The following is a 111719-nucleotide window of genomic DNA, read 5'->3' on the forward strand; positions in this document are numbered from 1 at the left end:
ATGGCATCCTCTCCTGCAACGTGTCGGAGGCGGAGTTCGCCGAGCGCCGCAAGGCCTGGGCCCCGCATCCCCACGGCTACAATTCCGGCACGCTGTGGAAATATGCCCAGCAGGTCGGTCCCGCCGTCAACGGCGCCGTCACCCATCCCGGCGGCGCCGCGGAGACGATGACCTACGCCGATGTGTGAGCAAGGCGCCCGGTCCTGGCAGCAGGCGCAATACGGGCGCTGGATTTGTTGGGAAATTTTTCACCATGTCAATCAGCAGCAGGCACGAGCCGCTGACATAGCATAATTTAGGAAAAAAGTCAAGAGAAAAGCCGAGAGGGAAGGAATTTTTCCCTTCGGCAGGTTTCGCCCTGCAGCGTGGCTAGGGCGCCGCGCGCGGCGTGAAGCTGGCCAGCACCGCGCCGCCCGCATCCAGCAGTTTCAGCCGGCCGTCCTTGAGGCTCATGGCCCGCACCTTGGCCAGCATGGCGAAGAAGGCCTGCTCCTGCTCGAACCCGTCGAGACAGGCCATCTGGGTGGCCGCCAGCGGTGAGAAGCTCAGCTTCGCCCCTGACAGCTTGTAGCTGCCCTTGAAGCGGTTGCAGCCGCCGAGGCCCGCCACCCGCCCCGCCTCAAAGCGCAGATAGGGCGCCCGCTTGCCGCTCGCCCCGGCCAGCACCCAGTCCACCCCCGTGAAACCCTCCGGCTGTGCCCTTCCAGGCCCAGCGAGAACACCCAGCAGCAAAGCGGAAAGAACGAGACGCCGGTGCATGTGAACCTCCTGGCCATGCGATGCGGAACAGGCAGGGTGAGCGACAATTGAGATCAATCCAAGGCGGCAGGCGAGCCCCAGGTCAGGCCGCGGCAGACCCCCTCACCAGCGCGATGTCGCAGAACATGTCGGGCTGGAAGGCGAAGGCGAAGATCTTCCAGTTGTGATTGACGCAGAGGTCGTTCACCACGGGCACGATGCCATACTTATATCCGCTGAGGTCCATCATCGTATAGTCGTTGAAGATCAGAACCCCGTCCTCGGCCAGGCAGTTCACCGCCACGTCCGCGTCACGCTTGACGCCCGGATAGGAATGGTCCCCGTCAACATAGATCATGTCATACTGGACCTTCGCATTCTTCAGATTGGACGAGCTGTCGCCCGGAATGGCCCTCAGCACGCCCGCCTTGATCGCGGATTCGAAGCGCTCGTTGAAGAACTCGAGGTGGGTCTTGCCCTTCAGGATGTCGGCGCAGCTCACGCCGTTCATCCGCTGGCTGTCGGTGAGCTTGAAGATGTCATAGGCGTCGAAATGCGAAGGATCGAGTTCTTGCAGCAGAAACTTTGTAAAATCCCCGAAGGCGATTCCCACCTCGGCAATGCGCTTGCCCTTCAGCCGTTCGCTCAGCGACTTGATGAGATGATAGCGGCTGGCGAACAGCCTCGCGTCCTTCAGTACATCGCTGTCCCGAATCGGCAAGGGACGTTCCATGCTTTTTCTCCCCACATAAGTAAGACATAAGGACTACAACTCAACTCCGCCGCTTTGCAACACATGAATTGGCCGCAGGGTCCTGCCCGCCATGTCTGCTGCCGGAGGCCTATACGTCGGCCTTGGCCTGCGTGGTCAATGTGGATGCCTCATCGCGCATCACGTGCAGAAGCACCAGCGCCGCCCCCGCGGCGAGCAGCGCCAGGATCACCAGCAGCGCTGCCCTTTCGCCCTGGAGCGTGCTGATCAGCGCGAAGAGGGCGGGCCCCAGGGCGGCCGCGAGGCGGCCCGCCACGGTGGCGAGCGCGAAGAAGGCCGGGGCGCTCCCGGGCGGAACGCCCTCCGCCAGGAAGCCGCGCAGGGCGGAGGCCGTGGCCCCCACGCAGCAGCCGATGACGGCCACCGTCGCCACTGGCATCCAGCTGCCCGAGCCGAAGGCCATCAGCAGCAGGACGAACCCCCAGGCCGCCAGCAGGATGGCCATGGGCACGCTGCGCGACCAGTTGGTCATCAGCAGGTTCCAGCCGATGGTGGAGGGCACCGAGATCACATGTACCAGCAGCAGAAGCCACAGGAGGTCCGGCAGCGTCTGGCCGAAGCGCGAGGCGAGGATGGGCGCGGTGAAGGTGATGACCACCGAAATCGCCAGATGCACCAGCATGGTACCGCCCAGCAGCACAAAGAGCCCGCGGTGCTGCCGCCACTGGCCGACGACGGCGATGACACCGGACAGGCGGGGCCCGCCCACGCCCTCGCCCAGCGCCGCGAAGCCCGCCCGCCGCATCAGCGTCAGCGCGATCACGAAAAAGGCGGCGCTGAGGATGGCCAGCACGGCGAAGCAGTCCTCGAGAAGCGCAGGCGACTGGGGCTGGCCCCGCACCAGCAGCAGCAGTATGGCGATGGCCAACACGCCCCCCAGATAGCCCACGGCCCAGCCGAAACCGGAGAGCCTCTGGCGCAGGGCCTGCGGCAGCAGGTCCGGCAGGAAGGATTCGTAGATGCTGGTGGCCGCGAAATAGAAGCTCTGCGCCGCGACATAGGCGACGGCGGCGGCCGCCAGCGTGGAACTCACCGGCCAGGCCAGCGCGGCGATGGACAGCACGAGGCCTGCCGTGGCGGCGTTGAGCAGCTTCAGGCGTGGCATGCGCGCCGAGAGCGCCGCGGCGGCCAGCGCCGCAACACTGCTCGCCAGGATGGCAAGGGCCGCCAGAATACCCCAGGCGGCGGTGGGATTGGCCAAATCCGCCATGCGTTGCTGGAAATAGAGCGGCAGCAACACCGCCGGGGCGACACCGAAATAGATCGAACTGGCCACGTCATAGCCAGCCCAGGTGAGGGTGCGCCGGTCAAGCCAGCCCGCACCAGCCGATCCGCCAGGCTTTCCTGCCATGTGAGCCTCGTTTCCCCGCCCCGAATTTCACATGAATTGTATCGCATGAGGCATTTCGGCGGCCTGCCTGCCACTATGCTGCCGCCAACACCCGTCAGGGGGTTGTAACAACCCGCAACACGCTGCGGAAGAGGTTTCTTGGCAGGCCTCCGCAGTTCGCAACTTGAACACGTGAATACGTTTGTCCTAGGGTCATTGGGTCCCGGGGCCGACGGCCCTCGAAACGAATGGGAGACGACATGCACAAGACCTTCCTGAAGCGCCTGCTGACCGGGCCGCTTCTGCTCTCGGCCGCCGCGGTGATCGCACTGGGGACGGCGTCCGCCCCCCTCCGCGCCCAGACGGACCCCGTGCCCGAGGCCGCCCAGGCCGAGGTCGCCGAGGCGCCGCTGCCGCTGTCGCCCGAGGAACTCGACATCCTCGTCGCCCGCATCGCACTCTACCCGGATGAGCTGGTGGCGCTGATCTCGGCCGCCTCGCTCTACCCCCTGCAGATCGTCGAGGCCGAGCGCTTCCTCGAGGATTCGAAGACCCGGAAGGACCTGAAGCCCAAGGCCAGCTGGGACGGCAGCGTCATCTCGCTGCTGAACTATCCCGAGCTCGTCAAGATGATGGCCGACGACCTCGACTGGACGCAGCTTTTCGGCCAGTCGATCGTCAACCAGCAGGAAGACGTTCTCAACGCCATCCAGCAGCTGCGCGAGCAGGCGGTGGCCAACGGCGTGATCAAGACCAACGACAAGGTCAAGGTGACGGAGGAGACCGACAGCAACACCGGCCGCCAGAACATCATCATCGAACCGGCCAGCTCCGAGGTCATCTACGTGCCGCAGTACCAGCCCGAGATGCTCTACGAGCCGGGCTACGCCTACCAGCCGGTCTCCTATTACCCGCAGCCCTACCCCTATTACTGGAACCCGGCGGCCACCTTCTTCGCCGGCGCGGTGACCGGCGCCATCTGGACCGCGGCGGTCGACTGGGACAACGGCTTCTGGGGCTGGAACTGGAACAACAACCACCACCACGGCAACTGGGGCAACGACGTCAACATCAACTGCAACCGCTGCATCATCGGCAGCGACTTCAACGGCAACATCAACATCAATGACGTCGACTGGCGCAAGGTCGACCGCTCGAAGATCAAGTTCGACAACAACCAGTTCAACAAGATCAGCAACACCAACATCCGCAACGAGTTCAAGAAGAACGACCTCACCAACATCAGCGGCAACAACAAGCTGGGCAACAACAGGCCGGGCAACAAGGGCAACCTGCAGCGTCCCGCCACGCTGCCCGCCACGGGCGGCATGCAGACCAAGGACATCCGCAAGAGCACGCTCGAGGGCCTGAACAAGAAGCCCACCGCGGGCTTCAAGCCGACCGACAAGATGGCCCGCCCCGGCAACGGCAATGGCGGCAACCTGGGCAATGCCGGCAACGCCGGAAACCTCGGCAATGGCGGCAACCTGAAGCCCGGCAATGGCGGGGGCAACCTCGGCGACGTGGCGCGGCCCGACAAGATGGCAAAGCCCAATCTCGACCGGCCGGTTGGCAAGCCGCGCCCGGCGGCCACGCCGGATACACGGCCCAAGACCCCTTCGCCCATGGGCGAGGTGAAGCGCGGTCGTGACGCCAAGGCGCAGGGCAACCGCGGCAACAAGTCGATGGGCGGTGGCGGCATCAACCGACCTGACTTCAACCCCGGCGGTGGCGGAGGTGGCGGCAAGAAGATGGGCGGCGGCGGCGGCGGCAAGAAGTTCATTCCGCCCAAGGGCAAGGGCGGCGGCGGCGGTGGCCGCGGACGGCGGCGCTGAGCAACCAGGCAGAAAGGACAGGATCATGATTTCGAGAACCCTCGTTTCCACACTTCTGCTTGGCGCCGCGCTGGTCTTCGGCCCGCTGGCCGCAGCAACGCCCGCACTGGCCATCAGCGATGAGCTGCAGGCCTATGTCGGCCCCGAGCCTACCTTGTTCGACACGCCGGAAGCGGCCATCGCTGCCTTCAAGGACGTGATGGCCAAGGGCGACATCACCGCCATTTCGACGCTTCTCGGCCTCGATGCCACGAAGGTGGAGAAGGCCGATGGCATCGCCGACTCGGTGAAGGACATCCAGGAAGCCGCCGCCGAAGGAATCTCGGTCGAGGAGGAAGAGGACCAGCGCGTGCTCGACCTCGGCAAGGAGCTCTGGCCCTTCCCCTTCCCCATCGTGAAGGGTGAGGACGGGAAGTGGGCCTTCGACACCGTGGCCGGGCTGGAGGAGATCGTCATCCGCCGCATCGGCGAGAACGAGCTTCATGCCATCGACACCATGCGCCTCTATGTCCAGGCGCAGCAGGACTACGCGACGGAGGACCGCGACGCTGACGGCGTGCTCGAATTCGCACAGAAGCTGATCAGCGGCGAAGGCCTCACCGACGGCCTCTACTGGCCCGCAGAGCAAGGCGACGGCGAGAGCCCGGTTGGCCCCAGCATCGACATGGCCGCCCTCGACAAGGCGAAGGCCGGCGACGGTTACTTCGGCTACAAGTTCCGCATCATGAAGCGGCAGGGCGACAACGTTGCGGGCGGTGCCCACGACTATGTGGTCAACGGCAACATGATCAACGGCTTCGCGCTCATCGCCTGGCCAGCCGTCTATGGCGAAACCGGCGTCTCGACCTTCGTCGTGAACCAGGCCGGCGTCGTCTACGAGCGCGACTTCGGGCCGGACACGGCCAACATCGTGCCGAAGATCCTGACCTTCAACCCCAGCGACAAGTGGGACTTGGTGGAAGACTGATCGGGCCTCGCACCGGACGATCCAGACCGAAGCGCCCGGCGGGGAACCCCGCCGGGCGCTTTTGCTTTGCATGAACAGCTGTTCAGCTTTGCTGCCGCGTCACCTGCCGAGCCGTGAAAATCCAGCATTCGCCGGAACTTCCCGCGCGCTTGCGGAATTCAGCCTGCGGAAATCCTACGGAGGTGAAACCATGTTGAAGTCACTCTTGATCGCCGGCAGCGTGGCCATCAGCGCCCTTGCGATGGCCAGTGGAGCGGATGCCAGGGCCCGTGTGGGAATTTACTTCGGCGTCCCGTTCTACGATTACCAGGTGGGCCCGGGCTGGCGCTATTACGACGGCTACGGCTGGTACGATTACGGGCGCTACGGAACCTTCCGCAAGCGCGGCATGAGCTGCGGCGAGGCGCGCCGCCTCGTCGACCGCTCGGGCTATGACCGCGTGCGCACCGTCGAATGCAGCGGCCGCACCTACACTTTCCGCGCCCTCAACCGGAAGGGACGGCTGGTGACGGTCTACGTCAATTCGCGCACCGGCGGGCTGTGGCGCGGCTAAGGAACCGCCGCACCAGCCAAGCCTTGAACCCGCCCCGGGGCCGGTCTTCGGACCGGCCCCTTTCGTGACGTCGCACAATCCGGACGTGCAGAGGGGTGGCCTGGTTCCAGCTTCGTCAACCATGAGGAAAGCTTGAGACTTGAGAGAAGGTTGAGGCAGATCAAGGATCACCCCCCGCCGTTGCCGTAGATGTACTTATAGGGAGCTTTAGATAACAGAGTTCTGATTAGTGGAGACGGCACATGTTGGACCTTCTTACCGCATTTGAGGACTTCGCCCCGGAGATGGAGGTGAAGGAGCCGTCGATCGACCGCGAGTTCATCACCGATTTCCTGCTTCCCTATTTCCACGACCTGCCGCGCGAGCAGCTTGCCGCCAAGGTGGCGGAGATCATCTCCATGGAACAGGTGCGCCAGGCCTCCGCCCTGTGGTTGCGCTGACCCCACGCGTCGGACCTTCACATTCCTGTTGCACGACGCGGCCAGTATCCCATCGTCCGCTCATGTCCCATCCCCATCGAGCGGTTTCTAGCCCCGAACTTGCTGAGCGCCCTGCGTATCTGCGGCGCTCAGTCTTCCGGGCTCATCCGTCACCTTCCGCATGTTCGGCAATCCGGGAGCACGCGGCGTCCGGGCAATTTTCAGCTTGCTGACGAATTCCCTTGCAATGGTGGAAGTCGCCACCTATATCGGGATCATCGAATTTTGGCCTGATGGCTCAGCCTCGCCTGCTTGATGCGGCGATACTTCCCCTCTCTTCCAGAACATCGGTGATCGGACCTGCAATACCGCGGGCTGGTCTTCTCTATTCTATCAAGGATCTACTGTGCAAACAGGTACTGTTAAGTGGTTCAACGCCCAGAAGGGCTTCGGCTTCATCGAACCGACCTCGGGCGGCACGGATGTGTTCGTTCACATCAGCGCTGTCGAGCGCGCCGGCATGACCGGCCTCAATGAAGGCCAGAAGATCTCGTTCGAGATCGTGACCGACAAGCGCAACGGCAAGTCGTCCGCAGACCGTCTCCAGGCGGCCTGATCATATCCAGAGCCTTCTATTCCCGCGAGCCACGGATGTACTGGTGGCGGGAGTGAAGGAATTCGAGGAGCGCCGGTGTCCGCACCGGCGCATTCTTTTTATCGAGACACAGGAGGCAAACCATGAAGATCTTCGTCAAGGACAACAACGTCGACCAGGCCCTGCGCTTCCTCAAGAAGAAGATGCAGCGCGAAGGCCTGCTGCGTGAGATGAAGGCACATACCTTCTACGAGAAGCCCTCGGAGAAACGCGTTCGCGAGAAGGCCGAGGCCGTGCGCCGCGCCCGCAAGCTGGCCCGCAAGAAGGCACAGCGCGAAGGCCTGATTCCCATGCCGAAGCCGAAGCCCCGTCCGGTTCGCCCGTCCAACCCCTTCGCCGCCTCTGCCGCCCCCAAGACACCCGCCGCCTGAGCCTGCCCCGCGGGACCCCGTGTCCGGAAAATTCATTTTTCCGGGCGCGGCGACGCTGCTATTTTGGCGGCGTACCGAGCAGGAGATGTAGCGATGCGGATCATGACTGCAATGCTGTTGGCCGGCGTGGCGCTTGTTGCCCAGGCCGGCGCTGCCATGGCCGATGGCACCATCGATGTCGACAAGCTTGCCGCCCAGGCGGCCCCCGTGCTGCCGCCGGGAACACGGCTGATGGTCATTTCCAAAACAGCCCAGCCGGAGGTTCCGGGCCTCCCGCTGTCCACCAAGGACCTGAACCGCATGGGCCCCAACGCCACCACCATCCGCATCCTGCCCGCAACCGGCGAAGCAGGCGATGGCTCGGTGTCGTGGTCGGGCTATACCCGCACCGGCGTGATCTATCAGGGATCGAAGTAGTTCGCCGGACAGTTCATGGCCGGCGATAGACGACGAGCCCACCGACAATCGTCTGCACTGCCTTCACGTCCGCGATCTGATCGGGCGGGATGGCAAAGATATCGGCCGACAGGACCGTCATGTCCGCGAGCTTGCCCGGGCTGATGGTGCCGCGCGAGGCGCCTTCGCCGATCGACCTCGCGGGCCAGATCGTCCACATCCGCACCGCGTCCTCGACACTCACGGCCTCCTGCGGCTCGAAAACGCCCGCGTCTGATTCCCGCGTCACCACCGCCTGCATGGCCTTGAAGGGGTCGACATTGCCGAGATAGAGACCGGTCATGTCGGTGCTCGCGGCCGGTTCGAGGCCGGCCTCGATCATGGTGCGGAACCTGAAGCCGGTCTTTGCCAGATCCGCTCCCATGTTCTCCACGTCGGCCTTCACCAGCTCGGTGAGCCAGATCGGCTGGACGGAGATGGCAAGCTGATCCTTCTTCAGCGCCTGCGCCCGCATCAGCTGCGTGTCATTCATCTGAAAGACGCCGAAATGCTCGATGCGCCGCAGGATCGGCGAGGGATCTGCCTTGATCGACCGCTCATAGGCCGTGAGGCAGATGTCCATCGCGGCGTCTCCGGCGCAGTGGAGCATGGCAAGGCGGTGGCTGGCATGCGCCCGATCGACGAAGGCATCGGCCGTCTCCTGCGGGGTTACCAGCGTGCCGTGTCCGCCTGCGGGATCCGTGTCGAAGTGGCCCTGGTAGGGTTCGCTCATGAAGCCGGTGCGGCAGTCGTTTTCGCCGTCGACCCAGGCCTTGATGCCAAGGAACTTGAAGGCGTCGGGATCAGCCTGCTTCGGCATGTCGAGAATCGAGAGATCATCCGGCAGGCCCGCACCGTCCGGCGCCGCCCAGACCGACACGCTGTAGCGGATATTAGCAGGCTTGCCCGCGGCACTCACCTGCTGCAGCACCGGCACGGCCTTGAGTGGCGTGATGGCCAGCATGGAGGTGAAGCCGTTCTGGTTCCACAGCGCGGGGATGCCCTCGGCGTAATAGCCGGCAATCTCGCCCGGCGCCGGAGAGCCCGGAATGTCGGCGAAGCCGTCGGTGATGACGCCGGTGGGATTGCCCTCGGCATCGACCAGCACGGCGCCGCCATGCGGCAGACGCAGCGTTCCCTTCTTCACGCCGAGTGCGGCAAGGGCCTTGCTGTTGGCCACTGCCATGTGTGCGCCATTAGCGAGGATCACCGGATTGTCCGGGGCGGCGGCATCAAGCTCCGCCCGGGTCGGAATCCGCTTCTCGGCAAACTTGTTCTCCGAGGCGGAAACGCAGGCGACATAGATCCAGTCGCCCGGCTTGCTGGACGCCACGCGCGCCGACAGATTCTGCAGGGCGACCGCAACCGAGGGAATCTCCGGATAGCGCGCGTCAACCCAGTCGCTCTTCATCCACAGCGTTTCGAGCGGATGGGTATGCGCATCGATGAGTCCGGGCACCACGCGGCGGCCGCCAAGGTCGATGACCTCCGTCGCCGGTCCCTTATAGGCGGCGATGTCGGCCTCGGTGCCAACCGCCAGGAAACGCCCGCCCGCCACCGCCACGGCCTCTGCCGCTGGCTGCGCCTGCTCAAGCGTGGTGAAATTGCCGTTCAGGAAGATGACGTCCGCAGGTTCCGCGGCCAGCCCGGGACCGGGCAGAAGCATCACGGCCAGGATGGCCAGAAAACCATGGTTTCGCATCGTGTCGCCCTCCACCGGAACTGCACCCGACGATGCAGCCGCGGCACCACCCTAACGCGTGAGGCGACGGGTGACTTAATCTGCATCAAATCAGCCTGCAGAAGTGCATGCCCCGCGCAACCTGCGTTATGACGAGGCGCGCACCTGCCCGGGCAGCGGGAGGATTCAGCGGTTCTTCTGGACGTAGTCTTCCAGCGCCCGCCATTCCGCCGTGATCGGCAACTGGCATTCGATGAGCTGCGGCCCCTTCGAACCGAGCGCTGCCTTGAACCTCGCATGGAAGTCTTCCGCGCTGCTGGCGCGGCTGGCCGGGACACCGAGGCCCGTGGCGATGCTCACCCAGTCAAGTGTCGGGTCGCCGAGCGAGGTCAGCGCCATCATCCGGCTGTTGGCTGCACCATCGCGCACCCGGGCGAGTTCGAGATCGAGAATCGAATAGGCATCGTTCTTGAGAAGCACGATCACCACGTCCGCCCTCTCGCGCGCCATCGACCACAGCGCCTGCACCGTATACATGCCGCTGCCATCGGCCTGCAGGTGGACGACCTTGCGCGCCGGGCAGGCAATGGCCGCGCCCAGCGCCATGGGAAGGCCGCCGCCAATGGCGCCGCCATTGAGCGGGTTGAGATAGTCATGGGGCGCGGCCTGCTTCGTCGCCTCGATGATGGCCATTCCATTGGTGGCGGCCTCGTCGACGAGGATGGCATTCTCCGGCATCAGCAGGGCCAGGCTCTGCCCGATGCTGCCGGCCGTGAGGGCGCCCTTCGGCGCCTCGCCCGCAGCCCGGCCATTGCGCGGGACCTTGGCACCCGCGGCAGCCAATTCCTGCGACAGCCGCGCCAGCGCATCATCCATGTCCTCGCTGACCGAGGCCATGGTGAACAGCGCGCAATCGGCAGGAGTCTTGTACATCGGCTTGTTGCGATAGGCGAAGGTCGCCACGGGGAACGCCGCGCCCACGAAGACCAGCTGCTCGAAGCCCGAGAGGAACTTCACGCCCATCTCGAATTCATAGGGAATGGTCTCGATCACCGGGCGGCCCGCGCCGCGCGCCAGATAGCGCGAGGCGAAGGTTTCGGCGAGCAGGCTGGCGCCGGTCGCCGCCGCGATCTCCGCCGCCGTCTCGAGTGCCGCGCCATGCAGCGCGCGATTGCCGAGCACCAGCCCGGTCTTCCTGCCGTTCTTCAGCATCGCCGCGGCGGTTGCGACGGCTTCGCCCGCAACGCGCGGGAGCCCCTGGGCTTCGGGCATGGCGGGCGGCGGGTTGGCCTCGTCCCAATGGCGGTTCGTGGGCGCCACGATGGTGCAGAGCTTGCCGGTCTTGGCCAGCGCTGCAGCCTGGGCGCCGAGTTCGCCCAGCTCCGAGGCGCTGCGCGCCTCCGCCGACCAGTGCGAGACGACCCGCGTGAAGTCGGTGATGCGGCCGTTGATGAGCTCGTGCTCGGGAAAGTTCGGCTGGTGGTAGGAGGCATTGGCCCCCACCACATTCACAAGCGGCGTGTTGGCCCGCCCCGCATTGTGCAGCATGGCAATGCCATTCGCAAAACCGCTCGCCACATGCAGCAGTGTGAAGGCGGGCATGCCCGTCATGCGGCCATAGCCGTCGGCGGCGCCCGTCACCACATCCTCCTGCAGGCACAGCACGGCGCGCACCTTGTCATTCCTGCCGATCTCGTAGACCAGCTGCATTTCCGAGGTGCCGGGATTGGCGAAGCAGGTGGTGAGCCCTGCATCGACGAGAGCCTTGAAGAGGGATTGCGCGCCGTTCATCTGGAATGCTCCTGAAAAGTTATTTCTGCACCTGCTCGGCGGCACAGCCGTCCGGGGCCGGCGTTCCGGCCAGCCGTTCGGCGATCCACGGCAGATAGAGCGGCTGCGAGGCTGCCGGCGTGGCGAAATGGGTGAGGTCACCCTTCAGCTGCACGCGGGTGACGTTGCCGCCCAGCTGGCACATGCGCTCGCGATAGGCCTTGTGCATGGCGGGCGGCACGACCACGTCCTTCGTGCCCCAGAAGATGATGACGGGAACGATCGGCTTCACATCCGGCCCGGCGCTGTCGATCAGCGTCTGCGCCCAGAGCCTGGCATTGGCCGGATCGGGCCGCAGCAGGCTGGTGAACTGGTCGCCATAGCTGTAGGTGATCGAGTCGGATGCGGCATGAACGCATTTGTTGCCCATGATCTCGTCGATGAACGCCGCGCCCTCGTCGGTGAACACGTCCGTCAGCTTCAGCCTGTCGGGATAGGCCGCCTGCTCGGCCCACAGCGTCATTGCGAGATGGTTGAAGTTGTTCACGCTGTTCGAGAAGGCCTTGGCGGTGCCCGCCATCACGGCTGCCGCACTCTCGTCGGTCAGGGGTGCGGAAGGGGCAAGCGCGCGGAAATACTCCGGCGCCATGGCCACCGCGCCGACGAGCTTCACGCCATCGAAGGCGGTGCCCTGGCGCGCCAGGTAATCGGGCATGCTCGCGGCGGTGATTGCTGCGGCCGCCCCCTGGGACCAGCCATAGATCACGGCCTGGGGGCCTGCGCCCGTCTCTTTCATCGCGCCGGCGGCGCGGATGGCGTCGATCGAGTCGCGCGCCTGGGTTTCGGCCAGTGCATATTGGTGCCTGCCCCCGCCGCCGAGGCCCTGATAGTCGGTCGCCACCACGACGTAGCCCGCCGTGATGAATTCGGCGAGAGCCGGAACGCCATAATCCGTCCAGGAATTGCCGGAAGGCAGGAAGTACTCGTTGAGCGGCGCCGCGGGGTCGACCACCTGCGAAGGCCCGCAACTCTGCGCCGTGCCGGTGGTGCCATGGGCCCAGGACATGACCGGGCGGCCACCCGCGGGTGCCGGGCCGACCGGCGCGATGACCAGTGCGGTCGCAATCGTCGGCTTGTCCGCCATGTCGGAGGAGATATAGGCGATGCGCCAGGCCCGGGCTCCGGAAATGGTGGTGGTCACCGCCTCCTGCGCGATCACCTGGCCCAGCTTGCCATCGGGCTTCATGGCCGCTACGGCGGCGTAGAAGGGTGCGACTGGCGGCGCGGCCTGAAGCGGCGGCGCCACGGTGATGGCGGCGACGAGGGCAAGACAGCCAAGTGTGCGCTTTGCAAGGGTCATCTCTTTGTCTCCACCGGCAGGGCATCGGCTGCCGAAACTGCAACTTGCATGGATTGTGTCATCATTCAATTTGCAGAAAACACCTAGTCGATCGCGGGGCGCGGCCCGCTCCGGAGGCATGTTCGCGCCATGGCGGCACGCGGCTGCCTGGCATTGTTGTGATCTTCCACCCCTGCCTGCTTGACAGGGATGGGGGTCCGGGCGAGGTGCTGAACCGGTGGACACCACTGCCGACACGGGCAAAATGCGGCGCGTGGTGACCGACCTGGGCAACAAGGGGGAATTTGCAATGATACGATCTGTCGGCCGGACCGTCCCGGCCTTGCTGATGCTGGCGGCCGTGACCATCGCGCCGCCGCAGGTCCGCGGCGCTGACATTCCATCCGAACCCGGCAGCGCAGCAGCGTCCCCCGCCGCTGCCTCGGCGCTGAAGCCCGCCGCCTGCACCCTGATCGACACCGATTTCGACATCGACGACATGATGGCGATCCCCCTCGTCATCGGCAGCAGCTACGTTGCGGCGATCATCACCAGCGAGGGCTATACCCTGCCCGCCGACGGCGCCGGCGCTCTGGCGCGCCTCATCGCGGAGCCGGGGCAGCGACAGATTCCGGTGATCATCGGTGCCTCGAGCCATCTGCCGGACAGCACCATCCGGGCCGACTGGGGCCAGTTCGTGCTCGACTACCGCGACATGATGGGCAACGCCTTCGCGCTGCTGTCGGCCGACCTGCCGCCCGCGGCACAGTCCGCAACCGATTACGTGATAGAGGTGGCGCAGGCGGTGGCGGAGTGCGATTCCATCGACATTCTCGTCATCGGCACCTTCACCTCCTTCATCCATTACAGCCCGGCCATCCGGCCCAGGATCAAGAACGTGGTGATCATGGGCATGCCGCTGCGCGGCGACCCGACGCAGCGGCCTGGCAACTTCTCGTTCAACTGCGAATATGACATGACCGCCTGCGAGACGGCCTTCGACAGGCAATTGCCGGGGCTCTCGCACTTTTTCGTCGATCCGCCGCGCAGCAGCTTCGACACCGATCCCGTTGGCCACCAGGACACGGTCTATGGGCCGACCCTGGCGATGGTGCAGGGCCTTGCGCCGCAGGGTCTGCCAAATGCCCTGCGACAGGCGCTCACCGGCACCGTGCGCGATGGATCGCTGGGGCCGGCGGTGAAGGGGGCTGACTATTGGGCGATCGACTGCTGCTTCCGGGCCGGCGGCAAGTCGCTGCTGTGGGACCAGTCGGCGGCACTGTTCCTCGCCCACCCGGACGCCTTCCACAGGGTTGGAGGTCACTACGAGCCCAACGTGACGGCCGAGGCATTGCGCGCCCTGTGGACCCGCGCCACGAATGCGTCGGTCAACTATGTCGAGGAGCCCCGCAGCCCCTAGGAAGGCGGCCCCGTGGCACGCCGTCGATCAGGCCAGCCTCACCAGCGCAGCATCCTCCGGCCGGCCAGCGCCCCGACGAGGCCGAGCGCCAGGATGCCGACGGGATACCATGCCAGGACGAAGAGAGGCGAATCGTCGGGGCAGTTGGCGGCATAGAAGGTTGCGCCCACTCCCCCCGCGAAAAGGCCTACCAGGAAGCCGCTGAGCATGGGACGCGTGGTCGCCCCCTGCCGCAGCGCCCATAAACCGATTGCCAAGGGTGCCAGGCCGAAAGCGGGAACCAGGGCGAGGCAGTGCCACCAGTTGGTGCCCACCGCCGCCACGCCCCAGGTGGATGCCGGAAGCAAGGCGAGTTCCACGGCCGCTGCCGCGAGCAGGATGGCGGGTGCGGCGAAGATCGTCCAGAACGGCGCCTGTTCGAGGCCTTCGGGATAGATGGCGCGGCGCAGCAGCAGGAAGGCCGTGGCCGCCAGCGTCAGGGTGACAGCGAACTTCATGTCGAAGCGCCAGGTCGCGACGGCGGCGGCGAAGTCCGGCCGCGGCCCGAAACTCAGCATCATCGCGGCCCCCGCGAGGAGGCATGAGGCGGCTGCCGCCAACCCAAGCCGCAACGCCGGTGATGAGCGCTGCGCCGGCGTATCGGCCGCGAGGCGGGAGATCAGCTGGTCGGTCTTCATGCCGGGCGCCCGAAGCGCTGGGCAATGGCGCTGAGGCCGCGGTGGAAGGCGACGCGCACCGCCGTCTCCTTCATCTCCAGAGCGGCGGCCGTTTCCTTGATCGTGCGGCCCTCGAGGGCGATCGACGACACGACCCGCTGCTGGCCGCCGCTCAGTGTTCCCACTGCCATTTCCATGTGCTGCGTCTCCTCCATCAAGCGTCCCGTCTCGTCCGGCCCGGCCAGCACCTCGGCAAAATCCTCGATCGGCACTTCGACCCTCACCCCTCGCCTGCGGCAGGCATCTATCGCCTTGTAGCGGGCAATGGTGAAGAGCCACGGCAGGATCGGCTCCTCAATACGCCACGTATGGCGTTTCAGATGCACCGCCAGCAATGTTTCCTGCACGACATCCTCGGTGCCGGAGGCGAGCATGGATCCAAATCGGCGGGTCACGGCGCGGCGCGTCAGGTTCGCGGCGCGGCGCAGAAACGATGTATAGGCCGCCTCGTCACCGCTCAGCGCGGCGCGCATCAGCTCTGCCATCGCGCGATCCTCTTCCGAGGCCATTCCACAGTCTTTCGTCACGAACGGGGGATTTGTTACACGGCACCTTCCGCCTGACAAGCCGATGCAATCGCTCACACGTGATCACGGCTGCGTGTGGCCTGTAACAATCCCCACGCCGGAGCCGAACTTCTCCACGTCGGGCCACTGATGCTCGTCGTTCCAGAGAGGAAACCACCATGAACAATCTGCTCATCGCGTCTGCCGTTGCCGCCGCACTGGCCCTTCCCGCCGTCGCCGCCGCGCAGGCAGGTCCGACACCGGCCCCGTCCTATGCCGCCGAAAAGTGCTTCGGCATCGCCAAGGCCGGCGCGAACGATTGCGCCTCGATGACCGGCACGCATTCCTGCGCCGGCATGTCGAAGGTCGACGCCGATCCCAATGAGTGGGTCTATGTGCCGGCCGGCTATTGCAGCCGCATCGTCGGTGGCCAGACCAAGTGACGCGCCACGGCGGGGCGGCCCCCGGGCCGTCCCCCGTTCCCCCGGGAGATCGCAATGACCAAGCCATTTTCGTTCCGGCAGGCAGGCGTCGGCCTTCGGCTCGAGCATCTCGCCAAGGTGCTGCGCGACAGGCCGGCCGCCGCATGGTTCGAGGTTCACCCCGAGAACGTCCTCGCCAACCCTCATGCCGCGGAAATGCTGGCGGAGATTGCCGCCCTATATCCGCTGTCAATCCACAGTGTCGGCATCTCGGCGGGAAGTGCGAGCGGTCTCGACCGCACTCACCTCGCGCGGGTGCGCGGCCTCGTCACGCGCCTCGACCCCGTGCTGCTGTCGGGCCATCTCGCATGGTCCACGCATGACGGTGAATACCTCAACGACCTTCTGCCGCTGCCCTATCACGCCCAGTCGCTGGACGTGATCTGCCGCCACATTGCCGAGATTCAGGATGCGCTCGGCATGGTGTTCCACCTCGAGAACCCGTCCAACTATCTCGGCTTCGCGGAGTCCACCATGACCGAAACCGCCTTTCTCACCGAGGTCGTGAAGCGTACCGGATGCCGGCTGCTCTGCGACGTGTCCAACATCCATGTCAGTGCACACAACATGGGCTACGACGCCCGCCGCTATGTCGACGAACTGCCGGGCGAGGCGATCGGGGAGTTTCATCTCGGGGGCTTCGAACTGGAAACGGAGCCGGGCGGGACGAGCGTCATCATCGACACCCATGCCCGCCCCATCGCCACCGAGGCCTGGGACCTTTACGCCTATGCCATCCACCGCTTCGGACCGCGCCCGACGTTGATCGAATGGGACAGCGCCCTCCCCGCCATGGATGTGCTTCTGGCGGAGGCGGCCAAGGCCGACCGGATCGCTGAACAGGTTCTCGTGGACCGCCATGCCCTCGCTGTTTGAGATGCAGGCGGGCTTCCGCGCCGCAATCGCCGGAGACGCTCCTGCCCCCCTTCTCGGCAGGCTGCATGCGCCCGCCAGCGTTGCCGGCCGGATGGAGATCTACCGCCGCCATCATCGTGAGAGTTTCCGCCGCCACCTGCGCGGCCGCTATCCCACTCTTGAGTGGCTGCTCGGAACCGATCGACTGCTGGAGCTGGCGGACCTGACGCTGCAGCGGTCACCGCCCCGCGCGCCCAGCATGGCCGAATATGGCGCTGCCTTGATCGAGACCCTCCGCAGCTGCGGCGATGACCTTCCGCCCTATGCCGCCGATGTTGGGCGCATGGATTGGCACCTCGGCTGTCTCTCCGTGTCGCTCGAGCATCAGCCGATGGCACTCGTCACACTGGCCGGCATCGACACGCTCCACCTGCCCCGGCTGCGCTTCACGCTGCAGCCCGGACTGGTCTTCATCCAGTCCGCCTGGCCGGTGGATGAATTGCTCCGCCTTCGCCTGCAGGACATCCTGCCGGACCGGTTCACCTTTGAGCCGTGCGAGACGCATCTGCAATTGCGGGGAGCACGCGGGGCATTCTCGCTGAACCGACTCGAACCGGACGTCTTCCAGTTCCGTGCAGGCCTCGCCGCCGGATGCAGCCTCGCAGACGCCGCCACACGGGGCACGCAGGCGAAACCCGGTTTCGATCTTTCAACCGCACTTGCCACGCTCTTCGCCGAGGGGCTGGTCATTGCCCATTCAGGAGAAAACGTCGATGTCTGACATCACCCATCCGGCTCCTGCCGGAATGACCTTGCGCGCACGCTTCCTTGCCTTGCGGGCGCTGTTCGAACGCGTGCCGCTGTCACTCATCCTGCTCGCCATGCGCATTGCCATGGGTTTCGTGTTCTTCAATGCCGGGCTGCTCAAGCTTCGCTCGTTCGATTTCGCGGTGCAGCTCTTTGCCAATGAATATCGCCTGCCGCTGCTGCCGCCCGAACTCGCGGCGCGGCTCGCCATGACGGTGGAACTCGGAGCACCGCTGTTTCTCTTCGCAGGGCTTGCCACAAGGCTGGCGACCTTGCCGCTGCTTGGCATGACACTGGTCATCGTCACCCTCGTCTACCCCGCGTCATGGGTGGAGAGCCTGCTCTGGGCAAGCGTGCTGGTGATGATCCTGACGCGTGGCCCCGGCGTCATCTCGCTCGACCATCTCATCGAGCGCTGGTTCTCGGCGCGCGGCCAGGTCTAGGCAAGCGACAACAGGGCTCCACCCGCGGCGAGGCCGAGGACCACGCTCCACGGCGGCATGCGCCACATGGTCAGCAGCACGAAGCCCAGCAGGGCCAGGGCGAAGTCTGCGGCGGTGTGGATCGCACTGGTCCACACGGGATTGTAGAGGGCCGCGCCCAGAACACCCACCACGGCGGCGTTGGCCCCCCGCATGGCGGCCTGGGCCAGTGGCCGCGAGCGGAAGGCGTCCCAGAACGGCAGGACGCCCACCACCAGCAACAGCCCCGGCAGGAACACGGCCACCAGCGCGATCGCCGCACCCGCGAGGCCGGATGGCTGCGGCCCCATCACTGCGCCGAGATAGGCAGCGAAGGTGAAGAGCGGCCCGGGAACGGCCTGCGCCGCGCCATAGCCGGCGAGGAAGGCATCGCCCGACACCCATCCGGGCTGGACCACCGCGGTCTCCAGCAGTGGCAGAACGACATGACCCCCGCCGAACACCAGTGCGCCCGCCCGGTAGAAAGCGTCGAACAGCGCCACGCCCTGCAGCGGGAGGATGCTCTCCAGAAGCGGCAGCCCGACGAGCAGCAACGCGAACAGGACCAGCGCCAGCCAGCCGACGAAGCTCGGCACCCCGGAATTGATGTGCCCGACCACGCTCACCGGCAGCTTTCGGCAGAGCCAAAGTCCCATCAAACCGCCGGTGACGATGGCGGCAACCTGCCCCACCGAACCGCCGACGAAGACGACAAAGAACACCGCCAGCAGCGCGATCCCGGCGCGGTCGCGATCGGGCGTCAGCGCCTGCGCCATGCCCCAGACGGCCTGGGCCACCACGGCCACTGCGACGAGCTTGAGGCCATGCAGCACGCCGGACCCGATGCCGGACCCGAACCAGCTTGCGCCAGAGGCAAACAGGATCAGCAGCAGGGCCGAGGGCAGCGTGAAGGCCGACCATGCCGCAAGCCCACCCAATGCCCCGGCGCGCAGCAGACCGAGCGAGAAGCCGACCTGGCTCGAGGCGGGGCCCGGCAGGAACTGGCAGAGCGCGACGAGGTCGGCATAGCCCGCCTCGTCGATCCACTTGCGGCGCACGACCAGCTCGTCGCGGAAATAGCCGAGATGCGCAACGGGGCCGCCGAAGGAGGTGAGACCAAGCTTCAGGAAGGCCAGGAATACTTCGCGGGCCGAGCCTCCCATTCACGTCACTCCCTGCGCGAACATCACCAGGGCACTTCGGTTCAGCACCATGATCCGGCTGTAGGATACGGAGATCCAGCCCCTGGCCTGCAGGCGCTGCAACTCCCTGTTCACCACCTGGCGTCCGACCGATGCCATTTCGCCGAGCTGCGACTGGGTGAGGATGACCTCAACAGCTGCATGCCCCGGGTCTTCGTCTATGCCGGGCGTGACGCGCAGCAGCGCCCCCGCGATGCGGCGGGCATGGTTCTGGACCAGCAGGTTCTCGATGATGGTGATGGCCGCATCCATGCCATACTCCCCGACCGAGAGGACCGCACGCTGGTGGAGAAGCGAAGCCGCGGCAATTTCCTGGAGAGCCAGCAGCGGCACATGCAGCAGCCACGTGGTTTCTGTGGGGCTGAAGGAGAGGACCCGCCGACGTCCGCGGATCAGCGGACCATAACCGAACCAGACGCCGCGCCGGCCGATGTGGGCAAGTCTCAGGCCATCCGGCTCGGTCGGCAGATAGATGCCGATGCCCCCCGATACAACGCCGCAGATGCCGCCTGCTTCGTCACCCGCATGGAACACGAAGTCCCCGGCGTCGTGCTTGACGAGGCGGGCCCGCTGCAGGACCGCCGCGCGGGCTTCCTCAGGCTGCTCCGAGAGCCAGCCGCGTTGCAGTATGAGGCGCTCAGCCGCTACCCGATCCATGTTTGCCCCCAGACATCGCCCATGTGATGCCATCGGGCCGTATTTGTCGCAAGCGCGACAATTCAAGGCCGGCATTCACGTTACTGTCCCCGTGGCGTTGCACCCGCGACGGCCCTGAGCGGCTCTGCAGGAAAGGAACCATGACCATGACCAGATTGACCCGCCGCAGGCTCGTCGGCGCAGGCCTGGCCGGGCTCCCGGCGATGGCGGTGTCGAGCCATGCCCTGGCCCTGACCGAGTCCCTCACCGACATCGGCGGGAGCATGGTCGAGGCGCCGTTGGCCACCATCTTCACAGCACGTGAGATCGTCACCCTCGATCCGGCCCGCCCGTTGGCCCAGGCCGTGGCGGTGGTGAACGGCCGCATCCTGTGGACCGGAAGCCTCGACGAGGTGAAAGCCATACTCGGTAGCCAGCCCTACACGATCGACCGCAGCTTCGAGGACCGCGTGGTGGTTCCCGGCTTCGTCGCCCAGCACGACCATCCGGTGCTCGCCGCCCTCACCATGTCCTCCGTCATCCTGTCGATCGAGGACTGGGTTCTGCCGGGCGGCACGGTGCCCGCCGTGAAGGACAAGGCGGACTTCATGGACCGGCTCGGCAAGGCCGTGGATGCCTGGACCGACGATGGCCGCGCGCTGCTGACCTGGGGCTATCACCCGGACTTCTATGGCCCCCTGACGAGGGCGGACCTCGACGGCATCAGCACGACGAAGCCCATCATCGTCTGGTGCCGTTCCTGTCACGAGATGATCTTCAACACGGCCCTGCTGCAGCGTGCCGGTATCACGGAAGCCGTTGTCGGGAGCTTTCCGGCAACGGCCAGGGAACAGTCCAACCTCGACGACGCGCAGTTCTGGGAGCAAGGGCTATTTGCCGTGATGCCAAAGATTGCTCACTACGCCGCATCGCCGGCGCGGCTGCAGGCCGGTCTCGAACTCACGCGCGACTACATGCACGCCAAGGGCATCACCATCGGGAACGAACCGGGCGGCATTCTGGCGAAGCCGGTGCAGGACGCGGTGAATGCCGTGTTCTCAAGCCCCGACATGCCGTTTCGCTGGTCCTTCATGGTCGATGCGAAGAGCATGGTGGCCGCCTATGCCGAGGATCAACAGGTGCTTGCCGAAACCGAGAAGCTCGCTTCGTGGTACGGCGGCATGACCAGCCTTGCGCCGCGGCAGGCCAAGCTCTTTGCCGATGGTGCGATCTACTCGCAGCTCATGCAGGTGCGCCAGCCCTATCTCGACGGCCACAAGGGCGCCTGGATGATGGACGAAGCCGCCTTCGACCGCGCCTTCCGCATCTACTGGGACGCGGGCTACCAGATCCACATCCACGTCAACGGCGATGCAGGATTGGACCGTGTTCTTGGCACGCTCGAAACGAACTTGCGCCGCAACCCGCGCTACGACCACCGCACCGTGCTGGTCCATTTTGCGGTCAGCGACCCGGACCAGGTCGCGCGCATCAAGGCGCTCGGCGCCATCGTCAGCGGCAACCCCTATTATGTCACGGCCCTTGCCGACCAGTATGCCAAGGTCGGCCTCGGGCCCGAGCGCGCTGACGACATGGTGCGCCTGGGCGATCTCGACCGCGCCGGCATCCGCTGGTCGCTGCACTCCGACATGCCCATGGCGCCGTGCGATCCGCTGTTCCTCATGTGGTGCGCGGTGAACCGCCTCACCGCATCGGGCCGCGTTGCCGCGCCGGATCAACGCACCACGGTCGAGAAGGCCTTGCGCGGCGTCACCATCGAGGCCGCATATTCGCTGAAGCTCGAGGACGAGATCGGCACCATCTCGCCCGGCAAGCGCGCCAACCTCACCATCCTGTCGGAAAACCCGTTGGCGGCGGATCCGGCAAAGCTGAAGGACATCGCCGTATGGGGCACCGTGATGGAGGGCCGTGTCCTGCCGGCGGGGAGCGGACAAAAAAAGGCCATGCTCGACCGGCCTTCAGGCGCAACGGAGGACCGTGAGCTGGCCTTCGCCGAAGCCGCGATCGGGCATGCCTTCAAGGTTTCGCACGGGCCCGAGTGAAAGCCCCGCCGCTGGAGAAACTGCCTGCGTTCCGCGGTGGCGACGACCTGCTCCGGGAGACGATTGAATTGGCTGCGGTGAAAAGTGGCGCACCCTGCGGCATAAATCATGCTCCTCGCACGCAGGCCGCGTCTTGGTGCGCGGATGGATTGCAGGGCATGGGGAAAATACTGATTCAGTTTACCTCTGGTTGATTTATCGTGGCCGAGAACTGGTAATCCGCCGCAAGAGATATGCCTCCATGTGCCGCTATTGTGTCTCCGACCTCTACCTCGCCGATGAACTGTTCGAACATGGAAGCGCGCACCTGTTCGGCAGACCGCAGTTCATGCCGAGCCGGAGAGATTTCCTTGCGCTGTCGGGTGCCACGGCGTCACTCCCGCTGATCGGACTCTCCGCTCCCGCGTTCGCCCAAGGATCAACCGCAGATGTCATCTTCACCAACGGCACGGTGGTCACCCTTCCGGGTCGTGATCCCGTGGCGGCACTCGCCATCGGCCAGGGCAAGGTTCTGGCGGCTGGCAGCAGCGAAGACATCATGGGGCTCAGGAGCACAGACACGGAAATCATCGATCTGGCAGGCCGCACGCTTCTTCCCGGCCTGCTGGATTCGCATCACCACACGGTGATGGCCGCGCTCGTCTTCGAGTTGCTGAATGATGTGGGATACAGCGTCTACCCGACCCGGCAGGAACTGATCGCAGGCCTGCGCGCCATTGCCGCCAGGACGCCGCCGGGACAGTGGGTGAGCGGCGCCAAGTTCGATAACCTCCTGCAGGGCGGCGACCTCAGCAGGCAGGAACTCGATTCCGTGTCGACCGAACACCCCATCTTCATCTGGTACGTCAACTCGCACGACGCCTGCGTCAACAGCATGGCCTACGAGGTGGCCAAGATTCCGCCCGACATCGGTCCGCTTCCTGCCAACGGCCGCTTCGGCCGCGATGCCAGCGGGCAGTACAATGGATTGATCTACGAGGAATCGGCGCTGCTCAAGTTCGCGCCCTTCTTTCTCCCCAAGATCACGCCAGAGATTGGCGCAAAGTCCCTCACCGATTACCTGAAGGCCGTGGCGGCCACAGGCACGACCTTCGTGCATGAGCCTGGCACGCTGCGCGCCGAGTGGATCGAGCCCTTCGCGAAGCTCTCGGGTGGCCTTTCTTGCCGGACCAGCGCCAGCGTCATGTATACCGACCTCAAGGCGCTCGCACCCTACAAGGGACTTGGCCTCGGCCCCAAGGCCGCGCAGTTCCCGAACGCCACCTTCTCGCTCTATGCGGTCAAGATCGTCGCCGACGGCTCGCCGCAGACCGAGACGGCGGCCTATACTGAGCCCTTCCTCAACAGCACCAACAAGGGCAAGCCGAACTTCACACCGGAACAACTGAAGGAGATGGTGGCCGCCATCAAGGACTTCGGCATGCCGGTCATCATCCATTGCAGCGGCGACTACACGGTGGACATCGCACTCGATGCCATCGAGGCGGCCTATGGCAGTTCGACGGCGCTCGGCATCAACCGCATCGAGCACTCGACCTTCACCCGCGCCGACCAGTACAAGCGCATGAAGTCGCTCAACGTCGAGCCTACCTTTTTGATGAACTGCGTGCGTTTCTACGGCAAGGCCTACCGCGAGCAGATCTTCGGGCCGGAGCGTACCAATTTCTCCGATGCCGCCGGCACCTGTATCAAGGAGGGCATCAACTTCAGCCTCCATACCGATGCGCCCTGCTCGCCGGTCGGTCCGCTGACGCTGGTGGAAACGGCCATCACGCGCCGCTGCATCATCGACGATTCGATCATCGGGGCGGACCAGGCGATCACGCTCGACCAGGCGCTGCGTGCCGTCACCATCGATGCCGCACGCCAGATCGGCATGGAAGACCGCCTTGGATCGCTTGATCCCGGCAAGGAAGCAGACATCACGATCCTCGAGGACAACCCCTACAAGGTCGATCCGGCGAGGATCGGCAAGATCAAGGTGTCCGAGACCTGGGTCGCGGGCAAGCAGCGCTATTCTTGACCGAGCTGGGGAAAGGCTGTCGGGCCCCGCGGGATGACGCTGATGAACGGGTGCTTTTGACAAGCCTCTGACTCGGCGGATCCCGGCCCCCGCGCACCTGCGCGCTGCTTGACAGCTTGCAGTTGCTTCCCGCATCCTGCAACCCAGCGACGTATTTCGAAGGCATGCCGTCAGGCCTCGGCTCTCGGAGCTTGGCGTTGCGCCCCGTGTTGCCGTCTTTCAATCAAGGATCATCTCATGAAGAAGCGCCTTGCCCTCGCCCTGCTTGTCTCATGCTCCCTGATCGGACCGGCCGTCTCCGAGGCCTGCACAAGGGCCGTCTACTTCGGTCTCGAGGGGCAGACCGTGACGGGCCGGACCATGGACTGGTTCAAGGCCGACATGCACACCAACATCTGGCTCTATCCGCGCGGGCTCGAGCGCAACAGCAACACGCGCGCGCCATTCAACTGGAAGAGCAAGTACGGCAGCATCGTCACCACGATTTATGAAGGCGCGGCCGCCGACGGCATGAACGAGAAGGGCCTGGTGGCCAACCTGCTCTACCTTCCCGAATCCAAGCATCCTCCGGCGAATGCCGGAGACAATCGGCCGACGCTGCCGAATTCGGCCTGGGTGCAATATGCCCTCGACAACTATGCCACCACGGCGGAGGCTGTCGAAGGCCTGCGCAAGGAAGAGTTCCGCATCGTTCCCATCCAGGCACCGACCGGAGAGCCGGGCACGGTCCATCTGTCGATCTCGGATGCCTCGGGCGACTCGGCGATTTTCGAATACCTCGACGGCAAGCTCACCATCCACCACGGCAAGGAATACCAGGTGATGACCAACTCACCGCCCTTCGACCAGCAACTGAGCCTGAACCAGTACTGGAAGACGATCGGCGGATCGACCATGCTGCCGGGCACCAACCGCGCCGCGGATCGCTTCGTGCGCGCCTCCTACTACATCAATGAGGCCACCCAGACCGCGGACCCGCGCACCGCCGTGGCGGCGGTGTTCAGCGTCATGCGCAATGTCAGCGTGCCCATCGGCATCAAGATTCCCGGCCAACCAAACATTGCCGACACGCTGTGGCTGACGGTCTCGGACCACAAGAACAGGGTCTATTATTACCAGAGCACCAACAGCCCCGGCATCATCTGGGCCAAGCTCGGAGCACTCGACTTATCGGAAGGCTCCGGTCCGCGCCGACTGACGCTCGACGGATTTCCGGACACGGCCGGAGACCAGACCCAGAACTTCAAGCCCACAGAGCTTTTCAAGTTCATGGCGCCGGATCAATAGGCCGCCAGGGACGAGTGGCGCTCGCTGCAGCCCGCACCGCGCTCTTGCGGTTCATGTCTTGTCGGCATTCGGCGGCGGCCGTGCCACCCTTTCTATGACTCGCGAAGGATCGGTCAGATTTCGTCGCGGATCAGGGGCGTTGTGGAACAATGGATGCCGCCGCCATTCAGCTGCATTGCTGCATAGGGCAGCACGGTCCACCGGACGCCGTGAGCGGCAAGGCTGTCGAGGGTCCGGTTGGTTGCGCCCTCGGGCATAATCAGCTCGCCGGGCGCCACGGCCAGTGAATTTATGATCCACTTGTTGTCGGCCGGCGTGATCTCGATGGTGCGTATCCTCAGGTCCTTCAGCTTCTCCAGGAAGGAGAAGGGCAGCCCGAAGGGATCGACCAGCGCCAGGTCACGATCGATCATCAGGAATGACCCGTCGATGTGGATGTCGTAGCCGACGAGGTCTATGGCGAGCAGTTCCACCCCCTGTCGCCTGAGGACCTCCGCGACCTGTTCGGCGCCTTCCCGGTTGACGCGAATGCCGCAGCCGATCACGGCGGTTTTCGGATTGATCCAGGCGAAGCTGCCACCCTCCATCAGGGCGGAACCCGACAAGGTTCGTAGAATGGGAATGCCAAGCCTGGCGAGCGTTCGCGTGACTGCAAGTTCCTCTCCGCGCCGGATGCGCGTGCCCATCCGGCAGACAATGGCGCCGCCCTTGACCATGATCAGCGGATCGCGCGTATAGCAGGACTTCAGCCGCCCGCCATCGACACCGTCAACGAAATGAACCTCGACCCCCCGGGCCTTCAGCGCGGCCACGAAGGCATCGTGCTGCTCCTGCATCTCGGAGAGGGGCGGCACGCTGTCGCTCTGGAAATACCAGCCCTTCTCCAGGTCGCCAAAGGAACCGATGCTCTCGATGCGCTTCGCCGGATCGACGACCGCCATCTCGGGCCCGGGGCGGTGCATGAGAATGGAGCGGATCGCACCGACGTCGTTGTCCACGCCCCAGGCGCGGCCCCAGTGACGAACGAGCTCGTCCCGGCTCTCGAAGGGTGGGTCGCCTGGCGTGGCGAACATTCGAACGGTTTCGTTGTAGATCCAGCCAGGCGGTGCGCTGTCTGTCATCTTGGCCACTCCCCGCGCCTTCATCTCTCAGGCGAAGGGCTCAAAAACTTGCAGTTTCCAGGTCTGCTGGCAACACCGAACTTCGAGACATGGGAATTGCCTTGCTGTCAGCCGTGCGGCGCAATCCACTTGTAGATCGACGCGATTTGTAGATCGTCGCGATGACCGAGCCGTGCTTCGAGGTCCAGACGATCGAGCCGGTGTCCACGCCGCCATCGCGTTTCAAGCCCGCCGGGAACGCCCAAGGGTCGGTGACGGCCTCCTCCGCCCAGTCCGTCGTCCGGCCGATGAGGTGACGGCGGAGAGGTAGGCGGCGGACCCCTGAATTCAGCGCGACCCGGGTGCAAGGGCGCTTCCCCTCAGTCGATCCCCGACTTGATTCACGTCAAGATGGAAAATCGGATCATCGCCCCTAATCCGCGGAAACCCGAATTCGGGGCAGATTTCCATTGGCGAAGAAGGATGCCGGACCATGATCTCCAAGCGCACATTCCTGAAGTCCGGGGCAGCCACACTTGCCGGCTTCGTGATCGGTGTTCCATCTGCGAGCGCCGAGTGGCGCCAGGGGCGGCCGGGCCTCATGTCAGTCCAGGAGATTGCCGAGGCGGCCTACATCTACGGCCTGCCCATCGTCATGAATTATGGTGCCATGTTCGAACTCGTCATCGACAAGGCGTCGAGCCAATTCCGCGCGCCATTCAACACGCTCTACAGCGAGGCACGGGTGTTCACCTACGAGGACACCGCCATCGTCACGCCGAACAGTGATACGCCCTATTCGCTGCTGTGGACCGACTTGCGCACCGAGCCCATGGTGATCTCGATTCCCGACATCGACCCGAAGCGCTATTTCTCGGTGCAGCGCGGAGTGCAGTTTCCAATGAATTCCTACACTTAAGCTGTTGGCGCTCCCTGCGGGAATCGAACCCGCCTTTGCAACGTGAGAGGCTGCCGTCCTAACCGATAGACGAAGGGAGCTCTCCGAGGAATGGGCACCCTATATAGGGGCTCTTCCGCCAGTGCAAGCCCCTCAGGGGCCGGCCGAAATGCGGGAGATGACGGCGTTCTTCCGCACGTCCACCACGATCACCTCGCGGCCGGTGTTGATCACCAGGCTGTTGCCGTCGAGTGCCGCCGAGCGGATGTCGGCGCCGGCGGGGAGGCCGAGATTCAGCACCTGCGGCGGCGGTTCGGGCCTGGGCGGGGCCTTGTGGTTGGCCTTCCAGATGATCCCCACGATCAGCGTCACGAGAAGCAGCACGAAGATGACGCCCATGATATAGACCAGCCGCAGCAGGCGGCGGGTGCCGGGGGGCAGTTCCATCGGCGCCGCTTCGCTCGTCTGCAGGGGATCGGATTCGTTCATGTCAGTGCCTTCACAACGCCTCGAAACCAGTGCCGCCGCGGCGGACCGCCTCGACAAGGCGCTGGCCGCCGCCTTTCCCGACGTGAGCCGGGCGCGGTTCCAGGCCCTTATCGCGGAAGGGGCGGTGTCTGTCGAGGGCGCCACGGTGACCGAGGCCCGCCACAAGGTGAAACCGGGCGATCAGCTTCGCGTTGTCCTTCCGGAAGCAGCGCCGGCGCTCCCCCAGGCGGAGGAGATGGCGCTGCCAATCGTTTTTGAAGACGAGGACCTGATCGTGATCGACAAGCCCGCCGGACTGGTGGTCCACCCGGGTGCGGGCAACGAGACCGGCACGCTGGTGAATGCGCTCATCGCCCATTGCGGCGACAGCCTGTCGGGGATCGGCGGGGTGAGGCGCCCCGGCATCGTGCACCGCCTCGACAAGGATACCAGCGGCCTCCTCGTCGTCGCCAAGAATGACAGGGCCCACCACGGCCTGTCCGACCAGTTCGCCGCCCATGGCCGCGACGGGCGCCTGGAGCGGAGCTACCTCGCCCTCGTCTGGGGCGTGCCGGAGCGCCGCCAGGGCACGATTTCGGCGGCGATCGACCGATCCACCGCCAACCGCCAGAAGATGGCAGTGTCGCGCAGCGCCAATGCCCGCGAGGCGGTGACCCATTATGAGGTTCTCGAGGTGCTGGGAACTCCGCCCGTGGCCAGCCTCGTGCGCTGCGTGCTGGAAACCGGCCGCACCCACCAGATCCGCGTCCACATGGCCCATATCGGGCACCCGCTGCTGGGTGACGGGGTCTATGGATCCGGCTTCCGGACCTCGGCGAAGAAGCTGTCGGACGACGCAAGGAACGCGCTTAATGCCTTGAATCGTCAGGCCCTTCACGCCACCACCCTGGGCTTCGAGCACCCCCGGACGGGCCGCCAGCTGCAGTTCGACAGCCCCGCACCGGAAGATTTTGCAATGCTGCTGGCCGCCCTGCGCTTGAACAACACGCAAGCGTGACTATCTGTAACTGCTCCAGTGTCGTATTTTCTGCGTAATTGTCCGTTAAGAACAGCACTCAGACAGGAAAGGCTTTGAACATGGCAAAGACCACGTCCCTCCCCGCCATCGCCTCGGGTGAAGCCGGTCTGCAGCGCTATCTGCAGGAAATCCGCAACTTCCCGATGCTCCAGCCGGACGAGGAATACATGCTCGCCAAGCGCTGGAAGGAACACGGCGACAGCCGCGCCGCCGAGAAGCTCATCACCTCGCACCTCCGCCTGGTGGCCAAGATCGCCATGGGCTACCGCGGCTATGGCCTGCCCATCGGCGAGGTCATCTCCGAGGGCAATGTTGGCCTCATGCAGGCCGTGAAGAAGTTCGAGCCGGACAAGGGCTTCCGCCTTGCCACCTACGCCATGTGGTGGATCAAGGCGTCGATTCAAGAGTTTGTTTTGCGGTCCTGGTCGCTCGTGAAGATGGGTACCACGGCAAACCAGAAGAAGCTGTTCTTCAACCTGCGCAAGGTGAAGAGCCAGATCGAGGCCATGCAGGACGGCGACCTGCGCCCCGACCAGGTGGAACTGATTGCCAAGAAACTGGGCGTCACCGAAGAGGACGTCGTGTCGATGAACCGCCGCCTCGGCGGCGACACCTCGCTCAATGCCACCATCCGCGAGGATGGCGAGGGCGAATGGCAGGACTGGCTGGTGGATGAATCCGACAACCAGGAGGAAATGCTCGTCCAGTCGGAGGAGCAGTCGATGCGCCATGGCCTGCTGCAGGATGCGATGGAGAAACTCACCGACCGCGAGCGCCGCGTCTTCGAGGCGCGCCGCCTGCAGGACGATCCGGCGACGCTGGAAGACCTGAGCCAGGAGTTCGGCGTCTCGCGCGAGCGCATCCGGCAGATCGAGGTGCGCGCCTTCGAGAAGGTTCAGAAGGCTGTGAAGAACGCCTCCCAGCGCCTGCTCGGACCCAAGACGCTTCCAGCCCCGACGGCGTGAGCGCGCCCTCCGGCGCCCTCACCGCTGGACGTTCCAGACAGCGCATCACATTGATCGATGAGGCAGACGTACGCTTCGACGCCCGTGGTGCGTGGAATGTCGTCGCTGCCATCCGGATGACGCATCCAGACTGGGGTCACACTATTTTTTTGCGGAAAACTTCTTCCATAAAAATGGAATGCATGTTAACGTAGCGTTATTCTCCAATTCAGTCTGACATGAGGTGCCTGAAATGAAGGTTCCGAATTCGACTGGTCCCGCGCTGACGATCAGCCGGGGGCAGATGCGCGAACGGCTGGCGTCTCTGATGAAGCGAATCGAGGAGGTTCCCGACATGAGAGAGCAGTTCCTGCTCGATCCGGCGGGAACCCTCGCCGAGGAGGTCACGGGAGCTTGCGCGAGCCGGCATCAAATTTCGGAAGTCAACCGGCTCATGTTTGCCATTCTGGCGAATGATGACCTGGTGGAATGGATCGCCGAGTTCGAGCCCAGGCGGAAATCTGCGGCACGTGAGGTGTTCGTCGAGAACTTTGCAAAGAAGGTCGTGGAACTCGGGGATGCGACCGTGCTGGGAGCGATCATCAGCAATGCGGCGGTCGGCAATGGCTTTCCAGGTCTCGGGCAGATCGCCTACCAATGCGTCTCCAACGAAACAACGGGCAAGAGGACCTGCACCTGCACACCGGTCGCCAAGGCGTCGCTCGGCCGCGAATACGGCATCGATCCGGCCACGATCCGCTCCCTCTCCGAGGCGCTGGTGGAACGTGCACGAGAATTGGCGCGAACCGGGCAGCTTGAGCAATTGAACGCGATCATGTGATGCCCGGTGGTCACACGGCGGGGATTGTCCGGCACAGGACGCTTTCGCTTTTGCCAACGCGGCGCTGCAATGCGAGTTGCCGGAATTGCGGTTCCTTCTCGGGACCTTCGGCACGTGATGCGCTCGATATCGACGACGTACGAAAGGTGATCGCCGAGGCGCATTCACTCGGGTTCGAATTGGTCGTCTTCACAGGGGGTGAGGCCACTCTGGCGCCGGATGTGCTGGCAGATGGTTTGCGCCTGGCCCGGGTGCTTGGCCTGCGGACGCGATTGGTGACCAATGGTCACTGGGCCCAATCCACGGAGGTCGCCATTGCTGAGGCAGAACGCCTCGCGGCCCTTGGTCTTGACGAGCTGAATGTCAGCACGGGCGACGAGCACGCGCGGTTCGTGCCTCTGTCTTCTGTCTGCCGGGCGGCGGCGGCCAGTTTCAAGGTCTTTGGCACCGCCGTCATCACGGTCGAACTCAGGTCGGCGCGCCCGATCACCCGCAAGACGGTGCTGGATGCCTTGCGCGCCGAGGGGCTGAGCGTGGATGAGATCGCCGCACTCAAGATCATCGAGTCGCCGTGGATGCCCGTCAGTCCCTTCAGGACCGAAATCTATGAAGCCGGCCATGCAGTTGATCGCACCAACCTCAGCATGAGGTCGGGATGCGAGAGCATCCTCGAGACCTATACTGTCGAGCCCGATGGCGTGGTCACGTCCTGCTGCGGCCTTGGCGCCAACATCATTCCGGAGCTTCACGTCGGGCAGGTGAGCGACCCTGACGCGCTTGCCACCGCGGTGGACCGCTCCGAGGGCGATCTCCTCAAGCTGGCAATCCGCTACATGGGGCCGGAGAAGATACTGGCCTGGGCCGCCTCGCTTGATCCGGCCATCGATTGGGAAGGCATGTATGCGCATAACTGCCAGGCCTGTCACCGGCTCTATCGCGACGAGCGCGTCAGGAGCGTCATCGCCCGTCACCTGCAGGACATCGAGACAAACATCCTTGCCGCGGTGGTCTTCGATGAGGCGCTCTACCCGTCCGTCATTGCCGATGCAGCGAGAGTGTCGAAGAGCGGCTAGTCGTCCGGTCTACTGGAAAATCCCCTTGGCGCGGGGCGTGGCAAAGAAGATCTGCACCGCCCAGATATCGCCGTCCCGCTCGATGACGCCGGTGGACACGAAGGCGAAGCTGCGATTGACCATGTTCCTGCGGTGCGGGCCGCTGTCCACCCACTGCTGGAACAGCGCCCGCGTCTTCTGCGCGAGGGAGCCGTCACGCACGGTCTCGCGCGCGGCATTCTCCCCGATCGAGGGATATTTCGTGACGTCGCCGACGAAAGCGGCCATGCGGCCCTGGAAGCTCATGCCGGTGGAGGATGAGTGCCCCATGAAGCCATTGAGCATCATATCTGCGGCATGTGCCCGCGCGGCCTGCTGGAAGGCCGCGTCGGCCTGCACCGGGGCCTTGCCCTTGCCGGCCCGATAGGCGTTCAGAAGGTCAACCAGTTCCGCTTCCAGGTCCGGCCGATAGCGCGAGCCCTTGGGCGGATGGGCGGCAAGTCCTTCGGCATAGGCAAGATAGGGGCCCGCGGCGGCCGGGTTCACCCCGGCCACCAGGCCGAACAGCCCGAGGCAAAGACTGCGGCGGCTCAGGTGGCAGGGCTCCGTCACAGCAAGACTCCGTGAACCAAGATAATCAATTTAAAGTTGTTACCAGAGACAGAATACACGTTTTGCTACTCGCCTTCGGCAGAATGCTCCCACTCAGGAGGTGGGTATGCGCAGAAATCTGCCCAGATTCGGACGTCCGCGTCTGCCCGTGAATATGTCACAGCGGGGGCGGCTTCTGGCGTCCTCGGCGGTGGCTGGCCTCGCGGGCGGTGCCGTCATCGCATCGCAGGGCATTTGGGCGGAAGCGGGGCCGGTGATCCAGTTTGCCCTCACCGCAATGCTCTGCGCGGCGGCAATCCTGGTGTCCAGCCATTCGCCACGCCGTGAGCAAGGCCGCAGTTCGCCCGGCCTTCTGCCCCGAAACGAACTGGTGGCGCGTGCCGGTGTCCTCGCTGGTGCCTCGCCTGCCGCCATTCTGTGCGAGCTCACCGGACTTGGCTGGGTCAGCCGCAGCGACCGCAGCGATGCCGACGAACTGGCGCTGGCGGAAGCCCAGGGGCGGCTCATGGCGTTGCTGCCAGCCGGGGCCGTGGCGGCACGCTGGAGCGAGGAGCGCTTCCTGGTCTTCCTGCCGCATGCGGCCGACCCTATGGCAGTCCTGGCCCTGGCCCGCGACCTGACGCTGAACGTCGCCACCGGTCCGGAGTTCGGCAAGCTGTCGGCCCAGGTCCGCTGCCATGCCGGCATTGCGCTTGGCCCCGGCGACGGGCAGCGCCTGTGCGAGCTGGTGAACAGCGCCGAACTGGCCCTAGCGGAAGCGCGCCGGCAGGGCGAGCCGGGCTATGGCTTCTATTCGGCCGACATGGCAGCCCAGGCGCAGCGCCGTCTTGGGCTGCAGCGGGCGGTGCGCGACGCGGTGAGCGGCGATGCATTGCGCCTCGACTTCCAGCCCGTCTACGCCATGGCGACAGGCGAACTCACCGGCTTCGAGGCCCTCATCCGACTGCACGATGCGGAACTCGGCCCCATCCCGCCCTCGGAGTTCATTCCCCTCGCCGAGCAGATGGGCCACATCGTCGAAATCGGTCAGTGGGCGGTGGAGGAGGCCTGCCGGGTTGCCGCCCAGTGGCCGCCGCATCTCGTGGTGGCGGTCAATCTCTCGCCCGCCGAATTCCATTCCGGCACGCTCATCACCACCATACGCCGTGCCTTGCAGCGCCATGCCCTGCCGCCCTACCGCCTCGAACTCGAAATCACCGAAGGCACGCTGATGACGGACAGCGAGCTCGTGCTCAGCCAGCTCCGCCTGTTGCGCGACATGGGCATCGGCGTGGCGCTCGACGACTTCGGCACCGGCTATTCGAGCCTTGCCTATCTCTGCAGGTTTCCGTTTTCCAAGCTCAAGATCGACCGCAGCTTCGCCGCAGCACTCGATCATTCGGCCTCGGCACGAAGCGTTCTGCGCGCCATCGTCAAGCTCGGCCACGGTCTGGGGATGACGGTGACGGCAGAGGGGATCGAAACGCAGCGCCAGCTTTCGCTGCTGCGCGACATCGGCTGCGACCTCGCCCAGGGGTACCTGTTGGGAAGGCCGGCGGCGCTGGGCGATCTTGCGGCCATCATCCTCGGCAACTTCGCGCAAGGGCTCTCCCGCAGGCCGCGGGCGGCCCGGCGCAATGCCGCATGATGCTGTGCTTTGGACTTTCCTTGCCGTGACCGGCAGTCTAGTTTGCGCCCGCATTCAACAGGCACGGGCCACATGCGCAAGCTCTCTCCCACCAAGGCGATCACCCACGCGCTGAATTCCGTCTGGAACTATCGTGAGGTGGCCCTGCGCATTGCCCTGCCCTGGCTTCCGGTGCTGCTGCTCACCGGCCTCCTGGAGCTCTATTTCGCCCCGCCCGACGTGACGCCGGGGGAAGTTCCGGGTGTGGGGCCGATCCAGATCGCCACCTTCCTCGTCTCGCTCATCGCCACAAGCTCGCTGGCAGTGAGCTGGCAACGCTTCATCCTGCGTGACGAGGTCAGCCGCGGCCTGCGGCTCGATGCCAATGTCCTCTACTACGCGCTGTTCAGCTTCCTCCTCGTCATGCTGGCCGTGATCCCGACGGCCGTCCTGCTGACCATGGCGATCCTGGTTCCGGCGGTGGCGGTGCTTGCTGTTCCCGCCTTCGTGCTCATTGCCGGCGTCATCACCAGGCTGTCGGTCAGGTTCCCGGCCATCGCCCTCGGTGACCGGACGTTCAGCTTCCGCGACGCCTGGGCGGCCAGCGCGGGCAACATGTGGCAGTGCATCGCCGTGTTCCTGCTGAGCTGGGCCATCACGCTGGGTGGTCTCTTCGTACTGATTCTCATGGGCAGCGCGCTGGCACAGGTCAGCGGCACGCTCGGCCAGTTGCTCACCGCCATCGGGCTGATCGTGACGCAGCTGTTCTATGCGATCTTCAACGCCTCGGTCTTTACCTCGCTCTATGGCTTCTTCGTCGAGCGCCGAGAATTCTGAGGCTTGACCGAAATCAAGGGCAGCCCCCTGCGGGGGGCGCAGACTCCCCGCTTCATTCCGTATCGCGGGGGACCGATGTCAGACACCACCACCACCACACCACTGCCTGCCGAAACCGCCACGCCCGCTCCCCAGGAGGATGAGGCGCCGGCGCCCCGCCCCTCTCTGGCCCGGCTGCGCCACAATCCGGAGGCCATCCGCCACGCCTTCGAAACCGGTGAGTTCCCCTACAAGACCCGCATGGGCAACAAGCTCTACGAGGAGGAGATGTCGAAGCTCCAGGTCGAGCTCCTCAAGCTGCAGAACTGGGTGAAGGAGACGGGCGAACGCATCATCGTGCTGTTCGAGGGGCGCGATGCCGCCGGCAAGGGCGGCACCATCAAGCGCTTCATGGAGCACCTGAACCCGCGCGGCGCACGCGTGGTGGCGCTTGAAAAGCCCAACGAGCGCGAGCGCACGCAATGGTATTTCCAGCGCTATATCGAGAACCTGCCGGCGGGTGGCGAGATCGTGTTCTTCGACCGCTCCTGGTACAACCGCGCCGGCGTCGAGCGCGTCATGGGCTTCTGTTCGCCCAATGACTATCTCGAATTCATGCGCCAGTGCCCGGACCTCGAGCGCATGCTGGTGCGCTCCGGCATCCGGCTCTTCAAGTTCTGGTTCTCGGTAACCCGGGAAGAGCAGCTGCACCGCTTCCAGTCACGCGAGAACGATCCGCTGAAGCAGTGGAAGCTCTCGCCCATCGACAAGGCCTCGCTCGACAAGTGGGACGACTACACCGAGGCGAAGGAGGCGATGTTCTTCTACACCGACACCGCCGACTCGCCCTGGACCATCATCAAGTCGGATGACAAGAAGCGCGCGCGGCTGAACTGCATGCAGTATTTCCTGTCATCGATCCCCTACCCCAACAAGAACACGAAAGTGGTGACGGGGCCTGACCCGCTGATCGTCGGCTCCACCGCGCACGTGATCGGGCGCGACGACCACATCCTGGGCAAGACGCTCAGGCCAGGCAAGGCGAAGCGCTGACGCACTCGCATCCTCGCTGATCACGCCAACCCAAGTTCGCCCTCATCATCGCCGGGCGTGTCCCGGCGATCTTTTGCGGGCGCTTCGCGAAAAAAGATGGCCGGAACAAGCCCGGCCATGATGTTGCGTGCAGGTCAGCGTGGAGCGAATGGCCCTCAGTCCTCGAAGGGATCCTTCATCAGGATGGTGTCGTCACGCTCGGGGCTGGTGGACAGCAGCGCCACCGGGCACTCGATCAGCTCTTCCAGATACTTCACGTATTTGATCGCCTGGGCGGGAAGCTGCGCCCAGCTGCGCGCGCCGGCCGTCGTGCCTTTCCAGCCTTCGAAGCTCTCGTAGACCGGCACCACGCGCTTCTGCGCCTCTTCGGCCGCCGGGAAACGATCGAGGCGCTTGCCTTCCAGCTCATAGCCGATGCCGACCTTGATCTCGTCCAGGCCATCGAGAACATCGAGCTTGGTCAGCGCGATGCCATGGATACCCGAGGTCTTGATCGCCTGGCGCACCAGCACCGAGTCGAACCAGCCGCAGCGCCGCTTGCGGCCCGTCACCGTGCCGAATTCGCGGCCGCGCTGGCCGATGTATTCGCCCACCTCGTTCTCCTGCTCCGTCGGGAAGGGACCGGAGCCGACGCGCGTCGTATAGGCCTTGGCGATGCCCAGAACATAACCGATGGAGGACGGCCCAAGGCCCGAGCCCGCGGCAGCCTGGCCCGCCACCGTGTTGGAGGAGGTCACATAGGGATAGGTGCCATGGTCGATGTCGAGCAGGATGCCCTGGGCACCCTCGAACAGGATGCGCTTGCCCTCGCGCTTCATGTCGTCGAGCAGCGACCACACGGCATCCGAGAAGGGCAGGATGCGCGGCGCGATCTCGGCCAGCTGCGCGATCAGGTCCTGCGCCTTCACCTCGGCCTCGCCCATGCCACGGCGCAGCGCATTGTGGTGCGCCAGCAGGCGCTGAACCTTGGGGCCGATGGTGGCGAGGTCAGCGAGGTCATTCACGCGGATAGCGCGGCGGCCCACCTTGTCTTCGTAAGCGGGGCCGATGCCGCGGCCGGTGGTGCCGATCTTGCCCGCACCGGCGGCCGCCTCGCGCAACTGGTCGAGCTCGCGGTGGAGTGGCAGGATCAGCGTGGCGTTGCCGGCAACGCGCAGGTTCTGGCGCGACACGTCCACGCCCTGTGAAGACAGCTTGTCGATCTCGGCGGCCAGCGCCCAGGGGTCGATCACCACGCCATTGCCGATGACCGAGAGCTTGCCGGGCCGGACGATGCCGGAGGGGAGCAGCGAGAGCTTGTAGGTGACGCCGTCGATGACGAGGGTGTGGCCGGCATTGTGCCCGCCCTGGAAGCGCACCACCACATCGGCCCGCTCGGACAGCCAGTCCACCAGCTTGCCCTTGCCCTCGTCGCCCCATTGCGCGCCGACAACCGCCACATTCGCCATTTCAGGCTCCTTTCAGACACAGGAACGGCCCCGCGCGGGTGAGCCGCCGGAGCCGTTGCGGGCTCTTACACCATTGGGCGCAGAAGGCAAACCGGAGAAAGGGAGGGGGCGCCCTGCCACCGGCAGGCAGTTGACCTTGGGGCCTTGCGGTGCAAGCCTCCGCCATTCCACCAGCTGAGAGTGCAACGCCATGAAGCCCGTGAACGCCCTCCTGACCCTCGGTTTCCTGCTGGGGGCCAGCAGCCCCGCCCTCGCGGCGGCCACGCCGGAAGGGGCCCAGCGCCTGACCACCCTGTTCCAGTCCTACCTCGGGCAGACGCCCGGCGTGGTGAGCGTCGCGCCGCAGGGCGACTCCTATGCCGCGAAGCTGGACCTCATGCCCCTCTTCGCCAAGGTGAAGGACCCCACCGTCAGCCTCTCGCTGTCACCGCTGGAATGGACGCTCACCGACCAGGGCGGCGGCAAGTGGAAGGTCGACCAGAGCCAGCCGCTGAGTTTTTCCTTCGGCATCAAGGGCCAGGGCGAGACCCAGGGCACGATCGCATCGGTCGTCTCGACCGGCATCTTCGACGAGGCCCTGGGCGGGCTCGCGACCAGCACGGCAGAGCTCAAGACCATCGCCGCCAACCAGACAGTGACGGAGGGCGGAACGACCACCCGCGTCACCTATGCCATAGACGCCGTCAGCATGCAGAGCAGCATGCAGGGCTCGCCTGACAGTGCCGATGCAACGACCATGCACAGCTTCACGGGCCTCAAGGAAACCATCAGCATCCCGGCGGCGGGGGATGGTTCCACGCCCGCCATGGACATCGTGGTCACCTCCCCCGGCGGCAAGCAGGACGGCACGGTGAAGGGCCTGAAGCTGAAGGAGGTCAGCGATCTCGTCACCTGGCTGGTGGCGCACCAGGACCCCAAGGAGATCGTCGCCGAACAGGCCATGCTCAAGGACAAGCTCCGCGCCGCCCTGCCGCTGTTCACCAGCATCACCGGCACCAGCACGATTGACAATCTGGCCGTCGCGACACCTCTCGGGCAGTTCGCCGTGCAGCAGTTCGGCTTTGGCGCCGACATCAACGGCGTGGTCGCCGACGGAAAGCTGCGCGAGACCTTCAGCTTCTCGGGCCTGCAGCTGCCTGCCGGGCTCGTGCCGCAATGGGCCGCGGGCCTCGTGCCCGAGAAGCTCAACATCGACGTCGGCGTGTCCGGCTTTGATCTTGCGGCTCCCGCGGCCCTGATGCTCGACAAGCTCGACCTCACCCAGCCCGAGCCACTGCCGAAGGACATCGATGGGCCCATGATGCAGGCGCTGATGCCGAAGGGCAGCGTCACCATCACGCTTGGCCCGAGCCAGATCCTCGCCAGGCTCTTCGATCTCACCGCGCAGGGCAGCATGACGGCCGGACCAGTGGCCATGCCGTCGGGCGAGGCGCTGGTGAAGATGAAGGGCCTCGACGAGACCATGAAGGCCCTCGAGTCCTCCCCGCCGGACGTGCAGCAGATGAGCGCCGCCCTTCTGCTGGTGAAGGGCCTCGGCAAGGCCGAGGCCGACGGCTCGCTGTCATGGCAGATCACCGGCACGGACACCGGTGCCATCATGGTCAATGGCGCCGACATCACCAAGATGCTGGGCGGGCAGTAACCGGCTGCCCGCGCCCTCTCAGAAGGCCAGCGGCTTCGCCTGCTTCACCTGCGGCAGCCTGGCGACGGCCTGCAGCACCTCGGCAGGCGGCGCCTCGTCGATCGACACGAGGCAGATCGCCTCGCCGCCCTGGGCGCGGCGGCCGAGATTGAAGGTTGCGATGTTGACCCCGGCATTTCCGAGGATCGTTCCCAGCGCGCCGATGAAGCCAGGCTTGTCCTCGTTGGTCACATAGAGCATGTGCGGGCCGAACTCGGCCTCCATGTCGATGCCCTTGATCTGGATGACGCGCGCCTTGCCGTCGGAGAACACCGTGCCCGCCACCGAGCGCTCGAGATGCGCCGTCCTCACCGTGAGGCGGATATAGGTTTCATAGGCGCCGCGCTGCGTCTGCTTCACCTCGTCGACCTTGATGCCGCGCTCGCGCGCCACGACCGGGGCCGAGACCATGTTCACCGTGCCGAGCATCGGCTGCAGCACGCCGGAGAGCGCGGCGGAGGTCAGTGCCCGGGTGTTCATCTCGCCCACGTCGCCGGCATATTCGATGACGATGCCGGTGACCGGCTCTTCGGTGAGCTGACCCGCGAAGGAGCCGAGCTTCTCCGCCACCGCGATGAAGGGGCGCAGCCGCGGCGCCTCGTCCGCCGAGATCGAGGGCATGTTGAGCGCGTTGGAGACGGCCCCGGAGATCAGGTAATCGGCCATCTGCTCGGCCACCTGGAGGGCCACGTTCTCCTGCGCCTCGCCGGTGGAGGCGCCCAGATGCGGCGTTGCCACCACATTGTCGAGCTCGAACAGCTTGTGGCTGGTGGCGGGCTCCACCTCGAACACGTCGAGGGCGGCACCCGCCACATGGCCCGACTTCAGCGCATCATAGAGCGCATCCTCGACGACGAGGCCACCACGCGCGCAATTGATGATGCGAACACCCTTCTTGCATTTGGCCAGTGCCGCGGCATCGATGATGTTGCGCGTCTTCTCGGTCAGCGGCGTGTGCAGCGTGATGAAGTCGGAGCGGCGGAAGATCTCGTCGAGCTCCACCTTCTCGACGCCGATCTCGATGGCGCGCTCCGGGCTGAGGAAGGGGTCGAAGGCGATGACCTTCATCTTGAGGCCAAGCGCCCGGTCGGCCACGATCGACCCGATATTGCCACAGCCGATGACGCCCAGCGTCTTGTTGAAGAGCTCCACACCCATGAAGCGGTTCTTCTCCCACTTCCCCGCATGGGTCGAGGCGTTGGCCTCCGGAATCTGCCGGGCCAGCGCCATCATCATCGAGATCGCGTGCTCGGCGGTGGTGATGGCATTGCCGAAGGGCGTGTTCATCACCACGATGCCACGCTGCGTGGCGGCCGGAATGTCGACATTGTCGACACCGATGCCGGCGCGGCCGATGACTTTCAGCTTCGTGGCCGCCGCGATGATCTTCGGCGTCACCTTGGTGGCAGAGCGGATGGCGAGGCCGTCATAATTGGGGATCGCCGCCAGCAGCGCATCCTTGTCCTTGCCGAGATCGGGGAGGTAGTCGACCTCCACGCCACGGTCGCGGAAGATCTGCACGGCGGTTTCGGAAAGCTTGTCGGAAACGAGAACGCGGGGAGCCATTGAAGACACTCCTGATGTGAGATGAGAATCGTTGGGAAAATCAGGCAGCGGTCGCCTGGGCATAGGCCCAGTCGAGCCACGGCATCAGCGCTTCGAGATCGGAGGTCTCGACGGTGGCCCCGCACCAGATGCGAAGCCCCGGCGGCGCATCGCGATAGGAGCCGATGTCGAAGGCGGTCTTCTCGGCCTCCAAGAGCTTCACCATCTTCTTCGGCACGCTCTCGTCGGCGTTGAGCGTCAGGCATACCGATGTGTTGGAGCGCGTTGCCGCCACCTTGGCAAGGTTCGCCGCGAAGTCACGCGAGTCGAGCCACGTCTGCACGACAGCCGCATTGGCATCGGCACGCGCCATCAGGGCCTTGAGGCCGCCAAGCTTCTCGGCCCATTCCAGCGCCACGATGTAATCCTCGACGCACAGCATGGAGGGGGTGTTGATGGTCTCGCCCTCGAAGATGCCGGCGATCAGCTTGCCCCCGCTGGTGAGGCGGAAGATCTTGGGCAGCGGCCAGGAAGGCACATAGCTTTCGAGGCGTTCGACGGCGCGGGGGCCGAGGATCAGCACGCCATGCGCGCCCTCGCCGCCCAGTACCTTCTGCCAGGAGAAGGTGACGACATCGAGCTTGGTGAAGTCGAGCTTCTGCGCAAAGGCGGCAGAGGTCGCATCGCAGATGGTCAGGCCCTTGCGGTCCGCCGCGATCCAGCCGGCATCGGGCACGCGCACGCCCGAGGTGGTGCCGTTCCAGGTGAACACCACGTCATGGTCGAAATTGACGGTCGAGAGGTCGGGAAGCTCGCCATAGCCCGCGGTGATCTTGCGCGCGTTCTTCAGCTTCAGCTGCTTCATCACGTCGGAGACCCAGCCGTCACCGAAGCTTTCCCAGGCCAGCATGTCGACGGGGCGTTGGCCCAGCAGCGACCACATGGCCATTTCGACGGCCCCCGTGTCGGAGGCCGGAACGATGCCGATCAAGTGGCTGGCGGGCACCTCCAGCACCGCGCGCGTCAGCTCGATCGCGCGCTTCAGGCGCGCCTTGCCGAGGCTCGAGCGGTGCGAGCGTCCCAGGACATCGGTGTTGAGGAGGCCGGGTGTCCAGCCCGGGATCTTGGCGCAGGGGCCGGACGAAAAATGCGCGCAGTCCGGGCGCGTAGCCGGTTTCGTGATCGTCATCTTGTGCTCCATCCTTGCAGATGGACCGGCCTTCGGTGGGGAAGGCTAGCCCGCGACCCATATCGCTCATTTTGCGACATTGCGCAAGTGCACAAATGGAACGGCCCGCGCCGGGGCGCGGGCCGTTGCCGTTCAGGTCACGTCGTCAGATCAGAAGCCGTAGCGCAGGCCCACCAGGGCTTCGTTGGCATAGGTCTCCGAGTCGATGATCTGGCGGAAGCGATAGCCGACGTCGGCGCTCAGGTTGTCGGTGATGTTCACCTCGACACCGGCCATCAGCGCATAGGTCACGCCCGACTCGTTGTCGCCGTGATCATCCGACCAGCCATAGCCGATACCGGCGCCCACATAGGGCGTGATGACCGAGCCGGTGGGAATGTCGAAATAGACGTTGCCCAGGATCGACCCGAAGTCGTGGTGGTCATTGCCGATGCCGGCATAATCGCCGCGCAGGTCGGTGCGCAGGTGATCGTTGAACTTGTAGCCCACGCCGCCGCCGAGCAGGAACACGCTGTCGGCATTGTTTTCCGTGTCGAGCCAAGACCAGCCGAGATCGCCGCGGAGATAGAAGCTCGAAGCCGTGACGACAGGCTCCGGTGCATAGTCTGCCGCAAGCGCCGGCGCGCTGGTGATGCCGGCCAGCAGGCCGAGGCCGAGCAGCGCCTTGGTGATGAACTTCATGATCCCTTACTCCCTTGCAAACAGAACTCACTTGATGAGTAGAAAGCTAGAAACCATCCGTGACTCAAGCCGGGCATGAATGCGGCGGAAAAAAGTCGGAGGCCGTCTGTTGCGTGAAAGCCACATGATTTTGTATCGCGCTGACAGTGGTGGTTTACTTGCCGGTTACCATGCTGGCCCGCAGCATTCCGGCGCTGCAGGCGGCCATCACCCGTGCTATCGTGCGGCGGAACATGGAGGGGCGCATGAAGATTTTATTTACCACGTTGCTTATGTTTTTGGCCTGCGGCACTGCGCTGGCGGACTGCCCCGTCGGCGATATCGAGAAGGCGCTGGCCTCGCCGCTCGAAGGTCTGAAATCCGTTGAGCGCGAGGTGAGCGACGTACAGTCCACCGAGGGTGGCCTGTGGCGCATCTATACCGCGGGGGACGGCAGCCTCCAGTCGCTGCTGCGCATCGATGGAGGCGAGTCCGGCATGAGCGAGCGGCGTCTGAGCGTGGCCGGTGCGAATGCCTATGGCATTGCCGTCACCCGGGTCGACTATCTCCGCCACGCCTTCATCGACGAAGGTGGCCCCAACGGCACCGCCAGGCGCACGACGGAATACTTCTACTACTGTGACGGCAAGCTGCTCGAGCCGCCGCGCGAATATGCCACGCTGGACAGCACGGAATACGCGAAGGCAGGTGCCGCTGCCCGGAAGGCGATGCTGGACGACAAGGACATAGTGGACGTGACGAAGGCGCTGAAGCGCTAGGCCGGCCTCAGGCTGCAGCCCTGGCGATGGCGCCGCAGAGTTCGTCGACGATCCGCACCACGAGGCCCTCGTCATCTCCTTCCGCCATCACCCGGATGACGGGTTCGGTGCCTGAGGGGCGGATGACGAGACGGCCGGAATTGCCCAGGCGGGCTTCCGCGTCGGCGATCATCGCACGCACGGCATTGTCCTCGAGCGGTTGACCCTGCTTGAACTTCACGTTCTTCAGCACCTGCGGCAGCGGCGTGAACAGGTTGCACACCTCGCTCACCGGCTTGCCCTGGCGCTTCACCTCCGCCAGCACCTGAAGCGCCGCAAGCAGGCCATCGCCGGTCGTGGAGAAATCCGACAGCACGATATGGCCGGACTGCTCGCCGCCCACATTGTGGCCGTGGGCGCGCATGTGCTCCACCACATAGCGGTCGCCCACCTTGGTGCGGGCCAGCGTCAGCTTCTGCCCGGCAAGATAGCGCTCGAGCCCGAGGTTCGACATGATGGTGGCGACGAGTCCGCCGCCGCGCAATTCGCCGCGCTTCGCCCATGAGGTGGCGATCAGCGCCATCAGCTGGTCGCCGTCCACCACCTGCCCCTTGTCATCGGCGATGATGACGCGGTCGGCATCGCCGTCCAGCGCGATGCCGATGTCGGCGCGCAGTTCCTTGACCTTCGCGCACATCGCTTCCGGATGCGTCGACCCGCAGCCGTCATTGATGTTGATGCCGTTGGGCTCGTTGCCGATCTGGATCACCTCGGCACCCAGTTCCCACAGCGCCGTGGGCGCCACCTTGTAGGCAGCACCGTTCGCGGTATCGATGACGACGCGCAGCCCGTCGAGCGTCATGTCCTTCGGGTAGGTGCGCTTGGCGAATTCGATGTAGCGCGCCTGCGCATCCTCGATGCGCTTGGCCCGCCCGATGGTGTCGGGCTCGGCCACCGACATCAGCGAGGAATCGTCCAGCATGCGCTCGATCTCGAGTTCCTGCTCGTCCGAAAGCTTGAAGCCGTCCGGGCCGAAGATCTTGATGCCGTTGTCGGCGAAGGGGTTGTGCGAGGCGGAGATCATGATGCCGAGATCGGCGCGCATCGAGCGCGTCAGCATCGACACGGCGGGCGTCGGCACCGGGCCGAACAGGAACACGTCCATGCCGGCCGCGAGCAGCCCCGAGGTCAGCGCGTTCTCGATCATGTAGCCGGAGAGGCGGGTGTCCTTGCCGATGACCACGCGGTGGCGGTGGCTGCCGCGGCGATAGAGATTGCCGGCCGCCATGCCGATCTTCAGCACCATGTCGGCGGTCATTGCGCCGCTGTTGGCGCGGCCGCGCACGCCATCGGTTCCGAAATACTTCCGCGCCATCTTGTCCCCTGCCCTAAAGCCCGCTCTGGTCCGGGTCGGCGGCAGCGCCTGCCACCGCCAGCGCCTCGACCGTCGCCTTCACATCATGCACGCGCAGGATATGCGCTCCGTTAAGCGCCGACCAGACGGCACCGCCCACCGAACCGTTGACGCGGTTGCCCGCCTGTTTCTCGCCCGTCAGCGCACCGATGAAACCCTTGCGCGAAAGCCCCATCAGAAGCGGCACGCCGAGGCCATGATAGAGCGTGAACTGGCGCAGCACGTCGATGTTGTGGCGGAAGCTCTTGCCGAAGCCGATGCCCGGGTCGGCCACGATTCGCTCGCGCGCGATGCCAGCCGCCACGCAGGCCTCGACGCGCGCCTCGAGCCAGTCGAACACGTCGAGGGCCACGTCTTCATATTGCGGGCTCAGCTGCATGGTCTTGGGGTCGCCCTGGGCATGCATCAGGATGACGGGGCATGTGGCCTCGGCCATCGCCTCCATTGCCGCGGGCTCATAGGTGAGGGCCGCCACGTCGTTGACGATCTTCGCCCCGGCCTTCAGCGCCGCGCGCATCACATTGGCCTTGCGGGTATCGACCGAGACGGTGAAGCCCTGCCCCGCCAGCGCCTCGATGACGGGAAGGATGCGGCGAAGCTCCTCCTCTTCCGGAACACCCTCGGAGCCGGGCCGAGTCGACTCGCCGCCGACGTCGAGAATATCCGCGCCCTCCCTGGCCAGCTGGGCGCCATGCGCGATGGCGCGCGCGCCTTCCGCATTGAGGCCACCATCGGAGAAGCTGTCGGGCGTCACGTTGACGATGCCCATGATCAGCGGCCGCTCGCTGGAAAGGAAGGACGGCACCACCGTCTGCCGGGGCAATTTTCCCGGCGCGAAGCGCCGCGTGCCGTTCCGCTCGATCTCCTCCACCAGCGTATAGGCGATTGCGGAAAGGCCGCCGAGCGATGCTCCGCGGCCTTCCTTCATCAGCTGCCGGGCGTCGGACCCGTAGACGAGTCCGGCCGGCCTTGCGTAGGTCCTTTGCATCAGGCTTGCGGCTGCGGTTCCATGCCGCCGGCGCCCCCGGCCTTGGGCTGGCCGGTGGTGGGAACGGAGGATGATCCCTTGGCAAGCTTCTTGCCCGCGTCACCATCATCCCGGGTCGGCGGCGTGCCGGCGAGCAGGTTCTTGATCTCCTCGCCCGACAGCGTCTCGTATTCGAGAAGCCCCTGCGCCAGCGCCACCAGCTCATGGTTCTTCTCGGTGAGGATGCGCCGCGCGGTGGAGAGGCCGTCGAACACCAGGCGCTTCACTTCCTGGTCGATCTTCTGGGCGGTCTCCTCCGAGACGTTCTGGGTGCGCGACACGGAGTGACCGAGGAAGACCTCTTCCTGGTTCTCGCCATAAGCCACCGTGCCGAGCTCGTCGGAATAGCCCCAGCGCGTGACCATGGCGCGGGCGAGACGGGTCGCCTGCTCGATATCGGACTGCGCACCCGACGTGACGTTCTCCTTGCCGAAGGTGATCTCTTCCGCGATGCGGCCGCCCATCATGATGGCAAGGCGAGACGTCATCTGGGTGTAGCTCATCGACAGGCGGTCGCCTTCCGGCAGCTGCATCACCATGCCCAGCGCGCGGCCGCGCGGAATGATGGTGGCCTTGTGCACCGGGTCGGCCTTGGGCACGTTCATCGCGACGAGCGCATGGCCCGCCTCGTGATAGGCGGTAAGGCGCTTCTCGTCCTCCGACATGGCCATGGAGCGGCGCTCCGCACCCATCATCACCTTGTCCTTCGCTTCCTCGAATTCCGACTGGGTGACGATGCGCTTGTTGCGGCGCGCGGCCAGCAGAGCGGCCTCGTTGACGAGGTTGGAGAGATCAGCACCCGAGAAGCCGGGCGTGCCGCGCGCGATGGTCTTGGCATCGACATCGGGCGCCAGCGGCACATTGCGCATGTGAACTTTCAGGATCTTCTCGCGGCCCTGCACGTCCGGGTTCGGCACCACGATCTGGCGGTCGAAGCGGCCGGGGCGCAGCAGCGCCGGGTCGAGCACGTCGGGGCGGTTGGTGGCGGCAATCAGGATCACGCCCTCATTCGCCTCGAAGCCGTCCATCTCGACGAGCAGCTGGTTCAGCGTCTGCTCGCGCTCGTCGTTGCCGCCGCCGAGGCCCGCGCCACGATGGCGGCCGACGGCGTCGATTTCGTCGATGAAGATGATGCAGGGCGCGTTCTTCTTCGCCTGCTCGAACATGTCACGCACGCGCGAGGCGCCGACGCCCACGAACATCTCGACGAAGTCGGAGCCGGAAATGGTGAAGAAGGGCACATTCGCTTCGCCCGCGATGGCGCGTGCGAGCAGCGTCTTGCCGGTGCCGGGCGGGCCCACCAGCAGCGCACCCTTCGGAATCTTGCCGCCCAGGCGCTGGAACTTGTGCGGGTCCTTGAGGAAGTCGACGATCTCCACCAGGTCGTCCTTGGCCTCTTCCACTCCGGCCACGTCCTCGAAGGTCACGCGGCCGTGGCGCTCGGTCAGGAGCTTCGCCTTGGACTTGCCGAAGCCCATGGCCTTGCCCGAGCCCGACTGCATCTGGCGGATGAAGAACACCCATACGCCGATCAGCAGCAGCATGGGCAGCCAATAGACCAGCGCATTGGTGAGGATCGAGTCGTTCTGCGCCGTGCGGAAGGTGATCGACACGTTCTTGCTGCGCAGTTCCTTCAGCTGGTCCTCGAAATACATCAGCGGTCCGGTGGTCGACACCGTTGCGCCGTCGGACAGCTTGCCGGTGATGTTGTCACCGGTGATCACGATCGACTGAATGGCGCCGGAATTCGCCTTGTCGAGGAATTCGGAATAGCTCAGCTCGGAGCTGGCCGGGCTGCGCACCTGGCCCTGGAACACGCTGAACAGCGCGAAGAGCAGCAGCGCGATGACGATCCAGACGGCGAAATTGCGGAATTGGTTCACGTGATCCTCACAGATGGCCACCCGGCCCCTGGCGGGCGGGCGGCGGCACAGTCCTCTGAACGGCCCTTAACATAGGTTGCTGCCAAAGTATTTCCAAGAATGGCCTTTGCGTAAATCGCTCACCGTTGCGTGTTGAGCCGCAGGAAGCGGATTCGCGCCGGAGGGGCCCCGGGCGGCGGCTCGACCCAGGGGCCGGCGCGCTGGGCGTAAACCGGCACCCCGGCCAGCGGCGGAAGCTTCCGCGCCGCCACCGGCGCCACCGTCGAGCCAGGCACTGCCTCGACCAGAAAACGGTTATCCCACAAGAGCTTACCATCGCCGGGCACGCGCTGCGGCGAAGCCGCGATGCGCCCCGCCTCGCGCGTCACCCAGAAGCCGGTCTTGCGCCGGCCTAGCAATGCGCCGCCAAGCGTGCAGCGAACCGGCCCCTCGCCGCTGCAGGCCCAGCGGGCGATGCGGCGCAACTCGTCGGCGTCCACCGCCCCCTGGCCGCCGCCATAATGCGCGATGACGATGGCGAGGATCCGCTCCTGCAGCGCAGCCGGAAGGTCCCGGAAATCGCCGGCGGCGATGTGGCAGATGCCGGCCTCATGCTCCTGCAGGGAGAAGGCAAGCCACTTTCGCGCCGTCCGTGCGAGAAGGTCCGTCGCCCTGGCAGCGGCCTCAGCCAGGGCCGCCAGCCGGGCCGTCGTTTCCGGCCCCATCGCGGCAAGGCTGCGGCGCGCCCGCACGCGCTCGAAGCGGGGATCCTCGTTCGAGGGGTCATCGATCCACGGCTGGCCGAGACTGGCGAGCCAGTCGCGCAGGGCTTGCCGTTTGACGCCCAGCAGGGGGCGCAGCAGCGGCAGGCCCTGCCAGCCTCCTGCCGGGCGGATGCCGGCAAGGCTGTCCGGGCTCGTCGTGCGGGCGAGGCGCATCAGCACGGTCTCGGCCTGGTCATCGAGCGTGTGGGCGGTGAGCAGCGCCGTGGCGCCCTGCGCCTGGCACCACTGCGCCATCAGGCCGTAGCGCGCTTCCCGCGCCCGGGCCTGCAGGCCGGTCGCCGGCTTCGGGTCCTCCGTCCAGCGCAGCACCTGGTGGCCGAGGCCCAGTGCTGTGGCCCACTGGCCCACCTGCCGCGCCTCCGCCGCCGCCGCCGGTCTCAGCCCGTGGTCGACGGTCAGGACGGAAAGCACAAGGCCCGGATGGTTGGTCCGGGCCCAGTCCGCCGCGAGGCGCATCAATGCAGTCGAATCGGAGCCGCCGGAAACCGCGAGCGCCACATGGCGCTCAGGCGTCAGGGCCGAAAAATCAGCCGGGATGTCAGGAGGCGCAGCCGGCACGCTTGGCTTCCGCCTGGGCGCGCCTGCGGGCATCCACCGCCTTGGGATATTCGGTGTTGACGGCGGCGAAGGCCGCGCAGGCCTGCTCGCCCTGACCGAGGCGGTTGAGCGAGATGCCGAGCTTCAGCAGGCTGTCGGGGGCGCGCCGGCTGGTGGGGTACTTCTTGTAACCCTGCAGGAAATTGGCTGCGGCCCGCTTGTAGTCGTTCTGGGCGTAATAGGTTTCGCCCAGCCAGTACTGCGCGCTGCCGGACAGGCTGTGCTCGGGATATTTCTGCAGGAAGGTGGAGAAGCCGGCCTCCGCATCGCCGAACTGGCGGCGCAGCAGGCTCTCGTTGGAGCGCTCGTAAAGCGATTCCGGGGTCTCGGTGGCGGCTTCGGGCTGCAGCGACACGGTTTCGATCGCGTTGTCGCCGGTTGCGGCGGAAGGCGCCATGCTGCCCTGCTGCACATAGTCGTCGCCCGGCTCCTGCTGCGAGGGCGGAACCAGCACCTGGCCCTGGAAGCCGCCGTCGTTCGGCTGGGCCGCGGCCGTATCGAGGGCGCCGAACACCTTGGCGGCGGGCGCGGCCCCCGGCACGTCCTGCTGCACGATCTCGCCGGCGGCCGGCGCCGGCGCCGGGGCCGGTGCGGCGATCGGCGCCTGCTCGATGGTCTCGATGCCGTTGCTGTCGGGGATGGGGGTTCCGGCGGAGGCGGCGGCCAGTCGCTTCTGCTGGCTCGGTTCCGCCGGCTGGGGTGCGGCAACCGCCACGGAGGCGGCGGGCTGCTGCGGCTGGGCTGCACCGCTCTGCTGCGGCGCGCCGCCCTGCGCCTTGAGCTGCTTCACCTGGAAGGAGAGTTCCTGGACCTGGCCGGTGAGCTGGCGAACCTGCTCCTCCAGCTGCTGCATGCGCACCGCCATCTCGGAGGCGCTCTGCGCCATGGCCGGCGTCATCAGGCCGAGGCCCAGCAGGGCGGCGGCGGCGACGGAGGATTTCACGTATTTCAGCATGATCTGCACCCAGCGGCCCTCTGGAGGGGCGGATTGTTCTCGTCAGCCTCGCAACTGAACCGGAATCACGGTGAAATTGAGGCTTCGGACGGCACTCTCCGCAGCGCGATCAGCCACTGTTACTGGTTTGCACCACCGGTGATGACGGTGACCGCGCGGCGGTTCTGCGACCAGCACTGCTCGGCGTCGCACAAGGCCGCCGGGCGCTCCTTGCCATAGGCGATTGAGGAGATGCGCGAGCCCTTCACGCCCTGGGCGATCAGGTATTCGCGGGCCGCGGTGGCGCGGCGGGCGGAGAGCGCGATGTTGTATTCACGCGTGCCGCGCTCGTCGGCGTGGCCTTCGACCTGCACCGTCACGCGCGGATACTTCTGCAGCCACGCCCCCTGGCGGCGCAGCGTCTCCTGGGCTTCAGGCGACAGGGTGGACTGGTCCTCGGCGAAGAACACGCGGTCGCCCACATTCACAGTGAAGTCCTGTTCGGAACCCGGAACGGCGGCGGCACCCGGGCCAGTGCCGGCATTGAGGTCGGGGGTGTTCTTCTTCGAACAGGCGGCCAGCGCCAGGAAGCAGCCAAGAACGGCAACGAACTTGAGGCTCGCCAATCGAGAAATCATCTACCCACTCCTTGTACCGGGCCCGCTCCGCCGGCCGACATGAAACCTTGAAAGTCCCGGCTCAGGGACTTGCACAACCTGCACTCTGACGCAACAGGGTTAACATTCCCTCACCGGGCGGGCCGGACCCTGCCCCGGCCAGGGCCGGGGACGGGTGGACCTTGCCGCGGCGCTTACGACGTCTTGGCGCCGCCGGTGATGACGGTCACGGCGCGGCGGTTCTGCGACCAGCACTGCTCGGCGTCGCACAGCGCCGCCGGGCGCTCCTTGCCATAGGCGATGGAGGAGATGCGCGAGCCCTTCACACCCTGCGCAATGAGGAATTCCCGCGTCGCGGTGGCGCGGCGGGCGGACAGCGCGATGTTGTATTCGCGCGTGCCGCGCTCGTCGGCATGGCCTTCCACCTGCACGGTGACGGCGGGGTACTTCTGCAGCCAGGCGGCCTGGCGGCGCAGCGTCTCCTGGGCCTCGGGCGTCAGCGTCGACTGGTCCTCGAGGAAGAACACCCGGTCGCCCACGTTCACGGCGAAATCCTGCTCGGAGCCCGGAATGGCGGCAGCACCCGGGCCGGAATTGGCGTCGAGGTCGGTCTTCTTCTTCGAGCAGGCGGCGAGCGCCAGGAGTGCTCCGAGGCCGGCGGCCATCTTGAAACTGTCACGTCTGTTCATTGTCTTCACTTCCCGTTTTGTCGTGGTCATCTGGCCGCCGCCCGCATCCCCTGCGAGTGGCCGCCGCTCATGCGGGCCCCCGAGCCCTGGTTCAGAATTTCGTCACACCCGATCAGTTGAGTTTGGGCGACCAGGCCGGATCGGAGCCGAAGCCGTCGATCGGAAGGCGCTGCTCGTTGTAGCCGGTGATGTCCACCGACCACAGCTGCGGGCCGCCGTTCTCGCCCTGCGTGTCGCGGAAGAACATCAGCACGCGGCTGTTCGGCGCCCAGGTCGGGCCCTCGTTGTGATAGCCCTCGGTGAGGATGCGCTCGCCCGAGCCGTCGGGCTTCATCACGCCGATGGCGAACTTGCCGCCGCCCTGCTTGGTGAAGGCGATCCACTGCCCGTCGGGCGACCACACCGGCGTCGAATAACGGCCATTGCCGAAGCTGATGCGGTTCTGGTTCGAACCGTCGCTGCTCATCACATAGATCTGCTGCGTGCCGCCGCGGTCGGACTCGAAGGCGATCTGCGTGCCGTCCGGCGAATAGCTGGGCGCGGTGTTGATCGAGGCCTCGTTGGTCAGCTGGCGAACGTTGCGCGAGCGCAGGTCGAGCTCGAAGATGTTGGAGTTGCCGCCCTCCTGCAGGCTCATGATCACGCGCTGGCCATCGGGCGAGAAGCGCGGCGCGAAGCTCATGTTGGGGAACTGGCCCACGATCTCGCGCTGCTTGGTGTCGATGTTCATCAGGTAGACGCGGGGCTCCGCGTTGCCGAAGGACATGTAGGTGATCTCGTTGGTCGAGGGCGAGAAGCGCGGGGTGAGCACCAGGTCCTTGCCATCGGTCAGCGCCCGGATGTTGAAGCCGTCCTGGTCCATGATCGCAAGCTTCTTGATGCGCTTGTCCTTCGGCCCTTCCTCGGTGACGAACACGATTCGCGTGTCGAAATAGCCGTCGATGCCGGTGAGCTGCTTGTAGATGATGTCGGCGATCATGTGGCCGATGCGGCGGTCGTTCTTGGGGCTGGTGGTGAACTGCTGGGCCGCGAGCTGCTGGCCGGTGTTCACGTCCCACAGCCGGAACTCGACGCGCATCTTGCCGCCATCCATGAAGGCCTGGCCCGACACCAGCGCCTTGGCCTGGATCTGCTTCCAGCTGGCGAAGTCCGGCGTCTGGTCGAAGCTCGCGATCTTCTCGATGAAGGTGGCTGGGTCGAGCGGCGCGAAATAGCCGGAGCGGCCAAGGTCGTTGGTGATCACGGCCGAGATCGTCGCCGAGGCCTCCTCGGCCCCGCCACCCGCCAGGAAGGGCGAGATGGCGATCGGCAGCGGGTCGACGCGGCCGCCGGTGATGTCGATTTCGGTTTGCGCCACCGCAGCACTCTGGAGGCCGAACACGGCGAGCGCCACGAAAGCTGCCGCAGCGAGCCGGCGCAGGTGGTGAAGCGGGAAATCGATCGATATCATGCTGGTCGTGTTCCGTGTTCGCGTCATTGCGTGGCCATGTCGGCGAACATGTTGGGGTTGAAGTTGAGCACGAGGTCCTTCCACACGTCGTATTGTTCCTTGGGAAGGAAATCGTAATTCTGGCAGCCGAGGATGGCGGTCACCGTCGACTGCGCGGTGGTCGAGAACAGATAGTCGCCCGGCCCGTTCATCACCTCGGGCTGGCCGTTCACCGAGCCATCCTCGTTGAGCAGGATGTGCACCTTCACCGTGATGTTGCCCTCGCGCGCGCCGGGCGGAATGATCCAGCATTCGCGGATCTTCTGCACGAAGGCGGCGATGGCGGTGGCCGAAAGTCCCTGGTCCTTGCCCTGCAGCGTCTTCTCGCCCTGGGTGGGCGTGCCGTCGGTGGTCGCCTCGGAGGCATTGGTGGTCTTCTCGTCGTTCTCCTTGTTGAGGAGCGCTTCGAGCTTGTCGGTATCGAGCTTCACCACCTTCTTGGGCTTCTCCGGCGGCTTCTTCGATGGCTTGGGCGGAGCGGGCTTCGGCGGCGCGGGCTTGGGCGGCGGCGGCGTGTCCTCGACCTCCTTCAGCAGGTCGGCCATGGCGCTGGAGTCGGGCGGCGGCGGCTCGGCCTTTGGCGGCTTCGGCGGGGTCGGCGTGGCTTCGGGCGGCGGCGGCGGCGGCTCGGGTGCGGCCTCCTTGGCGGCCGTCACTTCCTTTTCCGCCACCTTCAGCGTCTCGTCGGTCTTCTTGATGACCTCGGCCTTCTTCGGCGCCGGCTTCTCAACCTTCGCCGGCGCGTCGGGCGCCATGGCCATCAGCTTGTTGGCATCCGCGATGTTGGAGATGTCGACGTTGATCGCCTCCACCGGCGGCGTCTCGTACTTGGGCTTGGGCAGCACCACCAGCGCCGCGGCGAGGATCGCCGCGTGAAAGGTGATGGATGCTGCGAGGCTGCCCTTCATCGTCAGTTCTGGCCCTCTGCGGGGGCATCCGTCTTGGGGGCGGAGGAATCGGCAGGGGCTGCGGGTGCTGCCGCACCGCCGGCACCCGGCAGCGTCTCGAGCCCGATCTTCTTGAAGCCCGCGGCATTGATGGCGCCCAGCACCTGGGCGATGGGGCCGTAGGTCGCGGCAAGGTCGCCGCGCACCCGGATTTCCTTCTCGGGATCGATGCCATAGAGCGCGGTGAGCTTCTGGGTCAGCTCCTCCATCGTCATCGGCTGTTCCATGAGATAGATCGTGCCGTCCGGCTTGATCGAGACGGAGAGCGGCTCCACCTGGCTGTTGAGCGGCTTTGCGTCGGTCTTGGGCAGGTCGATGGGCACGCCCACCGTCATCAGCGGCGCTGCCACCATGAACACGATCAGCAGCACCAGCATCACGTCGACGAGCGGCGTGACGTTGATGTCGCTCATCACGCCCTTGGACGACCGCCGCCTGGCGTTGCGCCGCTGGTAGCCGCCCTTTGCACCGCCTGCTGAAGCACCCATCCGTTACACCCGTTCATCCAGCTGGCGGGAGATGATGGCGGAGAACTCATCCGCGAAATTCTCCAGCCTGGCGCCGATCTTCCCCGCGTCGGCGGTGTACATATTGTAGAAAATTGTCGCCGGAATGGCCGCAACGAGGCCGATCGCCGTGGCGAACAGCGCCTCGGCGATGCCGGGCGCCACCACGTTGAGCGAGGTGTTCTGCGAGTTGGCGATGGCCTGGAACGACACCATGATGCCCCACACCGTGCCGAACAGGCCGATGAAGGGCGCAGCCGAACCGGTGGTGGCAAGGAACAGGAGGCGCGCCTCGACGTCATGCATCTCCTTCTGGATCTGCACGTCCATCACCTTCTCGATGCGCTTCTGCACGCCCTGGAAGCCGGCGCGCATGGCGGCGTCCTGGCTGCGCTTCCATTCGCGCATCGCCGACATGAAGATCGCGGCAAGCCCGATGTTGCTGCGGTTGCCCATGGAAAGATAGAGATCCTCGAGCGACTGGCCGGACCAGAAATACTGCTCGAAGCGGTCATTGGCGGCATTCATCTTCCGCACCGCGAGGAACTTCTCGATGATGATCGCCCAGCACCAAACGGAGGCCGCCGCGAGGCCGAGCATCACGAGCTTCACCACCCAGCTCGCCTGCACAACAAGGTGCCAAAGCGAGAGTTCGCCCGCCGGTGCCGCCGTCACTGCAAAAGCTATCATCCTGTCCTTCCAACTCCGCCGGAGGCCCCTGCCTGAGCTGGCCCGGCGTTCCGCACTGCCCCAATTCCGAGAAAGGCCCGTGCAAACATGCCAAATCTGTCGAAACTGCGGCGATTCGGGGCACTTCTCCGCAGGCCCATGCCGCGGCCCGCCCCAGGGGCGAAGCCTGGACCCACATGAATCAACTATGGTTAAGGGATTGTTACGATTCAGGAATCAGCCATGCGCCGGAAGCGGTCTGCCATTGTTTCAGGCAGCCGTCTGGGCCGTCCCCGGCCATCGACCAGCGCAACGGTGACATCAGCCGTGAACAGGGTGTTGCCATTCAGCATCACCACCTGCCCGATCTCGACGCGCGCACCCCCCATTTCGACAAAACGGGTGTGGACCTCGACGAGGTCATCGAGCCGGGCCGGCCGCAGGAAGTCGCAGACCATGCGGCGGACGACGAAATTGCAATCCTCGAAGGTGGATTGGTGGATGCCCAGCAGCCTCAGGCAGTCGGACCGGGCGCGCTCGCAGAAGGCCACGTAGCGGGCGTGATAGACCACCCCGCCGGCATCCGTGTCCTCGTAATAGACGCGGATCGGCTTGATGTGGACGCCATCGGCGATGCGCCCCGCAAGGCCGGGCCAGGCCGCCTCAGTCATCGGAACCATCCAGCGGCAGCACGCCCTGGGTGATTTCCGGGCGCTGCGGAATGGCAAGCCCCAGGTGCCGGAAGGCATGCGGTGTCAGCAGCCGCCCGCGCGGCGTGCGGTTGAGGAACCCCAATTGCAGCAGATAGGGCTCGACGATGTCTTCCAGCGCATCGCGCGATTCCGACAGGGAAGCAGCAATGGTATCGATCCCCACCGGGCCGCCGCCGAAATTGAGCGCAATGCAGGTGAGATAGCGGTGGTCGAGCGAATCGAGCCCGCGCGAGTCGACGTCGAGCGCCGAGAGCGCCTTGTCGGCCAGCTTCGCATCGATGATCGCGGCGCGGGCCACCGCCGCGAAGTCGCGCACCCGGCGCAGCAGGCGGCCGGCGATGCGCGGCGTGCCGCGGGCGCGGCGGGCGATTTCCAGGGCCCCTTCCTCGGCGATGCCGATCTGCATCACGCGGGCGCCGCGCTTGACGATCTCGAGCAGCTCATCCTGGTTGTAGAAATCGAGCCGCACGGGAATGCCGAAGCGGTCGCGCAGCGGCGTCGTCAGGAGGCCCGTGCGCGTGGTGGCGCCGACGAGGGTGAACCTGGCAAGGTCGATCTTCACCGAGCGCGCCGCGGGGCCCTCGCCGATGATGAGATCGAGCTGGAAATCCTCCATCGCCGGATAGAGCACCTCCTCGACCGCGGGGTTGAGGCGGTGGATCTCGTCGATGAAGAGCACGTCGCGCTCCTCGAGGTTGGTGAGCAATGCGGCGAGGTCGCCCGCCTTGGCGATGATCGGGCCGGACGTGGCCTTGAAGTTGACGCCGAGCTCGCGTGACATGATCTGGGCGAGCGTGGTCTTGCCGAGCCCGGGAGGGCCGGCGAACAGCACATGGTCCAGTGCCTCGCCACGCGCCTTGGCCGCCTCGATGAAGATGCGCAGGTTCTGCTTGGCCTTGGACTGGCCGATGAATTCCTCCAGCCGCTGCGGGCGCAGATGCGTGTCGATCGCATCTTCCGGAGTCTTTTCGCGCTCGCGGATCGGGTTGCTCATGCCAGCGCCAGCTCCTTCAGCGCCAGCCGGATCAGCTTCTCCGTGGGCTGATCATCGCCCGCCTTCTTCATCGCGGCGGAGACGGCCGCCCCGGCCTGCGCCTGGCCATAGCCGAGATTGACGAGAGCCGAAACGGCATCGGCCGCCGCCGTGGGCCGCGGCGCATCGAGCTCGGCAGCGAGCCTGGACACATCCTGCGACAGCGGTGCGAAGGCCGGGGTCTTGTCCTTGAGTTCGAGCACGATGCGCTCGGCGAGTTTCTTGCCCACGCCATTGGCGCGCCCGATCATCGCCTTGTCCTGCAGCGCCACGGCATTGCCGATCTCCGCGGTGGAGAGCGTCGAGAGAATGGCCAGCGCCACCTTGGTGCCCACCCCCTGCACCGACTGCAGGAGGCGGAACCACTCGCGCTCGTTCACCGTGGCGAAGCCCACGAGGCGGATCATGTCCTGGCTCACCAGCATCTCGGTGTGGATCTCGGCCAATTCACCCTGCCCCGCCAGCGCGGCAAGGGTCTTGGACGAACAGGCGACGTGGTAGCCCACGCCGTTGACGTCGATCACCAGCCAGTCGGCGCCGACGGCATCGATCCGGCCCTTGAGTTTTGCGATCATGGCGCCGCCACCCTCCCCTCAGTGACGTCATCCCGGCGAAGGCCGGGATCCAGCTTCCACCGTCCGCACGCGCTGACGCAAAGCGGGATCCCGGCCTTCGCCGGGATGACGGTCAGGAGGGTAAGGGCTGCACCAGAACAAGTCAAGAACGCGCCAGCACGTCGGCCAGCCGCTGCGAGCCGCGGTAATGGGCATGGCAGATGGCCACCGCAAGTGCGTCGGTCGAATCCGCGGTGCGCATCCGGGCCTTGGGCAGCAGCAGCTTCACCATGTGCTTCACCTGGTCCTTCTCGGCATGGCCTGCCCCCACCACCGCCTTCTTCACCGTGTTGGGCGCATATTCGGCTACGGGAAGCTTCAGCATGGCCGGCGCCAGCATGAGCACGCCACGCGCCTGACCCAGCTTCAGCGTCGCCCGGGCGTCGGTATTGACGAATGTCTCTTCCACCGCCGCCTCGTCCGGATCGAATTCCCTGAGAATGTCTGCCAGCTGGGAATGCAGCTGGAGGAGACGCTCCGCCAGCGACGCATCGCCGTCCGAATGGATGGCGCCATCGGCGATATAGGTGAGCCGGGAGCCCTCCTGGGAGATGACGCCCCAGCCGGTATTGCGCAGGCCGGGGTCGATGCCGATGATTCTGACCATGGCAGGAGACTAGCACGAAGGCGTCCTCTCCTGCGAAGCGGGAGAGGAAGGGGTCCCAACGACGTTGGGGGAAGTGAGGGGAAGCCGGCTTCGCAGCTTCAGTCCTGGCTTCCCCTCATCTCCCCGTTGCTTTCGCAACGGGTCCCTTCTTCTCCCGTCGAAGTGACGGGAGAAGACACGATCTCACTCGCCGCCGAGTTTCGCCATTACCTCGTCGGGAATGTCGGCGTTGGAAAAGACGACCTGCACGTCGTCATCCTCGTCCAGCGCATCGACCAGCTTCATCAGGCTTTCGGCCTTTTCCTGGTCGACGGGCGCCATGGTCTGCGGCTTCCACACGATCTTGACGGAGGTGGCCTCGCCGAACTTGGCCGCAAGCGCCGAGGAAACCTCGCCGATCGACTCGAAGGCGCAGGTGATGGTGTGGCCCTGCTCGTCCGAGACCACGTCATCGGCACCCGCGTCGATCGCCGCTTCCAGCATCGCGTCGCCGCTGGCCTTGGCGGCCGGGTAGACGACCTCGCCGACGCGCGCGAACATGAAGGACACGGAGCCCGTTTCACCCATGTTGCCACCATATTTCGCAAACAGCGAACGGACGTTGGAGGCAGTGCGGTTGCGGTTGTCGGTCAGCGCCTCGACGATCACGGCAACGCCGCCCGGGCCATAGCCCTCGTAGCGCACGTTGTCGTAGTTCTCGGCGTCCCCGCCCACGGCCTTCTTGATGGCGCGCTCGATATTGTCCTTGGGCATGCTTTCGGCCCGGGCGTTCTGGATCGCCAGGCGCAGGCGGGCATTGGCGTCGGGGTCAGGCAGGCCCGCCTTGGCGGCCACCGTGATTTCACGCGACAGCTTGGAAAAGGCCTTGGCGCGCACCGCGTCCTGCTTGCCCTTGCGGTGCATGATGTTCTTGAATTGTGAATGGCCGGCCATGGAACCCTCGGTGCGGAACAGGATTGTGTTTCGGGCCGCCTTATAGACAAGCCACCCCTGTGGAAACAAGGCCGCTTAACCTTCTCTTAAATCCACCCCGGCCAAGCTCGGCCCGTCAGTTGTGTGGAGTTCGTGCGAATGAAGGCAGGACGCGGAATGCTGAGTGAACTTTGCTTTGCGGCGGAAGGCCTGTCGGGAACGGCGGCCGCCTCCTCGCTCCGGAAGCTCGGCTCGATCATGGAAACGGCACCCTCGGGCCGGCTCTTCGGCTCGATCTCGACCCTGTCCGACATGTCCGCCAAGGCCGCCCGGGCACTCGAGGAAGGCGCCCTCAGCATCGGCCGGAACGACGAAACCGCAGCGGCCCGCATCGGCGAGGCGCTCCTCCACATGGACGGGCTGGCCGAAATGTCCGAGGACGGCCACATCCCCGTGCCGGAACAGCGCCGCGCGGCGCGGTAGAGGGCCCGCACCACCAAAGAGTTCATCATGCCCGGGCCTGTCCCGGGCATGCTTTTTGCGGCCAGCAAAAAGATCGCCGGTTCAAGCCCGGCGATGACGACGTGTGACGGTCACGAAACGTGGTGAATGAAGTCTGAACTCAGCTCGGCGCCACACCGCGGAGCCGTTCGGACCGGCGCCGCAGCATTTCGAGCGTGATCAGCATCGCCGTCGAGATCAGCACCAGCACGGTGGCCGCCGCGGTGATCGTCGGCGAGATCATCTCGCGGATGCCGGAGAACATCTGCAGCGGCAGCGTGCGGTCCTCCGGGCTTGCCAGGAACAGCACCACGATCACCTCGTCGAAGGAGGTGACGAAGGCGAAGAGCGCACCCGAGATCATGCCCGGCAGGATGAGCGGCATGACCACGCGGAAGAACACCGTGTGGGGAGCCGCCCCGCAGGACGCCCCGGCCCGCATCAGCGTCTTGTCGAAGCTCGACAGTGTCGCCGTCACGGTGATCACCACGAAGGGCGTGGCCAGTGCCGTATGCGCCAGGATGATGCCGAGCCTGGTGCCGACGAGGTCCATCGCCGCATAGAACTTGAACATGCCGACGGCCGAGATGATGACCGGCACGATCATCGGCGAGATGAGGATCGCCATGATCGTCGCCTTGGCCGGGAAATTGGCGCGCGACAGGCCAAGCGCCGCCAGCGTGCCCAGCGCGGTTGCGAGGATCGTCGTCGCGATGGCGACGAGGAAGCTCATCTTCACCGCGCCCGACCAGCGCGGATTGAAGAAGAAGTCCTCATACCACTTCAGCGAAAAGCCCGGCATCGGATAGGTGAAGAAGCTCTCCGAGTTGAAGGAGAGCGGCATCACCGCGAGGATGGGCGAGATCAGGAACAGCAGCACCAGCGCCACGAAGACGCGCACCGCATAATACATGACGGTTTCGCCGCGGGTGTAATAGGCAGGAACGGCCATGGTTCAACCCAGCTTCATGCGGTCGATGCCGACCAGCTTGTTGTAGACGTAGTAGAGGATCAGCGTGGCGGTGAGCAGGATGACGCCCAGTGCGGAGGCCTTGCCCCAGTTGTTCTCTGAATTGATCGCGCGCTCGATGAAGCCGGAGATCATCTGGTCCGTCGGGCCGCCGACGATGGCCGGCGTGATGTAATAGCCGAGGCACAGGATGAAGGTGAGCAGGCAGCCTGCCGCCACGCCCGGCAGCGTCTGCGGCACATAGACCCGCAGGAAGGAATAGAACGGCGTGCCGCCCAGCGACTTCGCCGCGCGCATGTAGTTGGGCGAGATGGTCTTCATCACCGAGTAGATCGGCAGCAGCGTGAAGGGCAGCTGGATGTGGGTCATCGCCACCACGGTGGCAAAGCGCGTCTTGAACAGTTCCGGCTCGCCGTTGAGAAGGCCGACGAGATTGAGGAACCAGGTGATGCCGGTGAAATGCATGAGCCCGGCGAAGACGCCGCCATCGGTCATCAGCACCATCCAGGCCGTGGTGCGCACCAGGAGCGATGTCCAGAACGGCAGCAGCACGAAGATCATCATGATCGAGGCGGTCTTCTGCGGCGAGGTGGCCAGCAGGTAGGCCACTGGATAGCCCAGCACCAGGGTCAGCAGCGTGACGAGCAGCGAGATGCCCAGCGTGCGCACCAGGATGCTCTTGTAGATCGCGCGATCCTCCGGCACGGCCTCGATCGAGCCGTCGGGGTTCTGCCGCAGGTCCAGCATGGAGAGCACGTAGAAGGGCGTATAGTCCGAGGACGAGCGCTTGATGGTGGCCCAGGTGTCGGGCTGGCCCCACACCTTGTCGATGGCGATCACCTGGTCCTTGTAGGGGCCGGCCTCGATCGCGCCCACCTTGCGGCCCGTGGCCACCACCTTGGAGCGGATGCCGGAGATCTCGTAGTTCAGGCGCTTGCCGATCAGCGCCGTCTGCTTGTTCTTCTGGGCTTCCTTCATGTCGGCCACGAAGGCGGCGAACACCTCTTCCGAGGGCACGTCCTTGCCGTCCCACGCCTTCAGCGCCACCACCGTCTGCGGCATGTTCTCCGCCACGTCCGGGTCATAGACGGCGTTGTAGAGCATGATGATGATGGGCACGACGAAGGAGAAGATGATGAAGGCGAAAAGCGGCAGCACCAGCCCCATGGCCTTCAGCCGCTCGCGGCGCTCGGCGCGGCGCAGCGCCACCTTCAGCGGCGTGCCGTCCGCGGCGCGCATCACGCCATCATCGGGAAGTGCCTGTGCCATCGCCATGTCGTCTTGCCTTCGATTCGTCGAAAAAAGAACCGGGGAGGAGGAAGCCCCCTCCCCGGCATGGTCAGTGCTTACTGGGCGAGCCAGGCGTTGAAGCGCTCGCGCAGCTCGTCGCCCTTGTCACCCCAGAACTGCGGGTCCGGATAGAACACGGTCTTGAGGTTGTCCGGAGCCGACGGCAGGTCGGGCAGGATGGCCGGGTCGATCAGCGGCGCGGCATCCTTGTTGGCCGGGCCGTAGGAGATGTACTTGGTCTGGTCGGCCATCAGCTGCGGCTGCGACGCGAAGGTGATGAAGCGGTAAGCGCCATCGAGCTTCGGCGTGCCCTTCGGGATCGCCCACCAGTCCCAGTCCGGAGCCTGGCGGTCCCAGATGATCTTGAAGGGCTTCTTGTCGGTCTTGATGGCGTTGTAGAAGCGGCCGTTCCACGAGGTGGCGAAGACCACCTGGCCGTCGGCGAGCAGCTGCGGGCCCTGGGCGCCCGATTCCCACCAGACGACGTCCTTCTTGATGGTGTCGAGCTTCTTGAAGGCGCGTTCCACGCCCTCGTCGGTGCCCAGCACCTTGTAGACGTCTTCCGGCGCCACGCCGTCAGCCATCAGAGCCCATTCGAGGTTCACGAAGGGGCTCTTCTGCAGCGCACGCTTGCCGGGGAACTTGGTGGTGTCGAACAGCGCCTCGAAGAGGTTGGCCGGATCCTTGGTCTTGGTCGTGTCATAGGCGGCGACCGTCGAGTACAGGATGTTCGGCACGGCGCAGTCCGTCACGTCACCGCCGATGAACTTCGACTTGTCGAGGCCGAGCTTGCCCCAGTCGATGGTCTCGAAGGTGCCTTCGGCGCAACCGGCCAGCGCCGTCTGCGTGTCGACGTCGACGACGTCCCAGGTCACGGCCTTGGCTTCGACCATGGCGCGGATCTTGGCGATTTCGCCGTTGTATTCGGCTTCCGTCACCTTGTTGCCGGCGGCGATGAAGGGCTCGAAGAAGGCCTTGCGCTGGCTTTCCTGGTAGGCGCCGCCCCAGGAGGTGATGGTGAGGTCGTCGGCGGCATAGGCCTGGGCGGCGCAGAGCGCCGAGCCGGCCATCAGGGCCGCGCCGAACAGAGTAGCAAATTTCTTCATACGACAGCTTCCTCCAGTGTGCCGGTCAGCCCGGCGTTTTGAGATCGAGGGAGGATGCAGGCTCTTCGGCGCGCAAAAGCGTGGCGCGTGTCACAGCGACGGTTTCCTCCCCATTTTACGCTTTTTCTCGGTGAGGTGACGCTGCTCGCAACCCTGTGCGGAACGCCGGCCGGCCCGTTTTTTTATAAGCGCTGCAAAAGATACTAACGGCTTTTCGCCGCGCGTCACTAGAGTTTTTCTACTACCAACGGGGAAATTGCGTCATCCCTCAACCGTCCCATGCGGAAACCAGCGACGGGGACAACCGGCCGCCGAGGCGGATCGGCGCGATCAGGGTGGCGAGGCCGGTGCGGTCGTCGGTCTCGACGGCGACGCCCGCCACGGTTGCAGGACCTTCGGCAGGCCGCATCCGCTCCACCGGCAGCTTGCGCAGAAAGCGCTGCAATGGTTCGGCCTTCTCCATGCCGATCACCGAATCATAGTCGCCGCACATTCCGGCATCGCTCTGGTAGGCGGTGCCGCCCGGCAGGATCTGGTGGTCGGCGGTGGGCACATGGGTGTGGGTGCCGACGACGAGGCTGGCCCTGCCATCGCAGAAATGGCCGAAGGCCATCTTCTCCGAGGTCGCCTCGGCATGGAAGTCGATCAGCACCGCATCACAGGCCATTCCCAGCGGGCAGGCCTCGAGTTCGCGGTCGACGGCGGGGAACGGGTCGTCCAGCATCGGCTCGATCATCACCCGGCCCATCGCCTGCATCACCAGCACGCGCTTGCCCGTCGCCGTGTCGATCAGCGCCGCGCCTCGCCCCGGGCAGCCCTTCGGCCAGTTCACCGGCCGCAGCAGGTTCGGGTAGCGCTCGATGAAGATCAGCGCCTCGCGCTGGTCGAAGGAATGGTTGCCGAGCGTCACCGCATCCGCCCCCGCGGCGAGAAAGCCCAGGAAGATGTCCTCGGTGATGCCGAAGCCATGCGCCGCGTTCTCGCCATTCACCACCACGAGGTCGGGGCGGTAGCGCTCCCTCAGCAGCGGCAGTTCGCGGGCAATCGCATCGCGGCCCGACCGGCCGACCACGTCACCGAGGAAGATCAGGCGCATCGGAACGTCTCCTGCTCGGTCATCACGTAGTCGAGGGGCGCATCGTGCAGGCCGGTCGGCACCTCGTCCACCATCTGCGCGTGATAGGCAACGCCGATCGCCACCACGCGCTTCACCGCGCGCAGCTTCTCCAGCGTGCGGTCATAGAAGCCGCCGCCATAGCCCAGCCGGTAGCCCTTGCGGTCGAAGGCCAGCATGGGGACCAGCAGCAGGTCGGGCACGGCTTCGGCAGCAGACTCCAGCGGCACCGGAATGTCGAAGGCCCCCGCCACCAGCGGCTCGCCCGGCACCCAGTCGCGGAACAGCAGGGGCTCATCCATGCCGATCACGATGGGCAGGGAGGTCCGCCAGCCATCGCGGCCAAGCCGCTCCAGCATCGGGATCGTCGTGATCTCGCTCTTGTAGGGAATGAAGCCGGAGACCGTGCCGGCGCTGATGCCGATATCCGGCGGAAGGCCGCGTTCGGCCATCTTCACGCCCGCCACGTCCTTCAGCAGCGCATGCGCCTCGGCCCGGCGCTTCGATGCGGCGGCGCGCGCCTGGCGCTTCACGTCGGCAATGTCCATCAAGTCCCCAGCCCGTCAGAAAGAAAGATCGAGTGGCGAGCCACCATGGGCCGTGAGTGACTAACGATCCCGGGTCCCTACAAGTGTAGGTGGGCGCCGTTTGGGCAAGGCCACGGCCAAGCCCAGGGACAGCTCCCATTCGGAAACGCATAGGCCCCAGGGAAAAAATGTCATCTCACGCACCGGGCAGCCCGCCGGCGACCTATTTAGGTGCGATGGCTGTGGATGTCCATGGAAGAACCCCGGGCAGGCGTTTGCCAGCGCGGCTTTCCGCACGATAGAAGGGAGGCCGCTCGATACAGGACACCCAGCCCGCGCCATGTCGGCACCTGTTCTCTTCGTCATCTTCAACCGCCCGCACACCACGACACGCGTGTTCGAAGCCATTCGCGCGGCGCGGCCCCGCCGCCTCTATGTCGCGGCGGACGGGCCGCGCAGGCACGCCGCCGGCGAGGGCGAGCGCTGCGATGAGGCGCGCCGCATCGCCACCGCGGTCGACTGGCCCTGCGAACTGAAGACGCTCTTCCGTGACGAGAACCTCGGCTGCCGGCAGGCCATCACCGAGGCGATCGACTGGTTCTTCGGGCAGGAGGAAGAAGGCATCATCCTCGAGGACGATACCGTTCCGCACGCCGATTTCTTCCGGTACTGCGAGGTCCTGCTCGCCCATCACCGGCATGACGACAAGGTCATGGCCATCTGTGGCGGAAGCTATTTCCGGAACAGGACGCGCGGCACCGGGGCCTATGCCTTCTGCCACACATTCGATCCGTGGGGCTGGGCAACATGGGCCTCGTCCTGGCGCAAGCGCCAGCTCAGCTTCGAAGGCCTGGACGACGGCGTGCTCGAAGATCTGGCCGAACGTCTGGGCCCACCTGTGCTTGACGTGGCGGCCTACTGGAACCGCTGCTTCGGCGAGGCGCGCGATGGTTCCGTCGACTCGTGGTGTTACTATTGGATATGGTCCATCTTCCGGCACCGTGGCCTCGTCGCCTATCCGCTGCGCAACCTCGTCTCCAATATCGGTTTCGGGCCTGACGGGACGCATACCCAGGTCGACTATGGCGGCGTGCTGCCATGGATCGCCGACCTCCCCACCCATCCCCTGCCGCCCGACATCGCGCGGCGAACCGAACTCATCGCCGATGGCGATCTGGAGCGCAGGCTCTACAGGAACCGCTTCTCGGTCCATCCCACGACCTTCGCGTCATGCCTGATCCGGTCCTGCACACGGGCCATCAGGCGCGTCACGCCGCCTGCCTTGCTTCCCCATGTCGCGCAGCTGCTGGGCCGCAAGACCCTGAAGCGGGCAGCGCACCCGCCGGCATCTTCCGGCCGCTAGTTACCGATGATCATCCGCGCTGTCCTGGCAGCGCGGCGGATGATGCTCACTTCCCCAGGTGTTGCGCCAGCACCTCGAGGCGTTCGGACGCGACCATCAGCCGCTCGCCCAGCGAGGCCTGCACTTCGAGGGCCTCGAGCTGTGCCGCATTCTTCGCCTCGCGCAACCCGTTCACCTGCTCCTCGAGGGCCTGGATCTTGGTGATCGCTTCCGACAGCCGGTCCGCCACCATCAGCCCGGCCATCACCAGCATGCGGATGTCGCCGACGTTGCCGACACTCGTCTTCACCCGCTGCACTTCGCTGTCGAGGAGTTCGGCGAGGTCCCTTAGGTGAGCTTCCTCACCCTCGGGGCACTGCATGGTGTAGGGACGGCCATTCACCTGGACGATCACATGCGCCATTCCATCACTCCGGCGTGTTTGAGTGCAGAACTGCACGGATGCGCGACATCGCCGCATCGATCTTGCCGGCGGCGGTCTTCGAGGTGTCGGCCAGTTCGCCGGCCTTGCTGCGCACGAGGTCCAGTTCATGCGCAAGCCGGGCCCGCTCGCGCTTCAGGGATTCGGCCTCATGCTCCAGCGCGATGATGCGCTGGTGCCCGTCGGTCGACATGCCCACCGCCTGCTCGACCCGGCGCAGCGCCGCCTCGAACCGCAGGAATGCCTCATCCAGTTTCTGAATGTCTGCCATCAAAGCCTCTGGTAAGATTGCAGAATTTCCCGCTAGCTACCGTAGTGCACCATAAGCTGATTGGGCGACTCACGCAACGGGTCCGAAATGCCGGGTGAGAAGCTTCGCACACGCTATGGTTTGAATTGACTCATCAGGCCAAGGCGCTATCACGGCGGCCAGTTTTCAGCGCTGCAAGGGACCCGCCCAGGCCATGACCCATTATTCCGCCGAACAGACCCGCCACATGGCCAATGCCATCCGTGCCCTCTCGATGGACGCGGTGCAAAAGGCCAATTCCGGCCACCCCGGCCTGCCCATGGGTGCCGCGGACGTTGCAACCGTTCTGTTCACCCAGTTCCTGAAGTTCGACGCCTCGGACCCGCACTGGGCCGACCGTGACCGCTTCATCCTCTCCGCCGGCCATGGCTCGATGCTGCTCTATTCCCTCCTCCACCTGACCGGCTATGCCGACATGACGCTGGAGCAGATCCGGAACTTCCGCCAGATGGGCGCCAAGACCGCGGGCCACCCGGAATATGGCCACGCCACCGGCATCGAGACGACGACGGGCCCGCTCGGCCAGGGCATCGCCAATGCCGTGGGCTTCGCCATCGCCGAGCGCCACCTCAACGCCGAATTCGGCGACGGCCTCGTCAACCACAAGACCTATGTGCTGGCCGGCGACGGCTGCCTGATGGAAGGCATCAGCCAGGAGGCGATCTCGCTCGCAGGGCACCTGAAGCTCAGGAACCTCATCGTGCTGTGGGACGACAACGGCATCTCGATCGACGGCAAGATCTCGCTCTCGGACTCGACCAACCAGACCGCTCGCTTCGCCGCGAGCGGCTGGGCGGTGTCGGCCTGTGACGGCCACAACCCCGGCGAGATCGCGGCCTGCCTCGCCGCCGCCCAGCATGCCGACCGCCCGGTGCTCATCGCCTGCAAGACGACGATCGGCTACGGCGCCCCTACCAAGGCCGGCACCTCGGGCTCGCATGGCTCGCCCTTGGGCCCGGATGAAATCGCCGGCGCGCGCAAGGCGCTGGGCTGGGACTACGAGCCCTTCGTCATCCCCAACGACGTGATGGATGCGTGGCGCAAGGCCGGCTCCCGCGGTGCGGCCGACCGCGCCGCCTGGGCCGCGCGGCTTGCGGCGTCGCCCAAAAAGGAAGAGTTCACCCGCCGCATGTCCGGCAAGCTCCCCGCCAATTTCGATGCGGTGATCGCCGGCTACAAGCAGGACCTCGCCAAGAACCCGCCGGCACTCGCCACCCGCAACGCCTCGCAGAACGCCCTCGACGTCATCAACGCCGCGGTGCCGGAGACCATTGGCGGCTCGGCTGACCTCACGGGCTCCAACAACACCAAGTCGAAGGAACTGAAGCCGCTCGACGCCCACAACTACGCCGGCCGCTATGTCTATTACGGCATCCGCGAGCACGGCATGGCGGCGGCCATGAACGGCATGGCGCTGCATGGCGGCGTCATTCCCTATGGCGGCACCTTCCTGGTCTTCACCGATTACTGCCGCCCTTCGATCCGCCTCTCGGCGCTGATGGGCATCCGCGTCATCTACGTGATGACGCATGACTCGATCGGGCTTGGCGAGGATGGCCCCACCCACCAGCCGGTGGAGCATGTGGCGGCCCTCCGCGTCATCCCCAACCTCGCCGTCTATCGCCCCTGTGACGCGGTGGAGACCGCCGAGTGCTGGCAGCTGGCGCTGCAGGATGCGACGCGTCCGTCCGTGCTGGCCCTTACCCGCCAGAAGCTGAAGCCCGCCCGCCTCGCCTATTCGGCCGAGAACCTCTGCGCCCGCGGCGCCTATGAGATCGCGCCCGCCGACAAGAAGGCCGAGGTGGTGATCTTCGCCTCGGGCTCCGAGGTCGAGATCGCCATTGCCGCCAAGGCCAGGCTCGATGCCGCGGGCAAGCCCACCCGCGTCGTCTCCGTGCCGTCGATGGAAAACTTCGCCGCGCAGGACAAGGCCTACCAGGCCAAGGTCCTGGGCACCGAAAGGCACCGCATCGCCATCGAGGCCGGTGTGCGCACCGGCTGGGACCGCTTCATCGGCACCGACGGCACCTTCATCGGCATGACCGGCTTCGGGGCTTCCGCGCCGGCCGAACAGCTTTATGAACATTTCGGCATCACCGCCGAGGCGGCGGTGAAGGCCGCAGGTTAAAGGGAGGGAACGATGCCCGGCTTCCGCACGCTCGACGACGTCAATGTTTCCGGCAAGCGCGTTCTCTGCCGGGTCGATCTCAATGTCCCCATCGCCGACGGCAAGGTGACGGACGCCACGCGCATCGAGCGCGTGGTGCCCACGCTGCGCGAGATCATGAACAAGGGCGGCGCCCTCATCGTGCTCGCCCATTTCGACCGGCCCAAGGGCAAGGTCGTGCCTGAAATGTCGCTCCGCCCCGTCGCGGCGGAACTCGAGAAGCATCTGGGCACGCCAGTGAAGTTCGTCTTCACCGATTGGCAGTCCGCACCCAGCGTCGACGTCAAGCCCGGCGAATGCGTGCTGATGGAGAACACCCGCTACCATGGCGGCGAAGAGAAGAACGACGAGGGATTCTCGAAGCTGCTCGCCTCGCTGGGCGACATCTACGTGAACGACGCCTTCTCGGCCGCCCACCGTGCGCACTCCTCCACCGAGGGCATCGCGCATTTCATTCCGGCCTATGCCGGCCGCGCCATGGAGGCCGAACTCAAGGCGCTGCAGCTGGCGCTCGAGACGCCGAAGCGCCCGGTCATCGCCATCGTCGGCGGCGCGAAAGTGTCCACCAAGCTCGACCTGCTCGGCAACCTGGTGAAGAAGGTCGATGCGCTGGTCATCGGCGGCGCCATGGCCAACACCTTCCTGCTGGCCTATGGCCACTCCATCGGCAAGTCGCTCGCCGAGAAGGACCTCGTGGACACCGCGCGCCACATCCTGCAGGCGGCCGAAAACGCCAAATGCGCCATCATGCTTCCCGTCGACGGCATCGTGGCGAAGGAATTCAAGGCCGGTGCCGCCTCGCATGACTATGGCGTCGACGCCATTCCGGCAGATGGCATGATCCTCGACGTCGGCCCCATGTCGGTCGACCGCATCAATGCCGCCATCGATGACGCGCACACCCTGGTCTGGAACGGTCCGCTCGGCGCCTTCGAGGTGGCGCCCTTCGACCAGGCCACCGTCGCCGCGGCACGGCATGCGGCCAAACGCACCAAGGCCGGCAAGCTCGTTTCGGTCGCGGGCGGCGGCGACACCGTGGCGGCGCTGAACCATGCGGGCGTGGCGCAGGACTTCACCTACATCTCCACCGCCGGCGGCGCCTTCCTCGAATGGCTCGAGGGCAAGCCGCTGCCCGGTGTCAAGGCGCTCGAAACCAAGTGACCGCGCCACGCCTCTTCCTCGTCGCCCCCGAAGGTGTGGCGGCAGCGCAACTCGTCAGCTGCATCAAGGCCGCTTGCGAGGCGGGCGACGTGGCGAGCCTGCTCGTGCCCTCCGCCGTGGCAAAGGACGTCACGGCTGCGGCCCAGGAGCTTGGCGTCGCCGTGATGGTCTCCGGCGAAGCGCGGGACGCGGCACGTGCCGGTGCCGACGGCATCCAGGTCGAAGCCAACACCGATGACGTGGCCGCCGCGCGCGGCTCCATCGGCAAGGACCGCTTCGTCGGCGCCTATGCCGGCGGCTCGCGCCACTTCGCCATGGAAGCTGCCGAGGCCGGCGCCGACTACATCGCCTTCGACCAGAAGGCCGCCAGCGTCGGCGGCGAGCCGATTATCCGCTGGTGGTCGGACATGATGGAAATCCCCTGCGTCGCCTTCACGCCCGTCGAGCCTGCCGACCTCGACATATTGCTGCCGCAGAAGCCGGACTTCATCCGCCCGTCCGATGCGATGTGGCAGGCCCCCGACCTGGCCCGCCTCGTCGTCTCGGCGCTGATGCAACGCCTCGGATGACATGAAGCCCACGGCCGCCGCCCTCGCCCTGCTGCTCCTCGCTACCCCGGCGGGTGCCGCAACCGTCGCCGAGGTGCAGCAGGCCTATGACGCGGCCGACTTCGCCACTGCCTTCACCGAGGTGCGGCCGCTGGCCGATGCGGGCGACGTGGCGGCCATGCGCCTCCTTGGCCTCATGTATCGCAACGGCCAGGGCGTGGCCGCCGACACGGACACCGCCATCGGCTGGCTCACCAGGGCCGCGGACCGGGAAGACGCCCAGGCGCAATATGCCCTCGCCATGATCTGGCTCGACCCGAAGGACTCGCGCTTCGACTTCACCAAGGGGCAGGCCCTGCTGCGCAAGGCGGCAGATGCGGGGATCGCCGATGCCCAGTTCAACCTGGGCCTCATCTCCTCCGGCGCCTTCAGCAACCCGGTGGATTACGTCAATGCCGCAGGCTGGTTCCAGAAGGCGGCGGACCAGGGCCACGTGGCCGCGCAATACAATCTCGGCGTCCTCTATCTCGAAGGCCAGGGCGTGGCCAGGGACCCGGTGAAGGCCGCCGCCCTCATCGGCGCCGCCGCCGACAAGGGCAACCCCGACGCCATGCTGGATTACGGCGTGCTCGTCTTCCGTGGCGAGGGCGTGCAGCAGGACGAGAAGATCGGCGCGCAGTGGCTGGTGCTGTCCGCCAGGCGCGGCAACCCGATCGCCCAGAACCGCGCGGCGCGCCTCTATCTCTTCGGCAAGGGGGTCGCGGCAGACCCCGTCGAAGCCATGAAATGGAATATCCTCGCAGCGAAGGGCGGCCGCGGCGACGCCGAGCTGGACTCGCTGCTGGCCAAGCTCACCGAAGCCCAGAAGCAGGAGGCCCAGGCGCGGGCCGATGCCTTCACCCCCGTCGCCACGAAGTAGCGCCAACACGCCGCCGCCGCCTCCGGCCCCCGCCGGACGCCGGACCTTCGCGGACCGGGAAAAATCGGATTCACCATGTCAATCAGCAGCAGGCACGTTCCGCCTGCCGTCTAGCACATCTAGGAATTAAAGTCAAGGATTATTTTCCGTAACCCGGACAGGCCCGGCAGTCCTCAGGCGAAGCGCTCCGGCGAGATCTCCGCCAGTACCAGCCCCTCGTCCATGATGTCGGCCGGCGGCGCCTCGCCGCGCACCAGCGCTGCCGCAAGGCGCGACAGCGCGGGCGAGGACTGGATGCCATAGCCGCCCTGCCCGATCAGCCAGAAGAAGCCGTCGTTCCTGTTGTCATAGCCCACCACCGGGCAGCCATCGGGCGCGAAGGAGCGCAAGCCCCCCCATGTGCGCTCAACCCGCGTCACCTCGTAGTTCACCGCCTCCTGGAAGCGCGCGATGCCCTCGGCCAGCGTCATGTCGTCGGCATAGGCGTCATGCGGGTCCACCGGCGTCGCCTCGGCGGGCGAGATCAGCAGCTTGCCCGATTGCGGTTTGCAGTACCATGTCTCGCCCACGTCGCCGACCATCGGCCACCTCATGAAGTCCTCGCCCTCGGGGCCGGGCACCACCGCCATGGAGCGGCGCTTGGGCTGCAGCCCGATCTTCTTCCGCCCCGCCATCTCCGCCACCACGTCACCCCAGGCGCCCGCGGCATCGACGATGATCCGTGCCCGGAGCGTTTCGGACTTGGTGCGCACCGTCCAGCCGCCGTTCTTCTCCAGCGCGGTCACCGCATGCTCGCAGTGCATCTCGCCGCCGTTCTGGCGGAACAGCTTCAGGTAGTGCTGGTGCAGGGCGTCGACGTCGATATCGGCGGTGTGCGCGTCGAGCACCGCCCAGCGCGCATAGCCATCCTGCAGGAAGGGAAAGCGGCGCTTGGCCTCCGCCACCGAAATCTCCTCCATGCCCTTCTGCAGGCCCATCAGGCGCTGGAACTGCGCCTCCTGCTCCGGTGGCGCAAAGAAGATGGTGTCGCGCTTGGCGAGGAAGCCGCCAGCCCAGAACTCCGGCCCCGCGGCGCGCGTCAGCGCCAGCATGGGCGGCGAGCCGTAATTGGGCTCATACATGGCCGCCGAGCGCCCGGTGGTGTGGTAGCCCGGCCGGTCCTCCATCTCGCAGATGGCCACACGGTGCGTGGCCGCCAGGTGTGCCGCGGCGGAGGCCCCGGCAATGCCGGCGCCGATGACGATGACGTCGAAATCCTTGCTCATGGCTCCAGTTAAGCCGGGCGCTGGTACTTGCGCAAGAACGTCCCGCCGTATCATCATGCCAGCCATGACGAACGTGACGCTGCATTTCCCCGAGGACGAGTATCGCCGGCGCATCGCCAAGGCGCGCAAGGCCATGGAGGCGAAGGGGCTGGACCTCATCCTCGTCTCCGACCCCTCCAACATGGCCTGGCTCACGGGCTACGATGGCTGGTCCTTCTATGTCCACCAGGGCGTGCTCCTGTCGCTTGAGGGCGAACCTGTCTGGTGGGGCCGCGGCATGGACGCGCAAGGCGCCAAGCGCACCGTCTTCATGCACCACGACAACATCGTCGGTTACGACGACACCTACGTGCAGAACCCGCTGAAGCACCCGATGAAGCAGCTGGCGCAGGTGATCCGCGAGCGCGGCTGGGACCAGGGCCGCATCGGCGTCGAGATGGACAATTACTGGTTCTCGGCCTCGGCCTGGGAAACGCTGCGCAGCCAGCTCGATACCGCCTCCTTCGTCGACGCGACGGGCCTCGTCAACTGGCAGCGCATGGTCAAGTCGGACCACGAGGTGGCCTTCATCCGCCGCGCGGCGGCCATCGTCGACGCCATGCATGCCAGGGTGATCGAGCTCGTCGAGCCCGGCCTGCCGAAGAACGTGCTGGTGGCCGAGATCCAGAAGCAGGCGGCACTCGGTGCCAATGGCCACTGGGGCGACTATTGCGCCATCGTGCCGATGCTGCCGTCGGGGCTTGATGCCACGGCGCCGCACCTCACCTGGGACGACCGGCCCTTCAACAACAACGAAGGCACCTTCTTCGAGCTCGGCGGCTGCTATCGCCGCTACCACGCGCCGCTGTCGCGCACCGTCTATCTCGGCACCCCGCCGCAGAAGTTCCTCGATGCCGAAAGTGCCGTGTCGGAGGCAACCGAGGCGGGGCTCGAGAAGTGCCGGCCCGGCATCACCTGCGGCGAGGTGGCGGAGGCCTTCTTCGGCACGCTGCAGAAGCGCGGCTTCCACAAGGATTCGCGTGCCGGCTATTCGATCGGCCTGTCCTACCCGCCGGACTGGGGCGAGCGCACGCTGTCGATCCGCCGCGGCGACAGGACGGTGCTGGAGCCCAACATGACGCTGCATTTCATGCCCGCACTCTGGCTCGACGACGGCGGGCTGGAACTGTCGGAGTCCATTCTCATCACTCCCGGCGGCGTCGAATGCCTGTGCAGGACGCCGCGCAAGCTGGTCATCAAGAACTGAGGTCACACGATGAATGAGTTCAACAAGCCCCTGTCCGGGCTGGTCACGCCGCGCTTCGGCGCCATCGCCACCTTCATGCGCATGCCGCATGTCGACCTCGACCAGGCGCAGGGCATCGACATCGGCATGGTCGGCATCCCGTGGGACGGCGGCACCACCAACCGCCCGGGCCCGCGCCATGCGCCGCGCCAGATGCGCGATGCCTCCTCCATGGTGCGGCCCATGCACCAGACCTCGCATGTGGTGCCCTCGCAGCTCGCCAACATCGCCGATCTCGGCGACTGCCCGGTGAACCCGGCCGACGTGATGGACGGCCTGAAGCGGGTCGAGACCTATTTCAAGAAGCTCGTCGCCAAGGGCATCCGCCCGCTCTCGGCGGGGGGCGATCATCTCTGCTCGCTCCCCGTGCTGCGCGCCGTGGGCGAGAAGGAGCCGGTGGGCATGATCCATTTCGATGCCCACACGGATCTCTATGACGGCTACTTCGGCGGCTTCAAATACACCCACGGCACGCCCTTCCGCCGCGCCATCGAGGAAGGCGTGCTCGACCCGAAGCGCACCATCCAGATCGGCCTGCGCGGCTCGATGTACGACCTCGATGATTTCGCATGGGGCGAGAAGATGGGTGTCCGCCTCGTGCGCATCGAGGAGGCGATGGAGAAGGGCCCCAAGGCCATCATGGCCGAGGCCCGCAGGATCGTCGGCGATGGCCCAACCTATGTGAGCTTCGACATCGACTGCCTCGACCCGGCCTATGCGCCGGGCACCGGCACGCCGGAGATCGGCGGCTTCACCACTTTCCAGGCGCAGCAGATGCTGCGCGAGATGCGGGGCCTGCACATCGTCGGTGGCGACGTGGTGGAGGTGTCGCCGCCGTTTGATCCGTCAGGGGTGACGGCCCATGCGGGCGTGACCATGATGTTCGAGATCCTGTGCCCGATGGCGGAGGACGTGGCGAAGGGACGATCGAAATAATTCTCTATGCCGTCATCCCGGCGAAAGCCGGGACCCAGCTTTCTTTCCATGCATGCTGAACCAAAGCTGGGCCCCGGCTTTCGCCGGGGTGACGGGACTTAGGGGCGCCGCTTGAACGGCGCCATGCCCTCGCGCGCCAGTTCGTCGGCGCGCTCGTTCTCGTCATGGCCCGCGTGGCCCTTGACCCAGTGCCAGCTCACCTTGTGCAGCTTCAGCGCATCATCGAGGCGCTGCCAGAGTTCGGAATTCTTGACGGGCTTCTTGTCCGCAGTCTTCCAGCCGTTCTTCTTCCAGCCATGGATCCACTTGGTGATGCCGTCCTTCACGTACTGCGAATCGACATGCATCTCCACCTCGCAGGGGCGCTTCAGCGCCTCCAGCGCCGAGATGGCGCCCATCAGTTCCATGCGGTTGTTGGTGGTCTGGGCCTCGCCGCCGGAGAGTTCCTTGCGCGTGCCGTTGTAGTCGAGGATCACGCCCCAGCCGCCGGGGCCCGGATTGCCGGAGCAGGCTCCGTCCGTATGCACGATCACCTTGTTCGCGGTCATGGCGTGGCTGGTGCCTCGCGCAGTTCCCGCGGCAGCTTGAAGGAGACGTTCTCCTCGCGCAGCGTCACCGTCTCGACGGTGACGTCATAATGGGCGCGGAAGGCATCGATGATCTCGTTCACCAGCAGTTCCGGTGCGGAAGCCCCCGCCGTGATGCCGATGGTGGAGAGACCCTGAAGGGTCGGCCAGTCGAGTTCGGAGGCGCGCTGGACCAGCATCGAGCGCGGCGTGCCCTCGCGCTCGCCCACCTCGACGAGGCGGCGCGAGTTCGAGGAATTGGGAGCACCCACCACGAGAAGCAGGTCCACCTTGGGTGCAATGGCCTTCACCGCTTCCTGCCGGTTGGTGGTGGCGTAGCAGATGTCTTCCTTGTAGGGGCCCTTGATGGCGGGGAAGCGGGCCTGCAGGGCTGCGATCACGTCCCTGGTGTCGTCGACCGAAAGCGTGGTCTGGGTGACGTAGGCGAGCTTCTGCGGGTCCTTCACCTGAAGCTTCGCGACATCCTCCGCCGTTTCGATCAGCACCACGGCGCCCGGCGGCAATTGCCCCATGGTGCCGATCACCTCCGGGTGGCCCTTGTGGCCGATGAGGATGATCTCGAAGCCCTCGGCATGGTGGCGCTGCGCCTCCATGTGCACCTTGGTGACGAGCGGGCAGGTGGCATCGAGCTGGAACATGTGGCGTGCCGTCGCGGCGGCGGGCACCGACTTCGGCACGCCATGGGCGGAGAACACCACCGGCCGGTCGCCGTCGGGGATCTGGTCGAGCTCCTCGACGAAGATGGCGCCCTTGGCCTTCAGGTCATCGACCACGAACTTGTTGTGCACGATCTCGTGGCGCACATAGACCGGTGCACCGTAAAGCTGCAGCGCCCGTTCCACGATGTCGATCGCCCGCACCACGCCCGCACAGAAACCGCGCGGGGCCGCGAGCAGGACTTTGAGAGGGGGCTTCGTCATGGCCAACAGATGCGGGGGGAGGCGGGCGATGTCAACCATCTGTGCTTGACGCCCCCGCAGGCTCCCCCTCAAATCGCCCCATGACCGAAACCCGCGCCGAAATCCGCCTGCCCACGCATGAACTCCGCGACGACCTGCCCTTCTTCACGAAAACCCTGAAGATGCGGCTGGACATGATCTACCCGGCCGACAACCCCGAGATCGCCGTGCTCTCCGGCCATGGCCTCAGGCTGCGGATCGAGAAGGGGGCGGCGGAGCCGCCCGGCACGATCCGGATTCTCACCGAGGATCCGGACGGCTTCGCGGGCGGCCAGCGCGTGCTCACCGCCCCCAACGGCACCCTGGTCGAGATCGACGAACTGAACCCGCGGCTGGTGCTGCCGAAGACCGAGCATGCCTTCGTGGTCCGCCGCCTGGCCGATCAGGCGCCCTGGGTGATCGGGCGGGCGGGCATGCTCTACCGCGACCTCGTGCCATCGCGGCTGGGCGGCGCGATGATTGCCTCGCATATCCGCATCCCGGATGGCGGGCCGGTGCCGGACATGGTGCACTTCCACAAGGTCGGCTTCCAGCTGATCTTCTGCATCAAGGGCTGGGTGGACGTGGTCTACGAGGACCAGGGCGGGCCGATCCGGCTCACGGCGGGCGACTGCTTCATCCAGCCCCCCGAGATCCGCCACCGCGTGCTGGAGGCCAGCGACGGCATCGAGGTGATCGAGATCGGCGTCCCGGCGGAGCACGTCACCGAGATCGACCACCAGATGACACTGCCCACCGCACAGGTGAGGCCCGAGCGCGAATGGCAGGGCCAGCGCTTCGTCCACAATGTCGGGGCGAAGGGGGAATTCCGGACGTCGCGCCTGCCCGGCTTCCTGGCACGGGACACGACGATCAGCGAGAACACCAGGGGCGTCGCCTCGGTCCTCGTGCTCCGCCCCGATGGCGGCGAAACGCGCTGGACGCTGCACCACGGCGACATCCTGTTCACCTTCGTGATGAAGGGATCGATGGTGCTGGAGGGCGAGGGCAAGGAACCCTTCCCCCTGCAGGCAGGCGATGCCTTCGTCATCCCGCCCGGCCTCCGGACGCGCTATTCCGCAGCCTCCGGTGATCTCGAACTGCTGGAAGTCAGCCTGCCCGGTGTCTTTTCCACAGATCAGCTCTGACGTCAGGCCTGCTTGACTTGGGCGCGAATGAGCATAGGTTGCAACGCGTTCAGCACAGTGCCCTGTGCGGAAGAGACCGGGCCCAGCCCCGGCGCCGAAGGAGCAACCGCCCCGGAAACTCTCAGGCAAAAGGACCGGCAGGGCATAAGGTCGAACTCTGGAGAGCAGCGGGTTCACGACAGCGCCCGCTCACCGAAGGAGCAAGCATCCGGTGTCGGAGTGACCGGATGTGAAATCTCTCAGGTCTCGTACAGAGGGGGCAGATCCGGTTTCGCCGGGTCTGGCCATTCCTTGTCCGGAGACTTGAAGCATGAGCGAAGACGCTCCCAAACGAACATCCCTTTACGACGATCACGTGAGGCTGGGGGCCCGCATGGTGCCCTTCGCCGGCTATGACATGCCGGTGCAATACCCGTCCGGCATCCTCACCGAGCACAACTGGACGCGCGAGAATGCCGGCCTCTTCGACGTCTCCCACATGGGCCAGTGCCTGATCGAGGGCGCGGATTTCGACACCGTGGCGAAGGCCATGGAGGCGCTGGTGCCGGCGGACGTCACGAGCCTCAAGCCGCGCCAGCAGCGCTACTCGCAGTTCCTGAACGATGAGGGCGGCACGCTGGATGACCTGATGATCACCCGCCATGCCAAGGACGGAACGCTCTATGTCGTCGTCAATGCCGGCCGCAAGGAACACGATTACGCCTGGATGCAGAAGCACCTGCCATCCAACGTGACGCTCACGCGGCGCGACGATCTTTCGCTGGTGGCCCTGCAGGGCCCCAAGGCGGAGGAAGCACTGGCGAAGCTGGCGCCCGCGGTGACGGACATTCCCTTCATGCATTACGCCGATGTCGAGATCGGCGGCATCAGCGCCCAGGTCTCGCGCTCGGGCTATACCGGCGAGGATGGTTTCGAAATCTCGGTGGCGAATGCCGACGCCTCGAAACTGTGGAACCTGCTGCTCTCCGACCCGCTGGCGAAGCCCGTCGGCCTCGGCGCGCGTGATTCGCTCCGCCTGGAAGGCGGCCTCTGCCTCTATGGCCATGAGCTGGACGAGGCGACCTCGCCGGTCGAGGCCGATCTCGTCTGGTCGATCCAGAAGCGCCGCCGCAGCGAGGGCGGCTTCATCGGCGCAGCCCGCGTGCAGAAGGAGCTGGCCAGCGGCACGGCACGGAAGCGCGTCGGCATCCGGCCCGAGGGCCGTGCCCCGGCGCGTGACGGCACCGTCATTACCGATCAAGCCGGCCGCGAGATCGGCAAGGTCACGTCGGGCGGCTTCGGCCCCTCGGTCGGCGGGCCCATCGCCATGGGCTATGTCGAAACGGCAAGCGCCGCGCCGGGTACGAAAATCAATCTCGTCGTGCGCGGGCAACCCATGCCCGCCGCGATCGTCTCGCTTCCCTTCATCCCCAACCGCTTCAAACGCTAGGAGCCTCTCCACATGACCGCCAAGTACAGCAAGGACCATGAGTGGGTGATCGTCGAGAACGGCATCGCCACCATCGGCATCACCAACCACGCGCAGGAGCAGCTGGGTGACGTGGTGTTCATCGAACTCCCCGCCATCGGAAAGAAGGTCGCCGCCCACGAGCAGGCCGCCGTCGTCGAGAGCGTCAAGGCCGCGAGCGAGGTCTATGTGCCGGTCTCCGGCGAGGTCGTCGAGATCAACAAGGAGCTCGAAGGAGATCCCGCACTCGTCAACCGCGAGGCCGAGGGTAGTGCCTGGTTCATGAAGGTGAAGCTCTCCAACCCGTCCGAGCTCGACGAGCTGATGGACAAGGCCGCCTATGACAAGCTGGTGAACGGATAACGATCATGGCCACCCGCCTCACCTTCGCCGAGCTCGAACCCGGCGCGAACTTCATCGCCCGCCACATCGGGCCGGATGACACCGACACCGCCGAGATGCTGAGAAGCCTCGGCGCCAGGTCGCTCGAGGACTTCATCGCCAAGGTCGTGCCGGAGAATATCCGTGCCCGGCGTCCGCTGGCCCTGAAGAAGGCCATGCCGGAGCGGACTGCCCTGTCCTATCTCCGCAAGATGGCCGATCGCAACGACGTCTTCGTCTCGATGATCGGCATGGGCTACTACGGCACCGTCACGCCCAAGGTGATCCTGCGCAACGTGCTGGAGAACCCCGGCTGGTACACGGCCTATACGCCCTACCAGGCGGAGGTGAGCCAGGGCCGCCTCGAGGCGCTGCTGAACTACCAGCAGATGATCATCGACATGACGGGCCTCGAAATCGCCAATGCCTCGCTGCTCGACGAGAGCACGGCGGCGGCCGAGGCCATGAGCATGGCGAAGCGCGTGGTGAAGACCACGGCCAACGCCTTCTTCGTCGACAGGGACACGCACCCGCAGACCATCGGCGTGATCGAGACCCGGGCCCGCGCCTTCGGCTATGACGTCGTCATCGGCGATCCGATGAAGGACCTGAAGCCGGAGACTGTCTTCGCCGCCCTTCTCTCCTACCCCGGCTCCTCGGGCGAGGTGCGCGACTTCCGCGGCGTGATTTCGAAGCTCCATGGCGCAGGCGCCTTGGCCATCATGGCCACCGACCTCCTGGCACTCGCACTGCTGACGCCGCCCGGTGAACTCGGCGCCGACATCGCCATCGGCTCGGCCCAGCGCTTCGGCGTGCCCATGGGCTATGGCGGCCCGCATGCCGCCTTCTTTGCGACGAGGGACGAATACAAGCGCTCGATGCCGGGCCGCGTCATCGGCGTCTCGGTCGATGCCGAGGGCCACCGGGCGCTGCGCATGGCGCTGCAGACGCGCGAGCAGCACATCCGCCGCGAGAAGGCGACGAGCAACATCTGCACCGCGCAGGTACTGCTCGCCGTCATCGCCGCCATGTTCGCCATCTACAACGGCCCCAAGGGCATCCGGAAGATGGCCGAACGCACCCACCGCATGGCGGAAATCTTCGCCGCCGCGGTGACGAGCTACGGCTATGAGGTGGTGACCAGGAGCTACTTCGACACGGTGACCATCCATGCCCCGGGCCGGGCGCACGCGCTGTGGGCCAAGGCCAAGGAGAAGCGCATCAACCTGCGCTTCGTCGATGCCGATCACCTGGGGGTCTCCTTCGACCAGTCGGTGCGCCGGCAGGAACTCGAACGGCTCCTGACCGTGTTCAGGACCGATGCGCTGGAGAAGGCGTCGATCGACGAGATCGACAAGGGCGTGAAGGAAACGATCCCCGAGCCGCTGCGCCGCACGTCCAGCTATCTCACGCACCCGGTCTTCTCGATGTATCATTCGGAAACCGAGATGCTGCGCTACCTGCGCCACCTGCAGGTGAAGGACGTGGCGCTCGACCAGGCGATGATCCCGCTCGGCTCCTGCACCATGAAGCTCAATGCCACGACGGAGATGATCCCCGTCACCTGGCGCAGCTTCTCGATGCTGCATCCCTTCGCGCCCCTCGAGCAGGCGCAGGGCTACATGCAGCTCTTCGAAGAGCTGGAAGAGATGCTGGCGGAGATCACCGGCTTCGACGCCGTGTCGCTGCAGCCCAATGCCGGAAGCCAGGGCGAATATGCGGGGCTTCTCGCCATTCGCGGCTATCACCGGTCGCGCGGCGACACGCAGCGCGACGTCTGCCTGATCCCCGTCTCGGCGCACGGCACCAATCCGGCCTCGGCCGTGATGGCGGGCATGAAGGTGGTGGTCGTGGCCTGCGACGAGCATGGTAACGTCGATGTCGCGGACCTGAAGAAGAAGGCCGAGGAGCACAAGGATCACCTCGCGGCGCTGATGATCACCTACCCGTCGACCCATGGCGTGTTCGAGACGGCGATCAAGGAGATCACCGGGATCGTCCATGCCAATGGCGGCCAGGTCTATCTCGACGGCGCCAACCTCAATGCGCAGGTCGGCCTCGTCAGGCCGGCGGAGCTTGGGGCGGATGTCTGCCACATGAACCTGCACAAGACCTTCTGCATTCCGCATGGCGGCGGCGGGCCGGGCATGGGGCCGATAGGCGTCAAGGCGCACCTGGCGCCCTTCCTGCCGGGCCATGGCGTGGTCACGGGTGTGAACCCCGCGGCAGGCAAGGACCAGTCGCAGGGCGCGGTCTCTGCCGCACCCTGGGGCTCGGCCTCGATCCTGCCGATCTCCTGGACCTACATCGCCATGATGGGCGGCGAAGGGCTGACCCGGGCGACGATGATGGCGATCCTCAACGCCAACTACATCGCCAGGAGGCTCGATCCGCATTTCCCGGTGCTCTACAAGGGCCCCGGCGGCTTCGTGGCGCATGAGTGCATCATCGACCTGCGCTGGCTGAAGGAGCGCACGGGCCTGTCGGTCGAGGACGTGGCCAAGCGCCTCGTCGACTATGGCTTCCACGCCCCCACCATGTCCTTCCCCGTGCCGGACACGCTGATGATCGAGCCGACGGAGTCCGAGTCGAAGCGCGAGCTCGACCGCTTCTGCGACGCAATGATCGAGATCAGGAAAGAGATCGCCGAGGTGGAAGAGGGGAAAGCCGACAAGCTCGACAACGTGCTGAAGAACGCGCCCCACACCCACCGCCTGCTGCTCGGCGACTGGAAGCACCCCTACTCGAAGGAGAAGGCCTTCTTCCCGCTGAAGGGGTACCCGAACGACAAGTACTGGCCGCCGGTGGCGCGGGTGGACAATGTCTTCGGCGACCGCAACCTCGTCTGCACCTGCCCGCCCATGGCGAACTACATGGAGGCGGCGGAGTAGGCTCCCTCAAGCTCCGTCATCCCGGCTTTCGCCGGGGTGACGGTCAGGGGGATGCACCATCTCGCCGCGGCCCGCGTGAGGACCAGCGCGCGCCTCACACGTCCTTGGCCATGTCGCGGAGCTTGAACTTCTGGATCTTGCCCGTGCTGGTCTTCGGCAGTTCGGTGAACACCACGTACTTCGGCGCCTTGAAATGGGCCAGTCCCTCGCGGCACCACGCGATGATCTCTTCCGTCGTGGCCTGCTTGCCGGGCCTCAGTTCGACGAAGGCGCAAGGTGTTTCGCCCCACTTCTCGTCGGGCCGCGCCACCACGGCGGCCGCCTGGATCGCCGGGTGCTTGTAGAGCACGTCCTCCACCTCGATCGAGGAGATGTTCTCGCCACCCGAGATGATGATGTCCTTCGAGCGGTCCTTCAGCTGGATATAGCCATCGGGGTGCAGCACGCCGAGGTCGCCCGAATGGAACCAGCCGCCGCGGAAGGCCTCGGCCGAAGCCTTCGGGTTCTTGAGGTAGCCCTTCATCACGATATTGCCGCGGAACATCACCTCGCCCATGGTCTCGCCATCGGCCGGCACGCGCTGCATGGTTTCGGGGTCCATCACGGTCAGGTCCTCGAGCGCGTGGTAGCGCACACCCTGCCGCGCCTTCTTCTGCGCGCGCTTCGGCCCATCGAGAAGGTTCCAGTCATCCTTCCAGTCATTGACCACGGCAGGGCCATAGGTCTCGGTGAGGCCATAGAGATGCGTGACGTTGAAGCCCTGTTCCGACATGGCCGCCAGCACCGCCTCCGGCGGCGGGGCCGCGGCGGTGAAGAACTCGACCTTCTGCGACAGCACCCGCTTGTCCTCCGCCGGTGCGTTGAGGATCGTCGACATCACGATGGGCGCCCCGCAGAGATGGGTGACCTTGTGTTCGGACAGCGCCTCCCAGATCAACTTCGGCCGCACCCAGCGCAGCGTCACATGCGTGCCGCCGACGACCGAGAGAGACCACGGGAAGCACCAGCCGTTGCAGTGGAACATCGGCAGCGTCCAGAGATAGACCGGATGCTTGGGCATCGACGCGGTGAGCACGTTGCCCTGTGCCAGGAGATAGGCGCCGCGGTGGTGATAGACCACGCCCTTCGGATTGCCCGTCGTGCCGGAGGTATAGTTGAGCGAGATCGCCTCCCACTCATCAGCCGGCCACAGCCACGCGAAGGAGGCGTCGCCGCTCGCCACGAACTGCTCGTAGTCGATCGCGCCCACGCGCTCGCCGTCGACCGGGAATTCGGGGTCGACATAGTCGATGACGATCGGGTGCTGGCCCTCCATCAGGGCCAGCGCATCCCTGGCGAGCTTCGAGAATTCCTTGTCGACGATCAGCACCTTCGCCTCGGCGTGGCCGAGCGAGAAGGCGATGGTGGGCGCATCGAGCCTAGTGTTCAGCGTGTTCAGCACCGCCCCCGTCATCGGCACGCCGTAATGGCATTCGAGCATGGCGGGCGTGTTGGCGAGCAGCACGGACACCGTCTCGCCCTTCCTGATACCCGCCTTGGCGAGCGACGAGGCCAGCTGGCGGCAGCGCGCATAGAACTGCGCATAGGTGGTGCGCTGGCGGCCATGGATGATTGCCGCCTGGTCCGGATAGACGGCGGCCGAGCGCGCGAGGAAGGTCAGCGGCGTCAGCGGCTGGTAATTGGCGGGGTTCTTGTCGAGGTCGGTCTCGTAGGCGGACATCCGGGCACCCTTCGGCTGGTTCGGCGACAGTTCTAACCCTTTCCAATCCGCCGTCAAAGCCGGGCGGGGCCACCCGGCACGCGACCAATTGCTAACTCGATTCCGCCCGCCCGGCGGCGGATAAAGACGCCAAATTCCGCCCCAGGGAGGGAGCCAGAATGAGCCGCTATCACGAGACCTATGCCGCCTGGAAACAGGACCCCGCCGGCTTCTGGGCGGGCGCCGCCGGGGGCGTGGACTGGGTGAAGCCCTGGACCGACGTCTATGCCAGGGTCGATGGCCTCGACCGCTGGTTCGTGGGCGCCGAGCTCAACACCTGCTGGAACGCGGTGGACCGCCACGTGAAGGCGGGCAACGGCGAGCGCCTCGCCGTCATCTATGACAGCCCGATCACCGGTGCCAAGGCCACGTATACCTACAACCAGCTCCTCGACGAGGTGGCGACGCTGGCCGCAGCCCTGGAGGATCTCGGTGTCCGCAAGGGTGACCGCATCATCCTCTACATGCCGATGATCCCGCAGGCGCTCTTCGCCATGCTTGCCTGCGCGCGCCTCGGCGCCATCCACTCCGTCGTCTTCGGCGGCTTCGCGCCGCCGGAGCTCGCCACCCGCATCAATGATTCGAAGCCCAAGGTGATCATGACCGCCTCCTGCGGCATCGAGCCGGGCCGCGTCATCGCCTACAAGCCCCTGCTCGACCAGGCCCTCGACATCGCGGCGCACAAGGTCGAGGCCTGCGTCGTCTTCCAGCGCGAGCAGGTGCAGGCCGAGCTCAAGACCGGCCGCGACCATGACTGGGACGGCATCTGCCATGTCGCCCGGGGCTTCGGCCGCAAGGCCGACTGCGTGCCCGTCAAGGCCACCGACCCGCTCTACATCCTCTACACCTCCGGCACCACCGGCCAGCCCAAGGGTGTGGTGCGCGACAATGGCGGCCACGCGGTGGCAATGAAATGGTCGATGGACAATGTCTACGACATCAAGCCGGGCGAGGTGTTCTGGGCCGCGTCCGACGTGGGCTGGGTCGTCGGCCACAGCTACATCGTCTATGCGCCGCTGCTGCAGGGCGCCACCACCATCGTCTTCGAAGGGAAGCCCGTGGGCACGCCGGATGCCGGCACCTTCTGGCGCGTCATCGCGGACTATGGCGTCTCGGCGCTCTTCACCGCCCCCACCGCCTTCCGCGCCATCCGCAAGGAAGATCCGGATGGCAACTTCATTGGCAAATATGATCTGACGTCGCTCCGCACCCTGTTCCTCGCCGGCGAACGCGCCGACCCGGACACGGTGAAGTGGGCGGAGGAGATGCTCAAGGTCCCGGTCATCGATCACTGGTGGCAGACCGAAACCGGCTGGGCCATCGCCGGCAATCCGGTCGGCCTCGGCATGCTTCCCGTCAAGCACGGCTCGCCCACCGTGGCGATGCCGGGTTACGACATCCAGGTTCTCGACGAAGGCGGCCATGAAGTGCCGCGTGGGACACTGGGCGCCATCTGCGTGAAGCTGCCGCTGCCGCCCTCCTGCCTGCCCACCCTGTGGAACAACGACGAGCGTTTCCGCAAGAGTTACCTCTCGCACTTCCCCGGCTATTACGAGACGGCGGATGCGGGCTACATGGACGAGGACGGCTACCTCTACATCATGGCCCGCACCGACGACATCATCAACGTCGCCGGCCACCGCCTGTCGACGGGCGGCATGGAGGAAGTGCTCGCCGGCCACCCCAATGTCGCCGAGACGGCGGTGATCGGCATTGCCGACCAGCTCAAGGGCCAGGTGCCGGTGGGCTTCGTGGTGCTGAAATCCGGCGTGGCGCGTCCAGCTGCGGAGATCGAATCCGAATGCGTGAAGCGCATCCGCGAGAAGATCGGCGCGGTGGCGGCCTTGAAGACCGTTGTGGTCGTGCCGCGCCTTCCCAAGACGCGTTCCGGCAAGATCCTGCGCGCCACCATGCGCAAGATCGCCGACAAGGAAGAGTTCAAGACGCCAGCCACCATCGATGATCCGGCAATCCTCGACGAGATCCGCGCCGCGCTGGGCTCGAAGGGGATCGGCGTCTAGGCGTCCCGCACGTGCCGCAGCCGGGGCGGCGGCGATTGCTCCCCCGGCGGAAGCAGTCTCCTTCCCGCCTGCCCGATGACCGGGCGGGCGGAGCGGCCTAGATTGAGCTCCATCAGAGGAGTTCATCCATGACGCTTCCCGCCCTGTTCATCGCCCATGGCGCGCCGGACCTGCCGCTGTCCACCACCCCTGCCCGCGCCTTCACCCAGGATCTGGGCAAGCGCTTTCCGGGCGTGAGGGCGATCCTCGTCATCTCCGCCCATTGGGAAGCCCGCCTGCCAACCATCGGCACGGCAGCGGCACCCCCGACGATCCATGATTTCGGCGGCTTCGACGACCGGCTCTACAGCATGGCCTATCCAGCCCGCACATCGGCCGCGGTGGTGGCAGAGGTGGCGGATGCCCTGAAGGCGGCGGGCATCGCCTTCGCCGAGGACGCGCGGCGCGGCTATGACCATGGCGTGTGGATCCCGTTGATGCTGGCCTTCCCCAGGGCCGACGTGCCGGTCGTCCAGCTGTCGCTGCGCCATGGCGCGTCGGCGGCGGAGAACGTGGCGCTGGGCAAGGCGCTCGCGCCGTTGCGCGACAAGGGCGTGCTGATCGTCGGCTCCGGCGCCATCGTCCACAACCTGCGCGCCATCGCGCGGGAGGGCACGCCGGCGCCGGACTGGGCAAAGGCGGTCGATGATTACATCGTCACGGCCGTCGAGGCGGGCGACGAGGCGTCACTTCTGAGGGTCCTCGATACCCAGGGCGGGCGCATCGCGCATCCCACGCCCGAGCACCTGATGCCCCTCTTCGTGGCACTGGGGGCCGGCGGCGGCTCGGGCCATGCCATCCACCGCAGTTTCACCTGGGGCTCGATCAGCATGACGAGCTTCGCCTTCGGTGAAGAGAAAAAGGCGGCCTAGCTGCCGTGCAGCGGAGCCGGGCTGGGCGGCGCGCCGAGCTTCACGAAGACAAAGCCCTTCGCCTTGAGCGCCAGGATGCCCGTCACCACCCCGGCACCCGACGGGCGCTCCGGCTTGTTCACATGGGCGATGATCACGTCGCCGTCCTTCGCTGCGGCAAGGCGTTTCGCCACCGCTGCGGCCGGCAGCGTGGCCCCGTCATCGGCGCGGATCGTGTAGCCGGCGATGGCCTCGCCGAGGCCGCGGATCTCGGCCATGGCGGCCGTGTCATAGCGCCCCGTCGCGCCGCGGAACCACCGCGGCGCATGGCCGGTCGCCGCCAGGATGGCGTCCCGGCCGCCCTCCACCTCGGCCTTCACCAGTGCCGGGGAGCCCGCCGTGGCAAGGCCATAGACCTTCATCGGCACGCTGATGGCCGGCACGTGGCGCGCCCCGTGATTTTCGATCTGGAACAGGTCCGGATGGGCGAGCATCAGTTTCAGCGAGTCGCCGTTGCGCCGCAGCCAGCGGGCGGTGACGAACACGGTGGCGGGAATCCGGTTGGCGACCAGGGCCTCGAAAATCCGCTGGTCGGCCTTGCCGCTGCAGGCATCCAGCGTCAGCGCCACCTGCGGCTGCTGGTGGGCAGCGCCATGGGCAAGCCGCAGCCGCGGCTCGCTCAGCGGCGTGGCCGCGCCCGCCGCCAGGGCGGAGAGCAGCAGAATCGTTGCGGCAAGGAGCGGAGCGCGCGTCATGGCCCCCCCTTTGCACCCTGGCCGCGCCCCCGGCAAGCTCCCGCAGGGCGTGAAATTCGGGGATTGCGCCAGACGGCAGCCCCCTCTATATCTCACCCATCCCCAACAAGCTGTCGTAAAGACAGGGAACCTGAAACACCGGTTCTCAAGGAGTGAAGACCAATGTCCCGCACACCGCTGATGCCGAAGGCCACCGCCGTGTGGCTGGTCGAGAACACCGGCCTCACCTTCCGCCAGATCGCCGATTTCTGCCATCTCCACGAGCTCGAGGTGAAGGGCATTGCCGACGGCGACGTGGCGGCCGGCATCAAGGGCATGGACCCGATCACCGGCGGCCAGCTGACCCGCGAGGAAATCGAGAAGGGCGAGAAGGATTCCGAGTATCGCCTCAAGATCCTCGAGTCGAAGGTCAACATCCAGGTGCAGAAGTCGACCTCGGGCCCGCGCTACACGCCGGTGTCGCGCCGCGGCGACCGCCCGGACGCCATCGCCTGGCTCTTGCGCTACCACCCGGAACTGCCGGATTCGGCGGTGATGAAGCTCGTCGGCACGACGAAGTCGACCATCGCATCGGTGCGTGACCGCACCCATTGGAACGCCGGCAACATCAAGCCCGTCGACCCGGTGTCGCTCGGCATCTGCTCGCAGCTCGACCTCGACTTCGCGGTGCAGAAGGCGGCGCGCAAGGCGGGCAAGCCGGCAAATGAATCCGCGCCTGTCCGCACCCTCATTCCCGCCTCGGAAGTGGAAGGCACGGCGGCCCATGCCGCGGCTCACGCCGACGACGAGCCGACCTTCGCGCCCTCCGAGCCATCGCCGCGCGAGGCCGAGCCGCAGTATGACGCGGACTCGGTCTTCGCCAAGCTGAAGCCCCTGCGCCGCGGCCAGCAGGACGAGGAATAAGATGCGCATCCTGATCGTCGGCGGCTCCGGCACGGTTGGCAAGGCGGCGGCAGCCGAACTCGGCCGCCGCCACGACATCATCCGCGCTGGCCGCAGCTCGGGCGACCTCACCGTCGACGTGATGAGCGAGGCCTCGGTGAAGGCCATGTATGCGAAGCTCGGCAAGGTCGACGCGGTGGTCACCACCGTCGGCCACGTGCATTTCGGCCCCGTTGCGACGATGACGCCGGAGCAGTTCCGGAAAGGCCTCGACGACAAGCTGATGGGCCAGGTGAACATCGTGCTGCTCGGCATGGACCATGTGAACGACAATGGCTCCTTCACGCTGACCAGCGGCATCCTCGACCGTGACCCGGTGCGGCAGGGCGCCAATGCCGCCGCCGTCAATGGCGCCATCGGCGCCTTCGTCAGGGGTGCGGCGATCGAGATGCCGCGCGGCATCCGCATCAATGCCGTGAGCCCGGGCCTGCTCGAGGACTCGGCGGCGAAATATGACGGCTTCTTCCCCGGCCATGAGCCCGTGTCCAACGCCCGCGTGGGCCTTGCCTATGCGAAGAGCGTCGATGGCGCGCTCACCGGCCAGGTGATCTGCGTCGGCTGATTGCCGAAACACGCTGAACGCTGTTAGCCTCTCCCCATCAGGGAGAGGCTTTTTTCATGCCGCGTGACAGCCGTTTCGACATTCTCTTCGAGCCTGTGAAGATCGGGCCGGTGACCGCACCCAACCGCTTCTACCAGGTGCCGCATTGCACCGGCATGGGCTACCAGCTGCCGCAGACGCTTGCCACGATGCGCGGCATCAAGGCGGCGGGCGGCTGGGGCGTCGTCAACACCGAGTATTGCTCCATCCATCCGTCGTCTGACGATGTGCCGCATCCCTTCGCCAGCCTGTGGGACGAGGGTGACGTGCGCAACATGGCGGCGATGGCGGATGCCGTGCACGAGCACGGCAGCCTTGCGGGAACGGAGCTGTGGTATGGCGGCATCCGTTCCTCCAACAACCTCTCGCGCGAGGTGGCGCTGGCGCCCTCGAGCTTTCCCGCCGCCGAGTCGCCCTGGCAATGCGCGAAGATGGACCTCGACGACATCCGCCGTTTCCGCGGCTGGCACCGCGCGGCGGCACTGCGGGCCAGGCAGGCGGGGCTCGACGTGGTCTATGTCTATGCCGCGCACACCTATATCCTGAACCAGTTCCTCGACCGCGACATGAACACGCGGACCGATGAATATGGTGGCACCCTGATGCAGCGGGCGCGCCTGCTGCGCGAGGTGCTGGCCGAGACGCGCGACGCCATCGGCGACCGTTGCGCCGTGGCGCTGCGCATCGAGGTCGACAACGAGGATGGCGGCGGCCTCGATGAGCGCGCGGAGCTGCTGGCCTCGCTGGCGCCGCTGGTCGACCTCTTCGACGTCACCATCGCGGACTACAGCCAGGAAATGGGCGGTTCGCGCTTCGTGAAGGAGGGCTCGCTCGAACCCCACATCGCCCATGTCCGCAAGGTCACGGGCAAGCCGGTGGTGAGTGTCGGGCGCTTCACCTCGCCCGAAACCATGCTGGGCCAGGTGAAGCGCGGCATCGTGGATTTCATCGGCGCGGCGCGGCCCTCGATCGCCGATCCGTTCCTGCCGCGGAAGATTTCGGAGGGCCGCGAGGACGACATCCGCGAATGCATCGGCTGCAACATCTGCTATGCGCACAACTCGAGTGCCGCGGCCATCCGCTGCACCCAGAACCCCACCATGGGCGAGGAGTGGCGGCGCGGCTGGCACCCGGAGCAGATCGCGGTGGCGAAGCAGCGTGAGCAGGTGCTCATCGTCGGCGCGGGGCCGGCCGGCCTCGAGGCCGGCCTGATGCTGGCCCGGCGCGGGCATGAGGTGAAGATCGCCGACGCGGGTCTGAGCGCCGGAGGCCGGCTGAACTGGGAGACGAAGCTGCCGGGCCTTGCCGAATGGGCCCGCGTGCGCGACTGGCGGCTGCACCAGATTTCCAAGCTTTCCAACATCGAGATCTTCCGCGACAGCCGCATGGCGCCCGAAGATGTGATGGATCTCGGCATCCCCCATGTCGTGGTGGCCACCGGCAGCCGCTGGCGGCTCGATGGGCGCGGGCGGAGCTTCCGGGCTCCGATCGCCTCCTATGCCGATGCCCGAATTCTTGCACCGGAGCAGGTGCTGGCAACCCCGGTGACGGGCGCCGCCGTGGTGTTCGACGACGACCACTACTATCTCGCACCCGCCATCGCCGAGCATCTGGCCCGTCAGGGCGCCCAGGTCACCTACGTCACCAGCGCCGGCAAGGTGGCGGCCTGGTCGGAACTCACTGCCGAACAGCACCGCGCCCATGCGCGCCTGCTGGAGCTTGGCGTGACGGTGATCGTCAATGCGCTGGTGAGCGGACTGAGGCCGGGCGTGGCTGTCGTGAGCTGCGCCTATTCCGGCGCCACGCGCGAGATCGCGGCTGATCGCGTCGTGCCCGTCACATCGCGTGATGGCGACGACGCGCTCTGCCATGCGCTGAAGGGCAACGGCCTGGCCTCGCTCGCACTCATCGGCGATGCGCGTGCCCCGGGGCTGATCGTGCACGCCGTCTATGCCGGGCACAGGCTGGCGCGGGAATTCGGCGAGGCCGATGTGACGGTCAGGAGGGAGCGGCCCCTCTGCTGAGGCACCCCCTCAATCGATGATGGACGCAATGGTCTTGCCGTCTCCTGCACAGCCCGCCGCCGGGGCGGGCAGTGTTGCCTGCGCACTGGCGAAGGTCTTCCCGGCATTGGTGACATCCGCATAGTTGTAGCGGAAGCGGTTGACCGGCCTGGCATTGGTGCCGACGGTGAGAAGGGCGGGGGCCTGCCCCTTGCCCGCCAGCGTGGCCGGGCAGTTTCCGGCGGCAAGCCTCACAGCCGGCGCGGTGTCGCTCATCGCGGCGACCGCGGAGAGGAGCAGCGTGGCGGAAACGGATGCAATCACGAGCGTGATGGTCTTCATCGGGGTTCTCCAGTGACAGCGATGGTCAATGGATAGGCGACCCGGCGCCCGCCCGCTGTGGCAATTCCCACGCGGGTGCTGCGGTCGTGTTGCGCTAGAGCTGCTTCACCAGCGCAGCGTCGTCTTGCGGCTGGCCAGGCTCCGCTGCCGCTTCCCGCCAGCCGCGGCGGCGGTAGAAGGCGAAGGCACGGCTGTCGCGTTCCGTCGAAAGCCGTGCCTCGGCATGGCCCTGCCGCTTCAGCCAGTGCTCGCAGGCCAGGAGCAGCGCGCTGCCATGGCCCTTGCCCTCATGCGCAGCATCCATGAACAGCGCGAAGATCGAGCCGTCGCGCCGGTCGGCCATGGAGAAGCCGGCGATGGCATCGCCCTCCATCGCCACCCAGCAGGCGAGGTGCCCGTCGTTCAGCTCGGCAGCGATCGACTGATGCGTGATGCCGAGTGCGGCCATGCCCTCGACCGAGAGGTGGTTCTCCGTCACCGCCGTGCGGATGCGGGTGAGCGCGGGCAGATCGGCAACCTGCCCGGCGCGGATCATGCCTTCACCGGAACCGTGTAGTTCAGCGGCATGCGGCCGCCATCGACATAGATGGTCTCGCCGGTGACGTAGCTTGCATCCTCCGACACCAGGAAGGCAGCGATGGCGGCAACCTCGGCCGGCGTGCCGGCACGGCCCAGGGGCGTGCGCGACATGGCGCGGTCCATGGCCGCCTTGTCGGACAGCACGCCGCGCGCCATGTCGGTGTCGATGGTGCCGGGGCCGATGGCGTTGACGCGGATGCCATGGGGTGCCAGCGCGATGGAGGTGGCCCGCGTCATCTGCGAGACGCCGCCCTTCGACATGCAGTAGGTGACGATGCCGGGAATGGCCAGCGTGTCGTTGACCGACGACATGTTGACGATGGCCCCGGGCCTGCGGCCCGCGGCGGCCTGCTTCAGCATCTGCCGTGCCGAGGCCTGCAGCATGAGGAAGGACCCCTTGAGATTGATGCCGATGACGCGGTCGAACTCGGCTTCCGTCACATCGAGAAAGTCGGTGTTCGACGACACGGCGGCATTGTTGACGAGAATGTCGAGGGCGCCAAACTTCCTTACCGTGAAGGCGACGAGGGCCTTCACGTCGGCCGCCTTCGCCACGTCGCAATGCCTGTAGGCGGCACCCAGCCGCTTCGCGGCCGCCCTGCCCTCCTTGTCGAGCACGTCGGCCAGCACCACGCTCGCCCCTTCCTTCGCCAGCCTCTCGGCGATGGCAAGGCCGATGCCGCGCGAGGCACCGGTCACGATGGCGATGCGTTTCTTCAATCTCAAGATGGCAGCTCCTGTTGGCGTCTCAGGCGAGGCCGCCGGTGTCCGGGTCGATGATGATGGAAGCGAGCGTCACGTGGCGCGGGCGCTCCAGCGCGAAGAGGATGGTCTCGACGATGTCGCGATTGGTGACGGAGGACGCCGCGTCGCGTGGCCTGTCCCAGGCCGGGTCGAGCGGCGACAGGTCCTCGATATAGGGCGGGAAGACGGCTTGGACGCGCACCGGCCGGCCCTTCAGCTCCTGCCGCAGCCCGTCGCTGATCGCCGCCTGCGCCTGCTTCGAGGCGGCATAGGCGACGGAAGCCGTCTGCAGCCGCGTGTTAGGAAGGCCCGAGATCGACACGATGGTCATGATGTCACCGGCACCGGATTTCTCGAGCAGCGGCACCAGCCCGCGCGTCAGCAGCATGGTGCCGGTGACATTGGCCGAGATGGTCTGGCTGATCGCCAGTGCGTCATGGTCCGTCATGCGGCCGGGCAGCCACTGCGCGGCATTGTTGATGAGGATGTCGACGGGCTTTCCCTCGTCGCGCAGGCCCTTGGCGAAGAGCGTCACCTCGGAGGCATCCGCCATGTCGAGGAGGCGCGCCTCGGGCTTGCGGCCGGTGCGGTTCTTGATCGCCTCCGCCACCGCGGTGAGGTTTTCGCGGCTGCGGCCGGTGATGAGAAGATCCGCCCCCTGGTCGGCCAGCACCACGGCCAGCGCGGCCCCCAGTCCCCGCCCCGCGCCGGTGATGATCACCCGCTTGCCTTTGAACGCCATGGCCGTCCCTCCCCTCAATAGGTGTCAGCTGCCTTCACTGCACGTGCAAACACGGCGATGATAAGCGCTGCGACGACGGTGAGGAAGAGGGCGGCGGTCAGGCTCGTCACCTGCGCCACGAAGCCGATCAGCGGCGGGCCGGAGAGAAAGCCGGTATAGCCCAGCGTCGTCACCGCGGCGATGCCGCGGCCCGGCGCCGTGGGCTCCAGCCTGCCGCCGCCGGCAAACAGCACGGGTGCCACGTTGCCGATGCCGACACCGGCGATGAAGAAGGCAATGATGGCGATCATCGGTGTCGGCGCCACCAGGAACAGCGCGGTGCCCGCGGCGGTCAGGAGCGCGCTGACAGCCACCATGCGCACCGCCCCGGCCTTGAGCCTGATCCAGTCGCCGGAGAGGCGCGACAGCGCCATGCCACCCTGGTAGACGGCGAAGCCCAGCGCGGCGATGCCGGCCTCCACCGCGAAGGTCTCGCGCATGAAGATCGCCGACCAGTCGATGATCGAGCCCTCGATCATCAGTGCCAGGTAGCACAGCAGGCCGAGCCCGATGGTGGCCTTCGTCGGCCAGGCGAAATGCGAACCCGAGAGGCCCTTGTCGATGCTGCCCGGCAGGAAGAAGCGCGTGGCCCCGATGAGCAGCACCAGCGCGATCGCCACCATGGTGACGGTTTGCGCAATCTCGCCGAAGCCCTGCAGCAGCGCGCCGCCCAGGAAGGCGCCGGCCATGGCGCCCACGCTGTAGACGCCATGCAGCATCGACATGATGGGCTTCTTCATCGCCTTCTCGACCGCGATGCCATGGGCGTTCATGGCCACGTCCATGCTGCCGATGGCCATGCCCATGAGGGCGCCGCCCAGCGCGAAGGTGGCGAGCGTCGGCGCCAGCACCGGCGCGAAGAAGGCGGCGCAGAACATGAGGCCGGTGAGCGTGATCATGCGCGCGCTGCCATAGCGGTTGATCAGCACGCCCGCGGTAGGCATGGCGATGACCGCGCCCCCGGCGATCGACAGCAGCGCCAGGCCGAAGATGCCGGGCCCCACGCCCAGGCGTTCCTTGGCGAGCGGCACATGCGGCACCCAGGCCCCGATGAGGAGGCCCATGAGCAGGAATGAGGCGGCGACGGCCCAGCGCGCGTGCGCGGCCTTCAGGGCCGGTGTGGCGGATGTCATCGTGTCTTCTGCGTTATGTTGCGCTGCATCCCTAGCGGATTGCGCCCTGCGCCGCCAAGCGCCATTGTCGCTCCACAACAGGAACGGGAAACCGGAGGGCCCATGACCACCACCAGCGAAGACTCCGTTGCCTTCACGCCGCGCCCACCGGCGGTGAAGATCAACACCATCTCCTTCGCCGATGTGAGGGCCGCGCTCGCCGCGGGCTGGCGGGATTTCCGCACGGCGCCGCTGATCGGACTGTTCTTCGGCGGCATCTATGCCGCGGGCGGCATCGCCATCTTCCTGCTGCTCAAGGTCTATCACGAGCCATGGTGGATCATCCCCATCGCGGTGGGCTTTCCGCTGATCGGGCCCTTCGTGGCGGTGGGCCTCTATGAAACGAGCCGACGCATCGCCGCGGGGGAACCGCTGAACTTCGGCGAGATCCTCACGGTGATCCTGGCCCAGCGCAAGCGCCAGGTGGCCTGGATGGCCTTCGTCGTGCTGTTCATCTTCTGGATGTGGCTCTACGAGGTGCGCATGCTGCTGGCGATCTTCCTCGGCTTCAAGTCCTTCTCGTCGGTCGAGGCCTTCCTCAACATCGTCACAACCACGCCGGAGGGGATCGGCTTCCTCGCGGTGGGCACCGGCGTCGGCGCGGCGATTTCCTTCGTGCTGTTCTGCACCACGGTGGTCGGTATCCCGCTGCTGCTCGACCGCGAGATCGACCTCATCACCGGCATCATCTACAGCTTCAAGGCGGTGCTGCAGAACCCGGTGCCGATGATCGGCTTCGGCATCCTCGTGGTGGCCCTCACCTTCCTCGCCTTCGTGCCGATGTTCCTCGGCCTGCTGGTGGTGCTGCCGGTGCTGGGGCACGCGACGTGGCACCTCTACAAGGCGGTGGTTGCGCCGGAGGGCTGAGCCCTGGCGCAGCGTGCGCGCGCCGTTCGGGCCCTGTTGCGCTAGCCGTTGACCAGCACGATCTTGCCGATGTGCTCGCTCGATTCCATCAGGGCATGGGCGGCGGCGGCCTCGGCGAGCGGGAAGGTGCGGAAGATGATCGGCTTCAGCTGTTCCGCCCCGAACAGCGGCCAGACGTTGCGTTCCAGCGCCCGCGCGATCTCCGCCTTCTCGGCCACGCTGCGGGCCCTGAGCGTGGAGCCGGTGAAGGTCAGCCGCTTCAGCATCAGCGGCATCCAGTCCACGTCGACGCGCGAACCCTTCTGGAAGGCGATCATCACGATGCGCCCGTGCATGGCAACGGCCTTCAGGTTCCTGGCGATGTAGTCGCCGCCCACCATGTCGAGGATCACGTCGGGCTTGATGCCCTTGTCGGCCAGCACGGCAACGAAATCCTGGTCGCGGTAGTTGATGGCGAGGTCGGCGCCAAGCGCGATGCAGGCCTGGCATTTTTCCGCCGAACCCGCGGTCACCACCACGATCGCCCCGAAGGCCTTGCCCAGCATGATGGCCGTGGTGCCGATGCCGCTCGAGCCGCCATGCACCAGCAGCGTCTCGCCCTCCCTCAGGCGGCCGCGGTCGAACACATTGGTCCATACCGTGAAGAAGGTTTCGGGGATGGCCGCCGCTTCGGTGAAGCTGAGGCCGGGGGGAACCGGCAGGGCGTTGTCCTCGTGCACCACCGCGAATTCGGCATAGCCGCCGCCCGGCACCAGCGCGCAGACGCGGTCGCCTGCCTCATAGCGCTTCACGCCGTCACCCAAGGCCACGACCTCGCCGGCGATCTCGAGGCCTGGCGTGTCGGGGGCACCGGGCGGCGGCGGATAGCCCCCCTGGCGCTGCAGCACGTCCGGCCGGTTGACCCCCGCCGCCTTCACCCTGACCAGGATTTCCCCGGGCTTCGGCACCGGCACGGGGATCGTCACCGGCACCAGCGCGTCCGGGCCGCCGGGGGTGGTGATGGCGATGGCGGTCATGTCTTTCATCGGCAAGGGTCCTCTTGAGGCACGTGTCCTCGCAGTTTGGGTTGAACCCCATGCCCCCGCAATGACAAAATGGCCGCGCCGCAAAGGAGTGCCGCCCATGAGTTTCGAAGACCTGCCGAAAAAGCCCACTGGCGTCATGCTGGGCGAAGCCCTCGACCTCCTGTCGGTGTCCGAATTGGAACACCGGGTGAGCCAGCTCGAGGCGGAAATCCAGCGGGTGAAGGCGGCGATCCAGTCCAAGCAGGCGTCGAAAAACGCCGCGGACGCGTTTTTTCGCTCCTGAGCCTCCCAATTTGGCACAAGCCGGGCCCTCCGGTTGCGCCTGTTAAGGTTTGGGTAAGGAATTAACGATAATCTCTGAAACTGTAATCCTTGACCGGATTGCTCCGAGTGGTTCTCCACCACTCTGTTTGACGCCTCCCTGTTTGAAACTTTCAAGCCGCGCGTCTCTTGCGCGGCTTTTTTTGGGTCTGGCACTGCTCTTGCTTTGGGAATTCCGGGGCAGCGCTCGATCATTGACCTTGGTTACAACCCGGTTCATGATCGCTCGAAGCTCCGTGCCAAGACAAATGCGAGCCCCGAGGAAATTCCCGTCATGCCGTCCGCCAGAGCCTCCGTCACCGTCGATTTCATGTCGCGCTTCACGGCGTCCGAGCAATTCGACAAGGTGTTCCGGGAGGGCATGGGCCTGGTCGAGGAGACCGCCAACTACCTTGATGGTCCGGGCCGGCAGGATGCCCGCCTGCTCGACCGCCACGGCGCCGTCGCCTATGCCACCGAAAGCATGCGGCTGACCACGCGCCTGATGCAGCTTGCCTCCTGGCTGCTCCTCCAGCGCGCCATCGGTGCGGGCGAAATGAGCCAGGACGACGTGAAGAAGGAGCGCCACCGCATTTCGCTGGCCGACATCGGCCGCGGCAAGGCGCTCAACGGGTCGGAACAGCTGCCGCCGGCGCTGAACGACATCATCGAGCGCTCGCTGTCGCTGCACCAGCGCGTCCTCAAGTTCGACGCCATGCTGAACATGCAGGCCAAGGCCGAGGTGGCCGCCCCCGCCCCCAGCCCGGTGTCGAGCCAGCTGGACCGGCTGGCGGCCGTGTTCGGCGCCCGCAGCTGACGTCACTCCGGACGGTTGCCTTGCAGGCGCGTTGACGGCAGAAGCATTCCTGTCAAAGACCGGACCTGCACTTGCGCCAGCGACTGACCCTTGCAACCCTGCTTTTCCTGCTGCCCGCCGCCACGGTGGCAGCCGCGGCACCGCCGCCGCTGCCCTCGACCGAGGACGAGCGCAAGAGCTTTGCCGAGAAGGTCTGCACCGCCATCGACAGCCGCGCCGTGGAGCATGGCCTGCCGCAGTCCTTCATCGCCCGGCTGATCTGGAAGGAAAGCCTGTTCGACCCCGGCGCGGTGAGCCCCAAGGGCGCCCAGGGCATTGCCCAGTTCATGCCCGGTACCGCGAAGCTCCGTGGCCTCGATGACCCGTTCGACACCGACAAGGCCCTGGCCGCCTCGATTGCCTATCTGGCGGAGCTGCGCAGCAGCTTCGGCAACCTCGGGCTCGCCGCCGCGGCCTACAACGCCGGCGAGGAGCGGGTGCGCAAATGGCTCTCGGGCAAGGGCGGCCTGCCCTACGAGACGCAGGACTACGTCTATTCCATCACCGGCCACGGCCATGACGAATGGAAGGAGGACAAGGCCAGCTTCGACATACCGGCGCTGGGCAAGGAGGGCAGCTTTGCCGACCAGTGCCGCAGCCTGGTGATGCGGGAACTCTCGCCCCAGGCGGTCGAGGTGAAGCAGGCGAACTGGAAGCCATGGGGCGTGGTGCTGACCGGCGGCTTCAGCCAGGCCCGCGCACTGCAGGCCTTCCGCGTCATCCGCAACCGTTTCGACATCATCAGGGACGAGGACCCGCTGGTCATCCGCAAGCTCAACCGCTCCATGGGCCGGCGCAAGATGGTGCGGGTGATGATCGGCCGCGACACCCGTGCCGAGGCCCAGCAGCTGTGCCGCGAACTCACCGCCCGCGGCGGCGTCTGCCTCGTCGCGCGCAACTGACCGCCGCAGCGGTTTGCCACCTCGCCGAGCCTGTGGTCTATTGCGCCGGCATGCTGATTTGACGAAGGGCCCGCCCGTGACGTTTCGCACCATTCTCCGCGCCCTGGCCCCCGCCCTGCTGCTGGCCGGACTGTCCGCCGCCGCCCATGCCGGCGCGGTCGAGGACTGCCGCAGCACCGCCCAGGTGACCAACGCGTCCCTTCTCGCGGCCTGCACCGCCGTGATCGACGGCAAGCAGGCGAGCGCCAGCGACACGGCCTATGCCTATTACCGGCGCGCCCTCGTCGGCTCCGCCAATCCCCAGGCCGACCAGGCCCTCATCATGGCGGATGTCTCCAAGGCCATCGAACTCGATCCGCGCCTGATGGAGGCCTTTGCCTTCCGGGCGCTCGGCTACAACCGCGCCCTGCAGCATGACAAGGCCATCGCAGACCTGTCCTCGGCCATCGCCCTGGCGCCCGACCGCTGGGGTCTCTATTCGCTTCGCGCCATGATCGAGGCCCAGAAGAAGGACGACAAGGCCGCGATTGCCGACTTCAAGGCCGCCCTCGCCCGCAATCCGCCGGCCTCCAGCGCCGACATGATCCGCCAGCGCATCAGCAAGCTGGAGCAGAAGTCCGCGCAGTAGGCGGACTTTTCAACTTGGTGGAGAAATTTCCACCTTAGGTACTTATACTGCTGTAAATGCTGAGAATATCGTTCAAGCGGATTTACGTTTTCGCTTGCAATTTTAGCCGTCATGTATATTTGACTATGCAGGATTACGTATAGCAGTTCTGCCAGCGCGCGGCTCTGCATGGTGAAGAGGTAAGGTTGATGGCAAGGACGTTCAAGGCACTGCGGGCTCTGTCCCTGCTCACCGTGATGAGCGGTGCATCGGTGCTCATGCTGTCGGCTGGCACCGCCCAGGCCGCCGAAGAGCGCCTCCACAACGAATCGACCTCGACCTATGGCCTGCTGCCGCCCGGTTCGTCCTCGGCCGCTCAGGACACGTCCGAGGGTGGCGACGGCTCTGCCGCCATGTCGGTTGCCTCGCTCAGCACCCCCATCACCAAGGGCGGCCCGGGCAAGGACGACGTTCCCGACCTCGAGGATCCGGAGCTTCCGGGCTATGACGGCGGCGAAGCCCCGTCGGCCGCCAAGGCCAGCCGCTGACGGCTGACGGCACTCTCCGAATGTTCAAGGCGCCCCGCGGGGCGCCTTTTTTGTTGCCGCCATTGCCCGGCCAACAAAAAAGCCCGGCCTTGCGGCCGGGCTCTGCATCTCCGCGCGGCGCGGACGGATTACTTGTTGAGGAACGAGAACTTCTGATTGAACTTGGAGACGCGGCCGCCGCGGTCGAGCAGGGTCTGCTGGCCGCCGGTCCAGGCCGGGTGCGACTTGGGGTCGATATCGAGGTTCATCGTGTCGCCTTCCTTGCCCCAGGTGGTGCGGGTCTGGAAGGTGGTGCCGTCGGTCATGACCACGTTGATCATGTGGTAGTCGGGGTGGATGCCTTGCTTCATGGCGAATACTCTCTCGATGGCGGGAAACACCCCGCTGGGGACGTCCGAATTCCGGGTTCGGCGGGGGCTATACAGGAGTTGCCGGGCACGCGCAAGGCCGCCGCGCCCGGGCTGGGGACAGGCTGCGGCGGCCTGCCCCAGCGCCCTGGCCCCCGCTTCCATTCTCTGCACCATCCGCTAGAACACGGCCCATGAGCAACCCCTATGAAGACGAGGCCCGGCGCCGTCCCAAGAGCCGGAACCTGCGCCCCCTCCTGCGCCTCACGCCCTTCCTGCGGCCCTATCGCCGGCAGATGGTCTTCGCGCTGGTGGCGCTGCTGGCCGCCGCCGGCGCGACGCTGGCCGTGCCGGTCGCGGTGCGCCGCATCATCGACAACGGCTTCACCGCCGAGAACGCGCTCCTCGTCGACAAGTATTTCCTCGCCATGCTGGCGGTGGTCATCGTGCTCGCCGTCGGCTCGGCGCTGCGCTTCTATTTCGTCATGTGGATCGGCGAACGCGTGGTGGCCGACATCCGCGACGCCATCTTCAGCCACCTCCTCAGCCTCAGCCCCGGCTTCTTCGAGACCCAGCGCTCGGGCGAGGTGCTGTCGCGCCTCACCGCCGACACCACCCAGATCAAGTCGGCCTTTTCCTCCACCGCCTCCATCGCGCTGCGCAACATGGTCATGCTCATCGGCACCATCGTGATGATGGTGGCCTCGAGCCCGAAGCTCGCCGGCCTGTCGCTGCTGGCCCTGCCGCTCATCGTGCTGCCGCTCGTCACCTATGGCCGCCGGGTGCGCAGCCTGTCGCGCCTCGCGCAGGACACGCTGGCCTCTTCCGCCGCCTTCGCGCAGGAGCGCCTCGTCGCCGTCTCCACCGTGCAGGCCAATGTCCAGGAACAGGCGGCCCGCACCCTGTTCAGCGATGCGACCGCCACCGCCTTCGGCGCCGCCGCCAAGCGCACCTTCGCGCGCGCCGTGCTCACCGCACTCATCATCGGCGTTGCGGCCGGCGCCGTCGTTGTCCTGCTGTGGTATGGTGCCAGCAACGTGATCTCGGGGTCGATGTCGCCCGGCACGCTCAGCCAGTTCCTGATCTATGCCATCCTCGCCGCCTCCTCGATGGGCCAGCTCTCTGAGGTCTGGGGCGAGGTGCAGCTTGCCGCGGGTGCTGCCGAGCGCATCTCGGAGCTGCTCGACGAGAAGCCCCTCATCACCGCGCCCGCCGTGCCCCAGCCCATGCCGCGGCCGCCGCAGGGCCGGCTGGCGCTCGAGCATGTCACCTTCGCCTACCCGACGAGGCCGGAGGAGAATGCGCTGATCGATGTCTCCTTCGCGGTCAGGACCGGCGAGACGGTGGCCATCGTCGGCCCTTCAGGCGCCGGCAAGACCACCATCTTCGCCCTCGTCCAGCGCTTCTTCGATCCGCAGAAGGGCACCGTCACGGTCGACGGGGTGGATGTGAGGAAGGCCGTGCCGCAGGACGTGCGCGAACGCATCGCCGTGGTGCCGCAGGAGACCGTCATCTTCTCCGGCACCATCATGGACAACATCCGCTTCGGCAAGCCGGAGGCCAGTGCGGAGGACGTGCTGGAGGCCGCTCGCGCGGCGCGCGTCGACGAGTTCGCCGAGCGCCTGCCGCAGGGCTACGATACGCAGGTGGGCGAGCGCGGCGTCACGCTGTCCGGCGGCCAGCGCCAGCGCATCGCCATCGCCCGCGCCATCCTGCGCGACGCACCGATCCTGCTGCTCGACGAGGCGACGAGCGCGCTCGATGCCGAGAGCGAGGCCTTCATCCAGCAGGCCATCGAGAAGCTCACGGCCAACCGCACCACGCTGGTCATCGCCCATCGCCTCGCCACGGTGAGGAATGCCGACCGCATCCTGGTGCTCGACGGCGGCGAACTCGTCGCCGAGGGCACCCACGCGGAACTGATCACCACGAGCCCGCTCTATGCGAGGCTCGCCAAGCTGCAGTTCACGGCACAGGCGGCGGAGTAGGACAAGCTCCCCTCTCACACCGTCCGTCATCCCGGCGAAAGCCAAGACCCCTCGTGAAAGGCCCGCAGCGGAGCCCCGGCTTTCGCCGGGGTGACGGCAAGACGAGGATCACCTCTCCGTCAGCTTCAGCTCGATCCGGCGGTTGCGCGACTTCGCCTCTTCCGTCGATCCCGGGTCGATGGGCTGGAACTCGCCGAAGCCCGCGGCGACGAGGTGCTGCGGCGACACGCCGTTGGCGATGAGGAAGTTGACGACCGCGATGGCGCGCGCCGCCGAGAGCTCCCAGTTGGACTTGAACTGCGCCGAGGTGATCGGGTCATTGTCGGTATGGCCGTCGACGCGCAGCACCCAGGCGATGTCCGGCGGGATTTCCTTCTCGAGCTGCTTCAGCGCGTCGGCGAGCTTCAGCATCTCGGCCTGGCCCTCGGGGTTGAGCGTCGCCTGGCCCTTGGGGAACAGCACCTCGGCCTGGAACACGAAACGGTCGCCCACCACCAGGATGTCGGAACGCTGCGACAGGATCTGCCGCAGCCGGCCGAAGAATTCCGAGCGATAGCGCGTCAGTTCCTGCACCCGCTGGGCGAGCGCCGAATTGAGCCTCTTGCCGAGATCGGCGATCTGGGCTTCCGATGCCTTGTTCTTGCTCTCGGCGTCGGACAGCAGCGCATTCAGCGTCTGCAGCTGCCGGCGCATGGCGGCGATCTGCTGGTTCAGCAACTCGACCTTGGCCAGCGCCTCGGACGAGATGGTCTTCTCCTTGTCGAGCGAGGTCTGCAGGCCGGAGATCGTCAGGCTCGCCGCATCGCCCTTCGCACCTTCGCCCTCGAGCATGGCGGAGAGCGAGGCATTCTTGTTCTTCTCCGCCGCGAAGTCGTCCTGCAGGGCGAGCAGCGAGCCTTCCACATCGGCCTTGGCCGCCTTTTCCAGCGCCAGCAGCTGCGTCAGCTCCGCGATCTGCGCGCGCAGTTGCCCGAGGGCGGAGTCCTGCCCGGTGATCTGCCGCGCCAGCAGGAACTGCGACACGATGAACACCGAGAGCAGGAAGGTGATGACCAGCAGCAGCTGCGCCATGGCGTCGACGAAGCCCGGCCAGTAGGCCTCCTCGCTGCCGCGCCCGCGCCTGCGGTTGAGCCCTGCCATCAGGGCCGCTCATCCTCGCGCGCCCGCGTGGCGCCGCGCGACAGCGGGCCGGTGGCACGGATCAGCAGGCGCTGGATCTCGTTCTGCTGGGTCTGCTGGCCCTGCGCCCATTGCCGCACGATCTTCTGCTCCTCGCGCATCTGGGCGACGAGGCCCGCCACGGCGTCCGCCAGCTGCTCGATCGAGTCGCCGTCGGGCCGCGGTGCGGCGGCGGCGGGAGAGGCGGTGGCCCGCTGGCCCTCGATCACATAGGTCAGCTTCTCGACCGCGCGCTGCAGGGCGGCCACCTCGGAGCGCAGCAGCTGCGGCGTGATGCTGGCGGCATTGGCGCCCTGCAAGGCCGCGTCACCGCCGGCGCCCGCCGCCACGTCGGTGATCGAGGACAGCCAGTCCTCGAGGTCGATGTAGAAGCGGTTCTGCGCCTGCGCCGCCTTGAGGTCGAGGAAGCCGAGGATCAGCGAGCCCGAAAGGCCGAGCAGCGAGGACGAGAAGGACAGGCCCATGCCCTGCAAGGGCGCCTGCAGCCCGCGCTTCAGCTGGTCGAACAAGGTCGCCGACTGGGTGGAGGAGACGTCCAGCCCCTCGATGGCGCCGCCGATCGACTGCACGGTTTCGAGCAGGCCCCAGAAGGTGCCGAGCAGGCCGAGGAAGATGAGAAGGCCGACGAGATAGCGCGACAGGTCGCGCGATTCATCGAGGCGCGAGGCGAGCGAGTCGAGGACCGAGCGCATGGTGACGGGCGACAGCACGGCGTCCTGCCGGTTCTTGAGCAGGAAGGCCATGGGGGCCAGCAGGCCCGGCGGCCGGCCGTTGTCATCCGGGTCGCCCTCGCGGAAGCGGTTGACCCAGTTCACCTCACGGAACAGCCGCCACACCATGCGGAAGGAATGGATGATGCCGAACAGCAGCGTTGCAACGATCACGCCATTGAGCATCGGGTTGGCCATGAAGGCCCTGAGCAGCCCCGGCAGGATGACCACCACGAGGATCGCCACCAGCAGCACGAAGACCGTCATGTGCACGAGGTAAACCCGTGGCGGATCAAGGGGTTGTGTTGCCGCTGGCTCAGCCATTTCAAATCCCGTCGCGCTGCGCGATTGCTTGTGGCGGCAAATCTAGACCATTGCGCGGCGAAGCGGGAAGGATTTTCAGGCCGAGGCTGCAGGCCGCCGTGCCGCCAGAAGCGCCAGCATGGCCGCGAGCGTGATGCCGGCCAGCATCAGCCACGCCTCGTTCGCGGCCATGGCCAGCGCCGCCTTTTCCACCTTGTCCTGCAGCTCGCCCAGTGCATCGATGTCCATCGATCCCTGGGCCAGTGCGGCGAAGTCATCGAGCGGAATGCCGACGTAGCCGGCTGCCGCGTCACTGCCGCCCTTCATCTGCTCCACCAGCCGGTCGCCCAGCAGCGGGGCGCGCCCATAGAGCACGGTGTCGATGAGCGCGATGCCAATGGCCCCGCCGAGGTTGCGCATCAGGTTGAACAACCCGCTGGCATCGGGCACGCGCGCGTCATCGATGAGGCCCAGCGCAAGCCTCGTGGGCGGCAGCAGGCAGAACATGATCGCCGCGCCACGCACCACCTGCGGCCAGAACATCTCGTCGTAATCCGTCGCCGGCGTCTGGAAGCCGCTCAGCGCAAGTCCGCTGGCGAAGGCGAGGAAGCCCAGCGCGGAGAGCAGCCGCGGGTCGAGCCGCTTGTCGAGCTGCACCGCGATGGGCGCCATCACCAGCTGCGTCGCCCCCGTCACCAGCATGATGCGCCCGATCTCCAGCGCCCCGTGGCCGCGCACGAAGGCCAGGAACACCGGCATCAGGTAGACCGACCCGAACAGCCCCACGCCCAGGGCAAAGCTCATGATGCAGCCGACGAGGAAATTCCGTTCGCGGAACAGGCGCAGGTCGGCGATGGGGTGCGCTCCCGTCAGCGAGCGCGCGGCGAAGCCCGCGGCAGAGGCCGCACTCAGCACCAGAAGCGCCACCACCACGCCGGACAGCCAGCCACGCCCAGGCGCTTCCTTGAGCCCGATCTCGAGCGCGGCCAGCGCCAGCGCGAGGAGCAGGAGCCCGGCGAAGTCCAGCCGCCGCAGCTCGGCGGGATTGACGGGCGAGCGCGGCAGGAACAGTCCCGCCGCCAGCGCCGCCACGATGCCGGGCAGGATGTTGATGAGGAACAGCATGTGCCATGACCAGCTCTCGGTCACCCAGCCGCCGACCACCGGCCCGATGGTCGGCGCCAGCACGGCCAGCACGCCGGCGATGGTGGTGGCCAGGCCCTGCTGCCTCACCGGGAACAGCAGGAAGACGGCGGAGAACACCGCGGGGATCAGCGAGCCCCCCGAAAAGCCCTGCACCACGCGCCAGAAGATCAGGCTGCCGAAGCCGGTGCTCGCAGCACAGCCGGCCGAGGCGATGGTGAACACCGTGATCGACACGATGAACAGCCAGCGCATGCCGAACAGCCGGGTGAGGACGCCGGTGAGCGGAATGGCGATGATCTCGGCGATGAGATAGGCCGTCTGGATCCAGCTCATCAGCTCCGGCGCGATGCCCAGCGCCGACTGGATGGTTGGCAGCGAAGTGGCCACCACCTGGATGTCGAGGATGGCCATGAACATGCCGAGCGCCATCATGGCGAAGCCGATCCAGGTTGCGGCCGACACGCGCTCCGGCGCGTGGTTCACGGCGGCGTGCCCGCCAGCGCCGCACTCTCCGCCCTGATGCGGATGGTCAGGATCGCCGCATTGGCGAGCGAGAACAGGATGGCGAACCACGTGAGCCCGAAGCACAGCGGCAACACCGCGATCTCGCCGATCACCACCAGGTAATTGGGGTGCGACACGAAGCGATAGGGCCCCTTCGCAACGAGCGCTGCGCCGGGCAGCACGATGATGCGCGTGGTCCAGCGCGGCCCCAGCGTCGCCAGCACCCATATGCGCGCCGCCTGCAGCAGCACGAAGACGGCGAACCAGAAGGGCGAGACGGGCTGGTCCCAGCCGAAGACCCACAGCCCGACGAGCCAGGCTGCATGCAGCAGCACGATCAGCGGATAATGTCCGGGCGCATGCTCGACGGCCCCCTGCGCCAGCAGGGCCCTGGTGTTGCGCCGCGCCAGCACCAGTTCGGCGAGGCGCTCCACCGTCACGAAGGCGAGCAGCAGGATGGCGGGCGTCATGCGGCGCGCAACGTGGCGGTGGCCGCCGTGAAGCCGGGGCCCATCGCCGTCATCAGCGTGCGCCGCGGCAGGCCGGTGGCGAGCGCCCGCTCCAGCACGAAGAACACGGTGGGGGCGGACATGTTGCCATAATCCTCCAGCACGGCGCGCTCATCGGCCAGCAGGCCCTGCGGCAACTGCAGCGCCCGCTCCAGCGCCGTCACCACCTTGGCCCCACCGGGATGGCACACGAAGCGCTCGATGTCCGGCAGGTTCAACCCTGCGCGCGCCAGCATCGCGCGCGCCGCCGGCCCGAAATGCTCTTCCGCGAAGGGCGGAATCGAGCGGTCGAAGATCACGCCCAGGCCCTCGGCGTCGACCGACCAGCCCATGATGTCGAGCGTATCGGGCCACGTATGTTGCGCCGTCGATTCGATTTCCGCGCCATCGCCGTCCTCCGCCCTGAGCACCAGTGCCGCGGCGCCATCGCCGAACAGCGCGGTTGCCACCACATTGGCCTTGGTGAGCTGGTCGGCGCGGAACGACAGGGTGCAGGCCTCGACCGCGACCAGCAGCACATTGGAGCCCGGCCGGGATTGCGCCAGCCGCGCCGCGATGGAGAGGCCGGACACCCCGCCGGCGCAGCCGAGGCCGAACACCGGCACGCGCTCGACGTCCGGCCGGAAGCCCATTTGGCCCGCGACACGGACCTCGAGGCTCGGCGTGGTGACCCCCGTCGAGGACACGGTCACCACCGTGTCGATGTCGCAGGCCCTCAGCCTTGCGTTGTCCAGGGCCCGGCCGGCTGCATCAGCGAACATCCTGCAGGCGCCGTCGACATAGGCCTCGCTGCGCTCCGGCCAGCCGAGCGGCTGCATGTACCATTCGAGCGGCCGCACCGCACGGCGGCGGCGGATGCCCGACGTCATGAACACGCCCGCAACCTGCTCGAAGCCGTCGAAACGCCCGCCGAAGGCGGCGGTGGCGAAGGATGCGGCATCCGACTGGCTGATCACATGCGGCGGCACGGCGGTGGCCAGCGACACGATTCGGGCCTTCAGCATGGGCGGCTCACCTCGTTCAATTCCCTTCCCAACGAAATGTTACGCCCGGCGGATCACCGCCATTCCCTCAGCCCCAGTCCAGCACCACCTTGCCGCAGCTTCCCTGCTTCATCAGCGCGAAGCCCTGGGCATAGTCCCCGGCCTTCATGCGGTGGGTGATCACCTTGCGCACATCGAGGCCCGACTGCAGCATGGCGATCATCTTGTACCAGGTCTCGAACATCTCGCGGCCATAGATGCCCTTGATGGTGAGGGACTTGAAGATCACCCGGTTCCAGTCGACCGTCGTCGGCCCCGACGGAATGCCGAGCATGGCGATCTTGCCGCCCATGATCATGCGGTCCACCATCTGGTCGAAGGCCTTCGGCGCCCCCGACATCTCGAGGCCGATGTCGAAGCCCTCGCTCATGCGCAGCCGGTGCATCACGTCGTGCAAGTCCTCGCGCGAGACGTTGACCGTCACGGCATCCGTCACCTGGTTGCACAGCTCGAGGCGGTAATCGTTGATGTCCGTCACCACGATGTGCCGCGCACCGACATGGCGGCACACGGCCGCGGCCATGATGCCGATGGGGCCCGCCCCGGTGATCAGCACGTCCTCGCCCACGAGGTCGAAGGAGAGTGCGGTGTGAACCGCATTGCCCAGCGGGTCGAGAATGGCGCCGATCTCGTCATCGACCTCGGGGGGCAGGTGAATGGCGTTGAAGGCCGGGATCTTGAGATAGTCCGCGAAGGCGCCGGGCAGGTTGACGCCGATGCCCTTGGTTTCGGGATCGAGGTGGAAGTGCCCCGCCCGCGCCATGCGGCTCTTCATCCCGATGAGGTGTCCCTCGCCCGACACGCGGTCGCCCACCTTCACGGTGCGCACGTGGGAGCCGACGTCGGTCACCACGCCGGCGAATTCATGGCCCACCACCATGGGTACGGGGATCGTCTTCTGCGCCCACTCATCCCACTTCCAGATATGGAGGTCGGTGCCGCAGATGCCGGTCTTCGCCACCTTGATGAGGATGTCGTCCGGGCCGATCTGCGGCACCGGCTCGTCCCGCATCTCGAGGCCTTCGGCGCGTTCGGCCTTCACCAGTGCCCGCATGTCAGATCACTCCCAGTTCCTGGCCCGCCGCCGTGAAGGCGGCAATCGCCGTGTCGATGTCCTGTGATGAATGCGCCGCCGACATCTGGGTGCGGATGCGCGCCTGGCCCTTTGGCACCACGGGGAAGAAGAAGCCCGTGACGTAGATGCCTTTGTCGTAGAGCGTCGCCGCCATCTCCTGCGCCAGCTTCGCCTCGCCCAGCATGACGGGGATGATCGGGTGCTCGCCCGGCAGCAGGGTGAAGCCCGCTTTCGCCATGCCGGCGCGGAAGCGCCTGGCGTTGTCGAAGAGACGCGCGCGCAGGCCATCGCCCTGCTCCGCCATGTCGATGGCCTTCAGCCCCGCGGCGACGATGGGCGGCGGCAGCGCGTTGGAGAACAGATAGGGCCGCGCGCGCTGGCGCATCAGGTCCACGATCGGCTTCGATGCTGCGATGTAACCACCCGCCGAGCCGCCCAGCGCCTTGCCCAGCGTGCCGGTGAGGATATCGACCTTCACGCCCGCGCGGTGCGGCGTGCCGCGCCCTTCGGGCCCGATGAAGCCCGTGGCGTGGCAGTCATCGACCATCACCAGCGCGTCGTAACGGTCGGCCAGCGCCCGCACCTCGGCCAGCTTGGCGAAATAACCGTCCATCGAGAACACGCCGTCGGTGACCACGATGATGCGCCGGGCACCTGCCTCGCGCGCCGCCTTCAGCTGTGCCTCGAGGTCGTTCATGTCGCCATTGGCATAGCGCAGGCGCTTCGCCTTGGAGAGGCGGATGCCGTCGATGATCGAGGCGTGGTTGAGGGCGTCCGAGATGATCGCGTCCTGCTCGCCGAACAGCGGCTCGAACACCGCGCCATTGGCATCGAAGCAGGCGGCGAACAGGATCGAGTCGTCCATCTGCAGGTAGTCGGCGAGGCGCCGCTCGAGTTCGAGGTGCAGGTCGCTGGTGCCGCAGATGAAGCGGACCGAAGCCATGCCCAGGCCGTGGCTGTCCAGCGCCTGCTGCGCGGCCTTGACGAGCTCCGGATGGTCGGCCAGGCCCAGATAGTTGTTGGCGCAGAAGTTCAGCACCTCGCCGCTCTTCACCCGGATATGGGCGGACTGGTGGCCGAGGATGGGGCGCTCCACCTTCCACAGCGACTGGGCGCGGATGGCTTCGAGTTCAGCGGTGATGTCGGCGAGGGTTGTGCTCATGGCGCGATGCTAGCCCGGCTTGGCGCGTCGCAGAAGGGTCGAAAGCGCTCACCTCACGAAGACGCGCGTGCCGTTGGGCACCGAACCGAACAGCTCGAACACGTCCTCGTTCAGCATGCGGATGCAACCCGAGGAGGCTGCCTTGCCGATCGACCACGGCTCGTTGGTGCCATGGATGCGGTAGAGCGTGTCGCGTCCGTTCTGGTAGAGGTAGAGGGCGCGCGCGCCCAGCGGGTTCTCGGGCCCGCCCGGCATGGTGGCGGGAAGCTTCGGGTTGCGCCGGCGCATGTTGGCGGTGGGCGTCCAGCTCGGCCAGCGTGCCCGCCGGCCCACCACCGCCTCGCCCGACCATTGCGCCCCCTCGCGCCCCACCGCCACGCCATAGCGCACCGCCCGGCCCGGGCCGGTGACGTGGAACAGGAAGCGCCCGCGCTTGTCGATGACGAGGCTGCCCACCGGCTCGCGCCCCGCGTAGCGCACGTCCTGGCGGCGGAACTCCGGCGGGATCTTGCGGATGTTGACGATCTCGATGTTGAAGGGCGTGTCCGGAATGATGCCGACGAACCAGTCGGATTCCAGGGTGTCCCGCGCGGCCAGCGCCGGCGTTGCAAGGCCTAGGAGCGGAAGGGCGAGGAGAATCTGGCGGCGGGTGATCTGCATGGCGCAGCCATAGGCTGAGTGGCGGGTGATTTGAAGGCCCTCGCGCATCGTGCTACCAGCGGCGCCATGACCCCAGCAAAGACCCAGCCCATCCACATCATCGGCGCCGGCATGGCGGGCTCCGAAGCCGCCTGGCAGGCGGTGAGCCTCGGCGTGCCCGTGATCCTGCACGAGATGCGCCCGCACGTCGGCACCGATGCCCACCGCACCGGCGGCTTCGCCGAACTCGTCTGCTCCAATTCCTTCCGCTCGGATGATGCCGAGCAGAATGCCGTGGGCCTTCTGCACTGGGAAATGCGGCGCTCGGGCTCGCTCATCATGGCGATGGCGGACCGCCACCAGGTGCCCGCCGGCGGCGCCCTCGCGGTCGACCGCGATGCCTTCTCGGCCGAGGTGACCGAAACGCTGAAGCGCCACCCCCTCGTCACCGTGGCCGAGGGTGAAGTCGCCGGCCTGCCGCCGGAGGACTGGCAGAGCGTCATCATCGCCACCGGCCCCCTGACCTCACCGGCGCTGGCGCAGGCGATCCGCACGCTGACGGGTGAGGAGTCGCTCGCATTCTTCGACGCCATCGCCCCCATCGTCCACCGCGAGACGATCGACATGGACGTGGCGTGGTTCCAGTCGCGCTATGACAAGGTCGGCCCCGGTGGCACCGGCAAGGACTACATCAACTGCCCGATGAACAGGGAGCAGTACGAGGCATTCGTCCGTGCCCTGATGGATGGCGAGAAGACCGACTTCAAGGAGTGGGAGAAGTCGACGCCCTATTTCGACGGCTGCCTGCCCATCGAGGTGATGGCGGAGCGCGGCCCCGAGACGCTGCGCCATGGCCCCATGAAGCCGAGGGGCCTCACCAATGCGCACAAGCCGGACGAAAAGCCCTATGCGGTCGTCCAGCTGCGCCAGGACAACAAGCTCGGCACGCTCTACAACATGGTCGGTTTCCAGACGAAGCTCAAATATGCCGAGCAGGTGAAGGTGTTCCGCACCATTCCAGGGCTGGAGAAGGCCGACTTCGCCAGGCTCGGCGGGCTTCACCGCAACACCTTCCTCAACAGCCCGCGCGTGCTCGACGAAGCCCTTCGCCTGAAGGCGCGCCCCGCGCTGCGCTTCGCAGGCCAGGTGACGGGCGTGGAAGGCTATGTCGAAAGCGCCGCCATGGGGCTGATGGCAGGCCGCATGGCCGCGGCGGAAGCGCTGGGCCTCGCCTTCACGCCGCCGCCGCCGACGACGGCGCATGGCGCGCTCATCAACCACATCACCGGCGGCCACATCGAAACCACCGACGGGCAGAAATCATCCTTCCAGCCGATGAACGTCAATTTCGGCCTCTTCCCGCCGGTCGAGAAGGTCAAGATGCGCGACGGCAAGCGCATCAAGCACGCAGACCAGGCGGTGGAGAGAAAGCGGGCCTATACCGCCCGCGCCATGGCGGATTTCGACGGCTGGCTGGGTGCCGCGGGGCTCAAGGCGGCGGAATGAGGGCGGCGGGCTCATGACGGCAATTTAATCGGCCACGGGTTGCCGAAGCCGCATTGCTGGGCCATATCAGCCGCTCACGCATTGCCAGGGACCTGACATGACCGCCACCGCCAAGACACTTGGACCGCTGCCCGAATGGAACCTCGCCGACCTCTATGCGGCGCCCGATGACCCCGCCTTCGCCGCCGACA

General features: G+C 66.2%; 112 protein-coding genes, 1 tRNA gene, 1 other RNA gene and 2 riboswitches (2 of these 116 only partly in view). Of the genes, 52 read left to right on the forward strand and 62 right to left on the reverse strand.

From position 1 onward, the window contains the following. Positions 1-188, forward strand: partial view of a dihydroxy-acid dehydratase gene (ilvD, locus tag DK847_RS01420; RefSeq protein ID WP_111195827.1) — the end only. Its footprint begins 1537 nt before the window's first position; only the last 188 of its 1725 coding nucleotides appear in the window; its start codon lies beyond the left edge, outside the window; its stop codon occupies positions 186-188. Positions 189-369: 181 nt separating this feature from the next. Here ilvD and DK847_RS01425 read toward each other — a convergent pair whose 3' ends face one another. From DK847_RS01425 to DK847_RS01435, 3 genes are all read right to left on the reverse strand, one after another. Then, positions 370-759 carry an META domain-containing protein gene (locus tag DK847_RS01425; protein ID WP_111195828.1) on the reverse strand — a complete coding sequence of 130 codons (390 nt, stop codon included), beginning with the start codon at positions 757-759 and terminating at the stop codon, positions 370-372. A gap of 82 nt (positions 760-841) precedes the next feature. Continuing rightward, on the reverse strand, positions 842-1471 hold the full coding sequence (locus DK847_RS01430) for a class I SAM-dependent methyltransferase (RefSeq protein WP_111195829.1): 630 nt from the start codon (positions 1469-1471) through the stop codon (positions 842-844). A gap of 109 nt (positions 1472-1580) precedes the next feature. Next, positions 1581-2861, reverse strand: coding sequence for an MFS transporter (locus DK847_RS01435; RefSeq protein ID WP_111195830.1), 1281 nt, complete (start codon positions 2859-2861; stop codon positions 1581-1583). Positions 2862-3100: 239 nt separating this feature from the next. Here DK847_RS01435 and DK847_RS01440 point away from each other — a divergent pair, with 239 nt between their 5' ends. From DK847_RS01440 to DK847_RS01470, 7 genes are all read left to right on the forward strand, one after another. Further along, positions 3101-4675 (forward strand): DUF3300 domain-containing protein, encoded by a 1575-nt coding sequence (locus DK847_RS01440; RefSeq protein ID WP_111196312.1) that lies wholly within the window; start codon positions 3101-3103, stop codon positions 4673-4675. Between the two features lie 25 nt (positions 4676-4700). Beyond that, positions 4701-5642, forward strand: a complete 942-nt coding sequence (locus DK847_RS01445; RefSeq protein WP_111196311.1) for a DUF2950 domain-containing protein — start codon at positions 4701-4703, stop codon at positions 5640-5642. A gap of 190 nt (positions 5643-5832) precedes the next feature. Continuing rightward, positions 5833-6195, forward strand: a complete 363-nt coding sequence (locus DK847_RS01450; RefSeq protein ID WP_111195831.1) for a hypothetical protein — start codon at positions 5833-5835, stop codon at positions 6193-6195. Positions 6196-6437: 242 nt separating this feature from the next. Then, positions 6438-6635, forward strand: a complete 198-nt coding sequence (locus tag DK847_RS01455; protein WP_111195832.1) for a hypothetical protein — start codon at positions 6438-6440, stop codon at positions 6633-6635. Positions 6636-7020: 385 nt separating this feature from the next. After that, positions 7021-7230, forward strand: a complete 210-nt coding sequence (locus tag DK847_RS01460) for a cold-shock protein (RefSeq protein WP_111195833.1) — start codon at positions 7021-7023, stop codon at positions 7228-7230. Between the two features lie 122 nt (positions 7231-7352). Next, the gene (rpsU, locus tag DK847_RS01465; protein WP_111195834.1) at positions 7353-7640 is read left to right on the forward strand and encodes a 30S ribosomal protein S21; all 288 of its coding nucleotides are present in this window, start codon (positions 7353-7355) and stop codon (positions 7638-7640) included. A 93-nt stretch (positions 7641-7733) separates the two neighbouring features. Then, positions 7734-8057 carry a hypothetical protein gene (locus tag DK847_RS01470; protein ID WP_111195835.1) on the forward strand — a complete coding sequence of 108 codons (324 nt, stop codon included), beginning with the start codon at positions 7734-7736 and terminating at the stop codon, positions 8055-8057. Positions 8058-8070: 13 nt separating this feature from the next. On the opposite strand, the gene DK847_RS01475 is transcribed toward DK847_RS01470, so the two are convergent. The 3 genes from DK847_RS01475 to DK847_RS01485 all read right to left on the reverse strand — a co-directional run bounded on the left by DK847_RS01475 (position 8071) and on the right by DK847_RS01485 (position 12886). Next, positions 8071-9777, reverse strand: coding sequence for an amidohydrolase (locus DK847_RS01475; RefSeq protein ID WP_146256005.1), 1707 nt, complete (start codon positions 9775-9777; stop codon positions 8071-8073). Between the two features lie 165 nt (positions 9778-9942). Beyond that, positions 9943-11547 (reverse strand): acetolactate synthase large subunit, encoded by a 1605-nt coding sequence (locus DK847_RS01480; RefSeq protein ID WP_111195837.1) that lies wholly within the window; start codon positions 11545-11547, stop codon positions 9943-9945. Positions 11548-11566: 19 nt separating this feature from the next. Further along, on the reverse strand, positions 11567-12886 hold the full coding sequence (locus DK847_RS01485; RefSeq protein ID WP_111195838.1) for an alpha/beta fold hydrolase: 1320 nt from the start codon (positions 12884-12886) through the stop codon (positions 11567-11569). A gap of 289 nt (positions 12887-13175) precedes the next feature. Here DK847_RS01485 and DK847_RS01490 point away from each other — a divergent pair, with 289 nt between their 5' ends. Next, positions 13176-14285 carry a nucleoside hydrolase gene (locus DK847_RS01490; RefSeq protein ID WP_161957093.1) on the forward strand — a complete coding sequence of 370 codons (1110 nt, stop codon included), beginning with the start codon at positions 13176-13178 and terminating at the stop codon, positions 14283-14285. Between the two features lie 38 nt (positions 14286-14323). Here the strand turns inward: DK847_RS01490 and DK847_RS01495 are convergent, their stop codons facing one another. Further along, a complete protein-coding gene (locus DK847_RS01495) occupies positions 14324-14962 on the reverse strand; it encodes an NrsF family protein (RefSeq protein WP_111195840.1) in 639 nt (212 codons plus the stop codon). After that, positions 14959-15510: a sigma-70 family RNA polymerase sigma factor gene (locus tag DK847_RS01500; RefSeq protein WP_111195841.1), complete on the reverse strand. Its 552-nt coding sequence runs from the start codon at positions 15508-15510 to the stop codon at positions 14959-14961. Before DK847_RS01500 ends, DK847_RS01495 begins: the two co-directional genes overlap by 4 nt. A gap of 176 nt (positions 15511-15686) precedes the next feature. Here DK847_RS01500 and DK847_RS01505 point away from each other — a divergent pair, with 176 nt between their 5' ends. The 4 genes from DK847_RS01505 to DK847_RS01520 are packed head-to-tail and all read left to right on the forward strand — an operon-like array spanning position 15687 to position 18094. After that, the gene (locus DK847_RS01505; protein ID WP_111195842.1) at positions 15687-15950 is read left to right on the forward strand and encodes a BufA1 family periplasmic bufferin-type metallophore; all 264 of its coding nucleotides are present in this window, start codon (positions 15687-15689) and stop codon (positions 15948-15950) included. Between the two features lie 54 nt (positions 15951-16004). After that, positions 16005-16865: an MNIO family bufferin maturase gene (bufB, locus tag DK847_RS01510; RefSeq protein ID WP_111195843.1), complete on the forward strand. Its 861-nt coding sequence runs from the start codon at positions 16005-16007 to the stop codon at positions 16863-16865. Further along, positions 16849-17625: an HvfC/BufC N-terminal domain-containing protein gene (locus DK847_RS01515; RefSeq protein ID WP_161957094.1), complete on the forward strand. Its 777-nt coding sequence runs from the start codon at positions 16849-16851 to the stop codon at positions 17623-17625. The genes bufB and DK847_RS01515 overlap by 17 nt, the downstream gene beginning before the upstream one ends. Beyond that, entirely contained in the window at positions 17618-18094 is a 477-nt protein-coding gene (locus DK847_RS01520; RefSeq protein WP_111195844.1) for a DoxX family protein, read from the forward strand. The genes DK847_RS01515 and DK847_RS01520 overlap by 8 nt, the downstream gene beginning before the upstream one ends. Here the strand turns inward: DK847_RS01520 and chrA are convergent. Next, positions 18091-19275 (reverse strand): chromate efflux transporter, encoded by a 1185-nt coding sequence (gene chrA, locus DK847_RS01525; protein ID WP_111195845.1) that lies wholly within the window; start codon positions 19273-19275, stop codon positions 18091-18093. The genes DK847_RS01520 and chrA overlap by 4 nt on opposite strands. Further along, entirely contained in the window at positions 19276-19971 is a 696-nt protein-coding gene (locus tag DK847_RS01530) for a Crp/Fnr family transcriptional regulator (protein WP_161957095.1), read from the reverse strand. It abuts the gene before it with no gap. Between the two features lie 146 nt (positions 19972-20117). Between DK847_RS01530 and DK847_RS01535 the strand changes: the two genes are divergently transcribed. The 3 genes from DK847_RS01535 (at position 20118) to DK847_RS01545 (ending at position 25323) form a co-directional block, all read left to right on the forward strand. After that, the gene (locus DK847_RS01535) at positions 20118-22013 is read left to right on the forward strand and encodes an amidohydrolase (protein WP_111195847.1); all 1896 of its coding nucleotides are present in this window, start codon (positions 20118-20120) and stop codon (positions 22011-22013) included. A gap of 241 nt (positions 22014-22254) precedes the next feature. Then, positions 22255-24036 (forward strand): amidohydrolase, encoded by a 1782-nt coding sequence (locus tag DK847_RS01540; RefSeq protein WP_111195848.1) that lies wholly within the window; start codon positions 22255-22257, stop codon positions 24034-24036. Between the two features lie 237 nt (positions 24037-24273). After that, positions 24274-25323: a linear amide C-N hydrolase gene (locus tag DK847_RS01545; RefSeq protein WP_111195849.1), complete on the forward strand. Its 1050-nt coding sequence runs from the start codon at positions 24274-24276 to the stop codon at positions 25321-25323. A gap of 113 nt (positions 25324-25436) precedes the next feature. Here DK847_RS01545 and DK847_RS01550 read toward each other — a convergent pair whose 3' ends face one another. Continuing rightward, the gene (locus tag DK847_RS01550; protein ID WP_111196314.1) at positions 25437-26444 is read right to left on the reverse strand and encodes a dimethylarginine dimethylaminohydrolase family protein; all 1008 of its coding nucleotides are present in this window, start codon (positions 26442-26444) and stop codon (positions 25437-25439) included. Positions 26445-26916: 472 nt separating this feature from the next. Here DK847_RS01550 and DK847_RS01555 point away from each other — a divergent pair, with 472 nt between their 5' ends. Further along, complete coding sequence (locus DK847_RS01555) at positions 26917-27342, forward strand: DUF1254 domain-containing protein (RefSeq protein WP_111195850.1); 426 nt, start codon at positions 26917-26919, stop codon at positions 27340-27342. A 5-nt stretch (positions 27343-27347) separates the two neighbouring features. Here DK847_RS01555 and DK847_RS01560 read toward each other — a convergent pair. Together DK847_RS01560 and DK847_RS01565 are read right to left on the reverse strand one after the other, a co-directional pair. Beyond that, a tRNA-Glu gene (locus DK847_RS01560) sits at positions 27348-27422 on the reverse strand. Positions 27423-27474: 52 nt separating this feature from the next. Continuing rightward, positions 27475-27810 carry a hypothetical protein gene (locus DK847_RS01565; protein ID WP_111195851.1) on the reverse strand — a complete coding sequence of 112 codons (336 nt, stop codon included), beginning with the start codon at positions 27808-27810 and terminating at the stop codon, positions 27475-27477. Between DK847_RS01565 and DK847_RS01570 the strand changes: the two genes are divergently transcribed. The 4 genes from DK847_RS01570 to DK847_RS01585 all read left to right on the forward strand — a co-directional run bounded on the left by DK847_RS01570 (position 27809) and on the right by DK847_RS01585 (position 31686). Then, positions 27809-28807: an RluA family pseudouridine synthase gene (locus tag DK847_RS01570; RefSeq protein ID WP_111195852.1), complete on the forward strand. Its 999-nt coding sequence runs from the start codon at positions 27809-27811 to the stop codon at positions 28805-28807. The two genes, DK847_RS01565 and DK847_RS01570, sit on opposite strands and share 2 nt — an antisense overlap. An 80-nt stretch (positions 28808-28887) precedes the next feature. Then, positions 28888-29793, forward strand: a complete 906-nt coding sequence (gene rpoH / locus DK847_RS01575; protein WP_111195853.1) for an RNA polymerase sigma factor RpoH — start codon at positions 28888-28890, stop codon at positions 29791-29793. A 232-nt stretch (positions 29794-30025) separates the two neighbouring features. Then, positions 30026-30613, forward strand: a complete 588-nt coding sequence (locus DK847_RS01580) for a hypothetical protein (RefSeq protein ID WP_111195854.1) — start codon at positions 30026-30028, stop codon at positions 30611-30613. Next, complete coding sequence (locus DK847_RS01585) at positions 30613-31686, forward strand: radical SAM protein (RefSeq protein WP_111195855.1); 1074 nt, start codon at positions 30613-30615, stop codon at positions 31684-31686. Before DK847_RS01580 ends, DK847_RS01585 begins: the two co-directional genes overlap by 1 nt. 9 nt (positions 31687-31695) lie before the next feature. Here DK847_RS01585 and DK847_RS01590 read toward each other — a convergent pair whose 3' ends face one another. Beyond that, positions 31696-32277, reverse strand: a complete 582-nt coding sequence (locus DK847_RS01590; protein ID WP_161957096.1) for a CAP domain-containing protein — start codon at positions 32275-32277, stop codon at positions 31696-31698. Between the two features lie 154 nt (positions 32278-32431). Between DK847_RS01590 and DK847_RS01595 the strand changes: the two genes are divergently transcribed. From DK847_RS01595 to ppk2, 3 genes are all read left to right on the forward strand, one after another. Beyond that, on the forward strand, positions 32432-33904 hold the full coding sequence (locus tag DK847_RS01595) for a putative bifunctional diguanylate cyclase/phosphodiesterase (RefSeq protein ID WP_245414512.1): 1473 nt from the start codon (positions 32432-32434) through the stop codon (positions 33902-33904). 72 nt (positions 33905-33976) lie between these two features. Continuing rightward, positions 33977-34720, forward strand: coding sequence for a hypothetical protein (locus DK847_RS01600; protein ID WP_111195858.1), 744 nt, complete (start codon positions 33977-33979; stop codon positions 34718-34720). A gap of 75 nt (positions 34721-34795) precedes the next feature. Further along, positions 34796-35752, forward strand: a complete 957-nt coding sequence (ppk2, locus tag DK847_RS01605; RefSeq protein ID WP_111195859.1) for a polyphosphate kinase 2 — start codon at positions 34796-34798, stop codon at positions 35750-35752. Between the two features lie 155 nt (positions 35753-35907). Here ppk2 and DK847_RS01610 read toward each other — a convergent pair whose 3' ends face one another. Next, the gene (locus tag DK847_RS01610) at positions 35908-37200 is read right to left on the reverse strand and encodes an adenylosuccinate synthase (RefSeq protein ID WP_111195860.1); all 1293 of its coding nucleotides are present in this window, start codon (positions 37198-37200) and stop codon (positions 35908-35910) included. A gap of 190 nt (positions 37201-37390) precedes the next feature. On the opposite strand from DK847_RS01610, the gene DK847_RS01615 reads away from it, so the two are divergent. Further along, positions 37391-38842 carry a DUF2147 domain-containing protein gene (locus DK847_RS01615; protein WP_111195861.1) on the forward strand — a complete coding sequence of 484 codons (1452 nt, stop codon included), beginning with the start codon at positions 37391-37393 and terminating at the stop codon, positions 38840-38842. An 18-nt stretch (positions 38843-38860) separates the two neighbouring features. On the opposite strand, the gene serA is transcribed toward DK847_RS01615, so the two are convergent. The 3 genes from serA to DK847_RS01630 form a co-directional block, all read right to left on the reverse strand. Next, a complete protein-coding gene (serA, locus tag DK847_RS01620) occupies positions 38861-40447 on the reverse strand; it encodes a phosphoglycerate dehydrogenase (protein WP_111195862.1) in 1587 nt (528 codons plus the stop codon). Between the two features lie 40 nt (positions 40448-40487). Then, the gene (locus tag DK847_RS01625; protein WP_111196315.1) at positions 40488-41615 is read right to left on the reverse strand and encodes a phosphoserine transaminase; all 1128 of its coding nucleotides are present in this window, start codon (positions 41613-41615) and stop codon (positions 40488-40490) included. A gap of 150 nt (positions 41616-41765) precedes the next feature. Then, a complete protein-coding gene (locus tag DK847_RS01630) occupies positions 41766-42296 on the reverse strand; it encodes an outer membrane protein (RefSeq protein WP_111195863.1) in 531 nt (176 codons plus the stop codon). Between the two features lie 245 nt (positions 42297-42541). Here DK847_RS01630 and DK847_RS01635 point away from each other — a divergent pair, with 245 nt between their 5' ends. Further along, positions 42542-43054, forward strand: a complete 513-nt coding sequence (locus DK847_RS01635; RefSeq protein WP_146256006.1) for a hypothetical protein — start codon at positions 42542-42544, stop codon at positions 43052-43054. 7 nt (positions 43055-43061) lie between these two features. On the opposite strand, the gene glmM is transcribed toward DK847_RS01635, so the two are convergent. From glmM to DK847_RS01715, 16 genes are all read right to left on the reverse strand, one after another. Beyond that, on the reverse strand, positions 43062-44408 hold the full coding sequence (gene glmM / locus DK847_RS01640) for a phosphoglucosamine mutase (protein ID WP_111195865.1): 1347 nt from the start codon (positions 44406-44408) through the stop codon (positions 43062-43064). A 13-nt stretch (positions 44409-44421) separates the two neighbouring features. Continuing rightward, positions 44422-45435 carry a dihydropteroate synthase gene (gene folP, locus DK847_RS01645; RefSeq protein ID WP_111195866.1) on the reverse strand — a complete coding sequence of 338 codons (1014 nt, stop codon included), beginning with the start codon at positions 45433-45435 and terminating at the stop codon, positions 44422-44424. Beyond that, positions 45435-47357: an ATP-dependent zinc metalloprotease FtsH gene (gene ftsH, locus DK847_RS01650; RefSeq protein WP_111196316.1), complete on the reverse strand. Its 1923-nt coding sequence runs from the start codon at positions 47355-47357 to the stop codon at positions 45435-45437. The genes folP and ftsH overlap by 1 nt, the downstream gene beginning before the upstream one ends. A 119-nt stretch (positions 47358-47476) precedes the next feature. Continuing rightward, positions 47477-48679 carry a tRNA lysidine(34) synthetase TilS gene (gene tilS / locus DK847_RS01655; RefSeq protein WP_161957098.1) on the reverse strand — a complete coding sequence of 401 codons (1203 nt, stop codon included), beginning with the start codon at positions 48677-48679 and terminating at the stop codon, positions 47477-47479. Beyond that, entirely contained in the window at positions 48660-49673 is a 1014-nt protein-coding gene (ybgF, locus tag DK847_RS01660; protein ID WP_146256007.1) for a tol-pal system protein YbgF, read from the reverse strand. The genes tilS and ybgF overlap by 20 nt, the downstream gene beginning before the upstream one ends. A 119-nt stretch (positions 49674-49792) precedes the next feature. Next, positions 49793-50290 (reverse strand): peptidoglycan-associated lipoprotein Pal, encoded by a 498-nt coding sequence (pal, locus tag DK847_RS01665; RefSeq protein ID WP_111195869.1) that lies wholly within the window; start codon positions 50288-50290, stop codon positions 49793-49795. Between the two features lie 173 nt (positions 50291-50463). Beyond that, positions 50464-50958, reverse strand: a complete 495-nt coding sequence (gene pal / locus DK847_RS01670) for a peptidoglycan-associated lipoprotein Pal (RefSeq protein WP_111195870.1) — start codon at positions 50956-50958, stop codon at positions 50464-50466. A 112-nt stretch (positions 50959-51070) separates the two neighbouring features. After that, positions 51071-52408, reverse strand: a complete 1338-nt coding sequence (tolB, locus tag DK847_RS01675) for a Tol-Pal system beta propeller repeat protein TolB (RefSeq protein WP_193548170.1) — start codon at positions 52406-52408, stop codon at positions 51071-51073. Between the two features lie 23 nt (positions 52409-52431). Further along, a complete protein-coding gene (locus DK847_RS01680) occupies positions 52432-53355 on the reverse strand; it encodes a hypothetical protein (protein WP_111195872.1) in 924 nt (307 codons plus the stop codon). A 2-nt stretch (positions 53356-53357) separates the two neighbouring features. Continuing rightward, a complete protein-coding gene (locus DK847_RS01685; RefSeq protein WP_111195873.1) occupies positions 53358-53882 on the reverse strand; it encodes an ExbD/TolR family protein in 525 nt (174 codons plus the stop codon). Between the two features lie 3 nt (positions 53883-53885). After that, a complete protein-coding gene (tolQ, locus tag DK847_RS01690; protein ID WP_111195874.1) occupies positions 53886-54590 on the reverse strand; it encodes a protein TolQ in 705 nt (234 codons plus the stop codon). Between the two features lie 209 nt (positions 54591-54799). Further along, positions 54800-55240, reverse strand: a complete 441-nt coding sequence (gene ybgC / locus DK847_RS01695; protein WP_111195875.1) for a tol-pal system-associated acyl-CoA thioesterase — start codon at positions 55238-55240, stop codon at positions 54800-54802. Then, on the reverse strand, positions 55233-56276 hold the full coding sequence (ruvB, locus tag DK847_RS01700) for a Holliday junction branch migration DNA helicase RuvB (RefSeq protein WP_111195876.1): 1044 nt from the start codon (positions 56274-56276) through the stop codon (positions 55233-55235). The genes ybgC and ruvB overlap by 8 nt, the downstream gene beginning before the upstream one ends. Continuing rightward, positions 56273-56890: a Holliday junction branch migration protein RuvA gene (gene ruvA, locus DK847_RS01705; RefSeq protein ID WP_111195877.1), complete on the reverse strand. Its 618-nt coding sequence runs from the start codon at positions 56888-56890 to the stop codon at positions 56273-56275. Before ruvA ends, ruvB begins: the two co-directional genes overlap by 4 nt. A gap of 142 nt (positions 56891-57032) precedes the next feature. Continuing rightward, positions 57033-57536 (reverse strand): crossover junction endodeoxyribonuclease RuvC, encoded by a 504-nt coding sequence (gene ruvC, locus DK847_RS01710; RefSeq protein WP_111195878.1) that lies wholly within the window; start codon positions 57534-57536, stop codon positions 57033-57035. A 183-nt stretch (positions 57537-57719) separates the two neighbouring features. After that, positions 57720-58469, reverse strand: a complete 750-nt coding sequence (locus DK847_RS01715; protein WP_111195879.1) for a YebC/PmpR family DNA-binding transcriptional regulator — start codon at positions 58467-58469, stop codon at positions 57720-57722. Between the two features lie 156 nt (positions 58470-58625). Here DK847_RS01715 and DK847_RS01720 point away from each other — a divergent pair, with 156 nt between their 5' ends. Then, positions 58626-58931, forward strand: coding sequence for a hypothetical protein (locus tag DK847_RS01720; RefSeq protein ID WP_111195880.1), 306 nt, complete (start codon positions 58626-58628; stop codon positions 58929-58931). A gap of 139 nt (positions 58932-59070) precedes the next feature. Here the strand turns inward: DK847_RS01720 and DK847_RS01725 are convergent, their stop codons facing one another. From DK847_RS01725 to ssrS, 6 genes are all read right to left on the reverse strand, one after another. Beyond that, entirely contained in the window at positions 59071-59901 is an 831-nt protein-coding gene (locus tag DK847_RS01725; RefSeq protein WP_111195881.1) for an ABC transporter permease, read from the reverse strand. A gap of 3 nt (positions 59902-59904) precedes the next feature. Next, complete coding sequence (locus tag DK847_RS01730; protein WP_111195882.1) at positions 59905-61194, reverse strand: ABC transporter permease; 1290 nt, start codon at positions 61192-61194, stop codon at positions 59905-59907. A gap of 71 nt (positions 61195-61265) precedes the next feature. Then, a complete protein-coding gene (locus DK847_RS01735; protein WP_111195883.1) occupies positions 61266-62315 on the reverse strand; it encodes an ABC transporter substrate-binding protein in 1050 nt (349 codons plus the stop codon). 268 nt (positions 62316-62583) lie between these two features. Continuing rightward, positions 62584-63411 (reverse strand): TIGR00282 family metallophosphoesterase, encoded by an 828-nt coding sequence (locus tag DK847_RS01740; protein ID WP_111195884.1) that lies wholly within the window; start codon positions 63409-63411, stop codon positions 62584-62586. Continuing rightward, positions 63402-63977: a 5-formyltetrahydrofolate cyclo-ligase gene (locus DK847_RS01745; protein ID WP_111195885.1), complete on the reverse strand. Its 576-nt coding sequence runs from the start codon at positions 63975-63977 to the stop codon at positions 63402-63404. The genes DK847_RS01740 and DK847_RS01745 overlap by 10 nt, the downstream gene beginning before the upstream one ends. A gap of 33 nt (positions 63978-64010) precedes the next feature. Further along, positions 64011-64173, reverse strand: a non-coding RNA gene (gene ssrS / locus DK847_RS01750) — 6S RNA. A gap of 123 nt (positions 64174-64296) precedes the next feature. On the opposite strand from ssrS, the gene DK847_RS01755 reads away from it, so the two are divergent. Further along, positions 64297-65319: a glycosyltransferase family 2 protein gene (locus DK847_RS01755; RefSeq protein ID WP_111195886.1), complete on the forward strand. Its 1023-nt coding sequence runs from the start codon at positions 64297-64299 to the stop codon at positions 65317-65319. A gap of 46 nt (positions 65320-65365) precedes the next feature. Here DK847_RS01755 and DK847_RS01760 read toward each other — a convergent pair whose 3' ends face one another. Then, positions 65366-65722 carry a cell division protein ZapA gene (locus tag DK847_RS01760; protein WP_161957099.1) on the reverse strand — a complete coding sequence of 119 codons (357 nt, stop codon included), beginning with the start codon at positions 65720-65722 and terminating at the stop codon, positions 65366-65368. 4 nt (positions 65723-65726) lie between these two features. Beyond that, complete coding sequence (locus DK847_RS01765; RefSeq protein WP_111195888.1) at positions 65727-66011, reverse strand: DUF4164 family protein; 285 nt, start codon at positions 66009-66011, stop codon at positions 65727-65729. Positions 66012-66204: 193 nt separating this feature from the next. Between DK847_RS01765 and tkt the strand changes: the two genes are divergently transcribed. From tkt to DK847_RS01785, 4 genes are read left to right on the forward strand one after another with little or no spacing between them, the layout of a single operon-like run. Next, entirely contained in the window at positions 66205-68178 is a 1974-nt protein-coding gene (tkt, locus tag DK847_RS01770) for a transketolase (protein ID WP_111195889.1), read from the forward strand. 12 nt (positions 68179-68190) lie between these two features. Further along, complete coding sequence (locus tag DK847_RS01775) at positions 68191-69378, forward strand: phosphoglycerate kinase (protein ID WP_111195890.1); 1188 nt, start codon at positions 68191-68193, stop codon at positions 69376-69378. Continuing rightward, positions 69375-69947, forward strand: a complete 573-nt coding sequence (locus tag DK847_RS01780) for a thiamine phosphate synthase (protein WP_161957100.1) — start codon at positions 69375-69377, stop codon at positions 69945-69947. Before DK847_RS01775 ends, DK847_RS01780 begins: the two co-directional genes overlap by 4 nt. A gap of 1 nt (position 69948) precedes the next feature. Next, positions 69949-70845, forward strand: a complete 897-nt coding sequence (locus tag DK847_RS01785) for a tetratricopeptide repeat protein (protein WP_111195892.1) — start codon at positions 69949-69951, stop codon at positions 70843-70845. A 173-nt stretch (positions 70846-71018) separates the two neighbouring features. Here DK847_RS01785 and DK847_RS01790 read toward each other — a convergent pair whose 3' ends face one another. Further along, entirely contained in the window at positions 71019-72110 is a 1092-nt protein-coding gene (locus tag DK847_RS01790) for an NAD(P)/FAD-dependent oxidoreductase (protein WP_111195893.1), read from the reverse strand. A 64-nt stretch (positions 72111-72174) separates the two neighbouring features. On the opposite strand from DK847_RS01790, the gene doeA reads away from it, so the two are divergent. After that, positions 72175-73356, forward strand: coding sequence for an ectoine hydrolase DoeA (doeA, locus tag DK847_RS01795; protein ID WP_111195894.1), 1182 nt, complete (start codon positions 72175-72177; stop codon positions 73354-73356). 9 nt (positions 73357-73365) lie between these two features. Further along, positions 73366-74331, forward strand: coding sequence for an agmatinase (gene speB, locus DK847_RS01800; protein ID WP_111195895.1), 966 nt, complete (start codon positions 73366-73368; stop codon positions 74329-74331). Between the two features lie 98 nt (positions 74332-74429). Here the strand turns inward: speB and rnhA are convergent, their stop codons facing one another. Then, complete coding sequence (rnhA, locus tag DK847_RS01805; RefSeq protein WP_111195896.1) at positions 74430-74879, reverse strand: ribonuclease HI; 450 nt, start codon at positions 74877-74879, stop codon at positions 74430-74432. Further along, a complete protein-coding gene (gene ispH, locus DK847_RS01810) occupies positions 74876-75838 on the reverse strand; it encodes a 4-hydroxy-3-methylbut-2-enyl diphosphate reductase (protein ID WP_111196317.1) in 963 nt (320 codons plus the stop codon). The genes rnhA and ispH overlap by 4 nt, the downstream gene beginning before the upstream one ends. A gap of 80 nt (positions 75839-75918) precedes the next feature. On the opposite strand from ispH, the gene DK847_RS01815 reads away from it, so the two are divergent. The 4 genes from DK847_RS01815 (at position 75919) to gcvP (ending at position 81723) form a co-directional block, all read left to right on the forward strand. Continuing rightward, positions 75919-77004 carry a cupin domain-containing protein gene (locus tag DK847_RS01815; RefSeq protein WP_111195897.1) on the forward strand — a complete coding sequence of 362 codons (1086 nt, stop codon included), beginning with the start codon at positions 75919-75921 and terminating at the stop codon, positions 77002-77004. 57 nt (positions 77005-77061) lie between these two features. After that, positions 77062-77150, forward strand: a riboswitch (glycine riboswitch). Between the two features lies 1 nt (position 77151). Continuing rightward, positions 77152-77268: riboswitch (glycine riboswitch) on the forward strand. 46 nt (positions 77269-77314) lie between these two features. After that, a complete protein-coding gene (gcvT, locus tag DK847_RS01820; protein WP_111195898.1) occupies positions 77315-78433 on the forward strand; it encodes a glycine cleavage system aminomethyltransferase GcvT in 1119 nt (372 codons plus the stop codon). Positions 78434-78445: 12 nt separating this feature from the next. Then, entirely contained in the window at positions 78446-78814 is a 369-nt protein-coding gene (gene gcvH / locus DK847_RS01825) for a glycine cleavage system protein GcvH (RefSeq protein WP_111195899.1), read from the forward strand. A gap of 5 nt (positions 78815-78819) precedes the next feature. After that, on the forward strand, positions 78820-81723 hold the full coding sequence (gene gcvP / locus DK847_RS01830) for an aminomethyl-transferring glycine dehydrogenase (RefSeq protein WP_111195900.1): 2904 nt from the start codon (positions 78820-78822) through the stop codon (positions 81721-81723). A gap of 94 nt (positions 81724-81817) precedes the next feature. Here gcvP and DK847_RS01835 read toward each other — a convergent pair whose 3' ends face one another. After that, a complete protein-coding gene (locus tag DK847_RS01835) occupies positions 81818-83443 on the reverse strand; it encodes an acyl-CoA synthetase (RefSeq protein ID WP_111195901.1) in 1626 nt (541 codons plus the stop codon). Positions 83444-83601: 158 nt separating this feature from the next. Between DK847_RS01835 and DK847_RS01840 the strand changes: the two genes are divergently transcribed. Together DK847_RS01840 and DK847_RS01845 are read left to right on the forward strand one after the other, a co-directional pair. After that, positions 83602-85503: a propionyl-CoA synthetase gene (locus tag DK847_RS01840; RefSeq protein ID WP_111195902.1), complete on the forward strand. Its 1902-nt coding sequence runs from the start codon at positions 83602-83604 to the stop codon at positions 85501-85503. A gap of 128 nt (positions 85504-85631) precedes the next feature. Then, positions 85632-86414, forward strand: a complete 783-nt coding sequence (locus tag DK847_RS01845; RefSeq protein ID WP_111195903.1) for a DODA-type extradiol aromatic ring-opening family dioxygenase — start codon at positions 85632-85634, stop codon at positions 86412-86414. Here the strand turns inward: DK847_RS01845 and DK847_RS01850 are convergent. Beyond that, positions 86411-87148 carry a polysaccharide deacetylase family protein gene (locus DK847_RS01850; RefSeq protein WP_111195904.1) on the reverse strand — a complete coding sequence of 246 codons (738 nt, stop codon included), beginning with the start codon at positions 87146-87148 and terminating at the stop codon, positions 86411-86413. The two genes, DK847_RS01845 and DK847_RS01850, sit on opposite strands and share 4 nt — an antisense overlap. 162 nt (positions 87149-87310) lie before the next feature. On the opposite strand from DK847_RS01850, the gene DK847_RS01855 reads away from it, so the two are divergent. The 3 genes from DK847_RS01855 to DK847_RS01865 are packed head-to-tail and all read left to right on the forward strand — an operon-like array spanning position 87311 to position 90715. Continuing rightward, positions 87311-88051, forward strand: a complete 741-nt coding sequence (locus DK847_RS01855; RefSeq protein ID WP_111195905.1) for a DUF1013 domain-containing protein — start codon at positions 87311-87313, stop codon at positions 88049-88051. 1 nt (position 88052) lies between these two features. After that, positions 88053-88652, forward strand: a complete 600-nt coding sequence (locus DK847_RS01860; protein WP_111195906.1) for a short chain dehydrogenase — start codon at positions 88053-88055, stop codon at positions 88650-88652. 56 nt (positions 88653-88708) lie between these two features. Continuing rightward, positions 88709-90715, forward strand: coding sequence for an oxidoreductase (locus DK847_RS01865; RefSeq protein WP_111195907.1), 2007 nt, complete (start codon positions 88709-88711; stop codon positions 90713-90715). A 9-nt stretch (positions 90716-90724) separates the two neighbouring features. Here the strand turns inward: DK847_RS01865 and DK847_RS01870 are convergent, their stop codons facing one another. From DK847_RS01870 to DK847_RS01890, 5 genes are all read right to left on the reverse strand, one after another. Then, entirely contained in the window at positions 90725-91036 is a 312-nt protein-coding gene (locus tag DK847_RS01870; protein ID WP_111195908.1) for a hypothetical protein, read from the reverse strand. 94 nt (positions 91037-91130) lie between these two features. After that, on the reverse strand, positions 91131-91571 hold the full coding sequence (locus DK847_RS01875) for a GNAT family N-acetyltransferase (RefSeq protein ID WP_111195909.1): 441 nt from the start codon (positions 91569-91571) through the stop codon (positions 91131-91133). Then, entirely contained in the window at positions 91568-92341 is a 774-nt protein-coding gene (locus DK847_RS01880) for an SDR family NAD(P)-dependent oxidoreductase (RefSeq protein ID WP_111195910.1), read from the reverse strand. Before DK847_RS01880 ends, DK847_RS01875 begins: the two co-directional genes overlap by 4 nt. Positions 92342-92363: 22 nt before the next feature. Continuing rightward, positions 92364-93101: an SDR family NAD(P)-dependent oxidoreductase gene (locus DK847_RS01885; protein ID WP_111195911.1), complete on the reverse strand. Its 738-nt coding sequence runs from the start codon at positions 93099-93101 to the stop codon at positions 92364-92366. 14 nt (positions 93102-93115) lie between these two features. Beyond that, positions 93116-94273: an MFS transporter gene (locus DK847_RS01890; RefSeq protein WP_111195912.1), complete on the reverse strand. Its 1158-nt coding sequence runs from the start codon at positions 94271-94273 to the stop codon at positions 93116-93118. A 102-nt stretch (positions 94274-94375) separates the two neighbouring features. Between DK847_RS01890 and DK847_RS01895 the strand changes: the two genes are divergently transcribed. After that, entirely contained in the window at positions 94376-95179 is an 804-nt protein-coding gene (locus DK847_RS01895) for a DUF2189 domain-containing protein (RefSeq protein WP_111195913.1), read from the forward strand. Between the two features lie 41 nt (positions 95180-95220). Here the strand turns inward: DK847_RS01895 and DK847_RS01900 are convergent, their stop codons facing one another. Further along, positions 95221-96204 (reverse strand): NAD(P)H-quinone oxidoreductase, encoded by a 984-nt coding sequence (locus tag DK847_RS01900; RefSeq protein WP_425358670.1) that lies wholly within the window; start codon positions 96202-96204, stop codon positions 95221-95223. Between the two features lie 97 nt (positions 96205-96301). Between DK847_RS01900 and DK847_RS01905 the strand changes: the two genes are divergently transcribed. From DK847_RS01905 to DK847_RS01925, 5 genes are all read left to right on the forward strand, one after another. After that, positions 96302-96487, forward strand: coding sequence for a DUF1192 domain-containing protein (locus DK847_RS01905; protein WP_111195914.1), 186 nt, complete (start codon positions 96302-96304; stop codon positions 96485-96487). Between the two features lie 312 nt (positions 96488-96799). Continuing rightward, entirely contained in the window at positions 96800-97321 is a 522-nt protein-coding gene (rcdA, locus tag DK847_RS01910) for a protease adaptor protein RcdA (RefSeq protein ID WP_111196319.1), read from the forward strand. A 71-nt stretch (positions 97322-97392) separates the two neighbouring features. Then, positions 97393-98262 (forward strand): lytic transglycosylase domain-containing protein, encoded by an 870-nt coding sequence (locus tag DK847_RS01915; RefSeq protein WP_161957101.1) that lies wholly within the window; start codon positions 97393-97395, stop codon positions 98260-98262. A gap of 76 nt (positions 98263-98338) precedes the next feature. Beyond that, positions 98339-98890: a tetratricopeptide repeat protein gene (locus DK847_RS01920; protein WP_146256008.1), complete on the forward strand. Its 552-nt coding sequence runs from the start codon at positions 98339-98341 to the stop codon at positions 98888-98890. Positions 98891-99078: 188 nt separating this feature from the next. Then, positions 99079-99417, forward strand: a complete 339-nt coding sequence (locus DK847_RS01925) for a hypothetical protein (protein WP_111195917.1) — start codon at positions 99079-99081, stop codon at positions 99415-99417. 128 nt (positions 99418-99545) lie between these two features. Here DK847_RS01925 and rpmE read toward each other — a convergent pair whose 3' ends face one another. Next, the gene (rpmE, locus tag DK847_RS01930; RefSeq protein WP_111195918.1) at positions 99546-99767 is read right to left on the reverse strand and encodes a 50S ribosomal protein L31; all 222 of its coding nucleotides are present in this window, start codon (positions 99765-99767) and stop codon (positions 99546-99548) included. Between the two features lie 191 nt (positions 99768-99958). Between rpmE and DK847_RS01935 the strand changes: the two genes are divergently transcribed. Next, complete coding sequence (locus DK847_RS01935) at positions 99959-101752, forward strand: ABC transporter transmembrane domain-containing protein (protein ID WP_111195919.1); 1794 nt, start codon at positions 99959-99961, stop codon at positions 101750-101752. Positions 101753-101860: 108 nt separating this feature from the next. On the opposite strand, the gene DK847_RS01940 is transcribed toward DK847_RS01935, so the two are convergent. From DK847_RS01940 to DK847_RS01975, 8 genes are all read right to left on the reverse strand, one after another. Beyond that, positions 101861-102895: a peptidoglycan -binding protein gene (locus tag DK847_RS01940; protein WP_425358678.1), complete on the reverse strand. Its 1035-nt coding sequence runs from the start codon at positions 102893-102895 to the stop codon at positions 101861-101863. Continuing rightward, on the reverse strand, positions 102892-103965 hold the full coding sequence (locus tag DK847_RS01945; RefSeq protein WP_111195921.1) for a flagellar motor protein MotA: 1074 nt from the start codon (positions 103963-103965) through the stop codon (positions 102892-102894). The genes DK847_RS01940 and DK847_RS01945 overlap by 4 nt, the downstream gene beginning before the upstream one ends. A gap of 75 nt (positions 103966-104040) precedes the next feature. Continuing rightward, positions 104041-105522, reverse strand: coding sequence for a DHA2 family efflux MFS transporter permease subunit (locus tag DK847_RS01950; protein ID WP_111196320.1), 1482 nt, complete (start codon positions 105520-105522; stop codon positions 104041-104043). A gap of 47 nt (positions 105523-105569) precedes the next feature. After that, on the reverse strand, positions 105570-106064 hold the full coding sequence (locus DK847_RS01955; RefSeq protein WP_111195922.1) for an isoprenylcysteine carboxyl methyltransferase family protein: 495 nt from the start codon (positions 106062-106064) through the stop codon (positions 105570-105572). After that, entirely contained in the window at positions 106061-107107 is a 1047-nt protein-coding gene (locus DK847_RS01960) for a type III polyketide synthase (RefSeq protein ID WP_111195923.1), read from the reverse strand. The genes DK847_RS01955 and DK847_RS01960 overlap by 4 nt, the downstream gene beginning before the upstream one ends. A 67-nt stretch (positions 107108-107174) precedes the next feature. Next, positions 107175-108200, reverse strand: a complete 1026-nt coding sequence (gene tdh / locus DK847_RS01965) for an L-threonine 3-dehydrogenase (RefSeq protein ID WP_111195924.1) — start codon at positions 108198-108200, stop codon at positions 107175-107177. A gap of 1 nt (position 108201) precedes the next feature. Continuing rightward, positions 108202-109383 carry a glycine C-acetyltransferase gene (locus tag DK847_RS01970; RefSeq protein WP_111195925.1) on the reverse strand — a complete coding sequence of 394 codons (1182 nt, stop codon included), beginning with the start codon at positions 109381-109383 and terminating at the stop codon, positions 108202-108204. 48 nt (positions 109384-109431) lie between these two features. Further along, positions 109432-110091, reverse strand: a complete 660-nt coding sequence (locus DK847_RS01975) for a L,D-transpeptidase (RefSeq protein WP_245414493.1) — start codon at positions 110089-110091, stop codon at positions 109432-109434. Between the two features lie 18 nt (positions 110092-110109). Here DK847_RS01975 and trmFO point away from each other — a divergent pair, with 18 nt between their 5' ends. Continuing rightward, a complete protein-coding gene (trmFO, locus tag DK847_RS01980) occupies positions 110110-111528 on the forward strand; it encodes a methylenetetrahydrofolate--tRNA-(uracil(54)-C(5))-methyltransferase (FADH(2)-oxidizing) TrmFO (RefSeq protein WP_111195926.1) in 1419 nt (472 codons plus the stop codon). A 97-nt stretch (positions 111529-111625) separates the two neighbouring features. After that, a protein-coding gene (locus tag DK847_RS01985; RefSeq protein WP_111195927.1) for a M3 family oligoendopeptidase crosses the window boundary here: on the forward strand, positions 111626-111719 show its 5' portion. It continues 1685 nt past the right edge of the window; 94 of the gene's 1779 nt are visible here — the first part of the coding sequence; the start codon lies at positions 111626-111628; its stop codon lies beyond the right edge, outside the window.

It is taken from the genome of Aestuariivirga litoralis, assembly GCF_003234965.1.
GTDB classification, from domain to species: domain Bacteria; phylum Pseudomonadota; class Alphaproteobacteria; order Rhizobiales; family Aestuariivirgaceae; genus Aestuariivirga; species Aestuariivirga litoralis.

Coding starts and splice junctions, on each gene's coding strand:
- DK847_RS01875 (WP_111195909.1), bottom strand. CDS start 91,571: ATGATCCGCGCCGGGCAGGTTGCCGATCTGCCCGCGCTCACCCGCATC.
- DK847_RS01495 (WP_111195840.1), bottom strand. CDS start 14,962: ATGAAGACCGACCAGCTGATCTCCCGCCTCGCGGCCGATACGCCGGCG.
- DK847_RS01450 (WP_111195831.1), top strand. CDS start 5,833: ATGTTGAAGTCACTCTTGATCGCCGGCAGCGTGGCCATCAGCGCCCTT.
- serA (WP_111195862.1), bottom strand. CDS start 40,447: ATGGCTCCCCGCGTTCTCGTTTCCGACAAGCTTTCCGAAACCGCCGTG.
- doeA (WP_111195894.1), top strand. CDS start 72,175: ATGACGAACGTGACGCTGCATTTCCCCGAGGACGAGTATCGCCGGCGC.
- DK847_RS01445 (WP_111196311.1), top strand. CDS start 4,701: ATGATTTCGAGAACCCTCGTTTCCACACTTCTGCTTGGCGCCGCGCTG.
- glmM (WP_111195865.1), bottom strand. CDS start 44,408: ATGGCGCGGAAGTATTTCGGAACCGATGGCGTGCGCGGCCGCGCCAAC.
- ybgF (WP_146256007.1), bottom strand. CDS start 49,673: ATGCTGAAATACGTGAAATCCTCCGTCGCCGCCGCCGCCCTGCTGGGC.
- DK847_RS01725 (WP_111195881.1), bottom strand. CDS start 59,901: ATGGCCGTTCCTGCCTATTACACCCGCGGCGAAACCGTCATGTATTAT.
- tdh (WP_111195924.1), bottom strand. CDS start 108,200: ATGCGGGCACTGGTGAAGGCCGAACGCGCCGAAGGCCTCGAGATGCGG.
- DK847_RS01890 (WP_111195912.1), bottom strand. CDS start 94,273: ATGACATCCGCCACACCGGCCCTGAAGGCCGCGCACGCGCGCTGGGCC.
- DK847_RS01610 (WP_111195860.1), bottom strand. CDS start 37,200: ATGGCGAATGTGGCGGTTGTCGGCGCGCAATGGGGCGACGAGGGCAAG.
- DK847_RS01475 (WP_146256005.1), bottom strand. CDS start 9,777: ATGCGAAACCATGGTTTTCTGGCCATCCTGGCCGTGATGCTTCTGCCC.
- tolB (WP_193548170.1), bottom strand. CDS start 52,408: ATGATATCGATCGATTTCCCGCTTCACCACCTGCGCCGGCTCGCTGCG.
- DK847_RS01975 (WP_245414493.1), bottom strand. CDS start 110,091: ATGCGCGAGGGCCTTCAAATCACCCGCCACTCAGCCTATGGCTGCGCC.
- gcvH (WP_111195899.1), top strand. CDS start 78,446: ATGACCGCCAAGTACAGCAAGGACCATGAGTGGGTGATCGTCGAGAAC.
- DK847_RS01765 (WP_111195888.1), bottom strand. CDS start 66,011: ATGGCAGACATTCAGAAACTGGATGAGGCATTCCTGCGGTTCGAGGCG.
- DK847_RS01935 (WP_111195919.1), top strand. CDS start 99,959: ATGAGCAACCCCTATGAAGACGAGGCCCGGCGCCGTCCCAAGAGCCGG.
- DK847_RS01595 (WP_245414512.1), top strand. CDS start 32,432: ATGTCACAGCGGGGGCGGCTTCTGGCGTCCTCGGCGGTGGCTGGCCTC.
- DK847_RS01785 (WP_111195892.1), top strand. CDS start 69,949: ATGAAGCCCACGGCCGCCGCCCTCGCCCTGCTGCTCCTCGCTACCCCG.
- DK847_RS01535 (WP_111195847.1), top strand. CDS start 20,118: ATGACCAGATTGACCCGCCGCAGGCTCGTCGGCGCAGGCCTGGCCGGG.
- DK847_RS01885 (WP_111195911.1), bottom strand. CDS start 93,101: ATGGCGTTCAAAGGCAAGCGGGTGATCATCACCGGCGCGGGGCGGGGA.
- DK847_RS01555 (WP_111195850.1), top strand. CDS start 26,917: ATGATCTCCAAGCGCACATTCCTGAAGTCCGGGGCAGCCACACTTGCC.
- DK847_RS01845 (WP_111195903.1), top strand. CDS start 85,632: ATGACGCTTCCCGCCCTGTTCATCGCCCATGGCGCGCCGGACCTGCCG.
- DK847_RS01515 (WP_161957094.1), top strand. CDS start 16,849: ATGCCCTCGCTGTTTGAGATGCAGGCGGGCTTCCGCGCCGCAATCGCC.
- DK847_RS01585 (WP_111195855.1), top strand. CDS start 30,613: ATGCCCGGTGGTCACACGGCGGGGATTGTCCGGCACAGGACGCTTTCG.
- rpmE (WP_111195918.1), bottom strand. CDS start 99,767: ATGAAGCAAGGCATCCACCCCGACTACCACATGATCAACGTGGTCATG.
- DK847_RS01630 (WP_111195863.1), bottom strand. CDS start 42,296: ATGAAGTTCATCACCAAGGCGCTGCTCGGCCTCGGCCTGCTGGCCGGC.
- ruvA (WP_111195877.1), bottom strand. CDS start 56,890: ATGATCGCAAAACTCAAGGGCCGGATCGATGCCGTCGGCGCCGACTGG.
- DK847_RS01950 (WP_111196320.1), bottom strand. CDS start 105,522: ATGATGGCGCTCGGCATGTTCATGGCCATCCTCGACATCCAGGTGGTG.
- DK847_RS01615 (WP_111195861.1), top strand. CDS start 37,391: ATGAAGCCCGTGAACGCCCTCCTGACCCTCGGTTTCCTGCTGGGGGCC.
- ispH (WP_111196317.1), bottom strand. CDS start 75,838: ATGACGAAGCCCCCTCTCAAAGTCCTGCTCGCGGCCCCGCGCGGTTTC.
- DK847_RS01720 (WP_111195880.1), top strand. CDS start 58,626: ATGCTGAGTGAACTTTGCTTTGCGGCGGAAGGCCTGTCGGGAACGGCG.
- DK847_RS01715 (WP_111195879.1), bottom strand. CDS start 58,469: ATGGCCGGCCATTCACAATTCAAGAACATCATGCACCGCAAGGGCAAG.
- tkt (WP_111195889.1), top strand. CDS start 66,205: ATGACCCATTATTCCGCCGAACAGACCCGCCACATGGCCAATGCCATC.
- rnhA (WP_111195896.1), bottom strand. CDS start 74,879: ATGACCGCGAACAAGGTGATCGTGCATACGGACGGAGCCTGCTCCGGC.
- chrA (WP_111195845.1), bottom strand. CDS start 19,275: ATGGGAGGCTCGGCCCGCGAAGTATTCCTGGCCTTCCTGAAGCTTGGT.
- DK847_RS01545 (WP_111195849.1), top strand. CDS start 24,274: ATGAAGAAGCGCCTTGCCCTCGCCCTGCTTGTCTCATGCTCCCTGATC.
- DK847_RS01790 (WP_111195893.1), bottom strand. CDS start 72,110: ATGAGCAAGGATTTCGACGTCATCGTCATCGGCGCCGGCATTGCCGGG.
- DK847_RS01815 (WP_111195897.1), top strand. CDS start 75,919: ATGACCGAAACCCGCGCCGAAATCCGCCTGCCCACGCATGAACTCCGC.
- DK847_RS01600 (WP_111195858.1), top strand. CDS start 33,977: ATGCGCAAGCTCTCTCCCACCAAGGCGATCACCCACGCGCTGAATTCC.
- DK847_RS01740 (WP_111195884.1), bottom strand. CDS start 63,411: ATGCGCCTGATCTTCCTCGGTGACGTGGTCGGCCGGTCGGGCCGCGAT.
- speB (WP_111195895.1), top strand. CDS start 73,366: ATGAATGAGTTCAACAAGCCCCTGTCCGGGCTGGTCACGCCGCGCTTC.
- DK847_RS01905 (WP_111195914.1), top strand. CDS start 96,302: ATGAGTTTCGAAGACCTGCCGAAAAAGCCCACTGGCGTCATGCTGGGC.
- DK847_RS01685 (WP_111195873.1), bottom strand. CDS start 53,882: ATGGGTGCTTCAGCAGGCGGTGCAAAGGGCGGCTACCAGCGGCGCAAC.
- ybgC (WP_111195875.1), bottom strand. CDS start 55,240: ATGACTGAGGCGGCCTGGCCCGGCCTTGCGGGGCGCATCGCCGATGGC.
- DK847_RS01425 (WP_111195828.1), bottom strand. CDS start 759: ATGCACCGGCGTCTCGTTCTTTCCGCTTTGCTGCTGGGTGTTCTCGCT.
- DK847_RS01945 (WP_111195921.1), bottom strand. CDS start 103,965: ATGGCTGAGCCAGCGGCAACACAACCCCTTGATCCGCCACGGGTTTAC.
- DK847_RS01925 (WP_111195917.1), top strand. CDS start 99,079: ATGGCAAGGACGTTCAAGGCACTGCGGGCTCTGTCCCTGCTCACCGTG.
- tolQ (WP_111195874.1), bottom strand. CDS start 54,590: ATGATAGCTTTTGCAGTGACGGCGGCACCGGCGGGCGAACTCTCGCTT.
- DK847_RS01440 (WP_111196312.1), top strand. CDS start 3,101: ATGCACAAGACCTTCCTGAAGCGCCTGCTGACCGGGCCGCTTCTGCTC.
- DK847_RS01480 (WP_111195837.1), bottom strand. CDS start 11,547: ATGAACGGCGCGCAATCCCTCTTCAAGGCTCTCGTCGATGCAGGGCTC.
- DK847_RS01735 (WP_111195883.1), bottom strand. CDS start 62,315: ATGAAGAAATTTGCTACTCTGTTCGGCGCGGCCCTGATGGCCGGCTCG.
- DK847_RS01530 (WP_161957095.1), bottom strand. CDS start 19,971: ATGGATCGGGTAGCGGCTGAGCGCCTCATACTGCAACGCGGCTGGCTC.
- DK847_RS01635 (WP_146256006.1), top strand. CDS start 42,542: ATGAAGATTTTATTTACCACGTTGCTTATGTTTTTGGCCTGCGGCACT.
- DK847_RS01455 (WP_111195832.1), top strand. CDS start 6,438: ATGTTGGACCTTCTTACCGCATTTGAGGACTTCGCCCCGGAGATGGAG.
- DK847_RS01775 (WP_111195890.1), top strand. CDS start 68,191: ATGCCCGGCTTCCGCACGCTCGACGACGTCAATGTTTCCGGCAAGCGC.
- DK847_RS01580 (WP_111195854.1), top strand. CDS start 30,026: ATGAAGGTTCCGAATTCGACTGGTCCCGCGCTGACGATCAGCCGGGGG.
- DK847_RS01550 (WP_111196314.1), bottom strand. CDS start 26,444: ATGACAGACAGCGCACCGCCTGGCTGGATCTACAACGAAACCGTTCGA.
- DK847_RS01855 (WP_111195905.1), top strand. CDS start 87,311: ATGTCCCGCACACCGCTGATGCCGAAGGCCACCGCCGTGTGGCTGGTC.
- folP (WP_111195866.1), bottom strand. CDS start 45,435: ATGCAAAGGACCTACGCAAGGCCGGCCGGACTCGTCTACGGGTCCGAC.
- DK847_RS01540 (WP_111195848.1), top strand. CDS start 22,255: ATGTGCCGCTATTGTGTCTCCGACCTCTACCTCGCCGATGAACTGTTC.
- DK847_RS01745 (WP_111195885.1), bottom strand. CDS start 63,977: ATGGACATTGCCGACGTGAAGCGCCAGGCGCGCGCCGCCGCATCGAAG.
- gcvT (WP_111195898.1), top strand. CDS start 77,315: ATGAGCGAAGACGCTCCCAAACGAACATCCCTTTACGACGATCACGTG.
- DK847_RS01430 (WP_111195829.1), bottom strand. CDS start 1,471: ATGGAACGTCCCTTGCCGATTCGGGACAGCGATGTACTGAAGGACGCG.
- rcdA (WP_111196319.1), top strand. CDS start 96,800: ATGCCGTCCGCCAGAGCCTCCGTCACCGTCGATTTCATGTCGCGCTTC.
- DK847_RS01960 (WP_111195923.1), bottom strand. CDS start 107,107: ATGCTGAAGGCCCGAATCGTGTCGCTGGCCACCGCCGTGCCGCCGCAT.
- DK847_RS01860 (WP_111195906.1), top strand. CDS start 88,053: ATGCGCATCCTGATCGTCGGCGGCTCCGGCACGGTTGGCAAGGCGGCG.
- DK847_RS01730 (WP_111195882.1), bottom strand. CDS start 61,194: ATGGCGATGGCACAGGCACTTCCCGATGATGGCGTGATGCGCGCCGCG.
- ruvB (WP_111195876.1), bottom strand. CDS start 56,276: ATGAGCAACCCGATCCGCGAGCGCGAAAAGACTCCGGAAGATGCGATC.
- ppk2 (WP_111195859.1), top strand. CDS start 34,796: ATGTCAGACACCACCACCACCACACCACTGCCTGCCGAAACCGCCACG.
- DK847_RS01490 (WP_161957093.1), top strand. CDS start 13,176: ATGATACGATCTGTCGGCCGGACCGTCCCGGCCTTGCTGATGCTGGCG.
- rpoH (WP_111195853.1), top strand. CDS start 28,888: ATGGCAAAGACCACGTCCCTCCCCGCCATCGCCTCGGGTGAAGCCGGT.
- DK847_RS01900 (WP_425358670.1), bottom strand. CDS start 96,204: ATGAAAGACATGACCGCCATCGCCATCACCACCCCCGGCGGCCCGGAC.
- DK847_RS01850 (WP_111195904.1), bottom strand. CDS start 87,148: ATGACGCGCGCTCCGCTCCTTGCCGCAACGATTCTGCTGCTCTCCGCC.
- DK847_RS01435 (WP_111195830.1), bottom strand. CDS start 2,861: ATGGCAGGAAAGCCTGGCGGATCGGCTGGTGCGGGCTGGCTTGACCGG.
- DK847_RS01840 (WP_111195902.1), top strand. CDS start 83,602: ATGAGCCGCTATCACGAGACCTATGCCGCCTGGAAACAGGACCCCGCC.
- DK847_RS01870 (WP_111195908.1), bottom strand. CDS start 91,036: ATGAAGACCATCACGCTCGTGATTGCATCCGTTTCCGCCACGCTGCTC.
- DK847_RS01755 (WP_111195886.1), top strand. CDS start 64,297: ATGTCGGCACCTGTTCTCTTCGTCATCTTCAACCGCCCGCACACCACG.
- bufB (WP_111195843.1), top strand. CDS start 16,005: ATGACCAAGCCATTTTCGTTCCGGCAGGCAGGCGTCGGCCTTCGGCTC.
- ruvC (WP_111195878.1), bottom strand. CDS start 57,536: ATGGTCAGAATCATCGGCATCGACCCCGGCCTGCGCAATACCGGCTGG.
- DK847_RS01955 (WP_111195922.1), bottom strand. CDS start 106,064: ATGACGCCCGCCATCCTGCTGCTCGCCTTCGTGACGGTGGAGCGCCTC.
- DK847_RS01485 (WP_111195838.1), bottom strand. CDS start 12,886: ATGACCCTTGCAAAGCGCACACTTGGCTGTCTTGCCCTCGTCGCCGCC.
- DK847_RS01470 (WP_111195835.1), top strand. CDS start 7,734: ATGCGGATCATGACTGCAATGCTGTTGGCCGGCGTGGCGCTTGTTGCC.
- trmFO (WP_111195926.1), top strand. CDS start 110,110: ATGACCCCAGCAAAGACCCAGCCCATCCACATCATCGGCGCCGGCATG.
- DK847_RS01505 (WP_111195842.1), top strand. CDS start 15,687: ATGAACAATCTGCTCATCGCGTCTGCCGTTGCCGCCGCACTGGCCCTT.
- DK847_RS01625 (WP_111196315.1), bottom strand. CDS start 41,615: ATGACGATCACGAAACCGGCTACGCGCCCGGACTGCGCGCATTTTTCG.
- DK847_RS01895 (WP_111195913.1), top strand. CDS start 94,376: ATGACCACCACCAGCGAAGACTCCGTTGCCTTCACGCCGCGCCCACCG.
- DK847_RS01835 (WP_111195901.1), bottom strand. CDS start 83,443: ATGTCCGCCTACGAGACCGACCTCGACAAGAACCCCGCCAATTACCAG.
- DK847_RS01865 (WP_111195907.1), top strand. CDS start 88,709: ATGCCGCGTGACAGCCGTTTCGACATTCTCTTCGAGCCTGTGAAGATC.
- DK847_RS01570 (WP_111195852.1), top strand. CDS start 27,809: ATGTCAGTGCCTTCACAACGCCTCGAAACCAGTGCCGCCGCGGCGGAC.
- pal (WP_111195869.1), bottom strand. CDS start 50,290: ATGATTTCTCGATTGGCGAGCCTCAAGTTCGTTGCCGTTCTTGGCTGC.
- DK847_RS01520 (WP_111195844.1), top strand. CDS start 17,618: ATGTCTGACATCACCCATCCGGCTCCTGCCGGAATGACCTTGCGCGCA.
- pal (WP_111195870.1), bottom strand. CDS start 50,958: ATGAACAGACGTGACAGTTTCAAGATGGCCGCCGGCCTCGGAGCACTC.
- DK847_RS01500 (WP_111195841.1), bottom strand. CDS start 15,510: ATGGCCTCGGAAGAGGATCGCGCGATGGCAGAGCTGATGCGCGCCGCG.
- DK847_RS01565 (WP_111195851.1), bottom strand. CDS start 27,810: ATGAACGAATCCGATCCCCTGCAGACGAGCGAAGCGGCGCCGATGGAA.
- DK847_RS01680 (WP_111195872.1), bottom strand. CDS start 53,355: ATGAAGGGCAGCCTCGCAGCATCCATCACCTTTCACGCGGCGATCCTC.
- DK847_RS01760 (WP_161957099.1), bottom strand. CDS start 65,722: ATGGCGCATGTGATCGTCCAGGTGAATGGCCGTCCCTACACCATGCAG.
- DK847_RS01970 (WP_111195925.1), bottom strand. CDS start 109,383: ATGAGCACAACCCTCGCCGACATCACCGCTGAACTCGAAGCCATCCGC.
- gcvP (WP_111195900.1), top strand. CDS start 78,820: ATGGCCACCCGCCTCACCTTCGCCGAGCTCGAACCCGGCGCGAACTTC.
- rpsU (WP_111195834.1), top strand. CDS start 7,353: ATGAAGATCTTCGTCAAGGACAACAACGTCGACCAGGCCCTGCGCTTC.